Below are 115,343 nucleotides of genomic sequence, written 5' to 3' on the forward strand. Positions count from 1 at the left end.
GAACGTCGTTTTCTACGCCACCTCAAACCGCCGCCACCTCATGCCAAGGGACATGATCGAGAATGAACGCTCCAGTGCAATCAACCCCTCGGAAGCGGTCGAAGAAAAAGTCTCGCTATCGGATCGCTTCGGTTTGTGGCTTGGCTTCCACCCCTGCGACCAGGATGAGTACCTCGCAATGATCGACCGCTACTGCGCCGCATACGGAGTAGCTGTCTCACCCGAAACTTTGCGCGCCGAGGCGATTGAATGGCAAGCCACCCGAGGCGCACGATCAGGTCGCGTTGCCTGGCAATTCTTTGTCGATCTGGCAGGGCGCAACGGAACCCATATCGGATAATCCGCTCGCTTCATCTGGCTAAAAATATCCCCGCCGGAGGCATGGCCCGGAACGGGCCATTCTCTACAGCAACGTCAAAATTCGTGCGGCTTCTGACGCTGGGCTGGTCAGCGCGTCGCGATCCTCACCGGGATGGAATCGTGCCCGTACAGCTGTGGGCATGGGGGCAGGTTCAACGATAGAAACGCGCGGCCCGGTGCGTTCCGTCTCAAGCGCCCAACTGCGGGCCAGAGCCATCTGAGCAGCCTTCGTTGCGCCGTAAATACCATAGAATTTCTCGCCGGCCTTCGGATCATCGAAAAACACCGCGTGGCCACTCTCACCCAACAACGGCATGATGTAAGGGATCAAAACCGACGTTGCCGTGGCGTTGATATTAACGGCCTTGGTCCATTCCTTTGGGTCAATGAAATGCGTCGGCGTCAAGGCCGAGGTGTGGATGGCCGTGTGAAGCCAAAGGTCAACTTTGCCCCAGCGATCATGAATGCCTCGGCACAGGGTCGCCATGGCGTTTGGATCTGCGATATCCATGGGCGCAAGCGTGGCAGAGCCCCCTTTGGCCTGAATGCGGTCGTCCAGCTCTTCCAGCCCACCGGTGGTCCGCGCGACGGCGACGATGTGATACTCGGGCGCCAACGCCTCGGCCAAGGCAGCCCCCAATCCGCGTGAGGCCCCAGTAACAAGGGCGATTTTTGTCTGATCGGTCATGGGTGGGGTTTGAACCCCCGGGCGCAGGTCGTCAAGACAGGATTAGCTGCCCGGGATGGCGATCCGCTTGGTCTGGCCGCTTTGTCGCAGCATAATGCCATCGGCGTCGATCGCGACCACCGTACCCGAGGCCACGCGGCTACCCGGTTTGATTTCCTTGACCTTGCCTGAGGACAAGCGCATCAGCGCGCGCATTTCGGCCTTGGGCCCAAATACCCCAAGCAATGAAACAGAGTTCTTCTTCAACGCGCCCCTCTGCGTGGCTGCGCTTTCGACAGTTGCGTTTGGCATGATCTGTGGACGGGGCGCGACGCCCCGACCCCTTGTTGTGAGTGGTTGGTGACCTGCGCCTATCAAACGCGACAAGGGAACTAAAGATGGGGCAGGCGGGTCGCCACCTCACGTTTTCGCGGGGTCCCGAGAAGCCCTTGCGATTAGGTCTCCTTCGCCAGAGGGTTGTGCGCGGAATCCAACCGATCCGGCTGCGCCCGTCGACAAAAAATCACCCCGACGCACATCTGGCGTCGGGGTTAAAGCGCATTTGATTCGCTCTCTTCCCTTTAACCCGAGGCCAGCTTGGCCGCGTTCCATGACCCACCGGGCACCTGCATGTCTTCGCGTTTTTTGCTGACACGGCTGCTGTTCTCAAGCGTATCCAGATAGTCTTCGCTGACGCTGCCGGTGATGTATTTTCCATCAAAACACGAGCAATCGAATGCCTCGATCTCTGGGTTGCCTTCTTTGGCGGCCCAAATCAGATCGTCGAGATGTTGGTAAAACAGGGCATCCGCACCCAATTCCTGCCGGATTTCTTCGATGTCTTTTCCGTTGGCGATCAGCTCGTGCTTGGTTGGCATGTCGATGCCATAAACATTCGGGTATTTCACCGGCGGCGAGGCACTGGCGATATAGACTTTCTTCGCGCCAGCCTCGCGGCACATCTGGACGATTTTCTTGATGGTGTTGCCGCGCACGATCGAGTCATCAATCAGCAGCACGTTATGCCCATCAAACTCCAGCGGTACAGCGTTCAGTTTTCGACGCACGGATTTCTGACGCTCTGCCTGTCCGGGCATAATGAAGGTTCGTCCGACATAGCGGTTCTTTACCAGCCCTTCACGGTATGGAATGCCAGTTATCTTGGCTGCTTCCAGTGCGACCGGTCGGGCGCTATCGGGCACGGGTATGATCCGGTCGATCTGTAGACCTGAGTCCTGAATTTGTTTGGCCAGTGTCTGCCCCATACGCATCTGGGTCTTATAGACCGACACACCGTCCAGCAGTGAATCCGGGCGTGCGAGGTAGACGTATTCAAAGATACAAGGTGTAAGTTTACCTTCGACGGCCTGGAATTCATGCATGTTGCCGTCAAGGTCGATCAGGATCGCCTCACCAGGGCGCAAGTCGCGAAGCTTATCAAAGCCGTTAATGCCAAAGGCCACGTCTTCGGACGCGAACGCATAGTCATCACCGGCCATGTCGGTCTTGCGGATCGCAACGGACAGGGGGCGAATACCATGCGGGTCGCGGAAGGCCAGCATGCCAACGCCCGCGATCAGACAAATGACCGAGTATGCGCCCTGGATACGCTCCATCGTCATCTTAACACCGGCAAAGATGTTACGGATGGGCTCGGCGTTGCCGTTGACCTTGATCGCATCTGCGACTTTGTCCGCAAGCACGTTCAGCAGGATCTCTGAATCGGACGTTGTTCGCAGATGACGGCTGTATTTACCGGTGACCTTTTCTCGCTGCGCGGCGGTGTTGGTGATGTTACCGTTATGTACAAGGTAGATGCCATAAGGTGCGTTCACGAAGAACGGCTGTGCCTCGGATGCGCTGAGAGATCCGGCCGTGGGATAGCGTACATGCCCGATCCCGACCTTTCCCAACAGGGTCTCTGCGTCCTTGGCGTTGAAGACGTCTTTCACCAGCCCGTTGGCTTTTTTCTCGCGAAAGAACTCTCCGGTATAGGTGACAATCCCCGAGGCATCTTGACCCCGATGCTGCAGCATCAGCAGCCCGTCGTAGATTTCCGCAAACACATCATGCGTTCTGCTTGCGATCCCCAAAATCCCACACATGTACGGGCTCCAATTTCTAGGACGTTGTGGTTCGTGACAATATTCGAAGCGGGCGCTTGGCGGCAGCTGACTGTATGTCGGTCGCAATGGCGTTCAGTACACACGCGCAGCCTTGGTTAGGCGTCTGCGCGACAGAATACACATATAGCAAGATCGGCAGCTCCGATTCCATGTCAATTCGGCACCCACATAATGCCTTACGTTCGCTGTGTCATCAAAGGATCACAATTCGGGTTCACCTCAGGCCGTTTTTACAACAATCGAGACAAAAAGATGGAAGGTGCAGTGCTTAATGCTGTCAATCGAGCCCTTAAATCGATCTAATAACAGAAAATTTGAGCAGGTTTATTATGTGGCAGCACAAGCAGGGCCAAAAGAAGGAAGAGCAACCCAAACGCAGGTGTCACAAGTGCCGCGGGATGGGGCGGTCGCCATGCCCGATCTGTAATGGATCGGGTGAAGTCGTCAAAAGCCGTGATGTGTATGGAAAACCGATTTCCAGCCGTTGTGATGGGTGCTTTGGCTTGAAAATTACCCGCTGCACAGTTTGTGCGGGCGAAGGATTTACCTGAGGGTCATCGCTAGATTGTAAGAAAAAAGCCCGGTCAGAGCCGGGCTTTTTCTTTTATTCCGTCGCCGCTGGTTCTGCAGGCTCTTCGGCGGCAGGGGCCGTACCTTCGGTCGGGGCAGCATCACTGCCGCAGCTTGCGACCAGCTCTTCGTATTGCTGAGTGATCCAGCCAAGCGCAGCTTCTGGATTTTGTTCTTCGATCTGACCGCTGAACTGTTCAAAGACCTTCGCCGAACGGCTTTCGTCAACGATGGTATATGACTGCCCGGTCATCACAGTGTCGTAGACAAAGAACGCGATGGCGACCAGCAGGATGCCGCGCGCAATACCAAAGAAGAAGCCGAGCGCCTGATCTAGACCTCCCAGAGCCGAGCGTTGCACCAGCGAGGAAAACAGCGGTGTGAAGATGCTGACCACGATCAGGGCAACTGCAAATACCGCTGCAAAGCCTGTGATAACCGACAGTTCGCAGCTGTCGCGCAAAAAGTCTCCGACGACGGGAACTTCTTTTATCAATGGAACCGCTTGGGGCGCGAAAATGAACGCCAGAACGGCTGCAGCAACCCATCCTGCGATGGCCAAAATCTCTCGTAAAAGACCGCGGGAATAGGCCAACAGGCCCGACACCACGATGATCAGGGCAACCACCCCGTCAATAATTGTAAAACCTTCCATGGCCCTCGCCTGTATTTTTTTCAGCCTCTCAAGGCGTTATCTTAACCTGCTCCGAAGGTTTCGCCAACAAACCCCACTAAATCAGAGGGTCGGGTGAGTGTCAGACCTGCCACAGTGCCGGTTTTTCCACCTGCCGGAGCTATGGCCGATGTGAAACCAAGTTTTTGCGCTTCTTTCAACCTGTTTTCAGTTTGTGCAGCGGGCCTGAGAGCCCCTGACAATGATATCTCGCCGAACACAACTGTGTCAGCAGGCAAGGCCGTGTCCTCGCGCGCGCTGAGCAGAGCGGCAGCGACAGCAAGGTCTGCGGCGGGTTCGGATACCTTTAGACCACCAGCGACGTTCAGATAGACGTCCAGGCCTGTGAAAGGCACGCCGCAGCGCGCCTCGAGCACGGCGAGAATCATTGCCAGCCTTCCGCTGTCCCACCCAACCACTGTGCGGCGTGGTTGAGAATGCGGGGAGGGGGCAACAAGTGCTTGTAATTCAACCAGAACTGGTCGGGTTCCTTCGATGCCAGCGAACACCGCTGAACCTGGGCTCGGCGTACCGCGCTCGGACAGGAATAGGGCCGAAGGGTTGGTCACCTGTGCCAATCCCTTACCGGTCATCTCGAACACACCGATTTCATCTGCGGGTCCAAATCGGTTCTTTACAGCACGCAGGATGCGAAATTGATGACCCCGTTCGCCTTCGAAATACAGCACCGTGTCGACCATATGCTCAACCACTCTGGGGCCCGCGATCTGACCCTCTTTGGTGACATGTCCGACCATTATGATTGAGATTCCGTATCGTTTCGCAAATGTGGTCAATTCATGCGCAGCAGCACGTACTTGTGACACGGAGCCCGGTGCGCTGTCGACATTGTCGGCCCACATGGTCTGAATCGAGTCGATAATGGCAAGGCCCGGCTTTTCCGCTTCAAGGGTTGTAAGTATGTTCCTCAGGTTCGTTTCGGCAGCCAGTTGAACCGGGGCGTCCTCCAATCCAAGACGTCTGGCCCGCATCCTTACTTGCGCGCTGGCTTCTTCACCCGAGACATAGATGGTTTTCACGCCTGCCCGTGCAAACCGGGCCGCCGCTTGTAGCAGCAATGTGGATTTACCGATGCCCGGATCCCCACCGACCAAAAGGGCAGACGCGGGAACAAGGCCACCACCCAGCACACGGTCCAACTCTTCGACCCCGCAGAGGGTACGGGGCGGCGGGCTTTCCTCGGTCGACAGGTCCGTGAGCGCGATGGTCTGGCCCCGTTTGACGCCAAGGGATTTTTTTGCGGGTCCTGCAGAAAGGGGGACATCTTGTGAAATGGTGTTCCACTCACCGCAACCGTCGCATCGTCCGGACCAGCGTGAATGAGTAGCGCCACAGGCGGTGCATGAAAAACTAGTCTTTGCCATGCAGCCTTTGGTGCCTGAGGTCGGGCGGTTCTTCAAGCCCTCGCGGGCTTTCATCTCCGCCGATGTTGCGCCGTGCCCTCGGGCCCTATGGGCCGTCGGACACGGCGGGCGCTATCGCGCCTATTCAGCAGCGCGAGGGGGGGACATTGCGATAACGCTGCCTTCGGTTGAACCGCGGTCTTCGGTTGGTGCCTGAAGCTGTGTCGACAGTTCGGGCAAGAGTTCGAACAATTCGTCACGCAGGCGGGCGAGCTGTGATTTCGCAATGGATTCCTCGACTTCGACGTCGCGGGTCCACTGACGAAGCTCTTGCTGGATGACCTGAGCGTCACCGATCCTTTGCTGGAACTGTTCGATCTCTTCCTGACGCTGTTGCAGGAACATGCGTGCACGCGCGACACGCGTATCGCTGTAGGTATCCGCCAGCTCTTGGCTGATTTGGCTCATTTGTGCGGCGATCTCAAGTATCTCGGGTTCCAGCGATTGCAGGTCCGGGTGATGGCGCAGAAATGCCATTCGTTCTTTCACAGCATCGAACTCCGACGACATGAGGAACGTGTCACCACGGTCTGCTGCATGGGCCAGCTGATAGGCGTAAGTGACATCCTGCATATTCAGCGCGAACTTGCGGTGGGTGTTTTCCAACGCCATCATCCGCCCGTTCGCAGGAAGATAGAAGGCCAGCATGAGAATCAGTGCGGTCACGCCAATCTGAATGAACATGCCAACATCAATGGCAGGTGCCGCGCCAAATGCGGCTTGCATGGATAACCAGGGCAATACTCCGGATGCGGATAAAATGGTCGTTGTCACGGCTAAGAGTGCCGCCGCGCAGATCATGAAAAAAGTCAGCTTTAAAAAGGCATTCTGGAATTGCAATGTTATGTTATGGAGGGCGGCCATGGGTGTCGAACTCCTTTCCGAACCGGTACAAACCGGGCCGAAGCGGAGGGGGAATTAACACACACAAGTTGATCCGCTACGGACCCGGAAACTACAATTTGTTGCTGCTCGAAATATTAAGATGATACTTGGGTAAATGTTTTCAATCAATTAGAACTAAGCTTTTCGTGAGGCGGATGTCATCTCTGTAATATGTCCCAAGGCCAGTGAGGCCAGAATGCACCCGGTAAACAGGTAAAGCCCCCAGGCCGTTTCAATGGTGGCGTAAGAGATGCCCTTGGCCAGTGTGATGTAAAGCGCGATCAGGAAAATGTCGGCCATGGCCAGCTTGCCGAGGATGTTCAGCGCGGGCTGAACGCGCGGGTCCATGAGGTTCCATTGGATCAGGGCTGTTCCAATGGTTTTGACAAAAGGTGCGACGAGGGCGAAGACGGTGACAACCAGCGCAAGGAAGACGTCGGATCTCCAGAGGGATTGCAGGCCAGTGATGACGCTGATTTCGCTGAGGCCGAAGATCGGCAGCAGCCCTGCGCGCATCAGCGGGGCGAACCACGCGATGGGGTAGAGGATCAGGAGGGAAAGGGTGGCGAGGCGGAGGGTCATTGGCTCCATCGACGTTCACGTTGGCATATTACCATTGGGCTCAAGTGTCTTTGGTTGAGCTTCTTTTCTTCGAATTTCCTCGTTTTTGTTTGAAGAAATCCCAGAACATATAAAGAAAAAGAGATGGAAGGACCACAACAATGGCAAAATCGGCTTGCGTTGAATAAACCGATTCATAGTAGCTGTCGGAGAAAAGAAACTTCCAGACAATAACTGGCGAGCTACAGGCGATCACACGAAGTGGACCCGAATAGTGGGCTCCGAACTCTTTTGCCAGTAGTAGAAACGTTTTCAAATTTTTGTTCTCTAAAGCAGAATTGACGACGCAAAAAACAACGCAAGTCCTACGGTCCATAGGTCGAACACCAGCATCGGATATCGATCAATTGTAAATCCCGTAAAAGGAAACCTGAACCTAATCCAGTCGATAAGTGGATAAGGTAATTTCTTTTCGCGACTAAGGAACTTACGGTTTCTAACGCCTGCATAAACCGGCGGTATCGCGGCAAGCAGTAGCACAATGGGATACTGAACGGAAAATCCCAGTATTAACAATCCCATGCTCAAGAATATGGGAAAAATCGTTGAAGTTAGTGCCAGTATCAGACGTTCGCGATATCCTGCGCTCTGATTGTAATCTCTAAGGTGAACATAGAGGGGAGGAAACCCGGCCGCCAGTTGAATGGTCGCGATAGCGTAGATCCATGAGGCAACAACTGCTGCAAAGAAGATCATTTCCTACCGCACCGCCTCAATCGGCCCCTCAGCACTGCCACTAATAAACTGCTCGACATAAGGATCACCCGACGTATCCATTTGACTGACTGGGCCGGTCCATTGGATGACGCCTCCGTGCAGCATGGCGACGTTGTCGGCAATCGCGCGGACGGAACTCATGTCGTGGGTGATGGTCATGGCGGTCGCGCCCATTTCGGTCACGATTTCGCGGATCAGATCGTTGATGACGCCGGACATGATCGGGTCCAACCCTGTGGTTGGCTCGTCAAAGAAGATGATCTCGGGCTCGGCGGCGATGGCGCGGGCGAGGCCCACGCGCTTTTGCATACCGCCCGACAGCTCGGACGGAAAACGGTCAGCGACGTCGGATTTCAGACCCACGCGGCGCAGTTTGTCGATGGCAATCTCGCGCGCGTAATCGGCGGGGCGTTTGAGTGGACCGCGCAGCAGGCGGAAGGCGACGTTTTGCCAGACGGGCAGCGAGTCAAACAGCGCGGCCCCTTGAAACAGCATCCCGAAGCGCGCCAAAAACGCGTCGCGGTCGCCTGTTCTGGCATCTTTGCCGTCGACATAGATCATGCCGCTGTCCGGTTTGATCAGGCCGAGGATACATTTCAGCGCCACAGATTTGCCCGTACCGGACCCTCCGATGATGACCATCGAGGTGCCTTTGGGTATCTCAAGGTTCATACCCTGCAGCACGCGGTTTTCGTCAAACGCCTTATGAACATTCTCCAGCCGGATCATAACGAGAAAAACACCCCTGTGAGAATGAAGTTGGCCGCAAGGATCATGATAGCGGCGGCCTCAACCGACGACTTGGTGGCCCGGCCCACGCCCTGTGCACCGCGGCCGGAATTCATTCCGTAATAGCACCCCATGACGGCTGCGATCAGTCCGAATGCAGCACCCTTTACCAGAGATGAGACGATGTCGCGGGTTTCCAGAAAATTGACGGTGTTCAACAGGTAGGTTGCCGCATTGAACCCCAGGTTCTGGGTCGCTACCACATAGCCACCGGCAATGCCGATAATGTCGCCGATGCCAACGAGCATGGGCACCGTGATCAAAGCAGCCAGAACGCGGGGTGCTGTAAGGTATTTCATAGGATGCGTGGACAAGGTGACCAGCGCGTCAATTTGCTCGGTCACTTTCATCGTGGCGATCTCGGCCGCGATCGAAGAGGTCACGCGGGCTGCGATCATCAAGCCAACCAGAACTGGGCCCAGCTCTCGGACCATACCGATGGCGACGATTTGAGGTACTACGGCCTCGGCGTTAAAACGTGCCCCGCCTGCATAGATTTGCAAGGCCAGCGCGCCGCCGGTGAAGATTGCTGTAAGGCCGACCACAGGTAAGGATAGCCAGCCCACGTTCATAAGCGCCAAGGCAAACTCACGTGGGTAGTACGGGGGGCGGAAGATATGCGAGATCGCGTCAGCCGCAAACATCGCCACCTTGCCGAACGTGGCAAGCAGGGTCAGGATCGCGCGGCCCAGCCCCCCCAGCATATCCAAAGGGTTCATTCCACGTAGCCCCGTGAATACCGCGCACCAAGCGAGGTCAGGATTTCGTAACCGATGGTACCCGCGGCTTCGGCAAGATCATCAACCGTTTGGTGGCCGTTCAGGATGCGCAAGCGCTCTGGGTCTGAAGGCAGATCGGTGACATCAACGGTGATCAGATCCATCGAGATGCGCCCGACAACGGGGCAGGGCTGGTCACCCGCAAAGGCGTCAATGCCACCGCCGATTGCGCGGTGCAGGCCATCCGCATATCCCGCCGCGACGGTTGCAATGCGCGAGGGACGACGCGCCATCCAGGTATTGCCATAACCAACGGTTTCACCTTCGGCCAATTCACGAACCTGAATGACAGGCAAGTCGACTGTGACTACGGGCTTGGCTTCGGCGAACGGCAAGCCACCATAAAGCCCAATGCCAGGGCGGCAGAAATCGAAGTGGTATTCTGGACCCAACAACATCCCCCCGGTCGCAGCAAGGGACCGCTGTGCTTTAACGCCATCCGTCATTTCGCGGAACGCGCGCAGTTGCTGTTGATTCATCGGATGGTCGGGTTCGTCGGAACACGCCAGGTGGGACATTATGACGACCGGGTTCATAGCCTCGGCCCGTGGACGTAATTCTGCCCAATCGGCGGGTTCCAGACCCAACCGGTTCATACCGCTGTCCAGTTGAATGCCGAATGGGTGCGCCGGGAGTGCTTGTTCGTGGCGTTGAAACTGCTCGGGCGAGTTCAAAAGAGGTGTCAGGTCGTGACCACGAAGCAGTTCGGTGTCGCCCTCCATATGGCCCGAGAACACAGCGATCATGGGACCAGGGCCAACGGCCTCGCGAACGGCGGCGCCTTCTTCTGCGGCGGCCACAAAGAACTTGCGCACACCTTCTTCTGCAAGCGTATCCGAAACGGGTCCAGCACCGAGGCCATAAGCATCGGCTTTGACCACGGCTCCGGTCTCAACATCTGTTTTTGCATCCAGCGCATGCCAGTTGCTGGCCAGCGCCCGAAGGTTGATCGTCAAACGTGCAGTACTCATGGCTCTGTTCATGACATTGGATATCGGCAGGTCAAGGGGGTAGGTGCTGATTATTGCTGCCTTTGGTCGGATCATGGGCAACTTACAGCCTTTTGGTATGCCGTGAGCGGCGAAAAAACGACAGTTAATCCGTTGTCGCCATTGTGTTAATCCTGTGATCAACCGCTTTGCGAAAGGTGAATCGCTCAACAAGGTTGTGTCAGAAGGAGTTGGAAGCATGATGCCCGAATTTTCATCCGGATTCGCCGGGCATGAGTCACGGCTTGCAACGCTATTTGGCGACGTATTCGCCGCATCCGAAGGGGTCGATGAAGGGCGCGTGATCAAAACGCTAGTTAGCGACTTGATGGCGACTACGCCTAAGGGCGAACTGTCTTGCTTTATTGCGTGGGACGCCAAGGAAATAGCAGGCGGTATTTTCTTTTCGCCGCTTTACTTTGATGACGATCCGCGACAGGTGTTTTTGTTGTCACCGGTCGCAGTGCGGACCGATCGGCAAAAAACTGGCATTGGGCAAAGTCTAATCCGCTTCGGATTGGATCAAATGCGCTCTGGTGGCGCAGATTACCTGGTGACCTACGGCGATCCAGCTTATTACGGAAAAACCGGGTTTCAGCAGGTGTCTGATCAGAATATCCGCCCGCCTTTCCCTTTGAGTATGCCGTTTGGGTGGTTGGGGCAGTCGTTTAGCAGCGATGCGACGGACCTGATTGGTCCATCCAGATGCGTTCCAGCATTCAATCGAGCCGAGCTTTGGTAGATCAGTAACCTTCGATCTCGCCACCCTGTTGCCAAGGTTTCACGAGGTTTCCGAAGCGGGTGAATTGCGCCTCGAAAGACAGTTCAACTGTACCGATGGGGCCGTGGCGCTGCTTACCGACAATGACTTCGGCCTTGCCATGCAGGCGTTCCATGGCTTGCTTCCACTCTTCCATCTTTTCCAGCTCGTGATCGCCGGGCTTTTCGCGTTCTTTGTAGTATTCCTCGCGGAACACGAACATCACGACGTCGGCGTCTTGCTCGATCGAACCCGATTCCCGCAGGTCAGACAGTTGCGGGCGCTTGTCGTCGCGGTTTTCCACCTGACGCGACAACTGCGAAAGGGCGATGACCGGGATGTTCAGTTCCTTGGCGATGGCCTTCATGCCCATCGAAATCTCGGCGATCTCGTTGACGCGGTTATCGGACATGCCACGGCACAGCTGCAGGTAGTCGATCACCAGAAGGTCCAGACCATGTGTTCGTTTCAACCGCCGCGCGCGGGCGGCAAGTTGCGAAATTGGCAGTGCCGGGGTGTCGTCGATGAACAGGGGGCAGGCCTCCAGCTCTTTCGCGGCATCCACGAAGCGGCGGAATTCGGCCTCGGTCATGTCACCCTGACGGATTTTGTGGCTGGAGATCTCCGAGGCTTCGGCCAGAACCCGGCCGGCCAACTGCTCGGCGCTCATTTCCAGCGAGAAGAACCCGACCACGCCGCCGTCTACGGCGCCCTCGGACCCGTCTGATCTGGTGCCGCGCTTATAAGCTTTCGCCACGTTGAATGCCACGTTCGTTGCAAGCGAGGTTTTACCCATCGACGGACGACCGGCCAGAATGATCAGGTCAGACGGGTGCAGGCCCCCCAACTGTTTGTCCAAGTCGGCCAGACCGGTGGAAATCCCCGCCATGCCACCACCGCGCTGATACGCTTCGTTGGTGACGTTGACGGCTTCTGTGACCGCCTTGAGGAAGGATTGAAATCCCTGTTCGGTCTGGCCCTGCTCGGATAACTGATAAAGCTGTTGCTCGGCCTCGACGATCTGTTCCTTAGGCTCGCTGGAGACATCGACCCGCGCCGCCTTGTCCGAGATGTCGCGACCCAACCGGATCAACTCGCGCCGGATGGCGAGGTCATAGATCATCTGGGCATAGTCATGCACCGCGAACGCACTGATCGAAGCCCCGGCCAGTTTGACCAGATAGGCGGGGCCACCCAACTCCTTCAGACCCTCATCCTCGGCCATGAAGGATTTGAGCGTCACGGGCGAGGCCAGCGCATTCTTGGCGATGCGGTTGGCTGCGACCTCATAGATGCGGGCATGGACCGGGTCATAGAAGTGCTCGGCCCCGATGATCGACGCAACCCGGTCATAGAGATCATTGTTCGTCAGGATCGCACCCAGAAGCTGCTGTTCGGCCTCAATGGAATGCGGCATGGTTTCGGCGTTCTGAATCTGCGCCGCTGCCTGCTCGATACTGCTTATCTCGTTCATTTTGTCCCCGCTGCCCGTTCGACAGTTCTAATCAATCCGGCACCCGTTGGGCCATCTGTAAATCTCTGAAGATAAGTGGCGTATAACTCGACTTCAGCTTGGGATAAGTTTGGACAACCTTGCCAAAGAATATCTCGTGGCGCAACATTTTGTGCGGCATTGAGGTGCCGACACTAGATGCAAGCCGTCCAAAGGCGATTCTATGCCAAGTTACCCCCAGCTTATGCACAGGTGTTTTAAGAAGATTTGTTGGCTTCCTGCCATCCACGCGGGTCGTTGAGGAAGGCTTCGACCCCATCCAGCGTCTCTTTGTCGAACGCTTTCTGTGCCTTAGCTTCTGCCAGAACATCCCACCAAGTGCACAGGCTGTGCAGTTTCACACCGTGGTCGCCAAGGGTTTTCTCGGTCTCAGGGAAAATACCGTAGTAGAAGATCACCGCTGTATGCCCGCAGGTGGCACCGGTTTCGCGGATTGCATCGACGAATGACAGTTTCGATCCGCCATCTGTGGTCAGGTCTTCGACCAGCAGCACACGCTCGCCTTCGCCCATCGCGCCTTCGATACGGGCGTTGCGACCGTAGCCTTTGGGCTTCTTGCGCACATAGGTCATCGGCAGTGCCATCCGTTCCGCCACCATGGCGGCAAAGGGGATGCCCGCCGTTTCGCCACCGGCAATGTTGTCGAACGCCTCGAACCCGGCATCCCGCATCACTGTGACGGTCAGGAAGTCCATCAGGGTCGATCGGATACGCGGGTATGAGATCAGCTTGCGGCAATCGATATAAGTCGGGCTTGGCAGACCTGAGGCCAGTGTGAACGGCTCGCGGGAATTGAAATGAACGGCCTTGATCTCCAGCAGCATCCGCGCGGTCAGACGGGCAATTTCGGTGCTGTCGGGGAAAGAGCTGGGGATCATGGTGTAAACCTCTGGGCTGAAAACACGTTGCGGGCTGATAGCCTGCCAGCGCACCCGGAGTCGAGAGGGGGACCAAAAGAAAAGCGGACCCCTTGCCGGAGGTCCGCCAAAGCCCTTTCGGGCCGAGCGCTAAGGTGGGCTTAGCTGCTCATGTCATAAGCTCGTTCGCCGTGTACCGACAGATCGAGCCCGTTTGTCTCGGTCTCGGCGTCTACGCGAAGCGGTGTGACAAGCGCAACCGCCTTAATGAGCACAAAGGTGACAACTGACGTAAAGGCACCCACGATTACCAGCCCACCCAACTGGGCGGTCCATGCGCCTAGACCAAAGGCGGCAATCATGATCGTGCCAAAAATTCCACCGACGCCATGCACCGCAAAGACGTCCAGCGTGTCGTCGATGTTCAGCACGTTGCGGATCACGTTGACGGCCTCTTGGCAAAGCACGCCTGCGACGGCACCAATGATCAGCGCCTGAACCGGATCGACATAGCCCGAGGCCGGGGTGATCGAGGCCAGACCGGCGATAGTCCCGGTGACCAGACCCACCATCGAGGCTTTGCCGTATTTGATCCGCTCCCACAGCGCCCATGTCAGCGAGGCGGTCGCGGCCGAGATATGCGTTACGGTCATCGCCATTGCTGCGCCACCATCAGCGGCCAGTTGCGAGCCGCCGTTAAAGCCGAACCAGCCGACCCAAAGCATCGCAGCACCAATCATGACGAAACCCGGATTGTGCGGCGGTGTCGTGCGGTTACGGCGCGGGCCAAGTACAATGGCGATGATCAGCGCGGCCAGACCTGCGGTCTCGTGCACAACGATTCCACCGGCAAAGTCGCGTACGCCAACCTCACCCAGAATACCGCCATCCGTCAGTATGCCGCCACCCCAGATCCAGTGAACGACTGGCGCATAGCACAGCAGCATCCATAGGGCTGAGAACGTCAGAACAAAGCCAAAGCCTACGCGTTCAACGTACGCTCCGACGATCAGCGCCGGAGTTATGATGGCAAACGTCATCTGGAACGCAAAAAACAGGATCTCGGGCAGGTTGCCGGACAGGCTGTCTGCGTCGACGCCGTTGAGGAACGCTTTGCCCAAACCACCCCAAAGACCTGATCCACCATCGCCAAACGCGATGGAATACCCTGCGACCAGCCAAAGAATGCTCATCAAACAGGCTATGCTGAAGCAATGCATGAACACACTGAGTACGTTTCGAGCGCGAACGAGACCGCCGTAAAAAAGGGCAAGGCCCGGCAGTGTCATGAACAGGACCAGTGCAGTTGCAACTATGATCCAGGCGGTATCGGCTCCATTCATCGGCCGCTCTCCTCTTCAGCTTGCGTGGCGGGGCTTGAAGCGGATTGAGGGTGAGGAAAAAAGAGGCAGTTGCGGGTTTTTGCGCCTATTAATGGAGCTTTTGTCAAAAAGATGATTAATTATGCATCTAATGACCGCAGAAGATGAAAAATTAATCGAAATGAAAAGCGCGTTGGGTTGTTACTGGAGGGCTCAAACGCCCGTAAAGTCCTTCGTCGCGCCTCATGCAAATAGGTGCCGCTGACAGAGCGGGGTTTTTACAAGCAGAATTCCTTTGGGTCGTTTTGTTCGTCCTACGCGTTGTCGGACAACGCTGTCGCCAAAAGGTCAAGAGCGTGATCTCGCGCTGCCTGTCGTACCCGGTCACGGCCCAACGCACCGAATTCGACGGTTTCAGTTCTTGTCGATCCATCAGAGATCGCCAAGCCAAAGCAAACACGCCCTTCGGGTTTGAACTCTGATCCACCGGGGCCAGCGATGCCGGTGACGGATACGGCGATTTGCGCATTGGAATTGGCGAGCGCCCCAGCTGCCATTTCGTGTGCAACTTCTTTGGACACTGCGCCGTGGGCTTCGAGTGTTTCGGCCTTCACACCCAGCATTTGCTGTTTGGCGGTGTTGGTGTATGTCACAAAGCCCCGTTCAACAACGGCTGAGCTGCCGGGGATGTCCGTCAAAGCGGCTGCAACCATTCCTCCTGTACAGCTTTCGGCGGTCGCGATCATTTTCCCTTGCGCCCGCGCGTGGTCCAACAGTTCAGCGACGGTCATAAGCCCAGCACTCCATGAGATATTCCGGCCATAACAAGCACACCTATGGCAGCGAAAATTCCGGCAATAACGTCATCCAGCATAACACCTAAGGGATCACCCCGACGGTCAGCCCAGCCCACAGGGCCGGGTTTGGTGATATCGAACAAACGGAACAGCAAAAACCCGGCGACCCAGCCGGGCCACAGTGCCGTGATTTCGATCCCGTGCGCCCAGGAGGGATAAGAGATAGCCCAGATCGCGATAAACTGGCCCGCAACCTCGTCGATCACGATCTCAGACGGGTCATGGTCTTTTTGTCCTGCTGTCATGATCCGCGTTGCCCAGAGGCCGCCGAAAAATGCGGCCAAGGTTCCGATCGCCAGCAGGGGGAAGCCGCCAATAACGTGTAAAAGCCATGCCAAGGGCAGGGCGGCCAATGACCCCCAAGTCCCAGGTGCGGGGCGCAGGTATCCGACGCCACCAACGGTACCGATCAGTCGCGCCGCGTTCATGATTTCACCAGACATGCTGTCGCCAGCGAGGCAATCCCCTCACCACGACCCGTAAAACCCAGCCTCTCGGATGTCGTTGCCTTGATTGAGACCTGATCGGCGCGCAACTCCATGATCTTTGCCATTTCGTTCTGCATGGCCGCGGCGTGCGGTCCAATTTTTGGAAATTCGCAAACCAGTGTGCAGTCCACATTTGAGACGCGGTATCCCATTTGGTCGGCCAACTGGATCGCGTGACGCAGGAAAACCGCGCTGTCGGCGCCTTTCCATTTTGGGTTGGACGGGGGGAAATGCTGACCAATGTCACCTTGCGCCAACGCGCCATAGATCGCATCCGTGACGGCGTGCATTCCGACATCTGCGTCCGAGTGCCCTTGTAACGAGCGGTTGTGAGGCACTTTGACACCGCAGAGGATGACGTGATCCCCTTCGCCAAACCGGTGCACGTCGTACCCATTGCCCAGCCTTACATCCATATTCGTTCCCATTATGCGTTCTGCCCGGGCAAAATCCTCGGGTCTGGTTATTTTGAGGTTGTCAGGGTCACCCGGAATAATGGCCACATCCAATCCTGCTGCCCGTGCGACCTCGACATCGTCAGCGGCGTTTCCGTCGTAGGACATATGGGCCGCCGAAATGGCATCATAGTGAAACCCCTGCGGTGTTTGCGCCGCATAAAGACCCGCCCGATCCCGAGTGCCGGTCACAAAAGTCCTGTCCCCGGTCCAGAGCGCGTCGGTAACGGCCAGTCCCGGAGCGGCTGCCGGATGTGTTTCCAGAGCGGACAGTACATCACGGATGATCTGGGGGTTAACACACGGGCGAGCGACATCGTGAATCAGAACATGAGTGATCCCCAAATCGGCTAAAGCGCTCAGGCCGTTGCGAACCGAACCCGCCCGATCCTTACCGCCTTTCGCCAAAAGCAGGTCGGTGTCTTGAAACTCCGCCCAGGCGTCCGCGTCGTCCTCTGACAACACAAGGACAATATGATCGACTGCACCGCGAAACCTGTCGATTGTCCAGTCGGCCACGCGACGTCCGGCCAGCGCGCGCCACTGCTTTGGGATGCCACCTCCGGCACGCAGTCCGCGCCCGGCGGCGACAATGATGGCGGCGGTGGTCATTGCGGCAATTCTCCGATGGTTCGTGGCAATGTTTAGGGTGCGGTGAATGGAGAGGCAATCACCCGCGTTGTGCTGCACAAAAAATAAGCAGGTGATGATTTTGCGGGCTTTTACGTCGGCGTTTTATTGTTCATATACGCTCAATTCGATATCAAAGCCGCATCTGCCCAAGGATTAAGCACGTTGACACTGCAACTCGCTGACAAAGACATCAACCCGCCTGTTGTGCTGGCTCCCATGGCTGGAATCACGGATCGTCCGTTCCGTGATCTGGTGATGCGTTTTGGCGCGGGAATGGTCGTAAGTGAAATGGTGGCTAGTCAAGAAATGGTGCAGGCCAAACCCGGTGTGCGTGAGCGTGCCGAGCTTTCGGCAGATGTTGAGAATACAGCCGTTCAACTGGCAGGGCGCGAGGCTCATTGGATGGCAGAAGCAGCACGGCAGGTCGCCGACCGTGGTGCACGTGTAATCGACATCAACATGGGTTGTCCGGCCAAGAAGGTTACGAACGGCTATTCCGGCTCAGCCTTACTGAAGACGCCCGATCACGCGTTGACGTTGATCGAGGCAGTTGTTGGGGCAGTGGACGTGCCGGTTACCTTGAAAACGAGACTGGGTTGGGATGACAAATTGCTGAACGCCCCTGATGTCGCCCGGCGCGCACAGGATGCCGGCGTTACTATGGTGACGATCCACGGACGAACCCGCTGCCAATTCTACAAAGGGACGGCCGACTGGAAGGCCATTCGGGCAGTCAAGGATGCAGTCTCAATACCTGTCATCGCAAATGGCGATATCACCGGTTCGAACGTAGCGCGCACCGCATTGGGCCAGTCAGGTGCAGATGGCGTCATGGTTGGGCGCGGTGCCCAAGGCAAGCCGTGGTTGCTGGCGCAGATTTGCAGCGATCTTTATGGAACTGACGCCCCGGACATTCCCGCCGGGAATGATCTGATCGATATGGTGCGGGCGCATTACCAGGCGATGCTGGGTTTCTACGGGCGCGATCTTGGTCTGCGGGTCGCCCGAAAGCACCTGGGTTGGTACATGGACGAGGCGGGCACGCCCACGGCATTGCGTCGGGCGGTTCTGACCTCACGTGACACGGATGAAGTGCTGAGGCTCCTGTCCGACGCCCTTTGCCCGGATACGGAGGTTGCGGCATGACGTCAGATCAAAGCATCTGGGCTTCGTTGCCCGTTCCGGCATTTATCATCGGCCCTGACGACCGGATCATAGACGTGAACTCGGCGGGAGAGGGGTTTCTGAACGCCTCCCGTAAATCGGTGATCGGTCATCCGGTGTGGGATCAGATCGCCGTCGACGCACCGCTCGAGGAAGCGTTCGAGCGCGCGCGCAACCAGGGAACTCCGCTCTTCGTCAATGATGTGGACGCGGGGTCGGGCAACCGAGCACCTTTGCAATGTGCACTGCAGATTGCCCCGTTGTTGGGGCATCCGGGTGCGATGGTCATGATCATCTCGCCTCGCGAGCTATCCGGGCGGATGACCCGCGGCAACACTGTGAAATCAGCCGCGCAATCGGCGATCGGTATGGCCGAGATGCTTGCGCATGAAATCAAGAACCCGCTGGCGGGTATCACTGGCGCGGCGCAATTGCTGAGCATGAATATATCTCAGCAAGACCTTGAACTCACAGATCTTATCGTCGCGGAAAGTCGCCGTATCGTTAAGCTTTTGGAGCAGGTTGAGCAATTCGGCAACCTCTCGGAACCGGATTTCAAACCGGTCAATATTCACGACGTTCTTGACCGTGCAAGGCGGTCAGCCTTGTTGGGGTTCGGGGCCCATATGAAGATCGTGGAGGATTATGATCCCTCATTGCCGCTGGCCTATGGTGACCCTGATCAATTTCTACAGATCGTTTTGAACCTACTAAAGAACGCATCGGAAGCTGCTGATCCCAAAGGTGGAACGATCCGTCTGCGGACGTATTTTGAGCACTCGTTCCGTCTGCGCCGCAGTGACGGTTCGGGGCATTCACTTCCGCTTCAAATCGAGATCATCGACGACGGTCCGGGGCTGCCGGACAAAATACGCAGCGATATTTTCGACCCGTTCGTGTCGGGCAAGGAAAACGGCACCGGCCTTGGGTTGGCGCTGGTCAGCAAAATTATCTCGGACCACGACGGGTGGATTTCGGCGGACTCGGTGCCCGGGCGCACTGTGTTCCGCATATCCCTCAGGCGGGCGCCGCGTGACGCAACTTGAACCAATAACTGCCGGGAAGAGCACAATAAGGAGAGCACCAAATGGATGGAACAGTACTGGTCGCAGATGACGACCGCACGATCCGAACAGTTCTGACACAGGCCCTGACGCGGGCCGGGTGCAAAGTGCATGCAACATCCTCATTGACGACGCTGATGCGCTGGGTGGGGGAAGGTAAGGGCGACGTTGTCATTTCCGACGTGGTAATGCCGGACGGTAATGGTCTGGAAATGTTGCCTAAAATTGCGCAGGATCGACCGGGTCTTCCGGTTATTGTCATCTCGGCCCAGAACACAATCATGACGGCCATTCAGGCCGCTGAGGCGGACGCTTATGACTATCTGCCGAAACCTTTTGACCTTCCGGATCTTATGAAACGGACGGCGCGGGCGTTAGAGCAGAAGCAACGTGTTCAAACGGATGTCGTGGATACATCCGAAGACAGACCCGAAGAACTTCCACTAGTTGGGCGCACGCCTGTCATGCAGGCCTTGTATCGCTTGGTGGCGCGTGTGATGAACACCGACTTATCGGTCATGATTTCCGGTGAAAGTGGTACGGGTAAATCTTTGATTGCACGTGCTATTCACGATTTCTCGGACCGTCGAACTTTGCCATTTGTCACGGCGACGGCAGCGGACCTTCGGGACCTCGAAGGGCCCGCGCGTGTCATGGCGCGGGTTCGGGGTGGAACTTTGCTGATCGATGAGATTGCGGATATCGAAGACGAATTGCAGGCACGCATCGTGCGTATGATGGACACGCCCGGCGACCATGTTCCGCGGTTCATGGCGACAAGCCAATCTGATCTGACCGAAGCGATGGAAAGCGGGCGCGTCCGACAGGATCTGTACTACCGTTTATGCGGTGCGACGATCCATGTGCCAGCACTGCGTGAGCGTGTAGATGACATCACCCTATTGGCAGATCACTTCCTGGCGCGAGAAGAACGAGAGCACGGCACCAAACGTTGGCTAAGCCCGGACGCGGTCGAACTGGTGCGGCGCTATTCTTGGCCCGGCAATGTGCGTCAGCTTGAAAATGCGATCCGTCGTCTAAGCCTTACCAGCCGCGCCGATGAGATTTCCAAGGCAGAAGTCGAGATGGTGCTAGGAAGCCAGCCCGAGGCGGAACCCGTTCTGGGCGATGGAGAGCGCGAAAAACTCTCGACCTCGGTTGCCCGTCACCTGCGTCGGTACTTTGATCTGCACGGCAATTTGCTACCGCCTCCGGGGCTGTATCAGCGGATTTTACGCGAAGTTGAGGCCCCTTTGATCGAGTTGGCACTGGATGCGACGGGTGGGAACCAAGCAAAATGTGCTGATCTTTTAGGTATTAACCGAAATACGTTGCGGAAAAAGATCACTGACCTCGATATTCAGGTGACACGGCGGCGCAAACTGATGTAATATCGCCACACAAAGCGTGGCATCCGGGTGTCTTCCCGGCAAAGACCACGAAATATGGCGGTTCGTCGCGAAAGCGGCACATCAGGGTGAGGGCAGACGGTGGCAACCCGAGCACAGAGCGGGCTGATACTATCGATTAATCGGTGGCGTAAATCCCGAAAGCTGCGCAATTTTAGCACCTTGGGTCTGGTTCTTCTGGGCCCGGTTCTTGCTTTGGCCACCTATTTGGTTATTGGCCCCTTTGATCTTGGTGCGACTGCGCCCACACTGCGCCTGATTCTCCTTGCTGATCTGGTTTACGTACTGGTGGTGGCAGCCCTTGTTCTGGGGCAAGTCGGTACGCTTATCGCCGCGCGTCGGGCCAAATCGGCCGGATCCCGGTTACACCTGCGTTTGATCGGGGCGTTTACTCTGTTGGCGCTGGTGCCAACGGTGACGGTGGCGATCTTTGCAGGTCTGACCGTAAATATCGGGCTTGAGGGGTGGTTCTCGGATCGCGTGCGCCAAGTGGTGGGCTCGTCGCTTACAGCGGCGGAGGCGTACGAGCAGGAACACCGCGAAGGCCTGACACAGGATGCGACTGTACTGGCTCGGTTCTTGGACAACGCGCGGGCCTTGGATTTTTACATTTCGGACGCTGAGTTGCGTGCAGTTTTGGCGCAAGGGCAGTCACAGATTCAGCGCGGCTTACGCGAGGCCTATGTCATAGACGGCAGCGGCGAGATCAAAGCGCGCGGCGACAGATCCTATCTGTTCAACTACGAAGAGCCAACGCCTGACCAGTTGGTCGAAGCGGCGGACAACGGACTTTTGATCATAGCTGATTGGCAAAACAGCGAATTTCGGGCGCTTGTTCCGTTGGGTGCTTATCTCGACCGATATCTTTATGTAAGCCGCGAAGTCGACGGTCAGTTGCTGACACTGCTGGACGATACAAAGGAAACGGCGCAGTTTTACCAACAACTTGAAAGCGAACGCGGACGGGTTCTGTTTGAATTTGGCCTGCTGTATCTGGGTTTTGCCGTTATCCTGATCCTTGCCGCGATGTCTTTGGGGATGTGGTTTGCGGAAAGGTTGTCCCGTCCGGTCGGACGACTGACGACCGCTGCTCAGCGCGTCGGGGCAGGTGATCTGGGCGTGCAAGTTATCGAAGAAGCAAGCGATGATGAGATCGCGATGCTGGGTCGGTATTTCAACCAGATGACCCGGCAGCTCAAGGGGCAGCGCGATACCCTGCTAGAAAACACTCGTCAGATCGAACGCCGCCGCCGCCTTTTCGATTCCGTACTTAGTTCGGTGACATCGGGGGTCGTTGGTGTTGACCCCGACGGCTGCGTGACCTTTGTGAACAGATCGGCGGAACGGCTTTTGGACTGGTCGCGCGGCGAAGAACAACTTGCCATTGGGATCGCCGTGCCAGAGTTCTTGCCGCTGTTTGAAAGTCTCAAGGACAGCGGCCAAGAGGCCGTGCAGGGCGAGGTCAAGGTCACCCGCAAGGGACGTCTCGAAAACCTGCTGGTGCGGATGGCCACACGCAGAGGCGAAGATGGCGGGCTTGAGGGCTACGTGGTGGCGTTCGACGACGTGACTGACCTTGTGAGTGCTCAGAGGTTGGCTGCATGGGGCGATGTTGCGCGCAGAATTGCGCACGAGATCAAGAACCCGCTCACGCCCATCCAACTGAGTGCAGAGCGGATCAAGCGCAAGTTCTCGATCAAGCTGGACGAGGATGATTGCGACAAGCTGGTCTCGATGACGGATGTGATCGTCCGGCAGACAAACGACCTTCGCCGAATTGTGGACGAGTTCTCAAGGTTCGCGCGTATGCCGGAACCCGAGCGCCACGAGGAAAACATCGTTGAGCTTGTGCAGGAAGCCGTGCTGTTGCAGCAGTCCGGGCAACCCGATGTACAAATTGACGCTACACTTCCCAACGAGCCTATCCTCGTGGACGTGGACGCGACAATGCTGAACCAGGCTTTGACCAACCTAATCAAAAATGCTGGCGAGGCGATTGAAACACTTAAGAAAAAAGGCGCACCAGATAACCTGAAAGCGCGAATAAAAGTGGATGTTACAAGTGATGATGCGGGTACCGTCATCACAATTGCAGACAACGGAATAGGACTACCGGAAGACCGGGCTCGTTTATTCGAGCCCTACGTAACTACACGTGACGAAGGTACAGGCCTTGGCCTGCCGATCGTCAAGAAGATCATTGAAGAACATGGCGGTGCATTGACCCTTGAAGACGCGCCGGTGTTCGACGGGCAAGACCATTTTGGCGCGATGGCCGTGATCCGATTACCCCGGGGCGATTACTCCCCCGCAACTGCGCCACAAAAGCAGGCAATTAAAACAAGCAAACTGAAAGCAGGCCAAAGATGAGTGACATTCTGATCGTAGATGACGAACGCGATATACGTGAGCTGGTGTCTGACATTCTGGAGGACGAAGGCTTTTCAACCCGGCTGGCTGGAAACTCGGATGAGTGTATGGCGGCGATCAATTCCGAGCCGCCGGGGCTGTTGATTCTGGACATCTGGCTGAAGGACAGCCGCATGGACGGGATCGACATCCTCAAGGCGGTCAAGCGCGACAACCCGGATGTGCCGGTGGTGATCATTTCCGGCCACGGCAATATTGAGATCGCGGTGGCTGCAATCAAACAGGGGGCTTATGACTTTATCGAAAAGCCCTTTAACATCGATCAGTTGATGGTGGTGATCCGCCGCGCGATGGAAACCTCGCGCCTGCGCCGCGAGAATGCCTCGCTCAAGCGCAAGGAGGTCACGAATTCGGACATGATTGGCAAATCTGCCGCGTTCCGGTCGATGCAAAGCCAGTTGGACAAGGTGACCAAGTCTAACGGTCGCGTCATGCTGAGCGGTCCGGCGGGTTCGGGCAAGGAAATCGCCGCACGTTACATTCATGCCCATTCCAACCGTGCGAACGCGCCGTTCGTAACCGTGAACTGCGCAGGCATTGAGCCTGAGCGCGTGGAAGAGGTGCTGTTTGGGCGTGAATCGACCGAGCGCGGTGTTGAGCCGGGATTGCTGGAAGAAGCACATGGCGGTGTCATCTACTTTGACGAAGTTGCAGACATGCCTCTGGGCACCCAGTCCAAGATCTTGCGGGTTCTGGTAGATCAACAGTTCCAGCGCGTTGGTGGTTCAGACAAGGTTCGTGTCGATCTGCGCGTCGTATCCTCGACCAACAAGGATCTGGACGAAGAGATTGCTTCGGAACGCTTCAGAGAAGAGCTGTATCATCGGTTGAACGTCGTCCCGATTGACGTTCCCTCGCTTGAAGACCGTCGCGAGGACATTCCGGTTTTGGCGCAGCATTTCATTGAAATGTGCAACGAATCCCAAGGGCTACCCGTGCGCGAGATTTCGGATGAAGCCGTTGCACTGCTACAAACCATGACGTGGCCGGGCAATGTCCGCCAGCTGAAAAACCTGATTGAGCGGGTTCTGATCCTGGGTGATGGAACCGGTCCGATCGAAGCCAAAGAGCTGCCGACTGAAGATGAGAAATCTGATGACTCGGGCCGCGTGGTTCTGTCGGGTGCATTGGCCACTTTGCCATTGCGCGAAGCGCGTGAAGCGTTCGAGCGGGAGTATCTGCTAACACAAATCAACCGTTTTGGGGGCAACATCAGCCGCACGGCCAGTTTTGTCGGGATGGAACGCAGCGCGCTTCACCGTAAACTGAAGTCACTGGGTGTCGTCACCTCGAACAAGTCCGGTGCGCGGGTCGCTCAAATTGATGAACCAGAGCCGGCGGAATAATCCGTCGGTCTATCAACTCGCCTGACCGGGGGTGATGATCTGGAAAGAACCATCGTCAAATCTGACGAAACAGGATTCGGTGCTTAGCGGCGGCAATGTGTTTGTGCGTGCCGCTGGCACCCTGGATTTCACGCCTTGCTTGCATGGGGGAAGGCTAACTGGCCGATAGCCTTTTTGGGCCATGCACTGTGCCTCAACCTTGTTGCGCAATCCTTGGTTGACGTCGACCGTGTAAACCTGACCCGGTTGCCAATACCCGGCCGAGCGTCTGCAGCGGCCGTTTCGATCGCAATAGGTTCGACCCGGCCAATAAGTGGGCGGACTCTGCCTGATCTGGTTGGCCACTGGCACGTCCTGAACGGCCTTAACCTGGCATTGCGTCGTTTCCGTTTGCATCCGCGATACACTTTCCCCTTCGCGATAATAAAGCGCGAGCGGGCCGCATGCGGTCAGGATTGCAAAGGGAACAAACAACGTAAGTGCAGTTTTCATACGCTTACAATGCCTTAGCTGCACGGATTCGACAATTCAATTGACCGCCTCAGGGGCATCTGTCATTCAAAGCTTTCAGGCAGAAGGGCCAAAAGCATGAAGGTCATCATTTGCGGTGCCGGTCAGGTTGGCTGGCAGATTGCTCGGCATCTGTCCGGAGAGTTGAATGACGTGACGGTCGTGGACAACAACCCGGACCTTGTACGCAGAGCAACGGAAACGCTGGATGTTCAGGGCATTGCGGGGTTCGCCAGCTACCCCGATGTGCTGGAACGGGCAGGCGCGCGCGATGCCGAGATGATCATCGCTGCCACCCATTCCGACGAAGTGAACATGGTGACCTGCCAGATGGCGCATTCGGTGTTTTCGATCCAGCGCAAGATTGCGCGTCTTCGTTCTAAATCATACCTGCAGGCCATTCATTCGGACCTGTACCGCCGCGATCACCTGCCGATTGACGTGGTGATCAGCCCGGAACGCGAGGTTGCTGCAGCTGCAATGCGCCGCCTGTCCGCTCCATCGGCTTTTGATACCGAGATGTTCATGGATGGGCAGGCTCAGTTATTGGGCATTCGGATTGCCGAGGACTGTCCGATCGTGAACACGCCGCTTCGGCAGCTGACGGACCTGTTTTCCACGCTCAGCTCGGTCGTTGTTGGGGTGCGTCGCGAAGGAACACTGTTCGCGCCGGAATCCGAGGATCAGTTGTTCGTCGGCGACGAGTGCTATGTCTTTTCCAGCGTCGCGGATGTCGATCGCACGATGGAGGTCTTTGGCAAGGCTCAAAAGAAACAAGACCGCGTGGTCATCGTTGGTGGTGGGAACGTCGGGCTCGAGGTCGCGCGTACCCTGGAAGAGCGTGAAAGCAGGGTGCGTGCCAAGATTATCGAACGTGACCGACAGTGTGCAGAACTGGCGGCTGAAGCCCTTGAGCGGACAATTGTTCTGAACGGCGATGGCTTGGACGCTGCACTGCTGCGTGAAGCGGGGATCGAGCGTGCTGATGCGATGCTGGCTGTTACGGATGATGATCGCGCGAACATGCTGGCGGCGGTTCGGGCCAAGGCCGAAGGATGCGCTTTGGCGATTGCACTGATCAATGATCCAAGCATGGTGGCACTGATGGGACCGTTGGGAATTGACGCATATATCAACCCAAGGGCCACAACCGTTAGTTCGATCCTACGTCATATTCGCCATGGACGTGTCCGTCAGGTGTATTCGATCGGTGACGCCGAAGCCGAGGTGATCGAGGCCGAGGTGCTTTCTACTTCGCCGATGGCCGGGCAAAGACTACGGGATATCGACTTCCCCGAAGGCGTTCTGGTCGGTGCCGTCCGCAAAGGCGATGAGCTGCTGCGCCCCACCGGCAGTCTGCGGATCGAAGAAAAAGACGTGGTCGCGATTTTCGCCATGGCCAAGGATGTGCCCGAGGTGGAACGCTTGATGCAGGTTTCGATTGATTTCTTCTGATGGCACGGGTTGTGACACATCGGATCGGATTATTGCGGCGGATGCCGCTATTCTTGCTGATCTGGGGAATAACCGCCTTGTCGATGTGGATACCCGCGGCCTATGCGCTTTCGCTGAATGACCACGACACGTCCCGATCCTTTTTCTATTCTGGTGTGCTGGGCCTGTTCGTGGTTGCGACGATTACGCTGGCGTCTTCTAATCGGGTGCCAAGGCGCGGCACGTTGGGACAATTGGCGGTTTTGCTGGCCTGTTTCACCGTTTTGCCGATTTTCCTCGCAGTACCGCTGCACGATGCGCTGGGGAACACGACGTTTCTGAATGCCTATTTCGATATGGTCAGTGCGTTGACCACCACGGGTGCAGATATCTTTCCTGATCCAGACAGGTTGACCGCTCCGTTGCATCTTTGGCGTGCTTTGGTCGGTTGGATGGGCGGGCTTTTGATGTGGATATCGGCGGCCGCGATCCTTGCGCCGCTGTCCTTGGGCGGGTTTGAAGTCACTGCGCGTGGCCAGCCGGGCAGGCCGGTTTCGGGGGTTGCCCAAAGCGAACGGGTCGATCCAAGGGGGCGCCTTTTGCGGGTGACACGGACGCTTACACCGGTTTACGCCGGGCTAACGGTTGTCATTTGGGTGCTACTGCTCGTCGTTGGGGAAGAGGGTCTGACCGCAATTTGCCACGCGATGTCCACCATGGCCACGTCCGGGATTTCACCCGTTGGTGGATTAGAGGGGGCACAGGCAGGCTTTACCGGCGAAGTGATCTTGTTCCTGTTTCTCTTCTTTGCCTTGTCGCGGCTTACGTTTTCGACGGATACCGCCACAACTGGATACTCAAGGCTGGACAAAGACCCCGAATTTCGGATCGGGATGATGATCGTCGCCGCTGTTGCCGCTTTGCTGTTCATTCGCGTGTGGGCTGGTGTGAACGAGATCGGTAATCAGTTGACGCCCCTGCAAGCACTTAATGTCATCTGGGGAATGGCGTTTACAGTGCTGTCTTTCTTGACGACCGCTGGATTTGAAAGTGCCAATTGGAATGATGCGCAGCAATTGTCCGGGCTTGGAACGCCGGGACTTATCCTGATGGGTATCGCGTTGATTGGCGGTGGCGTCGCAACCACTGCAGGTGGGGTGAAACTACTACGGGTTTTTGCCCTCTATCTGAACGGTGCGCGCGAGATTGACAGGTTGATTTACCCGTCATCCGTCAGCGGGGTGGGCGGTGGCAATCGCCGTATTCAAAGCGATGGGGCCTTTATCGCGTGGATATTCCTTATGATGTTCGCTTTGACCGCAGCGCTTTTCAATATGTTGTTGGCGGCTATGGGGGCAGGGTTCGAACAAGCGATGGTTTTGACCGTTGCCGCGCTCAGCACCACTGGTCCGCTGATCGAACTGGCGACAGATGTACCCCTGCGCCTGGTGGATTTGTCAGGGGGCGCAAAGCTGACCATGTGCGCGGCCATGGTCATTGGCCGATTGGAAACACTCGCAATCATCGCGTTGATTACACCGTCTCTGTGGCGGGACTGAGAATCAACACCCGCGTTAATGATTGATTTTTCATCTGGAAACTCGGGAAACGACACTCCATACTCCGCCAAAGGGAGCGCGTTGGTCCGCAGCGCGTAGCAAGAACAATGGCGAGATTATAAAAATATGGCTTCGGACAGACAGAATCTGCAGGACGCGTTCCTGAATAATGTACGGAAAGCAAAAGTCCCGGTCACAATATTCCTGATCAACGGTGTGAAATTGCAGGGTGTGATCACTTGGTTCGATAACTTCTGCGTGTTGTTGCGCCGCGACGGACAGTCGCAGTTGGTTTACAAGCACGCGATCTCGACGATCATGCCATCGCAGCCGATCAGCCTGTATGAGGGCGAAGACGCCTCTTGATGGAACACGATAGGACGCGCACCCGGGCCTGGGTGCTGCATCCGGAAATCAAATCAGATGAACAGCGCCGTGTCCCCGAACCGGCGCTGGATGAGGCGGTGGCACTTGCTGCTGCGCTACCCGATCTGGCTGTGGTCGGATCTGAAGTTGTGCGGCTACAGCGCGCGCAAGCCGGTTTGCTATTCGGTAGCGGGAAAATCGACGAACTTGGGGCGCGCTTTCACGAAAACGAAGTTGAGCTGGTTCTGATCGATGGTCCGGTCACGCCAGTACAGCAGCGCAATCTCGAAAAAGCGTGGAAGGTCAAAATCCTCGACCGGACGGGGTTGATCCTTGAGATTTTCAGCGACCGCGCCCGGACCCGGGAAGGTGTATTGCAGGTCGAGATGGCCGCGCTCAGCTATCAGCGGACGCGACTGGTTCGGGCATGGACCCACCTTGAGCGCCAAAGGGGTGGTCTTGGTTTTGTTGGCGGTCCGGGTGAGACACAGATCGAGGCAGACCGTCGCGCCATTGATGAGCAGCTTGTCCGCCTTCGCCGTCAGCTGCAAAAGGTAGTTAAAACGCGTACATTGCACCGTGCTGCAAGGGCAAAGGTGCCTTACCCCATTGTCGCATTGGTCGGGTATACCAACGCCGGGAAATCGACGTTGTTCAATCGGTTAACCGGTGCCGAAGTGATGGCCAAAGACATGTTGTTCGCTACGCTGGACCCCACGATGCGGCGGGTTGAGTTGCCGGACGGCCCCGAAGTGATCCTGTCAGACACGGTGGGTTTCATCTCGAACCTGCCGACAGAATTGGTTGCGGCATTTAGGGCGACGCTGGAAGAGGTTTTGGGTGCGGATATTGTCGTGCATGTGCGCGATATCAGTCATGAAGACACGGATGCTCAGGCACAGGATGTCGAAACGATCCTGTCCTCACTGGGTGTTGAGGACGAGCGGCCGCGGCTGGAAGTTTGGAACAAAATTGATCTGCTCAGTCCAGACGGTCGCGAAGCCGCGATAGCGCGCGCTGAACGTGACGAAGCAGTCTTTGCAATCTCAGCCGTGACGGGTGAGGGGATTGAACCCCTGCTGGCTGAGATTTCAGAAAAACTTCAAGGTGCACGACACGAAACACAGCTGAGCCTGAGTTTTGCCGAAGGGGATAAACGCGCGTGGCTGTTCCGTCAGGATGTTGTCAGAGACGAGAAACAGACAGAAGACGGTTTCGAGATCACCGTGCTGTGGACGGACAAACAAGCCGCACAGTTTTCGGCTTTGTGAAGTATCGGCCAAGCAAATGACACCAGAACCGACAGGGCGCGTGTTTTTGGAAGGGCACATCCTTGTGCCGGCTGACCGGATTGCGCAAGTCCGTGGGGCGTTGCCAGACCACATTGCATTGACGCGGGCCGAACCGGGATGCCTGTCCTTCGAGGTCACAGAAGATCAGGACGTCGAAGGACGGTTTAATGTGCGCGAGGCGTTCGAAAGCCAATCCGCTTTCGAGGCACATCAAGCCAGAACAAAGGCTTCACCCTGGTTCGAAGTGACCGAAGGTATCCCAAGGGAATACGCGATCACCACGGAAATCGACTGATCAGTTGCCGTCGATCTGGCGTTGGTAGTCATCCGCATCGAACCAGCCAAGGGACGTTTGTACCTTGTGGTCAGGCGTAAGATCCCATTCTTCCCAGCCACGAGTGACTACGTGATTGCCTGTTTGAGCGTGGTGACCTTCAAGTGTCCAAACGAAAATGGCGTGTGACCCGGCCCAACGGAACATGTCGCACCGAATTTCAAGATCTGGAAATTCTGCCTGAAGACTACGGGCCAAGTCGACAACTGCGGCGCGGCCAATTATGGGTTCGCCTCTGTTGATCCTGATTTCCACATCAGGCGCAAAAAAACTGGCGGCAGCTTCCGGATCGCCCGAGCTCCATGCGATTGCATAATCACGCGCAAGATTATTCATTTTATCTCTGAAACTTGCCATCAATACCCCCAGTCAAAATACGTAGACCCTTGGGACGTTAGGCCAAAAAGGCCTTAGGCGTCCACGGAGTTGTCATAAGAGGGCAAGGTCTTGCCGAAAGCTCGACGTCAGCGTGGTACCAAATTGGTAACACCCACGGCGGCCGCGCGCGCAAGATCCAGATCCAGCGACATGGGAATGTATTCCCCACGCCGCCATAGCTGAGCCTGATCATCGTAGTAGCGCGACAGGAAGTGACCGGATTGACCGGTTGCGGTGATAAAGACCGAACTGTCAGGGTCTGCGAAGTCATAGACGCCCCGATATCCTGCGCCGTGCACGTTCTGGAACGGATCAGGGCCTTCGCCCGAGGTGCGCCCTCGCAGCAGAGTATTGTCTCCACCGCTTGTCGACTGCCGGATATTCACAAAGAACCTCAGAACCGGGACAGAGCCCAAAACTGGGTGATCATGCGTGGCCTGATGGGCATCACCCCATCGCAAGGACTCCAGTGATCCTCCGTATTTTTCCGCGATCCAAATCAGCGCATCGTCCAGCGCAAGCCGAGCCATATCAGTGCAGGTTTCTGTCGGTGCGCTCTGCCGCACATCACACCAGACCGAAGCGCCGTCGATATCGCGATACACGCGTTCGATAAACAGAGGCTCGACATGTTTGTACTCTGCCGCCAGTGGTCCCAATTCGTCCGATATCAGCCGGATTTGTAGCGCCCGTAGCCAAGCCGCATAGATCAATGGTTCGGGCAAATGCTCATTCATCTCACCGTTCCATTCGGCCAGCAAAGCCAGCGCGATCTGTCGTTGCCTTTCGGGCGTACCCTCGGGGGCCGATGCGCCGGTGAACCACAAGTCTGCTCCGATCAGCGGCAACAAAGAGCGTGCGGTGAAGCTGACCGTATCCAGTTGAGCCTCGATAAAGCTGTCGCGCGTGTGGACTTCGCGCGATTGCATCAGGCGTTCCCAGCGGTGAATGCGTTGGGTATCGCCCCATTCATAGGAAACATGCTCGGGGAAGGGGCGTTCGATGACCTTATTGTTTGTGTTACCTAAGATGCCCCCAGCTGGTGCGACGAATTCCGGGTTGTCCGCGAAGGGCAGCCGACCTTGCCATCGGTTCTCTGACAGCCAGCCGGGTGTGGGGATGCGCCCCCGGGCTTGGTTGCGCAAATTACGCTTTGGCATTGCACCGATGAGTTTCATCCCAATAGTCGTTTCGTCCACCAGAGACAGGTTTTGTGAGGGTGCGATAAAGCGTTCCGCAGCGTCGATCGCTTGTCTGACCGAGTTCGAATTCATGAGCGCCATAGACGCCGAAATAGAGGTGTCCTGCGCACTGAGCACGGTCCACGACAACGACGTGACGTGACCGGGAGGCGTGATGGTTCCCAGATCGTAATGGCTGCCGGGCAGAACGGGGCCGTTCTCGGTCCAGCGAAGGGTCAGGGTAATTGGGGATTCGTCTTTTATTTCAATGATCGAGGGGCGCGATTGGAATTTTTTGAAGCCATCCGGCGTCAGATATTCCTCGGGGTTGTCGGGATTTAACCGTTCAATATGCACATCCTGATCATCAAGATAGGACGACGTTAACCCCCAACCCAAGCGGTTACTGCGCCCGGCCATAACGGCCGGCACACCGGGAATGGTTGCGCCAATCACACCGCCATTGGCCAATTCTAACCGCGCCAGGTACCATATTCCCGGTGCGGTGAAGCCCAGATGGGGGTCATTTGCCAACAATGTCCCTCCGATCGCTGATCGGGACGGGGCCGCGCTCCAGGCGTTTGACGCGCCTGCCAGTCCGCGCTTGGGGAAGGGTGACAGCGGCGTGTCTGGCATCGGTGTGCCAGAGGCGTATCGCGGCACACCGGGAAAGAGCGTGGCATATTCAGGCAAGGCGGCGATACCTGCACCCGGAACGTCCGGAAGAATATCGGCCAAGCGCGCGGCATCGTTCAGCATCAAAGATGTGCGTGCGCGGAGTACTTCGTCTTTCAAATGGCCTGAAAGCTGGAGGCCCATCAGTTTGATGATGGCGATACTGTCACCCGGCTGCCAGGGTGAAACCGGTGCATTGAACAAGAACATCTCGGGCGCGCCGCGGCCCAAAGCCATTTCATTGATTTCATCCAAGCGGGCGTTCACGCCCTGTGCGTAGGCACGCAAAGCCGCCTTGGTGTAATCGTCCTGGACGGATACCGAACGATGGGCGAGGCCATATAGGTCCAACCGGCGCAGCAGCCTGTCTACAGAAACTGTCCGGGTGCCAAAAACCTCTGAAAGACGTCCCTGCGCTGTTCTTCGCAGGACGGTCATCTGCCAAAGTCGATCCTGCGCATGGGCGTAGCCGAGCCCAAAAAAGACATCCGGATCCGTTTGCCCCAAAACATGCGGGACATTGGCTGTATCGCGCACGATTTCAACCGGAGCGGACACTCCGTTCACGGCGACAGCCTGGTTGTATTCAGGCAAAGATTGGCTGGCCAGAAAGTAAACCAGCAAGACCGCTGCCAAAATCAGTAGCACAAGGCCCGAGGCAATACGCACCAACCAGCGAAAAACTATTGCCATCTGCGGTCCATTAATCTGATCACCCTTTGAATGGCGGCAGAGTAAAGGAACCCCACGCGAACCGAAAGAGCCTCGCCCGAAGTTTGTCCGATATAATAAACAAACCCCGCCATTGGCAGTGCCACTGACGGGGTCATAACACTACGCTTGGGTGCCGTTTTTACGGGATAATCCGTGTGTATTTAGTGCCGTCTACGGTTGCCCCGATTTGCAGACCGGCCTGTCCGAAGATGGCAGCCAGTACCGGCGAACGAAGCTCGGTCGTGCTGGTTGACAATGAGTCACCCTGATCACTGACCACGTAACCGATGTCAGCACCCGCGGTCCAACCGTTCGACCGGCGGAAATCGTTCAGGGCATCCTCTGTCATAAAGAACAGAACGTGGGCGTATTGCTGAGCACCGATCTGCAGACCAGCCGTGCCCTTTACTGAAGAATAATAATCGACCGTTGCGCCGTTGATCCTTAGCGCGCCGCGCCCGAAGCCGCCACCAAAGACAAATCCTGCTTCGGTGATCAGGGGCATGACAAGCATACCATTTGCTTTATTCGCGATTTCTACCGTGTTCGGGAAACGCGAATACATTTCTGTCAGTGTCGCATCGACACGTGCGTCGATCGTAGCTGCGTTGGAATTGCCGACGCCATTGCCGCAAGCGGCTGTCAGCGTCAGACCGGCCATGCCAAAGGCAAAGCCACGACGGCTTAGTCTGGTGGGATTGGAACTGCTCATGTTTTTTCTCTGTATAACTGCCTGATATGCCGGGTGATCCCGATCTTGTGTGCAAGAATACGCCGATTGATTCTGCGTGTCACGGGAAAGCTGTGCCCACACGGATCACAATCGGCGAAAAATCGCGACAATTTGAGATTCTAGCCCTGAAGGACCTTTGCGACTGCAGGGGCAAAGTAGGTCAGAATCCCATCGCAACCGGCGCGTTTGAAAGCCAGAAGGCTTTCCAGCATGACCTTTTCACCGTCGATCCAGCCGTTCTGAGCTGCAGCTTGTATCATCGCGTATTCGCCCGACACCTGATAGGCATATGTGGGCGCGCCAAAAGTGTCTTTGACCCGTCGGCATATATCCAGATAAGGCATTCCGGGTTTGATCATCACCATATCCGCGCCCTCAGTCAGATCGCGTTCGATCAGACGTAGGGCTTCATCCGAATTTGCAGGATCCATCTGGTATGTCTTTTTGTCTCCGGTCAACGCACCCGATGCGCCGACAGCGTCACGGAAAGGTCCGTAGAACGCGCTGGCATACTTGGCCGCATAGCTGAGGATCATGACATTCTGGTGCCCCGCCGCCTCGAGCGCTTTGCGCATTTCGCCGATCCGGCCGTCCATCATGTCAGACGGGCCGATGATATCCGCTCCGGCGTCGGCCTGGGCCAGCGTCATTTTCACCAGTGCTTCGATGGTCTGATCGTTCACAATCTCGCCATCGACAACGTAACCGTCATGTCCGTTGATATTGTACGGATCCAAAGCGACATCCGTCATGACAGCGATATCAGGAGCGGCTGCTTTGATGGCCCTAATGGCCCGGTTTGACAGATTGTCGGGGTTCCAGGCCTCGGCACAGTCTTCGGTCTTCAGGCTGGGATCGGTATACGGGAAAATGCATATCGCAGGAATTCCAAGCGCCTGCGCCTCAACCGCGGCTTGGGCGATCATATCGACCGAGCGGCGCATCACACCGGGCATGGATGGAACGGGTTCTTCCACACCTTCGCCGTCACGCACGAAAACCGGCCAGATCAGGTCATCTGTGGTCAGAGTGTTCTCACGCACCAGTCCGCGAATGGCCTGCGATTGGCGCGCCCTGCGAAAACGGGTCATAGGGTAAGGGGCGATGGTCGGTTTCATGTCGCGCTCTCCTTGAATATTCCCGCATTGGGTGGCATGAATTCCCGGTAGTCTCAAGGGTAACGATGGACGCGCGGGTGCGAATAGGGTCCCTCAGGATAGTGAATAAAGGGCTGGCGCGTGGACTTATACGATTCGATCTTTGAACTCATCGATATGCGCAGCTTTTCCAATCTTTGGTATTGGATCGTGCTTGCGGTTCTGTGGTCTTCGGCCAGTCACTGGTCGATGGGCGTTCCTTATGATCTGGTTGTGCGTGCGCGCCGGTCTGGCGGGCAGGCCGAACAGGACCTGATGGACATTGTGCGGATCAACAAGAACCGGCTGCTTTATATCGTTGATGTATCGGGGTTGGTTATTCTTGGATTTGGGTGTTTCTTTTTTACCGGCTTGGCGACCTTGGGGTTTTATTACGGGGTCGAATTCGCCCAAGCCTTGTTTTTGTTGTTGTTTCCGGTCGGGCTGGTGATGTTGATCAACATTTCTGCGGCCCGTAAATTGCAGCGTATCGAGGTCAGTCTCGAGGTTGTCTCAAAGATACTGACGCGGTGCAGAATCTACACGCAGATTGTAGGGATCATTTCGATCTTGATTACCTCGCTCTGGGGTATGTATCAGAACTTTTCGATCGGCGTTCTGGGATAGAGAATTCGGAAAGGCAAAGCGATGACGGCTCCGGACCATGTCACGGTTGGCGGCGCCCCCGAGGGGTTTGACGCGCAACTGGTATTGAACGAGATCTCTCGTTCAAGCGGGCCGGTTTGCCACGTGGCCCGCGACGATAAACGTATGGAAGCGATGCGCGCGGCGCTTGCCTTCTTTGCGCCGAATATGCCTGTGTTCGTTTTCCCGGGTTGGGACTGCCTGCCATATGATCGGGTCTCGCCCAATGCCGATATCGCCGCGGCCCGTGTTGCAACACTGGCGGCTTTAGTTCACCAGATGCCCGACCGGTTTGTGTTGCTGACAACGCTGAATGCGGCCACTCAACGCGTTCCCGCGCGTGACGTGCTGCGCGAGGCGGCATTTACCGCGCGGGTGGATCACCGGGTCGATGAGGCTGCGCTGCGTAACTTCCTTGTGCGGATGGGCTTCACCCAAAGCCCAACGGTGATGGAGCCCGGCGACTATGCCGTTCGCGGAGGTATCATCGACATTTTCCCTCCGGGTGAGTCTGGTCCTGTGCGCCTTGACCTTTTCGGAGATGTGCTGGATGGCGCGCGGCGGTTCGATCCGGTCTCTCAGCGCACAACGGAAAAGCTTGAGGTTGTAGAGCTTGCCCCGGTGTCCGAGGTCATTCTGGATGACGCTGCAATCACACGGTTTCGTCAGAATTATCGGATCGAATTCGGCGCAGCGGGCACGGACGACCCGTTGTATGAGGCGGTAACCGCAGGTCGCAAACATCAGGGTGTTGAACATTGGCTGCCCTTTTTCCATGAGAAGCTTGAGACGCTGTTCGATTATCTGCCCGGCGCAACCATTTCACTGGATGATCAGATCACTCCATCACGTCTGGCCCGATGGGACACGATCGCCGACCAGTACGAGACGCGGCGTCTGGCGCTGGAAAACCGGTCGCGCATGGATACCGTTTATAAACCGACGCCTCCGGGGCTTTTGTATCTGGATGACGATGCGTGGAAGCAGGCTGTTGATGGACGTCGGGTGCTGCAGCTTAACCCGCTTCCACAGGCCTCGGGGCCCGGGGTGATTGACGCCGGTGGTCGGATCGGGCGGAACTTTGCGCCTGAACGGCAACAGGAAAGCATCAGTCTGTTTGGCGCTCTGGCCGAGCATATCACCGACAAAATGACGAAGGGACCAGTGCTGATCGCGTCTTATTCCGAAGGCGCGCGGGAACGTTTGACCGGTTTGATCGAGGATGAGGGGCTAGCCGAGGCTATACCCGTCACCGACGGCACCCGCGTCGGAAAACGGGGCCTGCATCTGGCCGTCTGGGCGCTGGAGCACGGGTTCGAAACTCCGGATCTGACGGTGATTTCGGAACAGGACGTTCTGGGCGACCGCCTGATCCGACAACCTAAAAAGCGCCGCAAGGCCGAGAATTTTCTGACCGAAACTCAATCCCTGACCCCCGGTGATCTGGTCGTACATGTGGATCACGGCATCGGGCGTTACATGGGGATGGAGGTTGTCACCGCCGCTGGTGCCGCGCACGAATGCCTGCTGTTGGAATATGCCGAACAAGCTAAGCTCTACCTGCCGGTCGAAAACATCGAACTGTTGTCGAAATACGGGCACGACGAAGGCTTGCTGGATCGTCTGGGCGGCGGCGCATGGCAAGCGAAGAAGGCCAAGCTGAAAGAGCGCATCCGCGAGATGGCGGACAAGCTGATCCGCATCGCCGCCGAACGTGCCCTGCGCAAAGCACCCGTCATGGACCCTCCGCCCCACGCGTGGGAGGAGTTCAGCGCACGCTTCCCCTATCAGGAAACGGACGATCAGTTGCGTGCGATTTCCGAGGTCATGGAGGACATGCACTCCGGCGCACCGATGGACCGGTTGATCTGCGGTGACGTGGGTTTCGGCAAAACCGAAGTTGCCATGCGCGCGGCGTTTGTCGCCGCGATGTCGGGTGTTCAGGTTGCGGTGATCGCGCCGACCACGCTGCTGGCTCGTCAGCACGCCGCCAGCTTCAAGGAACGCTTCCGTGGGTTCCCGCTGGAGGTCCGTCAATTGTCGCGGTTCGTGTCTGCAAAAGAGGCGCAGCAAACCCGCGACGGGCTTGCACGCGGGACGATCGACATCGTGATCGGCACCCATGCCTTGCTAGCCAAGGGGATACGGTTCAACAATCTGGGCCTGCTGATCATCGACGAAGAACAGCATTTCGGCGTTGGCCATAAGGAACGCCTTAAGCAGCTGCGCAGCGACATTCACGTGCTGACCCTGACCGCAACGCCGATCCCGCGCACGCTGCAATTGTCCTTGACCGGTGTGCGCGACCTTTCGATCATCGGCACGCCGCCCATCGACCGTCTGGCGATCCGCACCTATGTCAGCGAGTTCGATGCCGTAACGATCCGCGAGGCCCTGCTGCGCGAGCATTATCGCGGCGGGCAGAGCTTCTATGTGGTCCCGCGCATCTCGGACCTGCCAGAGATCGAGGAATTTCTTAAGGACCAACTGCCGGAACTGACCTATGTCGTCGCGCACGGACAGATGGCGGCGGGTGAACTCGATGACCGAATGAACGCCTTCTACGACGGCAAGTATGACGTATTGCTCGCGACAACGATTGTTGAAAGCGGGCTTGATATTCCGACGGCGAATACGATGGTCGTGCACCGGGCGGATATGTTTGGCCTTGCGCAACTTTACCAAATTCGCGGCCGGGTGGGGCGCTCAAAGACCCGCGCCTATGCCTATCTGACCACGAAACCACGCCAGAAACTGACGGCCACGGCCGAAAAACGCCTGCGTGTACTGGGGTCTCTGGATACGCTTGGGGCTGGCTTTACCCTTGCCTCACAGGATTTGGACATTCGCGGCGCAGGCAATCTGTTGGGTGAGGAACAGTCGGGCCAGATGCGCGACGTGGGCTATGAACTCTACCAATCGATGCTGGAAGAGGCGATCGCCAAGATCAAAGCCGGTGAGATGGAGGGGCTGTCGGATGCCGACGATCAATGGGCCCCGCAGATCAATCTGGGCGTGCCAGTTTTGATCCCCGAGGACTACGTACCCGATCTAGACGTGCGTCTGGGTCTTTACCGCCGCTTGTCGTCGCTGTCGACCAAGGTTGAACTCGAGGGCTTTGCCGCCGAGCTGATCGACCGCTTTGGTACCCTGCCAAAAGAGGTCAACACCCTGATGTTGGTCGTGCGCATCAAGGCCATGTGCAAACGCGCCGGGATTGCCAAGCTCGACGGTGGGCCAAAGGGCGCGACGATCCAGTTCCACAATGACAAGTTCGCGTCACCTCAGGGGTTGGTTGAGTTCATTCAGAACCAGCGCGGGCTGGCCAAGGTCAAGGACAACAAAATTGTCGTGCGTCGTGACTGGAAAAAGGACAGCGACAAGATCAAGGGTGCTTTCGCAATCGCCAGAGACTTAGCCGAAAAGGTTGTTGCCGAGAAAAAGAAGGCGAAAACCTAGTCTCCGCTGACAAAAGTGCACAATTGCCATTCGCCCGCATCCGATTGCACGAACGCGGCACGGTAACCGACCATTGGCCAAAGAAAGTCGCTGTGAACGTACCCCTGACCACCGTCTGTCAGTAAAACGTTCTGATACTCAGCCTCCTGAGAATATGCGCGCACGATGACAACCTCGTGGCTGATAAGGCCCAGGCTCGGCGCGTTTTGGTCTGCGGATCGGCGCAAGGTTACATTCTGACCATCCACAAAGTAGGCCATATTCGGGTCCAGTGAGGCGGGCAGGGTGATCTGCCACTGGTGGGGCATCCAGAATTCTCCCTGATCGTCAAAATACCCCGGCTTTGCCAAAGTGGTTTCGAGCGCTCTCCAATAGGCTTGGGTCTTCAACTCGGTGCGCTGTTTCGCTTGCTCGGTCAGCGTGTCATCCGTAACCACAAGGTTTGCCCGCAGTTCTTCGGGACCGCCGGCGCCGGTGTGGCTTAGGTAGATGTCCGGGCAGGCAGAGGCGATCACGCCTTCGATGTCCCGCGCGGCGACCTTCTCGCGAATTGCTTCTCTGAACGCCATCAGCGACGGGCTCCGGTCGGCTTCGTCGACTGGAGGAAACGTTTGTCGCTCGGCGACTGCCGGTGAGGCAAGCAGGGCAACTAGCGCAATATATCTCATTCAGCGGCTTTCATCGCGGCCTGCGCGCAGAAACAAGACGCGGCCACAGCTTGATCCGCACGCGCCAACGCAAGGTCGAGGCGTTGCTTGATCTGTTTGATCTCGACGGTTTCACCACGTGATTTCAGGCAGTCATGTAGGCCCTTCAGGCTCCAGACATTGTCGGGGTGGATCGAGGCACGGCTCAGACTTCCGCCCAGGCCCAGGTCCTCGCGGTAAACAGCTTCGGCCTCAGCGACGTGCCCCTGTTCGTACAAAAGCGCGCCCAGGGCGTGGCGTGTCGGCTGCATCCAACCCCAGGGTTCGTCATAGGGCAACGTGTCGTCCAATTCGACCGAGCGGCGCAGATGTGCATACGCAACGTCATAGTTTTCTTTGCGGTATTCAATTTCGCCCCGCAGCATCTCGCGGGCGATTTCCAGTAAATCAACGACCCGATTGTTGTGAAGTAAACGCGTATCCGGAACCCGCTTTGCCGCCGTCAGAAAAAGCTGTTCTTCCTTTTCTGCTTCGGGAACCTGACCCGTCGCGGCATAGGCAATGGCACGGGCATAATGTGTGGTCGCAGTCAGTGTGCGAAATAGGTCGGGATCTTCGGGCAGCTTTAACGCCTTTGCGTCTTCCCACTGGCCAAATCGGATCAGGATATGCGGGCCCATTGACATGTAGCTTTCGAAGAAATCGGCCATTGGTGGGCTTTCAATGCGCAGCATATCCTCGGGCGTCGTCTCCCAAAGACCTTGATTGGCGCGCAGGGCGGGTTCCATCTGGCCAAGGAAAAGCGCGCCATAGATCGTGAAATGGTAATCGTGTTGCCGATAGCCGGTGTAGATGTTGAACGCGCCTTCACGCTCATAGTATTTCAGATCGGCTTCGGTGGCTTTTTCGTTCCAATGCACGACGTTCTGGTAGTGGCCGCAGAGCACGTCGATATGCGTCGGCATGTGCACAAGATGACCCGCATCCGGAACCAAAGTACGCAGGACGTCGCCAGCCTTCAGGGCCTTTTCCGGGGTTGGCGACATCTCCATCAGGTGAACGTATAAATGCAGAAGGCCGGGATGAGACATGGCAGCGGGATCTTTTGCCATTGCGTCCTCAAGCGCCTTTTGCGCCTCGAGCGTTGCAGCGCCCGCCGCTGGTTCGCCAGTCTGCAGGTCCCACATCTTCCAAGGCGTCAAATTCAGCAAGGATTCAACAAAGATGGTTCGCAGATCCAGGTGGCTTGGCAGGGTTGCAAAAGCGTCGCGCATGGCATCTGCAAAGTCATGGTCCCAAACATGCATGCCATCTATCGGGTCACGCTGAGGATAACGCGCGGGCAGGGCGCGGATCAGCGCCTTTTCCACAGGATTACAATGGTCCAGCAGCGCAAGAGCCTGTTGCGTGGCATCGTACGCCAGCGCCAAAGCCTTTTTCTGCCCCCGGTCATCGCGCAAATCCCAGGGCAGGTTATAATTTGGCCCGGCGGCATAGGCTATTCCCCAGTGGGCCATTGCGCAGTCCGGGTCGGCCTCGGCCGCACGTTGAAAGCAGACGACAGCTTCGTCATGGTTATAGCCATAAGTCCAGTTCAGCCCGCGGTCGAACCACAACTGCGTTTCGGCTGAGGTCGTTGTGATTGGGCAGGAATAGGTACCCAGATCGTAGTAATCGCTCATCGAAATCTCCCCCTTGGGTTAGGGGCAGGTTAACGCGATTCAAATTGGCTGCACAGGTCAGGCAGGCAGTCTGTTTTCGATCCGGCCCATATGCAGCATCAACACAAAGCCAAGGGTGCACATCGTCAGGATGCCCAAGGCGAGCGGCAAGATAGACCCGTCAAACAGCTGGCCGATCGGTGCAGCGATCGCGGCGGCAAAAACGGTCGAGATTGCACCGATCACTGACGCGGCCATGCCGGCAATATGCCCCATAGGTTCCATCGCGATTGCGTTGAGGTTGCCCATTGTCATGCCGGCCATAAAGAAAATCGCTGTCTGCCAACTGACGAAAATACCAAAAGACAGGCCGGGCGAAAGCTGCATTGAATTCAGAAAGATCACGGCCGAGGTGAACACGATCTGCGCTCCAAGCACCCACGTTACGATCCGCCGCATACCCAATCGCACCACGAGGGCTGCGTTCAACAAGCTGGCAGAACCGGACATCAAGGCGACAAAGCCGAACCAGAATGGAAAGCTGTCCGCGCTGTCGTGAATGATGTCGTATACGGGCTGCACCATCGTCAGCATCGTGAACAGCATGCCAAGACACAGTGTTTGTACCATGATCGAAACACGAACGGTTGGATGCGCGAACATCTGGCGCGCGGCGTCCATCATGAAAGGCAACCGCAGCGGGCGGCGATTTTCCACCGCCAGCGGTTCCGGCAGCCGCAAACCCATCCAAACGATGGTGATCAGCGAGAACAGCATGAACGAGGCGAAGATGCCCCGCCAACCTGTCAGCGCAATTATACCGGCCCCCATCATGGGCGCGATCGCCGGAACCAGCGTGAAGATCATCATGGCAATTGAGACGATGCGCGCCATCTCGCGTCCGGAATAGAGGTCTCGGATAATCGCCATGGCAACGACGCGGGGGGCCGAGCAGCCAATGCCCTGAAATATCCGGGCTATCAGCAGCATCTCAAGCGAAGAGCTGAACCAGGCAACCGCGGCGGACAGAATATAGAGGAGCGACCCGGCATAGATCACGGGCTTACGTCCGAAGGCGTCCGACAAAGGCCCTGTGAAAAAGGTGCCAATCCCCATGCCCAGCACGAAAGAGGTGAGGATCAACTGTGCCTTGTTGGCGTCGCCGGGGCTAAGCTGCTCGCCGATCTGCGGCAGGGCTGGCAGCATCGAGTCGATCGAAAACGCGATCGTCGCAAACATCATCGCGACCAGCGCGACGAATTCTCCCCGAGACATACGATTGGCCATTGTGCCCTCCTGACCAGATCGCGCTATCACGGCGGGTCAAGGGGCACCAGCGAGTATACGCACAGACGGGTGTGCTAATTTGCAGATTAAGCCTCAAGTTGAGACATTATATCTCCGATCACGCGCTGCCACATCTCAGGTGGCTGAGCACCAGGAACAGCGTGTTGGTTTGCAACGATAAATGTCGGAACAGAGTTTACGCCCATCTGGCGCGAATGCGTGTCCCGATCGCTTATATCCTGCCGGTCCGCTTCGGATTTGAGCAGCTTCAGAACCACTGCCGCATCCATGCCGACGCTGTCGGCGATATCGGCCAGAACCTCATGATCGCCAATGTCACGGGTCTTGACGAAATAGGCGTCGAACAGGGCATCAACGACTTCGTTTTGCTTGCCCTCAATCCCGGCCCAATGGATCAGGCGATGCGCATCCAACGTGTTCGGCGTGCGCTTCATGCCTTCGAAGTCAATGCTCAGACCCGCATTCTCGGCATGCTCTACGACTGGTGCATAAGCTCGGACCGCACCTTCCTTGCCTCCGAACTTGCGTTCCAGATACTCACGCCGATCCATCCCGGCGTCCGGCATGTCCGGGTTCAGCTGAAATGGGTGCCATTCAATCACGAACGGGTGGTCAGGAATGGCGGCTAGCGCTTTGTCCAGATGCGTCTTGCCAATATAGCACCAAGGGCAAATCGGGTCGGACATGATATCGAGCTTGACGGTCTGGGTCATTCGTTGGTCGCCTTGAAATAGGCCGGAAGCGCCCGGCGCAGGAGTTTCCCGTTACCGCCGCTGGGCAGTTCAGGCAGATGAACAAAGGCGCGCGGTTGTTTGTAGCGCGCCAGATTTTCTTCGACATAGGAGCGCAGGGCGCTTTCGTCCAGTTTTTCCGGCCCGGTATAAAAGGCTGCAATCACGAATGTGTCCTGTTTAACCTCGACACAGGCAGCACCCACCTGCGTGATACCCGGGAAACGGGACAAAGCGGCTTCGACTTCGACCGGCGACACACGGTACCCACCTGCGTTCATCATATCATCGTCCCGACCCAGATAGGTAATCTGGCCGTCGATAGCCATTGCACCCTGATCGCCGGTCAGGAACCAATCGCCCTGCATCTTGTCCTGTGCCTCATCCGGTGCGTTCAGATAGGTCAGCATGAGCCCGGGATCTGAGCGATGGATTGCAATTGTGCCCTCTTGCCCCTGCGGAACCGGCCCATCGGGGCCAAGGATCGCGACACGGCGACCGGGTTGTGGCTGACCCAAGGCGTCCCCGCGGGCTGGGTGATCCGGGCTGGATGAGATGAATGTCGAACATTCGGACATTCCGTAGGCTTCGAACAATTCGGTTCCCGTGGCTGTAACCCAGTTCTGGTGCAGGTGACGCGAGAGCTTTTCGCCAGCACACAGCCCATGCCTTAGATCGGGCAGGTGCAATTCGTCAGGTTTGTGCAGAAGCTTTCGGAAGACACCCGGCGCCGCGGCGAAGATCGTGGCGCGATGCTGGCGCAGTAAAGTGGGCAGCGCGGTGAAATCCGTACCCGGTTCAGGTATCAACGCGGTCGCCCCGATGGTCCACGGATCCATCAGACCGGTCCCGAGTGTGTAGGTCCAATTAAAGGCCCCGGCGTGGCATAACCGATCCGTCTTTCGCAGGCTGTACCAGCCGTCTACCATCATTTGACGGGCCCAGATGGCGCGGTGGGCGTGGGCCACAGCACGTGGTTTACCAGATGTGCCCGATGTATAGACGACGTAGGCCATCCTGTTGGGATCACCCAATTCAAATTGAGCGGGCGGAAGATCTCGCATTGCTGTCAGTTCAGACACAGTGATCTGGTGCGGGTGCCTCGCGCAAGAGACACTCGGATCGCGTAGGACTGCCGCAGGGTTTAGGTCTTGGATAATCTTGTCCGTTTCCGGTTCGGTCAGTTGGGACGAGGTTGGAACCGGTATCACCCCGACGGCGATCGCGCCTAGATAGGCGATTGGGAAGTCTACTGTATTGCCCAGCCGCATCAACGCGATGTCGCCGGGTTTAAGCCCAGACCGCAGCAACCCGGCCCCGGTTCCCAGAACGGCACGTTTCAATGCGTTATAGGTCCAGTGTTGCGCGCTCGGATGCCCAAGGACCGAAAGCGCCGTTTGCTCCGCGTTGCGATCCGCAGCACGCAGAACATGCGCAGTCAGGTTGAACGGAGATGGGCAAGCCTCAAACGGGCCCTGATCGAAAACCGAAAGCATACCGATTGGCTACCGTGGCGACAGACGCGTTGCAAGCAGGACAGGCTCATCCTATAGAATGACGCATGAGCACCCAAGACCAGACATCCCTGATCCGCATCGCACGCGATTCCGGAGAGCATACCGAACTTGAACCGCTGGACCTCGGCGCGCGTGTACGTGAGCTGCGCAAGGCGCGCAGCTGGACCTTGGAGCAAGCGGCCAATCAGGCCGGACTTGCGCGGTCGACGCTCAGCAAAATCGAAAACGGGCAAATGTCTCCGACTTATGATGCGCTCAAGAAACTGGCGACGGGGTTAGAGATTTCGGTGCCGCAACTGTTCACGCCACCGCAACGCGAACAGGTGATAGGACGTATGGCTGTCACGCGCATGGGGGAAGGCGCGGCGCACCCTACGACCACCTATGAACATGAGTTGCTGGCCGAAACACTGACCAAGAAACAGATGCTGCCCTACCGCGCGCGCGTTCGCGCCCGGTCCATGGATGAGTTCGACGGTTGGGTGCGTCACGATGGCGAAGAATTCCTGTATGTTCTAACCGGTGTTGTGCGCCTGTATACCGAATTCTATGAACCCGTTGAAATGCGCCGTGGCGACAGCGCGTATTACGACGGCAGCATGGGCCACAACGTCGTCTCAGTCAGTGACGAAGACGCCATGATCCTTTGGGTGACATCACTTACTTAAAGACCGGTCGAATTCGCGGTTCAGGCCTTCGGTAAACAGAAAATCTTCCAGCTCTTCCCGAGCTTCCGTCACAGTCAGTTGGTGACGCTCAGCCAGGTAGGCCTCGAACCCTTTGCGATCCTTGCAAAGCCGCGTTTTGTCTTTTTCCCGCAGGTTCGGAAAACGGCGTTGCGCGCGCGCGTACGTGGCGTCCCAGTCTTGCGTCAGATCCTTCCAATTCAACATCTGCAAGCTTTCCGGTTTCAGGTTTCACGGCTGCTCGGCCCACCAAAAGGTTACGAACCAGTCAGGAAACTCTGTGCATGACAAAATGTCGCACCCTGTAGTCGGAGATGCAAGGAACAAAATGCCCGTTGCAGGCAAACCGCAACGGGCAAACGGACCGAGTTTTGGAGTGAGTGGTGGTTGGTCCGTAAATCCTGAGCGCTGCGCGGCCGCACGAAAGCTATGTAGTGAAATTCAAAGCAATAATTTGGTCGCACAAAGCGTAATTTCACCGGTAGGCTACAACGCAAAGATGTATTTCGTAAAGCTATTTGTGTTGCGAGCCAAAATTGCGACTGAAAATAGTGGCGACAACGAATTATAGCGGAACTGCATCCCACAATGCGCAATATATAGATAAACCTGGCAATGTGCCGTTTTCCGCCGAGTGGCGTCTAAGCATCACCAACGCGTGTTTTTGCACTAAACCGTTACCAAATGTGTTCGGTTTGGGTGGTCGTTATTGCGAGGCTATTCTTCGAACCACCATACCTGAGGCATGTATTCTGGCCCATCGCCATAAATCGGCAACGTTTCAGGTAGCTTTAGTTCCTTTGCATGCGCGATTCGACCGACATCAAAGTTCCAAATCGGAATGACATAGCGACCGGCGGTCAAAACCCGATCCAGCGCGCGTGTGGCCGCTATGAAATTTTCCCGGCTCTCGGATGCAAGCATTGCGTCGATCAGCCCATCAACGGCAGGTGAGGCGATCCCCATCAGGTTTCGTGTTCCGGGCGTGTCCGCGTTTTCGCTTCCCCAATACAAGCGCTGCTCATTGCCGGGTGATAAGGACAGGGCGCGCCGGAAGAAGGTCATATCAAAATCAAGCTCAGACGTGCGCCCTGCATATTGGGCGCTGTCGACTTGTTCCGTTTTGATCTGGATTCCCAACCGCTCGAGCGCGCGAGAATAGATCTCGATTGCAGTCTCGCTTTCGCTGTCGCCTTGCTGAAGCAGAACGGTCAGTGTGAACGTGTCGCCATTGGCGTTACGCAGCACTCCATCTTGGATGGTCCAACCCGCGTCAGAAAGCAGTTGGGTGGCTTTGCGAATGTTTGAACGGTTGCGGGCCGAACCGTCGCTGACAGGAAGAGTGTACCCCTCTATCGCGCCAGGCGGCAGGTCATCCGCAAAGGGCAGCAAGAGCTCTTCTACACGACCTGTCGCTGCGCCCGGTTGCATGGCTAGTTCAGATCCCGAGAAATAGGATGAGATTCTCGGCTGTGCGCTGCCAGTGATGGTGTCGTTAATGAATTCGAAGTTGAACGCCAGTATCAGGGCTTCGCGCACGCGCCAGTCATCAAAGGGGGCTTTGCGCGTGTTCATGACGAAACCTGTCATACCCGATGGCTTGCCATGGGGAATTTCGGTTTTGACCACATCGCCGCGTTGTACGGCGGGAAAACTGTATTGGGTGTCCCATTTGTCGGCGTTGAATTCGCGAACAGCGGTCAGTTCGCCAGCCTTGAAGGCTTCGAACAGGACTGTACCGTCACCGTAGAATTCAATCCTGATGTCATCCAGGTTCATAGTACCGCGGCGGAACGGAAGGTCTGCGCCCCAGTAATCCGGGTTTCGGCGCAGGTTGACGTATCGGCCAGCTTCATAGCCGTCGATTACATATGGGCCGGTTCCAACTGGGATTTCCTGCAGGGGGGCATTGGCGAAGTCTTTACCGTCCCACTGGGCTTTTTGCAGGATCGGTCGCAGACCGGCGATCAGCGCCAGTTCACGGTCGGCCTCGTTAAAAGTTATCCTGACGGTCCGGGGGCCGGTTTGTTCGATACTGTCGATCTTACCCCACAACCCGCGATAGCGCAGATGCCCTTCGGTTCCCAGTATCTCGTATGACCAAATCACATCTTCGACAGTAACCGGCGTTCCGTCTGAAAACTGTGCGTTCTCACGCAGCGTGAATTCGACCCAGGACCGGTCCGGCGCGGTCTCAACTGATTCGGCTAAAAGGCCATAAAGGGTGAAAGGTTCGTCCCAAGACCGGCCCATAAGGCTTTCATGGGTCCAAAAACGCAGTTGCCAGGGTGGGGTGCCTTTTTGCACAAACGGGTTCAAACTGTTATAGCCGCCGGTATTTCCAAAAACGACCTTTCCGCCCTTCGGTGCATCTGGATTTGCATAGGGCAGAGACACAAAATCCGGTGGCAGGGCTGGGTCTCCGTACATAGCTATGCCATGAGCCGATTCTGCATTGGCGACCGTTGCGGCAAAAACGGCAGCGATTCCCGTGATCACAAAGCGGACGGGGCGTAGAAAATTAGGGCTCATTTTGGAAACAATCCTGCTCTGGCCTTATTTTGTTGGGATTCATCGTACCGATGATTTTTCTTATTATCAAACTTTTAGCTTGGACGAAGGCGTGGAATTGCTTATAAAGGGTGCACTGCTCGATAGGTTTCTTGCCTGTATGAAACCTGCCTCAATAACTTAACGCCCGCCTTGTGCGGGCGTTTTTTTGTGCGCATCTTCCGCCGTTCGCGCAGCCCGACGCATTCACCGTTTTCTTTGCACTTGCAGCATGGCACTGTGTCGCCAACACGGGTTTCTGAGGGAGAAAACGTATGAACCTTTCGGGCAAGACAGCAGTCATCACTGGATCAAATTCGGGGATCGGATTGGGGGTCGCGCGTGAATTGGCGAAGGCTGGCGCAAACGTGGTTTTGAATTCCTTTACGGATCGGGACGAAGATCACGCTCTGGCCGCTGAGATTTCCAAAGAAACCGGAACACAAGCGCGTTACATCAAAGCGGATATGTCAAAAGGAGACGAATGCCGCGGCCTTATCGAGCAAGCGGGCGCCTGCGATATTCTTGTAAATAACGCCGGCATTCAGCACGTATCCCCAATTGATCAATTTCCGGTCGACAAATGGGATGCGATAATCGCGATCAACATGAACTCGGCCTTTCACACAACTGCGGCCGCATTGCCTATGATGCGTCAGGCGGGCTGGGGCCGGGTCGTCAATATTGCGTCAGCGCACGGTCTGACGGCGTCGCCCTTCAAAGCAGCTTATGTCGCGGCTAAGCACGGCGTTGTAGGCATGACCAAAACCGTCGCTTTGGAAACTGCGCAAGAGCCGATTACCTGCAACGCAATTTGCCCGGGCTATGTGTTGACCCCGCTGGTCGAAGCTCAAATCCCGGACACAATGAAAGAATACAACATGAGCCGCGAAGACGTGATCAAGAACGTCATGCTTGAGCGGCAACCTTCCAAAGAATTCGCCACAGTTGAGCAGCTTGGTGGCACTACGATCTTTTTATGTTCAGACGCTGCAGCGCAGATCACCGGAACGACGATCTCGGTGGATGGGGGCTGGACCGCACTTTGATTTAGGAGGCGACAGTGAAACGCATCAATCTAGCGCTGCAAGGCGGCGGTGCGCATGGCGCCTTTACTTGGGGTGTTCTTGATCGCCTGCTGGACGAGGACGATATCGAAGTCGCGGCGATCACAGGAACATCGGCTGGGGCGCTGAATGGCGCCGCGTTCAAATCCGGTATGGTGCGCAATGGGCGAGACGGTGCCCGCGCCAACCTTGATGGGCTTTGGGCACGGATGGGTGCTGTGGGCGATATGCGGTTGGCCAATTGGATGCAGGCCGTCGAACCAGCGCAGATCGCCCAGGCGATGGAGTACTCACTGCCGTTTTCGGTTGGGGATGCATGGTCGCGTCTGGTGTCGCCTTATGCCTACGGACCGATGTATCGCAATCCTTTGGAGCCGGTCGTGGACCGTTTCAATTTTGACGACATTTGTGCAGATGACGGCCCGCAACTGCATGTGTGCGCAACCTGCGTACGTAGCGGAAAGATTCGGGTGTTCACTGGTGACGAAATCTCGACCGATGCGATTCTGGCTTCGGCCTGTTTGCCCAGCCTATTTCAGGCGGTAGAGATTTATGACCCCAAATCAGGTCGGACCGAGGCTTATTGGGATGGCGGTTACACGGGCAATCCAGCGCTGTATCCGTTATTTGATGATGATCTGCCGGACGATGTGGTGATCGTGAACATAAATCCGCTCGAGCGCGACGAAGTTCCCAAGACGCCGCAGCAAATTCAGAACCGGATCAATGAGATCAGTTTCAATTCCTCGTTGTTCCGAGAGCTGCGGGCAATCAATTTTGTTCAACGGCTCTTGGCCGACGGAAAGCTGAAGGCTGGCGAAATGAACCGGGTGCTGGTTCACATGATCGCGGATGACGCACTGATGAACGACCTTTCAGTGGCTACGAAAACGGTGCCCAATCCTGTGATCCTGCATAAACTCAAGGACGCGGGGCGCCGGGCAGCGGATCGGTTTTTGACGGATCACAAAGACGATCTTGGCGCACGCAGCACTGTAAACTTGCCTGAGATGTTCGGCTGATCATTCAGGTGGTTGCGTCGGATCTTTCTCGTTCGGATAGACAAGACCGGCTGAAATCACCAGTTTGGCGGCGTCTTCGATGGACATGTCCAGCAGGATGACATCCTCTTCGGGGAAAAACAGCAAGAACCCAGAGGTAGGGTTCGGCGTCGTTGGTACGAAAACACTCAGCAAGTTGCCCCCAGTCTCGGCGCGTTCACTGACTTCGCCACGGGCCGTGGTCGACACGAACCCAATCGCCCAAATACCCCGGCGCGGATATTGGATAAGGCAGGCTTTCTCAAACGAGCGTTCGGTTTGCGCAAAGACGGTCTCAGAAATCTGTTTGATCCCAGAGTACACCGAACGGACAACAGGCATTCTGTCCACAAGGCTTTCGGCGAAGTGAATCAAGGACCGCCCCAGAATGCCCTTGGCGATCCAACCGACAAGAACCGTGAAGATCAGGAAGATTACGACGCCAACGCCGCGTAAGTTTATTCCGACATATTGTTCGGGATGAAATTGCTGCGGCACCAAGGGAAGAACGGCGCTGTCGATCCAGCCAACCACGGACCATATCAGCCATACCGTCAACCAGACCGGCGCAATGACGACGATACCCGTCAAGAAAGACGCACGCAGCCGGGAAAATAAGCCCGGTCGGCGGTTCGGTTCTTCGTCAAACGGCGTGTTCATTGCGGTCCTGAGTGGTTTGCGGAATTAGTTAAGCAGTCCGGTGCCTTGGTACAATAGGTTTATCTCACTGCGACTGTTTGGCCAGCGCCCTGGCGATTCCGGCAGCCAATTTTGCGTTATTTCTGACCAGTGCAATATTGGCGATCAGCGAACGCCCGTCTGTTTGTTCATAGATGCGCTGCAGCAGATAGGGTGTAACGCCTTTTCCTGTGATCCGGTGTTCATCGGCGTCCGCCTGCGCGGCTGCGATAATCGGAGCCAGCTCTTCGGACGGAATTTGGTCCGCGGACGGGATCGGGTTCGCAACCAGTTGCCCACCGGGCAAGCCAAGCGCACGGCGGGTTGCATGCGCTTTCGCGATATCTTCTGCCGTGTCCATGCGCAGCGGGGCCGTATAGGGCGATTGAGCAGACCAGAAGGCGGGGAACTCATCCTGACCATAAGCGATCACCGGAACGCCGAGCGTCTCGAGCACCTCGAGAGTTTTTGCCAGATCCAGGATCGCCTTTGCACCAGCCGCAACAACCGTGACCGAGGTCTGAGCCAATTCGTGCAGATCGGCGGATATATCGAATGAGGTTTCGGCCCCTTGATGCACGCCGCCAATGCCGCCTGTGGCAAACACGTCGATGCCTGCATATTGCGCCGCGATCATCGTGGCTGCGACGGTCGTGGCACCTGTGCCGCCGGTGGAAATGCACGCAGCCATATCCGCACGAGAGATTTTCGCGACGCCCTGTGCCTGACCCAGCGCTTTCAATTCATCGGCTTCAAGCCCTACATGCAGCGTTCCATTGATGACAGCCATGGTCGCCGGCACCGCACCTTCATCGCGGATATCCTGTTCAACCTGGGCCGCCACTTCGATGTTCTGAGGGTAGGGCATCCCGTGGGTGATGATGGTGCTTTCAAGCGCGACGATGGGTTGGCCCGCTTCCTTTGCGGCGCGGACCTCGGTTGAGTATTTGATGTCGATCACAGTGGGGTTTCTCCGGAAACATAGGTGGCGGCGGCGTGTAGGGCGCGGGTCAAAGCCTCGCCGCTGGACGCGCCGCCGGATTCTGAGGCGATATGGGCCGCCATGAAAGTGTCGCCTGCACCGGTCACACGTGTAACCAGCACCGATGGGGGCGTTTGGGTCAGGATTTCATTCGCGCTGCCGATAGTGGCCGAATTTCCGCCATCGGTGACCAGCACCCGCAATGCGCCGCGATCCAGCAGACCTTGCGCTGCAGAAGCGGAATCCGTGAACTCTCGCTGACACAGGATACCGGCCTCTTCGAGGTTCACATAAAGCGTTGCGCGGGCATGTTTGAGAAAAGGCAGCAACCGCTCTGCCTTGCCGGGGGATGCAGGGGCAACGCGCAAGTCAGCTTTAGCAAAGGCAGGGCTTTGGGCGATGTCTTCCAGCAAGTCCAACGTCAGATTGCCATCCAGTGCGATGGGCCCCTCGTAAGGCGTATTCTCGTAGCCCAACGGCCCGTGCATCAAAGGGCGCAGGATTTTGGCACCCGCTGCCTCAAGGGAATGCGCATCTGCAATAGCTGCGATCAAGCCGTTTGCGCCTTCGACAGCCATATACCTGTCGGTCGGTAAATCTTGCGAGCGGTAAACGTGATCTGTGATCATACCCAAACGGGCGCAGGCGTTGACCAATTCGTCGCCCTCGGGGTCGCGCCCTATGGCGGTCAGTAGGGTTGGGGTCATCCCAAAGCGCACCAGTGTCATCGCGATATTCATGGCCACGCCGCCGGGCAGACGAGTGATCCGCCCCGGCACGTCCGAGCCTTGGCGCATGGCGCTGGCCGACCGCCCGATCACGTCCCACAGGACCGAGCCGATACACAGGATGTTGCTGTTCTGAGTCATGACGGTGTCATGCCGTAGCCCCGGCGCGGGCGCAAGGGTTAACGCTCACATCGCGTCGGTGAGCGATTTCAGGGCGGCAACCGGGTCGTCTTGGGACCAGATTTCATCCCCGATTCCAAAGAAATCCGTGTGCGGTGAGAGTTCGCTGATCAGCTCTGGCGTCAAACCGCCTTCAGCGACGACAGGAACCTCGATCATTTCGGACCACCATTGGAACAGGTCTTTCTCGGCAATGGTTCCATCGCCCAAAGTGCTCGCGCCGACCGGGCCGAAGGCCACGTAGTCGGCCCCGTTTTCACCCGCAGTCATTCCGTCATGGCTGGAGTTGCCGCAAAAACTACCGACGATGGCATCAGCACCCAGCTCTTTGCGCACGTTGCGCACAGAACGCGCTGCATCATCCAGATGAACCCCATCCAGACCAAGGCGTTGGGCCAAAAGCACGTGGTTGGATATGACGATTGCCACATCGCGCGCAAAGGCAACCTCGCGACAGGCATCGGCAGCACGCGCGATGGTGTCTTCGTCATTGCCCGCCAAAGCTAGCCGGATGCAGGCAATATCGGTTGCGTCCAGCACGCGGCCCAATTGATCTGGGAAGGTGCTTAGCGCGATGGTCGGGGGCGAAATCAGATAAATCTGCGGCTGCTCAGGGGTGTCCATGGCGCGTCCTTCGGCTTTCAGTCTTTGGCGGGGTTTAGCGGATTGCGCGGGGGAAGCAAACTTTTATGCCGGATTCATGCGCAATTGCTTGCGCCAACGCCTTGCCCTGCGCATCTGTGCCGATTACAGCAAGCCGAAGTTTTCCGGAGACAGCCATGCCCAGCGAAAAATCTCAGCCCTCTTTCGTGCTCGTGCGTCCGCAAATGGGCGAAAACATCGGTGCCGCTGCACGTGCAATGTGGAACTTCGGGCTGGACCGGATGCGGATTGTGGCACCACGTGATGGTTGGCCGAACCCCAAAGCGGTGGCAATGTCCAGCGGGGCCGGTCGCTTGCTGGACGAAGCGCAGTTGTTTGACGATCTGGCCGGGTCGCTTGCGGACAGTACCTTTGTTTTCGCGACAACCGCGCGGCAACGCGGCTTGACCAAACCGGTCTACAGCCCCGAACGCGCCATGCAGATCGCGGCAGAAAAGGTTGCGGCAGGCGAAAAGGTGGCTGTCTTGTTCGGGCCAGAGAGGGCAGGGCTGGAAAACGAGGATATTGCCAAGGCCAATGCCATAATCTCGGTGCCTGTAAACCCTGAATATGCCTCGTTGAACCTTGGTCAATGCGTGCTGTTGACCGCGTATGAATGGATGCGCCAGACCGGAGATGTGGTGCATGAGTCCACCGATCTGGGCAAGGGCGATTGGGCTACAGGGATCGAGGTCGAAAAACTGGTCGAACATTACGAAGACCGGTTGGAGGAGGCGGGCTTTTTCTATCCACCCGAAAAAGCAGACGGTATGAAAACCAACTTGCGCAACCTCTGGTCGCGGATGCGCATGACGCGCGCGGATGTGCAGATGTTGCACGGGGTGATGCGTCAGATGGTCCGCTGGAAGGAAAAAGGCTAAGGCTGGACCTATCTGCACCCAAGCCCTAGCTTGCGACAAAATCAGGACATGAGGACAGCATGAGCGGTAAGCGCAGCATCTTCGAAGAGGTCTCGGGTGACCAGAAACAGGAAGCGGTTCAACCCGGCATGATTGACCGCGGTCGCGGCGATGCCCGTCGCGGCATCAGGACGTGGCTTATGATCCTGTTCGCACTTGTGGTTGTCATGATTGCAGTGGGCGGTCTGACCCGTCTGACCGACAGCGGCCTGTCGATTACCGAATGGCGGCTCATTACTGGTGCTATCCCTCCGATGAACGAGGCGGACTGGCAATCCGAGTTCGACAAGTACAAGGAAATCGACCAGTGGCGCATCCAAAATCAATGGATGGAGTTAGACGACTTTAAATTCATCTACTGGTGGGAATGGGGTCACAGGCAACTGGGCCGCGTGATTGGTCTGGTCTGGGCCATAGGTTTCTTTGGGTTCCTCGCGGCGCGGAAAATCCCGACCGGATGGACCGGCAAGCTGTTGATTCCCGGCGCGTTAGGCGGTGTTCAGGGCGCTGTCGGATGGTGGATGGTTGCATCTGGTGTGACACAGGGCGAGGGGATGACAGCAGTCGCCAGCTATCGTCTAGCGGTCCATCTGGGGTTGGCTTTCGTCATACTTGGGTTCCTGGCTTGGTATATTTTCGAGCTTGGCCGGGCTGAGCGCGACCTCATGCAGGCCCGCCGCGCGAAAGAAGCAAAGCTATTTTCGCTGTCGACTGGCCTTATGCACTTTGCGTTCCTGCAGATTCTGATCGGCGCTTTGGTTGCCGGAATTGATGCGGGCCGCTCCTATACCGATTGGCCCCTGATTGGTGGTCAGTTGCTGCCGCCAGATGCAGCGGCTTTGGAACCTATGTGGCGCAACTTTTTTGAAAGCCCGGGCCTTGTTCAGTTCATTCACCGGTGCGCCGGATATCTGCTGTTTGCGTTCGGTATCATGGTTTGGCGGCGCGGAGGAACCAGTGCACATCCCCAGACGCGGTTCGCCTTCAACGCCATGTTTGCGGCTCTGTCGCTGCAAGTTGTTGTTGGCATCATCACCGTTGTCTACGCAGCCCCCTGGCAGATCGCGATTTTCCACCAGTTCATGGCTGTCGTCGTCTGGACGTTGATCCTGCGGGCGCGTTTCCTGACGGCCTATCCCATTGCAACTTCCATCCGCGGAGCTTGATATGAGCGCTTTCGACGATCTGATGGCATTTCAACGCGAAACCTCGGCGTTGGGGCAGATAGCCGGTCGGCTGGGTTGGGATCAGGAAACGGTTATGCCGCGTGGTGCCGCTCCCCAAAGGGCCGAGGAAATGGCCGCGATCGAGGCTGTCCTGCATGCGCGCCGTTCGGATCCGCGCGTTGCTGAATGGTTGGAAAACGCCGAAGCGAAGGATGAAGTCGGTCAGGCTCAGCTACGAGAAATCCGCCGGTCTTATGAACGGACCATCAAGGTGCCTGCTGACTTGGCTAAAGCCATTGCACGCGTCACATCGGCCGCGCAAGGCACATGGGCACAAGCCCGCGCGGATGAGGACGTGGCAGCCTTTCTTCCCGTTCTGCAAGAGGTTGTGGCCCTAAAGCGCGAAGAGGGCGCAGCCCTGGCGCAAGGTGGCGATGTGTATGACGCGATGGTCGAAGATTACGAGCCCTATACGACAGGTGCCCAAATCTCTGAGATTTTCGACCAGATGCGCCCAAGACTGGTCGCACTCAGGGCCGCCGTCTTGGAAAAGCCTGCACCCATAGCGTTGTCGGGAACATTCGATGAGCTGACACAAATGCGGTTGTCGCAGAAACTGGCCACTGCGTTTGGATACGACCTGAACACTGGGCGCGTCGACAAGGCAGTTCACCCGTTCAGTTCGGGTAGCGGACTTGACGTGCGTATCACCACGCGAACCAGTGAAAGCGACCCGTTCAACTGCTTTTATTCCACCATTCACGAGGTCGGCCACGCCGCATATGAGCAGGGAATAAACCCGGATTTCGGCCTTAGCCCGTTGGGCAGTGGTGTGTCCATGGGGGTACATGAAAGCCAAAGCCGTATTTACGAAAACCAGTTGGGCCGGTCTCGCGCATTCACTGGTTGGCTGTACGGCCAGATGAAAGACGCGTTCGGAGATTTTGGTATCCCCGACGCTGACGCGTTCTACGCAACAGTGAACGGTGTTCACAACGGCTATATCCGAACCGAGGCTGATGAGGTGCAGTATAACCTGCACATCATGTTGCGTTTTGATCTGGAACGCGCGCTGATGTCCGGGGACCTGCAGGTCGATGATCTTGAGGCCGCGTGGAATGACCGGTTTCTGTCTGATTTTGGCTATGCAGTAGACACGCCTTCAAATGGGTGCCTGCAGGACGTCCACTGGTCGGTCGGACTGTTTGGCTATTTCCCAACCTACTCGCTGGGTAATGTCTATGCTGGCTGTCTGTATCATGCCTTGCGCAAGGCTGTCCCTGCCTTGGATCAACAATTGGCAGAGGGCGATACGTCTGGCGCGACGGGCTGGCTGCGTGAAAACGTTCAAAGGCACGGCGGGCTCTATGCGCCGCGCGACGTCATTCGTCGTGCTGGTGGACAGGAACCCGGACCGGAGCCCTTGTTGCAATACCTTGAGGAAAAATTCAGCGCACTTTACGCGTTGTAACCCTCACGTTCCAGTGTACTGGCATAGCATTCTGAGCGTCGCAAGATAGAGTGCCCAAACCGACTTGGGAGGGGGCAAGTGACGCTTAGAAATATGGTAAGATCTCGCGCTGCGATGGTTTTGACGGGTACTGGTTTGCAAACCGCCAAGCGGGGCGCGTTTGAGGCCCGGCGGCGTATGAAGGGTCAACCGCGCGTCGTTCAGTATTTTCACGACGTGGCAGACCCGTATTGCCACGTAAGCCTGCAATTGCTGGCCCTGTTTCAAAAGCACTACGATATCAAGATTGAACCCTTCCTGATTTCTGGCCCGACGCCGGAAAACCTTCCAGCGCCCGAGGCCTATTTGCAGAATGCGCTGACGGATACCAGGCGATGGGCAAACCGTTTGGGTCTGACGTCACCTGCCATATCCAAAACTTCAGAAAGCGCAATTGCGCAGGCTTCGCGCCGTCTTGCTGCCGAGCTGCATAAGCAGGATTTCACAAGCCGTGCACAGCAAATCAGTAGTGCTTTGTGGTCGGGCGAAGATATACCCGAGGGGCCGCAATCGGATTACTCAGCAGTGCAAGCGGCGGGCGATCAAGCCTTGGCCGAGGTCGGGCACTTTCTTGGCGGATGTTTTGCGTATGGCGGCGAGTGTTATTGGGGGCCGGATCGTCTTGCGTATCTGGAAACACGTCTTGACGCTTTCCGAACGGGGCCGCAGGGTTCGTTCATCGTGCCCGAGTACAGCGGGGAAACCCCGAACGCTGAGGGGCAAGAGCTGGAGTTCTTTTTCTCGTTTCGCAGCCCGTATTCTTACCTCGCGTTTGACCGTGTAAGGGAACTTGCTGCTCGGAGTGGCGCAAAGCTGGTACTGCGCCCGGTCTTGCCCATGCTGATGCGAGGGCTGCCTGTTCCCAAGGTGAAATCCTCTTACATATTGCGCGATTGCGCACGCGAGGCACGTCGTCTGGATATCCCTTTCGGTTGCATCAGTGATCCATTGGGAGCTGGCGTCGAGAGAGGCTATGCGCTTTTTGATCTCGCCGAAGAGAGTGGCCGCTTGGCTGAATACTGTTCGGCCTTTATGACCGCTGTGTGGTCGCAGGGCATAGATGCCAGTACTGATACCGGGTTGAGCGACATCGCCGCTATGGCCGGGCTGGACTGGGCGAAGGCAAAGACGCAGTTAAGCAATACGAATTGGAGTGCGCGCGTTGAGGCCAATCAAGACCGACTTCAGCAGATAGGCCTGTGGGGTGTTCCCAGTTTCCACCTGAACGGTCAGACCGTCTGGGGTCAGGATAGGCTTTGGGTTCTGGAGGACCTGATGCGGTCCCCAAAATAGCCAAAGTTGATAGCTCCGTCAGCACCTTATGAAAAAGCCCCCGCGACGACGGTCGCAGGGGCTTACACGCTAAAACCGAAAGAGGCTTATTCGGTTTCGTCTTCTTCATCCGCCTGTTCGGCGATCCATGCCACGCTGACGACTTCTTCACCCTTGCCGGTGTTGAAGACCCGTACGCCGCCTGCACTGCGGGACCGGAATGAGATACCCTCGACAGGAACGCGGATTGACTGGCCTTTTGAGGTGGCAAGCATGATCTGATCATCGATCTCAACCGGGAATGAGGCAACCAGCTCACCGCCGCGCATGGCCTTGTCCATTGCAGCAACGCCCATGCCGCCGCGCCCACGAACTGGGTAATCGTGGCTGGAGCTAAGCTTGCCTGCACCACCCTTGGTAATGGTCAGGATCAGGTTTTCTGCGGCAGACATCTCGGCATAGCGTTCCTGCGTGATCGCGCCGGGTGCCACTTCATCCTCGTCCGTTTCACCATCATCTGCAATGCCTGCAACGGCGCGGCGCATCTTGAGATAAGCTGCCCGTTCTTCTGGCCCGGCCTCAAAGTGACGGATGACTGACATCGACACGACACGGTCGCCGTTGGTCAGTTTGATGCCGCGCACACCGGTCGACTCACGCGAGTTGAAGACGCGCACATCAGTGGTGCGGAAACGGATCGCACGGCCGGAATTGGTGACCAGCATCACGTCTTCGTCTTCCGAACAGATGCGGGCGTTCACCAGTTCCACGTCCTCGGGCAGTTTCATCGCGATCTTGCCGTTGCGACGGACATTGGTGAAATCCGATAGGCGGTTACGCCGCACATCGCCTGCGCTGGTGGCAAAGACGATTTGCAGGTTTTCCCATTCCTCATCAGGTACATCCACGGGCATGATCGCTGCGATCGAAACGCCGGTTGGAATAGGCAGGATATTGACGATGGCCTTGCCCTTGCCGGTGCGGCTGGACTGCGGCAGACGCCATGTCTTGAGCTTGTAGACCATGCCTTCGGTGGTGAAGAACAAAAGCTGCGTATGCGTGTTGGCCACGAAGAGGGTGGTGACCACATCCTCTTCCTTGGTCTGCATCCCCGACAACCCCTTGCCGCCACGCTTTTGCGCCCGGAAATCGGCCAGCGGGGTACGTTTGATGTAACCGCCCGAGGTGACGGTCACGACCATGTCTTCGCGTTCGATCAGATCCTCGTCTTCCATGTCGCCGGACCAATCGACGATCTCGGTACGACGGGGCACGGCGAATTGGTCGCGGACTTCGCGCAGCTCATCGCCGATGATACCCATGATACGCTCGCGCGATGACAGAATATCCAAATATTCCTTGATCTTGGCGGCCAGTTCTTCCAGCTCGTCCGTGACCTCTTTGACGCCCAGTTGGGTCAGACGCTGCAAGCGCAGGTCGAGGATGGCACGGGCCTGAATCTCGGTCAGGTTATAGGTGCCATCGTCGTTCATCTTGGACAGAGGATCGTCGATCAGGCGCAGATAGCCTTCGATCTCGGCCGCAGGCCAGCGACGGGTCATCAGTTTCTCGCGCGCCTCGGCGGCATCGGCGGACGAGCGGATCGTGGCAACCACTTCGTCCACGTTCGAAACGGCCACGGCCAGACCACACAGGATGTGACTGCGTTCGCGCGCTTTGCGCAGGTCATAGGCGGTGCGGCGGGCGACGACATCCTCACGGAAGTCGATGAACGAGGTCAGGAAGCGGCGCAGGGTCAGCTGTTCAGGCCGACCACCGTTCAGGGCCAGCATATTGCAGCCAAAAGACGTCTGCATCGGCGAGAAACGGTAAAGCTGGTTCAGCACCACCTCGGGCGTTGCATCGCGTTTCAGTTCGACCACGACGCGCACGCCATTGCGGTCGGATTCGTCCTGCACATGCGCCACACCTTCGATGCGTTTTTCGCGCACCGCTTCGGCGATCTTTTCGATCATTGAGGCTTTGTTCACCTGATAGGGGATCTCATCCACCACAATCGCATATCGATCGCGGCGGATTTCCTCGACCCGCGTCTTGGCGCGGATGATGACGCTGCCGCGGCCTTCCAGATAGGCTTTGCGCGCGCCGGATCGGCCCAGCATGACGCCTCCGGTCGGGAAATCAGGGCCGGGGACGTATTCGATCAACTGCTCGGAGGTCAGGTCAGGGTCGTCGATCAATGCCAGCGTGGCGTCAACAACCTCACCCAGATTATGCGGCGGAATGTTGGTCGCCATACCCACGGCAATACCGCCTGCGCCATTGACCAGCATGTTCGGGAAACGGGCGGGCAGGACGGTCGGCTCTTTATCTTTGCCGTCATAGTTGTCCTGAAAATCGACCGTCTCTTTTTCAATATCGGCCAGCAGGGATGCAGCGGGCTTGTCCATCCGCACTTCGGTATAGCGCATGGCCGCCGGGTTATCGCCGTCCATCGAGCCAAAGTTGCCCTGGCCATCCAGCAGCGGCAGCGACATCGAGAAATCCTGCGCCATCCGCACCAGCGCGTCATAGATCGCGCTGTCACCGTGCGGGTGGTACTTACCCATCACATCGCCGACCGGACGGGCCGATTTGCGGTACGCCTTGTCGTGCGTGTTGCCGGTTTCGTGCATCGCGTAAAGGATACGCCGGTGCACAGGCTTCAACCCATCACGCAGATCAGGGATCGCGCGCGAGACGATGACCGACATGGCATAGTCCAGATAGGATGTGCGCATCTCGGATTCGATGGATACCGTAGGGCCGTCGTAAACGGGGCGCTCTGGCGGGGTTTCATCCATGTTTTCTGGGGTTTCTGGCGTATCGCTCACGTAAACTGCCCGTTCTTTGGCTTGGGTCTATATCTTGTGGGTGCACCTTATCAGACCCGGTACATAAGGTGCAAGCAAGCTGATCATTTACCACAAAAAGTCACGGTAACATAGGGGTAACATATTGTTATATAAGGGTTCAGTGTTGCGTGTGATACCCTCAAAGGACCTTGCAAAAAATCGGAGGTCTGCATGAAGCAAAGCGAAACCGAACTAATGCTAAAAGGGTACGGGCTGACAACAGCAGAATTTTTCTATCACATGCCCGACTATATTCACGTGTTGAATACCTTCATCTGGCAGGATTACGACCTGGCCCCTGATCATCCAAAGCTTTTTGAATTCGTTGAGTTCTGGCAACGTGAAATCGAAGGACCTTTGCACTCGGTGCGGTTCACCCACCGTAAAATGATTGCCCCGGGCGAGTGGCGAAACATGGTCGGTGAGTTTCGGGTAAATTAGCCTTTCAACCAACCCGCCAAGCATAAACAGAGCAGCCGGTTGATCCCGATCCGGTAAAGCTGTTGCCGTCCTCGGCCATTCGTCCGCGCCATTTGACGGTAATCGCCGGGAAATAGTCCGTTCCGTTGAGTTCCTGTTCGTTCAGGTAGACGACAGTGTTGGCCTTTTGACCCAACGAGTCCGTCAGGCTGCCGGTATACTTGTTGTCACCAGCGCGGGTATAGCGCACGGACCCGGTCACATTCACAACGAAAGCGCATGTCGCCTTGAAGCTCCAGCTTCCGGCGAGTGAAACAGCGGACGAGGCTGCGGTTTGTGAAGCGGTCGTTGCAGGTGCCGCGACGCATACGGTTCCGCTTTTGCTTTCCAGTTCTTCCAGAGCATGACGCGTGCCAAGATCATCTGCTCCAAGGGTGGATTTGCTGGCCCTGCGGTAATTCGCAAAGGCGCGTTTCGTGCGAGGGCCCGCGACGCCATCGGCCCCACCAGCATTGCACCCTAGCGCATTCAGAGCCGTTTGGGTGGCGCGCATCACGTCTTTCGAATCTTGAATTACCGCGGGTGCCGTCGTCGATTCCGGGGATGTTTCAGGGTTCTCGCCAGCGGCGGGGCCTTCCAACCCTGCGCGCAGTTGCAACGCGATTTCATAGGTATAGTCGGTGGAGCGGTCCGCGTATTTCTCAAGAAATGTGTCCAATGCCGACGCCGTGCCGACCGAGCGAGCCAATTCCAGATCGGCGCGCATCTTTTCAATCGGCAGCGCCACTGTGTCGACAGATGGCACCTCTACAACCGCTGGAGTGAAGTAGAACTCGCCCAATAGTTCATCATAATAGGCGGGGATTTGGTTGTGTTGCACGGTACGGGACAAATCCCGCACTTCGCGCCTGAGGTCGGCAACCATGCTGCGCAGCTCAAGCCCTGGTTCTGCCAAGCGTGGCAACAAGGCACGGGTAAAGACCGAATTCGGCTCGGCCTCATTGTCATGCAACCGATCCAACGCCATCTGGCCGGCCCCGGCTGAGAAAATGACAAACATGCCTTGCGGCGCGTCGATCCTACCCAAACCGCGCGTGCCGCCGATGCTGCGTCCGGCGGTGGTTTCAAAAGGGTTGTCCCGACATGCGTCGATAATGGCGATGGATGTCCGGGCCCCTGTGCCGCGCACGCGGTTCAGCAAGTTCGACAGGGCGATGGACTCGGATTTGACGAAATCAGTCTCACCCGCGAACGGAGTCTCGATATCCGTGGGCAGCAGATAGTTTTCACCGTCAATTTCCACGCCGTGCCCGGCAAAAAACACAAAGGCCGTATCTCCGGCCTCTAGTTGCGCGGTGAACTCTGATATTCGCTGATTCATTCCCCGTCGGTCGAGGTTCAAACCCTCAAAGGTCTCAAAGCCTAACGTTCTCAGTTGCCGCGCAACAGCTTCGGCGTCGGCAACGGCCTTTTGCAAAGTGGGTACGGATTCGTATTGGTTGTTGCCAATAACCAGCGCCAAGCGCTCTTGCGCCCAAAGTGGTGACGCACAAATAACGAACCAAAAGGAAATCAGCCACTTCATCTTGAAACCCGGTTTTCCAACATCCGCTTTAAAGATAACGGAAAACCTGAGTTGGCCACAGTGACTTTGTTTACTTAGTGGTTTCCGTTTGGGGTTAGCCCGAGCAGCTCGCGCCCCCAAGGACGCAGAATTTGGCGCAATGTGGGTGATTTAGATGCACATCCGCCTCGGCCTCGGCCAGCGTGGTGCCCATTTCGAATTCGGGTTCATGGGCAAGCAGGGTGCAGGCCAAGACAGCAGGTTTGTCTGCCCCTTTACGCTTGACGACCATCCGCGCGTTCGAACACATCACCGCGTTCGGTGACTTGTCCAGAATACCCCAGCAAGCTGTAGTTATTTCAGGAACTTCAACTGTTTCGTCCATTTCCGGGAACAACACTGTCTGCGCAGGATTCTGGGCATCAATATTAAAGCCGTGGGCTTCAAAAAATGCCGCATACCCCGCACGGCTTTGCGCATCGGTATCACCCCAAACGGTGCGACCGGCGACTGCCATGTTGAAGCCATTGTCGCGCAACCATTCCATGCCGGTTACGGTTTTTTCGAAACTACCCGCTCCGCGCTCTTCGTCATGTAGGTCGGGGCGGTAGTGGTCGACTGAAATGCGTAACGTCAGCTTGTCGCCATATTCACGCTGCAGCTCGATCAACCCCTCGCGCATTTTGCGGCGCATCATTGGCACCATAGCGTTGGTCAGAATCAAAACTTCATACCCACGCTCAAGCGCGGCGCGCGTCATCTCGATCATCTGGGGATTCATGAAGGGTTCGCCACCGGTAAACCCGATCTCACGCACCGGCCAGTTACGCTCTTCGATCTGGTCCAGATAGTCGCGCACCTCGTCGGCGGTGATATAGACCAGCGCATCGTTTGTGGGACTGCTGAGGATATAGCAGTTCTGACACTCGATGTTGCAAAGAGTTCCGGTGTTAAACCAAAGTGTTTCGGGGTTCTCCAACGCCACAGACGCACGGTTTTGACCGTCCGCAGTCACTAATTTGTCCTGAAACTTACCAATATTGGCATTAAGTGGGGCGTTGTCTTTCATTCCGGTATCCGGTTCTTTGAAAACTTCGCCAAGACTTAGCCCTTTGGTTGAGGTTCGTTAAGTGCGACATGTCGAACCTGACAGAGTTTTGATGACGGCAGGAATTATGAAAATGGTTGCGCTAACATTGGACATGGCCTTCGGGGCAAGGTAAGGAAAACACATGGTTTCTCGCGTCATACCTGTGGATCCGTTTGATCTGGTCATTTTTGGCGGAACCGGCGATCTGGCTCAGCGCAAGATTCTGCCGGCATTGTACCGTCGTTTTTGTGCAGGCCAGTGGGACGATGATGTCCAGATTATCGGGGCTGCGCGTTCGGCGCATGACGATCAGGGGTTCCGCGATCTGGTTTCCGCGTCGCTAAAGGAACATGCCTCGCGGCAATGCCAGGATGTGTCTGCGCTGCAGTCGTTTTTACAGCGTGTGTCCTACGTGTCTTTGGACGGTGCAGCGGATGATGGGTGGACACAGCTTGCTGAAAAACTGAGACCCGACTGCGTTAGGGCGTTCTATTTCTCGGTCGGTCCGCGCTTGTTCGGGCCATTGGCCGAACGGATCGAAGCGCATGAGCTGGCAACGCGGCTTACGCGGATTGTTGTCGAAAAACCATTTGGGCACGATCTTGACAGTTCGCGGGCGTTGAATGCGACGCTGGCCGCGTATTTCACCGAAAAGCAGATTTACCGGATCGACCATTATCTGGGTAAAGAAACCGTTCAGAACCTTATGGCGGTCCGGTTCGGCAATATGCTGTTCGAGCCTTTGTGGAACAGTCAGTACGTCGACCACATCCAAATTACGGTGGCCGAATCTGTGGGGATTGATGGGCGCGAGGATTATTATGACCGCGCCGGCGCCATGCGCGATATGATGCAGAACCATCTTATGCAGTTGTTGTGTCTGATCGCGATGGAACCACCGGCCAAATTCGACCCGGACGCCGTGCGTGACGAAAAGCTCAAGGTCATTCGCGCGCTGGATCAGGTCGAACCGCATCACATCGTTCGCGGCCAATTCGATGGCGAGAGTGACGGTTACCGTGAGGTTGTCGGCAATCCGCGTTCGACCACGGAAAGCTACGTGGCGCTGAAGGCCCATGTCAGCAATTGGAGGTGGGCCGGGACGCCGTTCTATCTGCGAACGGGTAAACGGCTGGTCGCTCGGTCATCGGTGATAAATGTGATGTTCAAAGATGCGCCTCATTCAATCTTTGGCGAAGAGGCCGGGCGTCACGCAAACGTTCTATCCATCCGGCTGCAACCGAATGAGGGCATTACCCTTAAGGTCACTATCAAGGAACCTGGTCCGGGTGGAATGCGATTGGTCGATGTTCCTTTGGACATGAGCTTTGCCGAGGCATTGGGACCAGAAAATCAGGATCCGCCTGACGCGTATGAACGTTTGGTGATGGATGTGATCCGCGGCAATCAGACCCTGTTCATGCGCGGGGATGAGGTCGAGGCCGCCTGGGCTTGGACCGATCCGATCATAGCGGGATGGCAAGCCCGCGGTGATGTGCCGAAACCCTATGAGACTGGCAGCACAGGCCCCGGCGACGCCGAGCTGCTGATGAAGCGTGATGGTCGCCGATGGCAAGGAATAAACCCATGAACATACAGGAATACGCCGACAGGGACATGCTGGCCATCGACGTCGCCAACGTGCTGGCTGGAGATCTGGAGGCCGCCTTGCTGCACCACGATAAGGTATCGCTGGCCGTACCCGGAGGCACCACGCCGGGCCCTATTTTTGACAGCCTATGCGCTGCAGATCTGGAATGGGATCGTGTTCGTGTGCTGCCAACGGACGAAAGATGTGTTCCGGGCAACAGTGAACGATCGAACGAACGTCTGATCCGCGAACGTCTGCTGACCAACCGCGCCTCGGTGGCGGAATACGTTCCTTTGTATCTTGAAGGAAAAGAGCCGGATGACGTGCTGCCAGAGATCGAAAGCCTAATTACGCCAGTGCTACCTTTGTCGGTTCTCGTGTTGGGCATGGGGGATGATATGCACACCGCCTCGTTATTTCCGGGGATGCTTGGATTGGCCGAAGCATTAGACAGCCACGCGCCGACGCTGGCGATTGCCAGACCGGAAACGCAACCCGAAGCACGGATTTCGCTGACAGCTCCGGTTTTGGACGGGGCCTTGTCTAAGCATCTGGTGATTCTCGGGGCGTCCAAACGCGAGGCGTTGGACCGCGCGATGCGCCTGCCGCCGGAAGAAGCCCCAATCGCGGCAGTATTAAGTGGTATGACCGTACACTGGGCGGAGTAATCGTGATGAAATTGGATGAACTCAATTCTCTGGCAAGTGACGCGAAAGACTGGCGCATTCTGGACCTTTTTGAACAAGACGCTGATCGCGCAGATGGGTTTTCCGCCTCGACCGGCGATCTGCGGTTTGACTATTCGAAAACCTGTATCAACGCGGATGTGCGATCTGCGCTTATAGCGCTGTGTGATCAGGCCGCGCTTGCCGACAAACGCGAGGCGATGTTCAGTGGCGTACGGATCAATGAAACCGAAAACCGGTCCGTGTTGCACACAGCGCTGCGCAATCTGGACGGTGGTCCTGTTGAGGTCGACGGTTTGGACGTCATGCCAGATGTTCTGGACACGTTGCAAAGGATGCGCGTTTTCGCCGAAGAGGTTCGCGGCGGAACAACCGTCGGGGCAGGGGGCAGCTTCACCGATATCGTTAATATCGGTATCGGGGGATCGGATCTGGGTCCTGTCATGGCAACGCATGCTCTGGCCCCTTATCACGATGGCCCCCGGGTGCATTATGTCTCGAACGTAGATGGTGCACATATCGCCGATACATTGCGCCAACTGGACCCGACGCGCACGCTTGTGATTGTTGCGTCAAAAACTTTCACCACCATCGAAACAATGACCAACGCCAGAACAGCGCGCGCTTGGATGACCGAAGGGGGTGGTGACCCGGCGCGCCAATTTGCAGCCGTATCCAGTGCTCTGGACAAGACCGAGGCGTTCGGCATTCCAGAAGAACGCGTTTTCGGTTTCGCCGATTGGGTCGGCGGGCGCTATTCGGTTTGGGGGCCTGTGGGGCTGCCGGTGATGATTGCGGTCGGCTCCAACGCCTTTGACGCCTTCCTGCGCGGTGGACAGGCGATGGATGTGCATTTTCGAGCCGCCGATTGGGCCGACAACATGCCGGTTATGCTGGCGCTTGTGGGTGTCTGGCATCGGCAGGTTATGGGCTATTCCAGCCGCGCTGTATTGCCGTATGACCAACGTCTGTTGCGTTTGCCGGCATATTTCCAACAGCTAGAAATGGAATCCAACGGAAAATCTGTCGCCATGGATGGCAGTGCGTTGGCGGTGCCCTCGGGGCCGATTGTCTGGGGGGAACCCGGTACAAACGGTCAGCATGCCTTTTATCAGTTGATCCACCAGGGCACCGACGTCATTCCGTGCGAATTCATGGTAGCTGCCCAAGGGCACGAACCTGAACTGGCGCATCATCACCGTCTGCTTCTGGCCAACTGCCTCGCGCAATCCGAAGCACTGATGCGTGGACGAACGTTCGAAGAAGCGCGTCAGCGGATGGCTGAGAAAGGGCTGCAATGGGCCGAGCTTGAGCGTCAGGCCCGGCACCGGGTCTTCCCCGGGAACCGTCCGTCTACCACGCTGATTTATCCACAGCTAACCCCGTTTGTATTGGGCCAGATCATTGCGTTGTATGAGCATCGCGTGTTCGTCGAGGGCGTCTTGCTCGGTATCAACTCGTTCGATCAATGGGGCGTTGAATTGGGAAAAGAGCTGGCGACGTCTCTGGCTCCTATCGTGGATGGCGAAGAGAGCGCGGCGCAAAAGGATGGTTCAACCGCAGGTCTGGTTGCTTATGCGTTGCGGCACCGGGACTGAAAAAAACGCAGCTTGGAACCGCCATAGTCTGGATTCTTTTATTGTCAGACAATTAAATGATTGGCAGGGTTCCTTGTGAAGAGCCGCCCCTGTTCCCTTGCCCGGACATGGGGCAGGGCTAGAACGAGGTGCTGCCACGCAGAAGCGGCACAGACATAGGGAGGATGTCCATGCTGGGACAAATGATGACGCAGCCGTTGCTGATCTCGTCGCTGATTGAGCACGCCGATCGCTATCACGGCCAGACCGAAATAATCTCGGTTGAAACGGATGGAAGCGTTACTGAAAGTAGTTGGTCTCAGGTGGCGCACAACGCGCGCAAGCTGGCTTCGGCATTGACGAATCTGGGGCTTGATCCTCAGGCTCGTGTCGGCACTTTGGCGTGGAACAACCGACGCCATCTTGAGATTTACTACGGAACATCCGGTGCTGGTTTTGTTTGCCATACAGTAAACCCCCGGCTGTTCCCCGAACAGCTAACGTACATCATCAACCATGCGCAGGACCGTGTTCTGTTTTTTGACGCGACCTTTATTCCCTTGGTTGCAGCGTTGCAGGATCATCTGACCGAGGTTCAGCATTTTATTTTGATGGGTCCGCGGAACGAGGAAGCGGTCGCACAGGTTCAGAACGTTCAATTCTATGACGAATTCATCGAAACGGGCGACGCAGGCTTCGAATGGCCAAGCTTTGACGAAAACACCGCATCCAGCCTGTGCTATACGTCAGGGACTACGGGCAACCCCAAAGGTGTACTGTATTCGCACCGCTCGACCGTTCTGCACAGCTTTGGTTCGAACACGCGTGATGTAATCGGGTATTCGGCCATGGACGTAGTGCTGCCGGTGGTGCCGATGTTCCACGTCAATGCGTGGGGATCACCTTATGCATGTGCAATGTCGGGGTCCCGTATGGTATTGCCGGGACCGGGGCTGCATGGCGAAGCCTTGGTCAATCTGATCGATACATATGACGTTACCATTGCAATGGGCGTGCCGACCATTTGGCAGGGTCTTTTGGCGCATGCCGCAAGTTCGGGCAGTAAACTAACAAGCCTGCAGCGCACTGTGATCGGTGGCGCGGCGTGTCCGCCCTCAATGATCGAAACCTTCCGCGAGGTTTATGGCGTCGACACGATCCACGCATGGGGCATGAGCGAAATGAGCCCGCTCGGCACTGCAAACCATCCGCTGGCCAAGCACTCAAAACTGCCGGTCGAGGATCAACACCGCGTTCGCGAAAGCCAAGGACGCCCCTGTTACGGTGTCGAACTCAAGATTGTGGATGATGACGGCAAGGAACTACCCCATGACGGAGAAACGCAAGGCGACCTGATGGTCCGCGGTCATTGGGTGCTGGACAGCTATTTTCAGATGCAGGATCAGGATCTGCTGCAGGATGGCTGGTTCGCGACAGGAGATGTGGCGACGTTGGATCCCGATGGCTTTATGACTATCCGGGACCGGTCCAAGGATATCATCAAGTCGGGTGGTGAGTGGATCAGTTCGGTCGAGCTGGAAAACATCGCTGTTGCCCACCCGAAATTGGCAACCGCTGCCGTGATCGGGGTTCCACATCCGAAATGGGATGAGCGTCCGCTATTGGTCGCAGTCAAAGCCGAGGGGGAAAATCCAAGCGAAGACGAACTGCTTGCCTTTTTCGACGGCAAAATCGCAAAGTGGCAAGTTCCGGACAAGGTGGTTTTCGTCGATGCGCTGCCATTGAATGCAACGGGCAAAGTTTTGAAACGCAACCTAAGGGCAGACTTCGAATCCGAATTGACTGGATAAGAGTTTGAAATCAGGGGAAATGGCTCCGGCGGTAGGGATCGAACCTACGACCAATTGATTAACAGTCAACTGCTCTACCGCTGAGCTACGCCGGAACGGTTCGCGCCGTATAGCAATCCGTTTCTGTGGCGTCCAGAGGGCGCGTAAGATTTTTCGTCGAAAAATCTCGGGCCAGATTCAACGCCAACGGTATTGCATAGATGTTGGTATTCTTGGGAATTTTGGCTCCGGCGGTAGGGATCGAACCTACGACCAATTGATTAACAGTCAACTGCTCTACCGCTGAGCTACGCCGGAACTGAGTGGCGTATAACAACACGGATTTTGGTCGTCCAGAGGGGATCGACCCCAAATGCCGAAAAAGTTTTTGAGGTTAAGCCAGCCGGCGAAAAACCGAATTTGCGGAAAGCGGACCATCTGGCGAAACCATTGATCTTCCGGTTAAATCGACCAGATGGGCGAAAACGTTCCGCTCGGCTGCTCCAAGCAGGGCAACAGGGGTTTCGGTGTATATCCGCTCTGCCAGTTGTCGCGCTGTACCGGGTTGATCTGCCAGAGCGTCCAGAATCTGTGCTTCGCGCGACAATCGGTGATGGATCAGCCAATCCAGCCGGGCCACAGGATCCGTGATTGGCGCTCCGTGACCTGCATGAAACACTGTCCACTTTCGGGCGCGAAGTTTATGGCAAGCCTGCATGAAATCCGTGAGGTCGCCATCCGGAGGGGATACCAACGAGCTGGCCCATCCCATCACATGATCTGCTGTAAAGCACACGTCTGCCCAACCCAGCGCGATATGATTGCCAAGATGGCCGGGCGTGTGGATGACCTCAAGCTGCCAATCCTGTCCTTCGATGACGTCGCCGTCCGACACCTCGACATCGGGGCGAAAGGCTGTATCGATTCCCTCTCCGCCACCCGCCAGACCTTGCTTGGCCAGTTCCGCCATGACGTTACTTCGACCGGCTTCCGGGCCTCCAAATGCATAAATCGGTGCGCCAGTACGCTTGGCCAGTGGTTTTGCCAGCGGTGAGTGGTCCAGATGCGTATGTGTGATGATGATGTGGCTGATCTTTTGACCTGGTTCCAATGCCGCCAGAATCGCCTCAAGATGTGTATTGCTTTCGGGGCCGGGGTCGATAACCGCGCAATCGCGGTCTCCCAGCAGATACGTATTGGTTCCTCGGTAGGTCATGGGCGAGGGATTCGGAGCAAGAATCCGGCGCAAGCCCGGCTGTAATGTCGTGGCTTGACCCGTGGGCGGGTTGAAATCGTCGGGGGCCTGCATTTTGCGCTCTTTCTCATTTCGGATCAGCCCGTTAGGTTTAGCGCATGTCGAGTAGATGGCTCAAATCATATATGCCACGCAGCCTGTACACCCGTGCAGCCTTGATTCTTGTTCTGCCTGTTATCGTGTTGCTGTTGGTGGTGGGCATCGCTTTTTTGCAAAAGCACCTTGAGGACGTCACCGGGCAAATGACGCGCACGGCTTCGCGCGAAGTGATGCTGGTCACTGAAACGATGAAGGGTTTTGAAACGCAGCAGCAGGCGTTGGCGGCCATCCGACCTGACCTGAGCGCGCTTGAGATGCAGGTGCGTTTTTTGGGCATAAATGACAGCCCGATGATCGGATACCGACGTTGGTACGATTTCATCGCACCGCAGGTTGAAACGGATTTGCACGCCCATCTTCCGGACCTTGTCGCGATTGCGTTGCCCAGTGGCGATGAAGCCCGGCTATATTTGCAGACCGATCTGGGGTTACTGCAGTTGACGATGGATCGTCGACGTCTGTCCCCCACAGCACCGCATCAGTTGATCGTCACAATGGTGTTTTTTGCCGTCGTCATGACGTCTATTTCGTTTCTCTACATGCGCAACCAGCTGCGACCGATCACGCGGCTAGCCGACGCTGCGCAGGCGTTCGGACGGGGCAGGGTGGTGCCCTATGTACCCGGAGGCGCGATGGAAGTCCGGGCAGCTGGCAGCGCGTTTCTGGACATGCGTGCGCGGATTGAGCGGCAGATTGAACAGCGAACAATGATGCTGTCCGGGGTAAGCCACGATTTGCGAACACCTTTGACGCGCTTAAAGCTTGGCCTGTCGATGTTGCCGGAAGATGAGGCTGAGCCTTTGCAAAAGGACGTGGACGAGATGCAACTGCTTCTTGATGCGTTTCTGGATTTTTCCCGCGGTGCTGCAGAAGGCCAACCGGAACAGGTGGAGCCTGAGGCATTACTGCGAAAGATCGTGGATGACGCGCAAAGGGCCGGCTATGCCGCGACTTTGGTTTCGGTCGAAGGCGAGGGCACCGCCATGTTACGCCCTACGGCCATCCGCCGCGCCGTTGAAAATCTGATCGGCAACGCAGTTCGTTATGGAACCAAAGCCGAAGTGAGTCTTTCCATGACGTCCAAGTCGCTGAGAATAAGGGTTGAAGACGACGGCCCGGGTATTCCGGCGGAACAAAGGACCGAAGCAGTAAAACCCTTTTCGCGACTCGATCCGGCGCGAAATCAGAATCAGGGCAGTGGTGTGGGCCTGGGCCTTGCTATCGTTGCTGACATAGCGCGCGCACATGGGGGGGTATTGCGTCTGGGGCAAAGCGAAACCCTTGGAGGGCTAAGCGCTGACATCATTGTCGGACGATAGAAATAGCTTCTTTTATCGACATCTGCGGGGACGGTGGTAGGCCCGGAGGGACTCGAACCCCCAACCAAAGCGTTATGAGCGCTCTGCTCTAACCAATTGAGCTACAGGCCCGCCTAAGCGCATTCCGTATCACGGTGAACGCCCGCGTCAAGCCTGACCGTTGCAACATGGCGCACAATCGACTAACCCGCGCGAGAACGATTGATAAGGGGCTGGCCATGACTGCGGGCAAGAACGGAATTACCTATGCCGATGCGGGCGTTGATATTGATGCAGGGAACGCGTTGGTAGACCGGATCAAGCCGGCGGCCAAACGGACCAACCGTTCCGGCGTCATGAGCGGCCTTGGCGGCTTTGGCGCTTTGTTCGACCTCAAGGCTGCCGGGTACACCGACCCGATTCTGGTGGGCGCGACCGATGGGGTTGGCACCAAGTTGCGGATTGCGATCGACACCGGTGTGGTCGACGGTGTTGGTATTGACCTGGTAGCCATGTGCGTCAACGACTTGATCTGCCAAGGTGCTGAGCCTTTGTTCTTTCTGGACTATTTCGCGACCGGCAAGTTGGACACTGATACCGCCGCCAGGATCATCGAAGGCATTGCCGAAGGTTGTGTGCAATCCGGCTGTGCATTGATCGGGGGCGAAACGGCTGAAATGCCTGGCATGTACCCCGACGGTGACTTTGATCTTGCAGGGTTCTCGGTTGGTGCCATGGAACGTGGTGCGCATTTGCCTGCCGACGTGCAGCAAGGTGATGTGCTGCTTGGTTTGGCCTCAAACGGTGTGCACTCCAACGGGTATTCGCTGGTGCGTAAACTGGTTGAGATGTCGGGTCTTGGTTGGGAGGCCGACTCACCCTTCGGAACCGGCTCGCTTGGCGAAGCTCTTTTGACACCAACGCGCCTGTACGTGCAGCCTGCATTGCAGGCAATCCGGGCAGGGGGCGTACATGCTTTGGCCCATATCACCGGCGGTGGATTGACCGAAAACCTACCGCGCGTTCTGCCCGAGGGGCTGGGCGCAGAAATCGACCTTAATGCCTGGGACTTGCCACCCGTCTTCCGCTGGATGGCGGAAACTGGCGGTATTGCCGAAGGCGAAATGCTTAAGACCTTCAACTGCGGTATCGGCATGATCGTTGTGTGTGCCGAGGATCGTGCAGATGAGCTGGCCACCTTGTTGGATGAGGCCGGTGAGGCCGTCGCGCGTATCGGTACGGTGACCACTGCCCCGGGCGTCGCCTACGCGGGCACCCTGCTGTGAGCCACAAGCGCGTTGCCATCCTGATCTCGGGCGGGGGCTCGAACATGGAGTCGCTTGTCGACAGTATGACAGGGGATCATCCTGCGCGTGCGTGTTTGGTATTGTCCAATGACCCACAAGCGGGTGGTTTGAAAAAAGCAGCCGATCGTGGCATTCCCACTGCCGCTGTAGATCACCGACCCTTTGGCGGGGACCGCGCTGAATTTGAGGCGGAACTGCTCAAACCATTAGAGGCAGCGCAACCTGATATTGTGTGCCTCGCTGGTTTCATGCGGGTGCTGACTGGGGATTTCGTATCGCGGTTTCAGGGGCGTATGCTGAATATCCACCCGTCACTGTTGCCGAAATACAAGGGCCTGAACACCCATGCGCGTGCCATCGCGGCCCAAGACCCCGAACACGGTTGTTCGGTGCATGAGGTCACGGCCGCTTTGGACGATGGCCCGATACTGGGGCAGGCCCGCTTGAAAATAGAGGCCGACGACACCCCGGAAACATTGGCGGCAAGGGTGCTGGTGTGGGAGCACAAACTTTACCCTGCGGTTTTGAAGCGATTTGCCGCCGGAGACAGATCAAGGGTGTCGATGCCTTGACCGAGGCGGGGTGATTTACACGCCCGTGCTATTCGGCCTATGGTCTGCGTAATCGCTCGGTACGGTATGAAAGCGACGGGCAGCCACAAAGAACAAGAGCAAGAACAGCACCGCGTATGAAGACCCTTACAACGACGCAAGAGCTGGCCGACTTCTGCAAGGCCGCTGCGGACCATGACTATGTCACCCTAGACACCGAATTTCTGCGCGAGCGGACTTATTACTCCAAACTGTGCCTGCTGCAGATGGCGGTACCATCCCAAGAAGAAGACAGCGCAGTATTGGTCGATCCATTGGCTGAAGGCATGTCGCTGGATCCTTTGTTCGAACTCTTCGCCAATGAGAATGTCGTCAAGGTATTTCACGCCGCACGGCAAGACCTTGAGATTTTCTGGGTTGAGGCTGGCGTGTTTCCCAAACCGCTGTTCGACACGCAGGTTGCCGCGATGGTCTGCGGCTTTGGTGAGCAGGTTGGGTACGAAACGCTGGTTCGGAAAATCTGCAAGCAGGGTGTCGACAAGACTTCGCGCTTTACCGATTGGTCCCGACGTCCTTTGTCCGACGCACAAAAGAGCTATGCGCTGGCTGATGTAACGCATCTTCGTCAGATTTACGAACATCTTGCTGCAGAGTTGCAGAAGACCAAGCGTAGTCATTGGGTGGCCGAAGAATTGCGGATACTGACGCAACCGGCAACATACGAAATTCGGCCCGAGGACGCGTGGAAACGTGTAAAAACCCGGACCAATTCGTCAAAATTTCTGGCTGTTGTTCGAGAGCTTGCGCATTTCCGTGAGGCTTATGCGCAAGAAAACAACGTTCCGCGTAGTAGGGTGTTCAAGGATGACGCTTTGATCGAGCTTGCTTCGACCAAGCCAAAGAACGCGTCCGACTTGGGCGGGTCGCGCCTTTTGTTGCGCGAAGCCCGCAAAGGGGCGATTGCCGAAGGGATTCTTTCGGCAGTTAAGAAGGGCGTCGGATGTCCGCCGGATCAAATGCCGCGCGTGGATAACAGTCGCGACAAGCTCAAGGTCAACCCGGCGCTTTCGGATTTGTTACGTGTTTTGCTGAAGTCTAAAACGGAAAGTTCCGGCGTTGCGGCTAAGCTAATCGCCACGAGTTCCGAATTGGACCAAATCGCCGCCGGTGAACGTGAGCTTCCGGCGATGTCCGGGTGGCGCTACGAAGTGTTTGGTGAAGACGCCCTGAAACTATGCGAGGGTAAGATCGCGTTGGCGGCCAAAGGACAGTCCGTCGAGGTTGTCGCGCTGTAACAGCGGTCAGCGGCGCCGGGATTCCAGCGCGTTTTGCTGCCCAATAACCCGCACAAGTCGAACGCCCTCAAGCTGTTCAAGGCTCACGTTGGTTGCATCTGAAACCTGCCGCGACCTGTCACTACCCTGGTTGGTTGTATAGCTGGGGTAGCTGACGCGGAACGTGTATTCGAGGATGCCGTTTTTCTGGTTCTCTTCGTTTTCCACAAGAACAAGCCGCGCGTCATACGCACCTTGCCGCGCTGCGGTTCCGGTCGCAAAAATGATCGCGCCGGATGGTGTGGGGTCTATTCGCAACTCGTCAATTCTGGCGATTGGCACGCTGTTGTCGGGGGCATCCGGCCGGGAAAACAGGCCTATGCCCTTGCGCTGGTCAGGAACAAGCACGTTTGCATCGTTGGGATCAGTTGTGCTGGGCGCCGGAGTGCTCGACCCGAACCAGTTGGACGGGTTTGCCCGCGAGTCACGCCAGTTATTGCAGGCGGACAGCGCCAAAGTGGCGACCAAAAGTGCAGACAGTGTTTTTTGCATGGACCCAACGCTCAGAGCAGTAATATCAGCAACGGGTTATCGCAAAACCGTGGCTTTGAAAACCCACGCCGGGTCTGGACAGGCCGGGGTCATAGGCATAGTTCACAGATGTGAACGCAATGAAAGGACCGCCCCAAGATGGCAACGCCTGCCTTTGAGGAAATTGTCGAAGATTTCGAGTTTCTGGAGGACTGGGAAGACCGGTACCGCCATGTCATTGATCAGGGCAAAGCGATGGAGCCTCTGGACGATGCGCTAAAGGTTCCGGCCACCAAGGTGCATGGCTGCGCTAGTCAGGTTTGGTTGCATCCTGTTATCGAAGGCGGTGTATTCCGGTTTGATGGGGATAGCGATGCGTTGATCGTGCGCGGACTGATTGCCGTGTTGCGTGCGTTATACAACGATCTGCCTGTTGGCGAAGTGCCCAAGGTGGACGCCGCAGCAGAACTGGGACGTTTGGGGTTGAACGACCACCTTTCGGCGCAGCGATCGAACGGGTTGCGCTCGATGATCGAACGCATCCGCGAAGTTGCGCAGGAAAATGCCTGAAACGCCGCAGCTATAGCGGGCGCTGCGCCCATTCGTTGAGAGTCGTTTCAAGATCCCCGTAGCCCGTGAAACGGCGCTCAAACGCCAGCCCCATGCGATCGGCGCATTCACGGGCGCGCTCTGTCAGGTCAGGGTCGTCTGTTTGCGCCTGATAAACCAGCTTGGTGTAGTTGCCAAAGTACATGTCGCGTAGTTCGGGGTGGCGATCCAGTCCCAAGGGTTTCCAAACGAAGGCGTCGAATTGTCGGGCCAGAAAATCCGTCAGATAGAAGGCCGTTGTTTCATCGTCCCCTCGGGCGTCGAAGGCTGCGTTGCCTTCGAAGAATGAATAGCAATGTGGGCCCTTGATCATCTCGACCCCCATGTTTTCGCAGGCCCTCTGCAAAAGACCTCCAGTGCCGCAATCGGCATAAACGACGTAAATCTTGTCGTACTGGTCCTTGTGCTTTGACACCGCGTCCTCAACGGCTTGGGTGATCCGTTCCGGGTGCACGTGCAAAATCGCGGGCAGGCAGGTCAGTGCCATATGTTCCCAACCGTTGCGCTTTTTGAGATCCAATATCTCGCGCGCAAGCGCCCCGCACGCCAGAAGCAGAATTTGTTCCTGCGTTTTTTGTTCCTGATAACCCTGCGTCGTCAGGCTGTTATCGTCTGGAAAGTGTTCCTCGGTCATGATCGGCCTCTGTTCGGTGGCTTAGCACGAATTGGTAATATTGGTTTGCGCCGTTCGTTTTTGAACCTGCTGGCGCCTTCGCGCAAAAAAGGCCGCCCGGATGCCGGACGGCCTTTGAATTCGGAATGTGCTCCGATCAACCGGCCAGCTGATTGTGCTTGCGCGAAACAAAGTCCTTGGCCATCTCAACAGCGACGGCTGCGTCGCGGCAGTATCCGTCGGCACCGATGGCTTTGCCAAACTCTTCGTTCAGAGGCGCGCCGCCAACCAGAACGATGTACTCTTCGCGCATGCCTTGTTCGACCAGCGTGTCGATCACCACTTTCATGTAAGGCATGGTGGTGGTCAGCAGGGCCGACATACCCAAGATGTCGGGCTGTTCTGTTTCCAACGCCTCAAGGTAGTTTTCAACCGGGTTGTTGATTCCGATGTCGACCACTTCGAAACCTGCGCCTTCCATCATCATCGACACAAGGTTCTTGCCAATGTCGTGGATGTCACCTTTAACGGTGCCAATAACCATCTTGCCAACGCGCGGCGCGCCGGTCTCGGCCAGCAGCGGCTTCAGGATCGCCATGCCGCCCTTCATGGCATTGGCGGCCAGCAGAACTTCGGGAACGAACAGGATGCCGTCGCGGAAGTCATGGCCAACGATCGTCATGCCACCAACCAGAGCTTTGGTCAGGATGTCGTAAGGGGTCCATCCGCGTTCCAGCAGAATGTTTACACCTTCTTCGATCTCTTCTTTCAGACCGTCGTAGAGATCGTCGAACATTTGTTCGACAAGTTCTTCGTCGTTCAGTTCGGACAGGACGATGTCTTCTTCATCGGACATGGAGCGTTTCCCTGAGCTTTGGGCGCATTGCGCCCGTGGGTGGCATTTTTTCCGTTTTGGCTAAAACGTCGCAGTTCGACTGTGACGATTGCGACCAAGGTCGTTCCGGGACCGACCTATAGGACAATTTCTTGATCAACTCGACGTCATTTTTTGCATGAAGTTCCTGCAGTTCGTTCACGCTGGTGTGAAAATCACTGGCTGCGTAAAGGTTTGAAAGCCTGTCTGTCGCTTGCGCATACCTTTGGCGAGTTGTATGGAAAGAATAGAACAAAATAGGAACAAGTTATGCAAGCGCCGCGTATCCGTGCCCGAGGAACGACAACTAATACCACCGGTCGGTTCGAGCGTTTTGACACCGTTGCTTGCGATGACGGATGGGAAATCGAAGAAGAATTGCCGCCACTTCGGACCGAAGTCAGTGAAGAATTGGCGCGTAGCCTGATAACCTATAACCGCTCACCCGATTTGCCATTCGATCATTCTATCAACCCGTATCGGGGGTGTGAGCATGGTTGCGTTTACTGTTTTGCGCGGCCCTCTCATGCGTATCTAGGGCTGTCGCCGGGGCTTGATTTCGAAACCCGCCTGATCGCCCGGCCAAATGCCGCGACGGTTCTGCGCAAAGAGCTGTCGTCAAAAGTATATAAAGTGGCCCCAATCGCTTTGGGGACGAATACGGACCCATATCAACCGATTGAGAAGAACCTGTCGATAACCCGCGAGTGCCTTAAGGTGCTGCTGGAATTCAAGCATCCGATTGGAATTGTAACCAAAGGAACGTTGGTCGAGCGTGATATTGATATCCTCGCGCAAATGGCGAAAGTCGGGCTTGTCCGGGTCGGCATTTCCTTGACCACGTTGGACGCGGATCTCTCACGTAGGATGGAGCCACGCGCGCCTTCACCAAAGCGACGACTGGAGATCATTCGGAAACTGGTCCGGGCAGGGATACCAGTCCGGGTGATGACTTCGCCCTTGGTTCCGGGTTTGACCGATCACGAACTGGAGAACCTTCTTGAGGCCGGGCGTGATGCCGGTGCGGATGCGGCGAGCTGGATCATGCTACGTCTGCCGCGCGAAGTATCAGAGCTTTGGCAAGACTGGCTGAAATCGAATGAACCAGCGCGTGCCGAAAAGGTGATGTCCAAGCTTCGCGAGATGCACGGCGGCCGAGATTATGATCCGCGCTGGGGTCATCGGATGCGGGGTGAGGGCGAGTATGCCGCGCTTGTCGCCAAGCGATTCTCGTTAGCTGTCAAACGCTTGGGGCTGGCAACGCGGACACCCCAGTTGCGGTGCGATTTGTTCGAAAAGCCGCCGCAAGCTGGTGATCAGCTACAGCTATTCCAATAAAAAAGCCCCGGTTCAAGAACCGGAGCTTTTAAACAATTTAGGTGAGTATCAGCGGTTTTCGATATCCACGTAGTCACGACTGGTTTCACCCAGATACAACTGACGCGGACGACCGATTTTGTTCTGTGGATCCGCGATCATCTCTTTCCACTGGCTGACCCAGCCAACGGTCCGCGACAGAGCGAAGATCGGAGTGAACATCGAAGTCGGGAAGCCCATCGCCTCGAGAATGATACCCGAGTAGAAGTCAACGTTCGGGAACAGTTTCTTTTCGGCGAAATATGGATCTTCAAGCGCCTGCTTTTCCAGCGCCTTCGCGACCTGAAGCTTGGGGTTGTCTTCGATACCCAGCAAGTCCAGAACTTCGTCCGCGGATTGCTTCATCACTTTGGCACGCGGGTCGAAGTTCTTGTAGACGCGGTGGCCAAAGCCCATCAGGCGGAACGGATCGTTCTTGTCTTTGGCGCGTTCAATGTATTCCGGGATACGCTCAACACTGCCGATTTCTTCCAGCATCTCAAGGCAGGCTTGGTTGGCGCCGCCATGCGCAGGACCCCAGAGGCAAGCAATACCGGCCGCGATACAGGCGAATGGGTTCGCGCCAGAGCTTGACGCAAGACGGACGGTCGAGGTCGAGGCGTTCTGCTCGTGGTCGGCATGCAGGGTAAAGATACGGTCCATTGCGCGGCTGAGGATCGGGTTGACCTCATACTCTTCGGCCGGAACGCTGAAGCACATGCGCAGGAAGTTCGACGCATAGTCCAGATCGTTGCGCGGATAAACGAAGGGCTGACCAGTGTGGTACTTGTAGGCCCAAGCCGCAATGGTCGGCATCTTGGCGATCAAGCGGTGTGAGGCGACCTCGCGCTGATGCGGGTCCGAGATATCGGTCGAGTCGTGGTAGAACGCGGACATCGCACCAACGACACCCACCATAATCGCCATTGGATGCGCATCCCGGCGGAACCCGCGATAGAAATACTGCATTTGTTCGTGCAGCATTGTGTGGCGTGTGATGGTGGTTTCAAACTTTTCCAGAACTGGGGCCGAAGGCAGCTCTCCGTAAAGCAGCAGGTAGCAGACTTCTAGGAAGTGCGATTTTGCGGCAAGTTGGTCGATCGGATAACCGCGATGCAGCAATTCACCTTTGTTCCCATCGATATAGGTGATGGTGCTGTCGCAGCTGGCGGTAGATGTAAAACCAGGGTCATACGTAAACACACCGGCGGTGCCATAAAGCTTGCGGATGTCGATCACATCGGGTCCCGCAGTTGGCGAATGAACCGGCAACTCGTATGTTTCGCCATGAACTGTCAGAGTGGCTGATTTATTGCTGTCGGTCATATTGTCCCTTCCTCATTCATGCGCAATCAGATCGCTGTCCGATCCTGCGGGCAACGGATGCGCGCGAGCGCGCAGTCCGGGTGTTAGCGGAGCAGCGTTACCCAAATGTGAAGATTTGGTTTAAGTCGCTGCGTCAGAAAGCCGGGCCAGGGTTTCATCCCGCCCCAACACGAGCATCATATCAAAAACCGAAGGTGTAACCGCCCGACCTGCCAACACGGCGCGCAGTGGCGCCGCAAGCTTGCCAAACTTAACCCCTTTCGCTTCGGCGAACGAATTGAGGGCCTCCTCCAGTCCGGTTCGCGTCCAGCTAGCATTTTGCACATGCGGCGTCAATTCATTCAGTATACCATCGGATACAGTGCTTAGGGCCTTTGCCGCCTTTTCGTCGGGCTCAATCGGACGAGAAGCAAGGACAAAGTGCGCTTTTTCAAGAAGTTCCGGGAAAGTGCGCGCGCGATCCTTGAGGCAATACATCGCACGTTCCAGATCACCAGATTGTGTGTCGGTGAGAGCAGGTAATTCGGCTGCGGCCAGGTATCCTTGGACTTCGTGCCGCAATGCGGCATCTTCTGCGATTGCAATGTGCTGGCCACACAGATTCTCGAGCTTTTTCAAGTCGAAACGCGCGGGGCTTTTACCAATGCCGTCGAGATCAAACCACTCTTTGGCTTGTTCGTCCGTAAAGAATTCGTCGTCTCCGTGGCTCCAACCCAAGCGCGCCAGATAGTTGCGCATCCCGGCTGCCGGATATCCCATCGCCTGATACTCCTGCGCGCCAAGGGCACCATGACGTTTCGAAAGCTTTTTGCCGTCCGGGCCATGTATAAGTGGGATATGCGCCCAAACGGGAACTGTCCAACCCATCGCTTCATAGATCATCATCTGACGCGCGGCGTTGTTCAGGTGGTCATCTCCACGTATGACATGCGTCACGCCCATGTCGTGATCGTCGACCACCACGGCGAGCATGTATACGGGGGTTCCGTCTGACCTGAGAATGATCATGTCATCCAACTGGTCATTTCGGATCGACACGTCGCCTTGAACCTGATCGCGAATGACGGTCGTTCCATCCTGCGGTGCCTTTATGCGGATCGCGTAGGGGGCATCGGGGTGTTTGGCGGGGTCAGCATCCCTCCAAGGACTACGGAACAGAGTTGATCGACCTTCTGCACGCGCTTGTTCACGAAACGTAGCGATTTCTTCTTGGGTCGAAAAACACTTATACGCTTTGCCTTCGTTCAAAAGCTGTTGCGCTACTTCGGCGTGGCGCGCGGCACCTTCAAACTGACTGATCACCTCGCCATCGTGGTCCAGGCCGAGCCAAGCCATACCTTGAAGGATGGCAGCGGTCGCCTCGGGGGTTGACCGCTCGCGATCCGTGTCTTCGATCCTTAGCAGAAATTTACCCCCACGGCCGCGCGCAAATAGCCAGTTGAACAACGCGGTTCGCGCACCGCCGATATGCAGAAACCCAGTTGGAGAAGGAGCGAAGCGAGTGACGACCTGATCGGACATGTTTTGGATTAACCTTTTGGTAACCGTGTCTGGCATAGTTTTGCGCCTGTCTAACGAGCCGGAAGGACGGGGGCAACCATGCGTGTTCTGGCACGGGTCGAGGCCGCATTGCTGAACCAATCCGGGCATTTGTTTCAATGGTCTCCGGTCTGTTTGGCGATTGGGATCGGTCTGTATTTCTCTCTCCGGTTCGAGCCGGGGTTGCCGATCTACGCCTGCCTGGTGGGTCTGGCCCTGGTGGTTTTGTGGATGATCCGGGGAACGCGCTTTGGTTGGTCGTCGTTAGCAATAGGGTGCGTGCTGATTGCTGCCGGATTTGTTCTGGCGGGTGCGCGCGCTCATATGGTGGCAGAGCCGGTGCTATCATGGCGCTATTACGGCCCGATCGAGGGGCGGGTTGTAGCCCTGGACCGCTCTGCGTCGGACGCGCTGCGGGTTACGCTGGACCAGGTGTGGCTAGGGGATGTGCCGTTGGAACGCCGGCCCCAGCGCGTCCGACTGTCCCTGCACGGGGGTGAGGCTGATTTGGTGCCGGGACAAAGGATCATGACAACCGGGCATTTGTCTCCGCCCCAAGGTCCTGTGGAACCCGGCGGTTTTGATTTTCGTCGCCATGCTTGGTTTCAGGGGCTGGGCGCTGTGGGGTACACGCGCGTACCGGTATTGTTGATCGCTGATCAGGAAGTGCAGGACGTTCGCATTACGGCTTTGAGGATGGCAATCTCAAACTACGTGCGCGCTATCCTGCCCGGACAGGTTGGTGGTTTCGCAGCCGCAGTAACGACGGGCGACCGAAGTGGAATGGCACAAGATACTCTCGATGCGCTACGTGCGTCTAATCTCGCGCATCTGTTGGCAATTTCGGGCCTGCACATGGGGCTTTTGACAGGGTTTGTTTATTTGCTGTGTAGGGTGGGATTGGCCGCAATTCCTGCTGTTGCCCTGCGTTGGCCTACACGCAAACTGGCAGCTGGTTGCGCACTGATCGCGGCGACAGTCTATTTGATGTTGTCTGGCGGGAACGTGGCGACGGAACGCGCCTTTGTCATGGCCAGCGTCATGTTGGGCGCAGTTCTGATTGACCGCCGAGCCATCTCTTTGCGGGCAGTTGCGGTAGCCGCGCTTATCGTGCTGATCTTGCGTCCCGAATCCCTTTTGAGCCCGGGGTTCCAGATGTCCTTCGCAGCGACGACCGCGCTTGTTGCAGTATTTGGTCAACTCAGGGACTTTGGCCCCTTGCCTGGTCCCAAATGGCTGAAGTCTGTTGTAGGCCTGTTGATGTCATCCGCCATAGCTGGCCTTGCGACGGCCCCAATCGGCGCGGCCCATTTCAACACGGTATCCCACTATGGATTGCTCGCGAACATGCTGTCCGTTCCAGTGATGGGGTCCGTTGTTGTCCCTTCGGCAGTAGTCGCCGCATTGCTGGCCCCTTTCGGGTTAGAGGTTTTGCCGTTGGCGGTCATGGGCCTTGGGCTAGAGTGGATTTTGACAGTATCCGGGTATGTTTCGACCTTGGATGGCGCGCAGGGGTATGTTGCCAGCCCACCCACCTATGCCTTGCCCATATGTGCGATGGGGGCTTTGTGGGTGGTGCTTTGGCAGGGCAAGGCGCGGTGGGTCGGCTGTCTGGCTATCGCGGTAAGTTTTTTGATGTGGGGGCAGGGAAACCGACCAGACGTTCTGGTCGCCGAGTCCGGAGGTTTGGTTGGCGTGATGACGGACAAAGGAAGGGCGCTTAGCAAGGAAAAGGGCAGCGGATTTGTAGCCACGGTCTGGCTGGAAAATGACGGTGACGGCGTCGATCAGAGGATTGCGGCGAGAAGGTGGTCTGACACGCAGAATCCTATCCGAAGATATTCAGTCGCGGGTCTCGAAGTGGTCCACCTTACAGGAAAAAAATCTGCGCTTGGCCTACATGAATGCGCAGAACATCAAATCATCATTTCTTCGGTGCCGGTTCAGTTGGAAGGAAAATGCGCGGTTTTCGACCCGGATGCCTTGATGAAAACCGGAAGCCTCGCACTGAGCGGCGGTGTCATCACCACCAGTGCCGAATTCACGGGGAGTAGGCTGTGGTCCCCCGGCTCGCAGGGGGACAACGGCATTAAAAATCGTCAGTAGCTGCGAATTAGGCCTACCAACCGACCTTGTACTTTGACCTTTTCCTCAGGCAGGACACGGGTCTCATACGCCGGGTTCGCAGCCTCGAGCGCAATAGCATGGCCGCGTCTGAAGAACCGTTTCAAAGTCGCCTCCTGATCTTCGACGAGTGCCACCACGATGTCGCCATTGTCAGCAACCGAAGTTTCCCGGATCACAACAACGTCGCCATCATTGATCCCCGCATCAATCATCGAGTCGCCGCGGACTTCTAGCGCGTAGTGTTCACCTTTGCCTGACACCATCGAGCCCGGCACCGCTACACGGTGTGATACGTGGCTGATCGCTTCAATCGGAACACCGGCGGCAATGCGGCCCATGACCGGTAACTCCATCGCGTCTACGGTAACCGGTTCGAAATTCGCTGGGCGAGGGCCGTCAGGTTTGTCGCCGTCGATGACCCGAGGTTTGAAGGCAGCAGTCGGCTCTCCTCCAAGGCTTTCGGGCAGTTTGACAATTTCTATGGCCCGCGCGCGGTGGGCCAGTCGCCGAATGAACCCACGTTCTTCCAGTGCAGTGATCAGTCTGTGGATGCCTGACTTTGACCGCAGATCAAGCGCGGCTTTCATTTCGTCAAAACTGGGCGGAACACCATCCGCCTGCACGCGTTTGTGGATGAATTCCAACAAATCCAACTGCTTCTTGGTCAACATTGCTCACACCTCGCAGGTCATGCGTTTTCTTTTGTTCTACGCATGTTCACGTTTTGTGTCAACGGATTTGAGCTTGTTTAGATCGGAAGGTACGTCACTTCCTCGCCAGCCGCCCTAGCGGGGTCGTGGGGTTGGCGAACCAATAAAGCGTTTGCCTGGGCCAGTACGCTGAGTAGCGAGCTGTCCTGATCATCGCAGGCGCGTATCCCGTCCGAGTCCACGACGGCGCGCATGTAATGCTCTCTGGGACCGTTTTCCGATATGGGTGCTGTCAAACGTGCATGTTGGAAAGGCGTCAGTGTTTGATCCAAACCCAGCATGCGACGTACCATTGGTACCAAGAAGAGATACCCGCAAACCATTGCACTGACAGGATTTCCCGGCAATCCGACCATCGCCATGTTTTGCAGATGCCCCGCCATCAAAGGTTTGCCCGGACGCATGCGGATTTTGTAGAACGCCCGCTCCATACCCAACGCTTCTGAAACTTCTGATACAAGATCATAGTCCCCAACGGATGCGCCGCCGATAGTGACGACTAGATCGGCGCCCTCAGCCAGGCTGAACGCAGTTTCGAGGGACGGTACGGTGTCTTGTGCGATAGGAAGAATGCGAACGCTTGCTCCAACAGATTCGAGTAACGCCTTCAAACCAAAGGTATTTGACGCAATGATCTGATCCGGGCTAGGTGTTTCACCCGGCATGACCAACTCGTCACCCGTTGAAATCAGGGCGATTACCGGTTTGCGGGACACGGGCACGTTGGGCACGTTCATCGCGGCCATCAATGCAACGTCTTCAGGCCGCAACCTGCGCGGGGCCGTTATCGACGCCCCAATTTCAAAATCCACTCCGGCGGGACGTATGTTGGTCTTTTCCCCGGGGTGATCCGTGATTGTTATCACATCTCCACGTCGGTCTATATCTTCCTGTATAACAACAAAATTCGCGCCTTCGGGGACGGGTGCGCCGGTGAAAATGCGCACTGCTTGTCCGGGGCCGACGTGACCTGTGAAACGACGCCCGGCTGCTGCCTCTCCGACAACTTTGAACATGGCGTGCAGCTCGACTTCGGCGGATTTGACCGCGTACCCATCCATCGAAGAGGCCGAAAAGGGCGGCTGATTACGAGATGCCGACACGGTTTCCGCCAATACGCGCCCAGCGGCATCAGCAAGAGGAACTGTTTCCGCTGGCAAGGCTTCTACCAGATCAAAAAGCAGCGCGCGTGCCTCTTCAACCGTTATCATGTCGCCTCGTAACGTCCAGATTTTCCGCCATCTTTCAGCAAAACGCGAACCCCGCCGATTTCCATCGCTTTGTCGACGGCTTTGGTCATGTCATAGACGGTCAATGCTGCGGTCGAAACAGCCGTCAACGCCTCCATCTCAACCCCGGTTTGGCCCGAGGTTTTTACGGTCGCTTGAATCTGAACACCCGGTAGGTCCGGATCCAGGGTCAACTCGACGGCCACCTTCGTTACGGGAAGAGGATGGCACAGGGGAATAAGGTCAGGCGTCTTTTTTGCGCCCATGATCCCGGCTAGTCGCGCGACCCCCAGAACGTCGCCCTTTTTGGCACGACCTTCGGAAATCAAATCAAAGGTTTCTTGAGCCATTTTGATGTGACCTTCGGCCACAGCAACCCGGTTGGTCACGGCCTTATCCGATACATCGACCATATGGGCCTGACCCTCGGCATCAAAGTGCGTAAGCGGCATTACATCACTCCGGGGATCAGTGGGTTTGCCAAAAGAGAACGCGTCGCTGCGGTCACGTCCTCCTGTCGCATCAGGCTCTCGCCAATCAGGAAACAGCGGGCACCGTATCTGGCGATGTCCGAAAGGTCTTCGGGGGTGCTTAGACCGCTTTCGCAGACGATCGTCCGATCACCCGGCACAAGTTTGGACAGGCGGCGGGTTGTATCAAGTGTCGTCTCAAAGGTCTTGAGATTGCGGTTATTTATCCCGATCAGATTGCTTTTCAGCTTTACGGCCCGTTCCAACTCAGCTTCGTCGTGAACCTCGATCAAAACGTCCATACCCCAGTCGAACGCCGTCTGCTCTAATTCTGCGGCCTGAGCGTCCTCTACCGAGGCCATGATGATCAAGATGCAATCTGCACCCAACGCCCGGGCTTCGACCACCTGATAGGGGTCGTACATAAAGTCTTTCCGCAGCGCCGGAAGTGCACAAGCTGCACGCGCTTGGCTTAGGTATTCTTTCGCCCCCTGAAAGCTGGGGGTATCCGTCAGAACGGACAAGCAGGCAGCACCACCATCCTCGTAGGCTTTGGCCAAAACCGGTGGGTCAAAGTCAGGTCGGATTAGGCCCTTCGACGGGCTAGCTTTCTTGATTTCGGCAATTAGCCCATATCCGGATCGGGTGGCACGCATCAGCGCCGAGGCAAAGCCCCGCACCTCAGAAGCTGCTCTGGCGTCAGTTTCCAAATCCTCCAAGGACTTACGCGTTTTGTCTAATGCGACTTCTTCCAGCTTGTAGGCTTTGATTTTGTCCAGAACCGTCTCGGTCATGCGGCCTCCTGAGTAATGCGAGCCAAAGCGGTCACTTTGTCTTTGGCCTTGCCGCTATCAATACTATGCGCTGCCTTTTCGACACCGTCTTTGAGGTTATCGGCTGCGTCTGCAACAACCAACGCCGCTGCTGCGTTTAGCAGAACGGCGTCGCGGTAGGCGGATGGGGTTCCGTCCAGAAGTGCCCGGAATGCAACGGCATTTTCTTCGGGTGTTCCGCCAAGAATGTCCTCGAACGGGTGCACCGGCAGTCCGGCGTCCTCTGGGTGCAGTTCGACGTCTTTGACACGACCGTTCTCCCACGACGCAACCCAGCTGACGCCGCTGATGGTCAGCTCATCCGTGCCGTCCGAGCCGTGTACGAGCCATGCATGCTCGGCCCCCAAAACGCCCAGAGTTTCTGCCATCGGACGGATCAAGTCGCGCGTGAAGGCACCGGTTAACTGCCGCTTAACACCCGCTGGGTTGGTTAGCGGCCCAAGAATGTTGAAAATCGTGCGCGTCCCGAGTTCCTGGCGTGTGGGCATCACATGCGCAATCGCCGGATGATGCATGGGCGCCATCATGAAGCCAATACCGACATCTTTCAGCGCTTTTTCAACGGTTTCAGGGCCAACCATAACGTTTATTCCCATTTGGCCCAACGCGTCAGCCGCACCGGATTTTGAGCTTAAATTCCGGTTGCCGTGTTTCGCGACAGTCACGCCTGCACCGGCCACCACAAAGGCCGTCGCAGTCGATATATTCAGGGTGCCCTTGCCGTCGCCACCCGTGCCTACGATGTCCATCGCGCCTTCGGGTGCTGTCACAGCATTGCACTTGGCCCGCATGACGGCGGCGGCAGCAGCGAATTCGTCCACGGTTTCACCGCGGGTTCTCATTGCCATCAGCAATCCGCCGATTTGGCTGGGTGTTGCAGCGCCTTCAAACAGCAAGCCAAACGCTTGTTCTGCCTCCGCGCGGGTCAACGGGCGGTCCGCCGCTGCTCCGATCAGGGGTTTCAGTGTATCGCTCATGCGGGGACTTTCATTTCAGACAGGAAATTCTTGAGCAAAGCATGACCATGTTCAGACGCGATGGATTCGGGGTGGAACTGAACGCCGTGAATTGGCAACGTTTTGTGTTGCAGCCCCATGATGGTTCCGTCTTCCAGTTCTGCTGTGATTTCAAGGCTGTCCGGAAGGGTGTTGCGGTCAACCACTAGCGAGTGATACCGCGTTGCCTCGAACGGCGATGGCAAACCCGCGAACACGCCTTTGCCCGTGTGATGCATCGTTCCCATTTTCCCGTGAACGATCTCGTGACACCGCACGACATCGCCTCCAAACGCTTGGCCAATTGTCTGATGTCCAAGGCAAACACCCATCAACGGCGTTTGCGTTTCGGCTGCCGCTTGCGTCAGCGCCAGGCATATACCGGCCTGGTCGGGGTCACATGGACCGGGGCTGAGCAAGATTCCGGCTGGGTTCATGGCCATAGCCTCTTGCACATCAAGAGCGTCATTCCGCCTGATGACCATTTCGGCACCAAGTTCGCCTAAATAATGTACTAGGTTGTAGGTAAACGAGTCGTAGTTGTCGATCAGCAGCAGCATTTGGGCACTTGTCTCGGGTTGGGCATTTCGGACTGGCGATGCAGCCCCGAGCCGCGATATAATGTCGGGACATACATGCTCAGGCTTGCGAGGCAGCGTCAAGAGGACATCCGGACCTTGACGCACTTGCATGCGAGTGTCGCGACAGACGACACGCAGGCGATCGAAGCAGGATTAAGTCGAAAGGCAATTGCAATGGGCGGATTTGTAGGAGGGATGATCGCAGGTGCGGTCGTTGTAATGGTGTTGGGTGTGATGCTGTCGTTAAACACGCCCCTGACACGCAAACCTGCTCTTGCGGAACAGGCTCCGGATCCTGTTGTCAATGACGCTGAAGAAATCGCGTCACAGGAACCCGATACAGTCGGTGATGCCGATCTGGTTACTTTGCCTGCCCCTGAGCCAGAACCGACCGAGGAACAGACCGATACATTGGCTGGTCTTTCGGAAATTGAAAATGCGCCCGAAGGACAACCTAAGGTCAATCAGACTGCCGCGCTAATAGAAGAAGCTCTGCCATCCACTTCGAACGAGGTCGTCGTTTCGACCGAAGCACCTGCTGCCCCCCAGGCACCTGCGCCATTGCCACAAGCCCCGTACGTGGAGCTGCAGCCTGAGCTTGTTGAAGAAGCGCCCGAACCTCCGGCGGCAGTGGTGGAAGAGGCCGTTGTGGAAGAAACGGTAGAGGTTGTTGTCGAAGAACCGCAGCAAGACGAACCTCAGCCGAGTGCTATTGAGAGTGAGCCGGAAGCCCAACCGGACCCTCTGCCAGAACTGGCAGAGTTGGAGCCGCAGCCAGAACCGTTGCCAGAAGTGACAGAGGCTGAGCCGCAGGAACTCCCCGAGGTTTTGCCAGAGGAAAACCCCATTGCTGTAGAAGGTGAAGAAAAAGACCTTACTCCTAGCTTGCCACGCATTGCTGCTGTTCCACAGATCGGAGCAGAGCAAGCCGGTGCACGTCCTCTCACCATTGGTAAGCGCGTGGTTCCGTTGACCGAACGTGACAGCGCATCTGCGAACAGCACAGTCAGTGCACCAGTTGCACCCGGAAAGCCGATCGACACATACGCAGTCGATTTTGATAACCCAGAAGACAAACCCCTGATGTCGATCATTTTGATTGACGACGAGGGTGCTTTCGGGGCGGAAGCTCTGCAGGATTTCCCGTATCCAATCAGTTTCGCAGTCAGCCCATCAGACCCGGAAGCCGCTGAAAAGATGGCCAGGCATCGCGCGGCCGGTTTTGAGGTTTTAGCCTTGGCCGACATGCCACGAGCCGCAAGCGCCCAAGACGCTGAGGTTTCGTTATCCGTTTGGTTGGAAACCCTGCCGGAAACTGTCGGTATCTTGGAGGGCGTTGAAACCGGCATTCAAGGTAACCGCAAACTGGCCGATCAGGTTGCTGCAATTGCTGGTGGAACGGGTCGCGGAATAGTGACGCAAGACAATGGCCTGAACACCGTGCAGAAACTGGCCGCGCGGAACGGTATACCGTCGAGCGTTATTTTCCGCGATATCGACGGCGCACGGCAGGATCCCAAGTTGATGCGACGTTTTCTGGACCAAGCCGCGTTCCGAGCTGGCCAGGAAGGCACTGTTGTCATGCTGGGCCGTCTGAGACCTGAAACGATCTCAGCTTTGTTGGTTTGGGGCCTCGAAGACCGCGGGGGCCGCGTGGCGATGGCGCCGATCTCGGCCGTAATGAAGCAACAAGTGCAGTAAGCAATCAGCCTGGCTGGCCACAGAGCCAGCCGCACTATTATGTGTTACCAGAACCGGTAAAACGAGCTGCGTCTGCAGCTGCCCTGCGAATGGCGTTGGACTTGTGAACTGTTTCCATAAACTCGGCTTCGGGGTCGCTGTCATACACAACGCCTCCGCCCGCTTGAATGTACAGCTTTTGATCTTTCACGATCGCAGTTCGTAGCGCAATGCACATATCCATGTCACCACCGGCACTAAAATACCCAACACCCCCGCCGTAGATTCCTCGCTTTTCGGGCTCAAGCTCGTCGATGATTTCCATCGCACGCACCTTTGGGGCACCCGAAACTGTGCCTGCTGGCATACCTGCGAAAAAGGCATCCAATGCGTCCTTGTCGTCGGCCAGTTCACCGACCACGTTCGACACGATGTGCATCACGTGGCTATAGCGCTCGATTATGAACTCTTCTGTCGGACGGACGGTGCCTATTTTGGCCACGCGGCCGGTATCGTTGCGGCCCAGATCCAGCAACATCAGATGCTCGGCCAGCTCTTTCTTATCCGCAAGCAGATCGACCTCATTCGCCTTGTCTTCTTCCGGAGTTGCACCCCGGGGGCGAGTTCCAGCGATGGGTCGGATTGTCACTTCACTGCCAAAAACGCGGACCAGAATTTCGGGGCTGGCGCCGACAACCTGAAAGCCACCAAAATTGAAGTAGAACATAAAGGGCGACGGGTTAGTCCGGCGCAGCGACCGATACAATGCGAAAGGCGGCTGCGGGAAATCCTGTGTCCAGCGCTGCGCCGGAACCACCTGAAAGATGTCGCCCGCGCGGATGTATTCCTTGGCTTTTTCAACCGCTTCCATATACCCGGACTTGGTAAAGTTCGAAACCGGCGGCGCTATTTCAGAGGCATCTCCCAAATCGCGGGTCTCGGCTGGCATGGCGCGCTCAAGATCGCGTACCGCGTCCATGACCCGTTCGGCAGCTTGCGCATAGGCAGCTTTGGCAGACTGCCCGTCACTGGCCCAGGCGGGGGAAACAACCGTGACTTCGCCTTTGACGCCATCCAATACAGCAACGACCGATGGGCGCAGCATAACCGCATCAGGCAAACCCAAAGGATCGGGGTTTACGTCTGGAAGATATTCGACCAGTCGCACCATATCGTAACCGAGGTAGCCAAACAGACCCGCGGCAGCCTGCGGCAGATCATCGGGCAGGGCGATCCGGCTTTCCGACAGCAGCGCCCGCAGGTTATCCATTGGATTGCCGTCTTGCGGGACAAACGCCTCGGCATCGAAGCGGGCCGATCTGTTCAATTCCGATGTCTCGCCACGGCACCGCCAGATCAGGTCTGGCTTCATCCCAATGATCGAATACCGGCCGCGGACCTCGCCACCGGTCACGGATTCCAGCATAAAGGCGTCTTTCTGTGCCCCTGTCAGTTTGAGCATCAGCGACACCGGCGTATCCAGATCGGCGGCCAATCGGGTGTAAACGACTTGATTTTCGCCAGCCTCATAGGCGCGGGCGAAGTCGTCGAATTCAGGTGTCAGGGCCATGGTGGTCTCTTTTAATAGCTCGTCTGAACAGCGTTCAGAGCACGCTGATCCACAGTCGGTCGGGCGCGAACCTGCGCATCGCGGACAAAGGCGTCAAAGATGTTCTGCGCCAGAGCCTGATTCAACTGGGCCGCCAAGGCTTCGCGTGCTTGCCGCAGCTCATCCGTGTCATCCGGCGGCAGCAGCTCTTCCAGTCGGACGATCAGGGCTGAGCCATTACCTGGGATCACGCGCAACTCACCGGGCTCCATCTCAAATACCTGGGGCATGAAATCGGCTGGTACGTCCTCTAGAAACGCCGTGCGGGTCAGCGCGTTTTCCACGCGGAACGGAAGGCCCGTGGCGGTGAAATCACCGTCGTTTTCCAGCTGTCCCAGAACGGTGGCCGCATGCTGTTGCAACGCGTCATTGGTCTGGGATTGGGTCCACGCCAATGCAACCCTGTCTCGGGCGCTTTCAAGTGGCTCGGGGCGGGGCGGAAGGGTTTCGTTCAGGCGCATCGCAAAGATCGAGCCATCTTCTAGAAATGCAACTTCAGGGAAGTCGCCTTCGTTTATCGCTTGGGCGGCTGTACGAAATCCGTCATAGGCGGCCACACCGTCTTCGCTTTGACTGGTCCAGTCGATCTGGCCCAACTCCATCTCGGTCTCGGCGACAACTTCTTCGAGGGTGGCACCACCGGCCAGCAGGTCATTGATGTCTTCAGACTGCGCCTCGATCTGGCGGCGGGCTCGGTCTGCGGCCAGCTCCTCGCGCAGGGTGGGGGCGGCGTCTTCGAAGGATGTATTGTTCTCTGCCAGCGATCCGTTGATCCGGAACAACGCGGGACCCAAGCTGGACGGCAAGGGGCCCACGACGGTGTCCAACTCGGCAGCAAACACACCATCGGCGGCATCCCCAAGATCGTCGCGCGTTACATCGCCCAGATCCACATCGCTGAGTTCAAGGTCGCGGTCACGAACTAACTGCTCAAAGGTCGTACCGTCAACGGCAAGCTGCGCCATAGCGTCATTCGCAGCGGATTCGTCGGCAAAGGGCAAACGCTCGACAAGGCGACGTTCCGGCTGCAGGAACTCATCCGCCCGTTGGTCATACAGACGACGTACCGAGTCTTCGTCAACCTCGACGCTATCCAACAACATATCCGGCGATAGGATCGCGTAGGTCAGGTTTTTGGTGCGGGGCAGGGTGAACTGTTCGGGATTTTCGTCATAGTAAGTCTGAATATCGCCATCCGTGGGATCGGCAATCGGCGCAGGCAAAGCATCGGGTCCGACTGTCGCAACGGTAAAGCTGCGCCGGGAGCCGACATAGTCGGTCAGGGCATCGGTCAGCGTTTGCGGCATTTCGATGCCACCCATGATCGCACCCTGAACGATGGTGCGCGCAGATTCCTTGCGCAGATCGGATTCGAATTCCGAGTCTGTCATACCGATCTGGTCCAGCTGGAATTCATATGCATCGCGGTCAAAGGTCCCGTCGATGCCCTGAAAGGCAGGGATAGAAACGATGTCCCTTTGCAGGTTTTCATCACCGATTGAGATACCCAACTGACCGACTTCGTTGTCCAAAGACGCGAGCGCAGTCAGACGCGACAGTGCCAACTGATCAAGCCCGAACTCGTGGGCTTGCGAAATCTGCATTGGCTGCCCGGTTTGGCTTTCGACAGCGCGAATTTCTCGTTGCAGCTCGCGCACGTATTCGTTGACCGAAATGCTTTCGTTCCCAACCTGGGCCACTGTCCGAACAGTGCCGGAAAGGCTGGTAGCCCCGAACCCTGCAAGGCCCAGCATCAAAAGGCCCATGAGTATCCAGACAAAGGTCTTCGATAGGTTTTTCATGCCTGCGGCCATAGTGCCCTCTTTGTGCTTTTGTCGGCAGGTGTCTGCCCCGTCGGTTGCGGCCCTGAATACGACGGGCAAAGCCGGGGGGCAAGCTTAGATGGAAAACGCTTCGAGCCGGTCGAACAATTGTTCCAGCCCCGCCCGGTCAAGGTTGGCAAATGCGATGCGGACTTGGCGTTTTCCGTTGGGGTCTTCGTCTGGCATGAACATGGTGCCGGGCAGCAGTAGAATGCCGCAATCTGTCACCATGCGTTGGGCCAACTCATCCGAAGCAATCCCGAACGGGTGCTCGAAATAAGCAAAATAAGCCCCAAGCCCCAGCAGCCGCCAGCCCTTGGCAGTTAACCGAGGCAACATCTCTGCGATGGCAGCGCGACGATCCAGAATCTCATCACGTTCGCCCGATACCCATTGCGATAGGTTTTGCATGCCCCAAAGCGCTGCGTATTGACCCATTTGGCCGGGGCAGATCGCCACCGTATCCAAGAATTTTTCAACTTCAGCCAAAAGATCTGCGCTGGTGGCCATTGCTCCGACACGGTGACCGGTCAGCCTGTAGGCCTTTGAAAACGAATACAGGTGAACCAGTGTGCGATCCCAGTCTGGTTGGCTGAACAAGGTATGCGGCGGGCCGCTGCGGCTGTCGAAATCGCGGTATGTCTCGTCGACCAACAGGCGAATACCGGTCTCGCGCGCAAGGTCATAGAATGCCTGTACCAATTCGGCAGGGTATTCTACGCCGCCAGGGTTGTTAGGGGTGACAAGTGATATCGCGCGCGTCTTGTCTGTGATCAGGGCACGCGCCGCAGCAGGGTCCGGCAACAGATCGTCACCGGTTTTCAGGTCTACGGCGACAACGCCCGCCATGTCCAACCACATTTTATGGTTGAAATACCAAGGGGTTGGAAGGATAACCTCGTCCCCTTCATCTGTGATTGCCGAAATCGCAGCGGCAAACGCTTGGTTGCAGCCTGACGTAATGGCGACCTGCGAAGGCGCCACCTCTGCATCATAATGATGGCTGATCTGGCGCGCCAACTCTTCGCGCAGATCGGAATTTCCAAGGACCGGCCCGTATAGATGCGCGTCGTCGTTGCTGACGGCAAACTCGGCCATTGCCTGACGCAACGCCAGCGGAGGCGGATCGACAGGCGCCGCCTGACTGACGTTGATCAGTGGCTGGTCTTCAGTGAATTGCACGCCCTCCAACCAGCGGCGCGCCTCCATCACCGGAGGGGCGAAGGTTGCGGCGGTACGGGTCCGGTTCATGCGCGTTCTCTGAATTTGGGGCTATTGGTGCAGGCAGCGTTAGTCGGTACCGCGATACGGCTCGACATATTGCAAGGCCATATCCCACGGGAAGAAAATCCACGTATCCTGGCTGACCTCGGTGATGAACGTATCCACCATTGGGCGACCTTTGGGCTTGGCGTAGACAGTTGCGAAATGCGCGTTGGGATACATGGCCCGTACAAGTTCAAGCGTTTTACCGCTGTCAACCAGATCATCGATAATCAGAACGCCGGTGCCGTCACCCATCAGGTCTTTATCCGGCGCTTTGAGCACTTCGGCCTCGCCTTGTTCCTGATGGTGGTAGGACCGAACGCTGATGGTGTCGACGGTACGAATATCCAGTTCCCGGCTTACGATCATGGCCGGGGCCATGCCGCCACGGGTAATCGCAACCACGGCGCGCCACGCGCCGTCATCAGGGCCTTGTCCATCCAATCGCCATGCCAAAGCACGGGAATCACGGTGGATTTGGTCCCAGCTGATGTGAAAGCCTTTTTCGTGGGGCAGGCGGTCCTTGGCGCTCATTGCATTAACCTTTTTCAATGTCCGGAGCGTCGACGGCCTTCATGCCGACGATATGGTAACCCGAATCTACGTGCAGGTTTTCGCCCGTCACACCGCCGCTTAAGTCAGACAGAAGATACAGTGCCGAGTTTCCGACGTCGTCGATGGTGACGTTTCTGCGAAGCGGTGAGTTATATTCGTTCCACTTCATGATGTAGCGGAAATCGCCGATTCCGCTGGCTGCAAGCGTTTTGATCGGACCCGCCGAAATCGCGTTCACACGTATTCCGTCTTTGCCCAGGTCTTCTGCCAGATATTTGACCGAAGCTTCCAACGCAGCTTTTGCGACGCCCATCACATTGTAATGCGGCATCACCTGCTCGGCACCATAGTAGGTCAGGGTAATCGCGCTTCCGCCCTCGGTCATCAGTTTCTCTGCGCGCTGCATAACCGCCGTGAACGAATAAACCGAAACATCCATGGTCAGGTTGAAATTCGCGCGAGAGGTATCGACATATCGTCCGCGAAGCTCGTTCTTGTCCGAGAACCCGATCGCATGAACGACGAAATCCAGCTTGCCCCATTTTGCAGAGAGTTCTGTAAACAGCCCGTCAATCGATGCTTCGTCGCTGACATCGCATGGCAGCACGATTTCACTGCCAAGCTGAGCCGCCAAAGGATCGACGCGTTTTTTCAGCGCATCCCCTTGATAGGAAAATGCAAGTTCGGCCCCGGCTTCGGATAAAGCGCGGGCAATCCCCCATGCGATTGATTTGTCATTGGCCAGTCCCATGATGAGGCCGCGTTTGCCGGCCATCAACTGATTTGACATGTTTGGTTCTCCGCCTGTCTTCGCGTCATGTTGGGATGGTTTATGCCATTGGGTGCGCTGCATCAAGGCCGTGCGCCCTTGCTCGTGGCGGGTTCTCGCCCTAGGGTGGAAAACAAGAGTTTCCAGGGGATGGAAATGAGCGAAAGAGAAGGCATTTTTGCCGGCACCGATCCGTTTGAAATCGCGGCTCGGTGGCTGGACGAGGCCAGGGACAGTGAACCGAATGATCCAAACGCGATTGCTTTGGCAACCGTGGACCAAGACGGTTTACCAAACGTCCGTATGGTATTGCTGAAAGAGATCGAGCAGAACGGGTTTGTGTTCTACACCAACTACGAAAGCGCCAAAGCAGCCGAGTTGGACAGCGCCGGAAAAGCTGCATTTGTAATGCATTGGAAATCTTTGCGGCGTCAAATCCGAGTTCGTGGTACAATAACACGCGAAACCGGGCCGCAGGCAGATGAATACTATGCATCCCGGTCACTAAAAAGCCGTTTGGGGGCCTGGGCATCCAAGCAGTCTCAACCCCTGAGCAGCCGCGCCGCTCTGATGGCAGAGGTTGCGAAAGTGACGGCAAAACTGGGTCCGAATCCGCCGCGCCCACCGTTTTGGGGCGGTTATAGATTGGAGCCGACAGAGATAGAGTTTTGGGCAGACGGGGCGTTCCGGCTGCATGATCGGTTTCAGTGGCGGCGTGATCAGACAGGCGCTGGGTGGCAAGTGCAAAGGTTGAATCCATGACGTTCACGTATCGTGAAATGCAACACTCAGAGAACAAAGGACTTTTTCGGCTTGAATTTGTGAGCCATTCACATACACATCGAACCCTTAACGTTTTGAAAAAACACGCGATGGGAACACTGTGCCAGAAGATCTGAACAACATGTACCGTGTACATGGACACGTAAAATGGTTCGACCCTGCTAAAGGGTACGGATTTGTCGTGTCTGATGAAGGCGGTCCGGATATTCTGTTACATGTGAATGTGTTACGTAATTTTGGTCAAAGCTCGGTCGCGGATGGGGCCGGGATCGAGATCATGACACACCGCACGGATCGCGGTGTTCAGGCGGTCGAGGTGATCAGTGTCGATCCCCCCGCCAGAGCCGACTCGTTGATGTTGGCGGATTTTGCAGAACTGGATCCAACGGCGATTGCTGCGGCCCCGCTCGAGGCAGCGCGGGTCAAGTGGTTCGACAAAGGTAAGGGATTCGGATTCGCGAATGTTTTCGGTCGGGGAGAAGATGTGTTTTTGCATATCGAGGTTCTGCGGCGATCGGGTTTGGCAGACTTGCAACCCGGTGAGGCGCTTGCAATGCGCGTCATTGACGGGAAGCGGGGGCGTATGGCAGCTCAGGTTTTGGCCTGGGAAGCTGCGCTGGATGATTAACCCAAGATGATCAAAAGTATTGCGGCAATTGCGACTGTCTTGGCTTGCTACGCCGGAGTTGCGACTGCCGCATGTGACCCAGATCGGGTTAACCTTAGAAACGATAAATCCCAAGTCAGTTTCAATATCGAATTGGCCGTATCGCCGCAGGAACGTTCGCGCGGTTTGATGTTCAGGGAATCACTGCCGCAACGGTCGGGCATGTTGTTTATCTTCGACCCGCCGCAGCCGGTTGCGTTCTGGATGAAGAACACACTGATTCCCTTGGACATGATTTTCCTGGACCGAACGGGGACGGTGGTTCACGTGCACAGCAACGCAATACCCGGTGATCTGACACCGATCGAGGGTGGAGATTCGGTGTACGCCGTGTTGGAAATCAACGCTGGTTTGGCAGATAGATACCTTATCGCGCCCGAAACCCAGATGCGGCACGAAGTTTTTTCGCAAGGCCCCGCAATTTGGCCCTGTTAGGGCTTTTCAAATCAGAAAGTCATCGTTAGGAAGGCGCACGGTCCGGGGCGTGGCGCAGTCTGGTAGCGCACCTGTTTTGGGTACAGGGGGTCGTAGGTTCGAATCCTGCCGCCCCGACCATTTCTTCTTACAATGCTGGTGAACCACCCATTGCCTGGTAGAGCGCGCTAAGCGCTCTATCCAGCGTTTCGCTTTCAACAGGAACTTGTTTCGCAGGTCCGTCTTTTTGTGGAACGTTGAAAAACAATTCGGCGTCTACACGGTATCCGTCTGTGATTCTTGTCGAAGTGAGCCGCATGACACTTTTGGGCAAGTCTTGCGGGTAACCTTCATAATTGAGAATCAGAAAAGCTGTCGTATCGGGGGGTAGGAACTCGGTACATTCGAACACCTGATTCCCGACACGCTGAAATTGTTCGCCAGGACCGTTACAACTGGTTTCAAAGGTCTCAAACAGTCGATCTGGATAGCTCGAAAACTGTGCACTTCGACTTGGTTGGGGCACATCTTGTGTTGTGCAGGCCACGATAAGCGGCATCAGGGGAAGTAATCGAAGCACGTTCATCTGTCTCTGCACCCTCAATCAGTTGCGCTTTGGATGGTGCTCGGTTTCGAGCGTCTGAAAAAGGGCGCGCTGATTCCTTTCCCTGCGCTCCATCTTAGTGCCGCTTTATCAAAAGGCGATAACTGTGCCGGGATACACGGTTAATTGTACTGACGCGTATTCGATCATTTGCGGTGGATCGGTGGATGAACTTGTGGAGGAATCGTGCAGAGCTCAGGCGAGCGACCTCAAAGATAACGGGTCAACACAAAAGATTTCAAAAATGACTTAAAAAGGCCGTTGACGTTCTATGGGTGAATACGCCAGATTGTATGAGCCGAATGTGGTGCCACTAAATCTGGTAGCAAAACCGGAGTAAGGCATAGGGCGAGGGTCGGAACGCACATCATTATTACGTGCAACCGTTGGAACGGGGTTGCGCTGTCATAGGCAGCGTCCGGTCTTTTGCGCCCAAACTTTCAGGCAAGGCTGATGGTTCCCGGATTTGGACCTGATGCCTAAGGACAAGTTGATTGAACTAGGGCGGCGGACATGAAGATTGAAAGAAAGTTCACTAAATCGGGGCAAGATGCTTACGCAGATCTGGACTTTGTGTCTGCGACCTCCGAGATCCGAAATCCGGATGGCACCATCGTTTTCCGCCTTGATGACATCGAAGTACCCGCAAGCTGGAGTCAGGTAGCAAGCGACGTCATTGCGCAGAAATACTTCCGCAAAGCTGGCGTTCCGTCTGCGCTGAAAAAGGTCAAGGAAAAGGGCGTGCCAGAGTTTCTGTGGCGCTCTGTTCCGGCAGAAGATGCCGAGTTCGATGGTGAAACATCCTCGAAGCAGGTCTTTGATCGCTTGGCCGGTGCATGGGCCTATTGGGGCTGGAAAGGCGGCTATTTCTCGACCGAAGAAGACGCACGCGCCTACTTTGACGAGATGCGCTATATGCTGGCAACCCAGCGTGCCGCGCCGAACTCGCCGCAATGGTTCAACACCGGTCTGCACTGGGCTTACGGGATCGACGGTCCTGCGCAGGGGCATCACTATGTTGATTACAAAACCGGCAAGCTGACCAAATCGAAATCCGCCTATGAGCATCCGCAACCGCACGCGTGCTTTATCCAGTCCGTCGATGATGATCTGGTCAACGAAGGCGGTATCATGGATCTGTGGGTGCGTGAGGCGCGCCTGTTCAAATACGGCTCGGGCACCGGGACGAACTTCAGCCATCTGCGGGCTGAGGGCGAGGCGCTGTCGGGTGGCGGCAAGTCCTCGGGCCTGATGGGCTTTCTCAAGATCGGCGACCGCGCCGCTGGCGCGATCAAATCAGGCGGGACAACCCGTCGAGCAGCAAAGATGGTAATCGTCGATGCAGATCACCCCGATATCGAGCAATTCATCGAATGGAAGGTGATCGAAGAGCAGAAGGTGGCCTCGATCGTTGCCGGATCGAAGATGCACGAGAAGATGCTGAACGGCATTTTCGAGGCCATCCGCAGCTGGGACGGTGCCGCCGATGACGCCTATGATCCGAACAAGAATGACAGTCTTAAAACTGCTGTGCGTGAGGCCAAAAAGGTCGCGATCCCTGAGACTTACATCAAACGCGTGCTGGACTATGCGCGGCAGGGCCACGACAGCATTGAATTCCCGACCTATGATACGGACTGGGATTCCGAAGCCTATAGCTCCGTCTCGGGACAGAACTCGAACAACTCGATCCGTGTGACAAATGCGTTCCTGACAGCCGTCGAAAAGGACGCCGATTGGGAACTGATCAACCGGACCGATGGTAAGGTCGCCAAAACCGTAAAGGCGCGTGATCTGTGGGAAAAGGTTGGCCACGCCGCATGGGCTTGCGCCGATCCGGGCATCCAGTTCCACGACACCGTTAATGAATGGCACACATGCCCTGAAGATGGTGAGATCCGCGGCTCGAACCCGTGTTCGGAATACATGTTCCTCGATGACACGGCCTGTAATCTTGCCTCGATGAACCTGCTGACCTTCCTCAAGGATGGTGAGTTCCAAGCGGCCGACTACATGCACGCCTCACGCCTGTGGACCCTGACGCTGGAAATCTCGGTGACGATGGCGCAGTTCCCGTCGAAGGAAATCGCGCAACTGTCCTATGACTTCCGCACTTTGGGTCTGGGTTATGCCAATATCGGTGGCTTGCTGATGAATATGGGCTACAGCTACGACTCGGATGAGGGGCGTGCGATCTGTGGCGCGTTGACCGCGATCATGACCGGTGTGGCTTATGCGACCTCGGCTGAGATCGCGGGTGAACTGGGTGCGTTCAAGGGCTATGAGCGCAACGCGGACCACATGCTGCGCGTCATCCGTAACCACCGCCGCGCGTCGCAGGGCGTGACTGAGGGCTATGAGAAACTGGCAGTGAAGCCGGTGCCTCTGGACCACGGCAACTGCCCGGACAAGCGTTTGATTGACTTGGCTATGTCGGCCTGGGATGAGGCACTGAGCCTTGGCGAGAAGAACGGTTACCGCAACGCGCAGGCCACTGTGATCGCGCCGACCGGCACCATCGGTCTGGTGATGGATTGTGACACCACCGGGATCGAGCCGGACTTTGCTCTGGTCAAGTTCAAGAAGCTGGCCGGTGGCGGTTACTTCAAGATCATCAACCGTTCGGTGCCGTCGGCGCTGGAGAAGCTGGGCTATTCCTCGTCTCAGATCGAAGAGATCGTCGGTTACGCCGTGGGCCACGGCACCATCGGCAACGCGCCGGGGATCAACCACACCTCGCTGACTGGTCACGGCTTTGGCCCGAATGAACTGGCGAAAGTGGATGCTGCGCTGGAAAGCGCCTTCGACATCCGCTTTGTCTTCAACCAGTGGACGCTGGGTGAGGATTTCTGCACCGGTGTTCTGGGCATCCCGGCCACCAAGCTGAATGACCCGACCTTCGACCTACTGCGTCACCTGGGTTTCACCCGCGCGGATATCGAAGCGGCGAACGATCACGTCTGCGGAACCATGACGCTGGAAGGTGCGCCGCATCTGAAAGAGGAACACTATTCCATCTTTGACTGCGCCAACCCGTGCGGCAAGAAAGGCAAGCGTTTCCTTGGGGTTGATAGCCACATCACCATGATGGCGGCAGCGCAAAGCTTCATCTCGGGTGCGATTTCCAAGACGATTAACATGCCGAACGACGCGACCATCGAGGATTGCCAGAAGGCTTATGAACTCAGCTGGTCGCTGGGTGTGAAGGCCAACGCGCTGTACCGCGACGGCTCGAAACTGTCGCAACCGCTGGCATCAGCGCTGGTCGAAGACGATGACGAAGCGGCGGAAGTTCTGGAAAGCGGTACGCCCGCCGAAAAGGCTGCCGTGCTGGCCGAAAAGGTCATCGAAAAGGTGGTCGTGAAGGAAATCGTCCGCTCGCACCGCGAAAAGATGCCCGAGCGTCGGAAAGGGTACACGCAGAAAGCCATCGTGGGTGGCCATAAGGTCTATCTGCGGACGGGCGAGTATTCGGACGGCTCGCTGGGCGAAATTTTCATCGACATGCACAAGGAAGGTGCTGGCTTCCGGGCGATGATGAACAACTTTGCCATCGCGGTCTCGGTCGGTCTGCAATACGGCGTGCCGCTGGAAGAGTTCGTGGATGCCTTTACCTTCACCAAGTTCGAACCGGCGGGAATGGTGCAGGGCAACGACTCGATCAAGAACGCGACGTCGATCCTGGATTACATCTTCCGTGAACTGGCCGTGTCCTATCTGGACCGCACCGATCTGGCCCATGTGAAGCCCGAAGGCGCAACCTTTGATGACATTGGCCGCGGTGAGGAAGAGGGTGTCTCGAACGTCTCAGAGATCAGTGAAAGTGCAGCGTCCAAGTCGTTGGAAGTGCTTAAGCAAATCAGTTCGACTGGGTATCTGCGCAAGCGGTTGCCGCAGGACTTGGCTGTGTTCACACCGCAAGCTGATGCCACAGGAATGGCCGAACCCGCGGCTGTTTTTGATGCCCCGGCGGAAACGGTGGTTGCGACAAGCATGGACGCACGCACCAAAGCCAAGATGCAGGGTTATGAGGGTGATCCTTGCGGCGAATGCGGAAACTACACACTGGTGCGGAACGGCACCTGCATGAAATGCAACACTTGCGGGGCGACCAGCGGGTGTAGCTAAGGCGAGAAAGGTAAATCGGATGAGATCTTTCAGAGAGCTTTTCAAAAGACTACCTGCCGACGGCAAAGTAAGGCATGAGCTGAGAATGTTTAACTTGGCTCCAAAAGTGGACGGCAAGGCTAGATCTGTGAAGGAACTAGCCGAGGCCCTTGGTTTCTCGGTGGAAAGGAAGTTTTTGCCTAGAGGTATGGCTGGTCGCTTAGTACAGGACCCGTTTTCCGAAAATGGCTATTGCATCGAGGTAAACAAAGGTCATTCAGTGGAAAGTCAGCGATGGTCAGTGCTTCACGAAATGGGGCATTTTTTCCTGCACTCTGATGTGCAGGACCCTCTTGCCGACCCTATGTACTTGGACCGTTCTGAAAGCGCCTTTTACCTAGATACCCGTCTGGAAGCGGAAGCTAATGAATTCGCAGCTGTAGTACTGTTCGGTGACGGTGCGCTGGCAGCAGCTATAGGCCTGCATGGCCACAACATCCAACGGTTAGCGAAGCATTTTGGTGTTTCGGAGCAAACAATTCGAATTGCGTTGAGGCAATTCTAAGGCAAACGCCCCGCCAGGCGGGGTGTAGGGACCTGGGCTTTCCCCCGAATGCCCGGTCCCGACGAATACGGAGAAAGGCGCCGAGACTTACCAACGATGCCTTTTTCCACTCGGCCGACATGCCCGTGTGGGCCGGGAACAGGGTGGGGCGGAATATTGCTCTTTCCCACTCTTTCACGGGACGGGTGCGCTCGTCCCATGCGCAGTCCAGGCCGCAGGCAAAAAAACACCGGGCGGTCAACGATATGAGCCTGGATGGCGAAACTCAAAAGGGGGCCTCGGCCCCCTTTTTTTCAGCCAGTTATGCTGGCAAGTGAATGTTGAAGGCAGCCCGTATCTCCGCATCCAAAAGCGGATCAAACCGCGCGGGTGACGGCGTAGACAAGATCTCTTCTTTTCGTGCCGTAGCCTTGGCGATCAGGTCTGGTTTTCCCAACTCGGCCCATTCTTTAGGCGATGTTCGGTCACCAAACGTGGGATAAACGTAATCCGCTTGCATTCGGCTGAGTGTCGCATCGGTACCCAAATAGTGTCCGGGGCCGCCCATACAAACCTCGGCGATTTGATCCAGTGCCAGCGTTTCGTCTGTCACTTCAATCCCGCGCACACAGCGCTGCGCCTGACCTATAAGATCGTCGCCCAAGATCAGGCTTTCAAAGCAGAATCCCAAAAGCGATGCGTGCATACCGGCAGCTTCATACACCATGTTCACACCGGAAAGACCGGCCATGACGTTTGAACACATCTGTTCCCATCCGGCCTGCATATCCGGCATTTTGGAATCAGACGCGCCTGCGGCAGCGCCGCCGGGCAGGTTATAGAACTGGTGCATTTGCCCGCACCCGGCGGTCAACAACGCTTGTTCACCCGATCCGATTGACATCGCGCCAGTTCGCAGGTCCAGACCGAAAGGCCAGGTGCCAAAAATCGCCGGAGCACCGGGCTTTACCGCATTTACGTAAACCAACCCAGCGAGGCATTCGGCGGTCGCCTGCGTGATGGCGCCGGCAATGGTCGAGGGTGCCGTAGCTCCGGCCATGCCAGCCGACAGCAGCAGAATCGGCATTCCGGCCTTGATGCACTCTTCCATGACCTCGCAGCTTTCGGTCGCGAACTTCATAGGAGGAACAACAAAGCAGTTGGTATTCGAGATAAAGGGACGTTCGCGCCACTTGTCCTCACCGCCCGCGATCATGTGGATCATCTCCATGGCCGGAGCAACGTGGCTGGGTTCCGTAAAAGACGTGCCGATGTGTTTAAACGTCCCCGAACAGCTTGCGTAGATTGTGTTCAGGTCCATCTCCATGTTGTCGGCAATGTCACGACACACCATAGGACGTTGAACAAAATGGATATTTTCCAGTTGCTGACAGATGCGCGCTGCGTCGTGCAGGTCTTGTACCGTGGAATCCCGGTACGAATTTCCCTGTACGTCGACCATGCTGACGGCGGCACCTGCTGTCCCGTAATGTACGCGGGACCCCGACAGATCCAGATCAGTTTTTCCGTCGCGGCTGAACAGTGTAACTGACCGGTTTGCCCTGGCAATTGTGTCTTCGACCAAGGCGCGCGGAAACCGTATTCTTCCGTCGTCGCCCAGAATGCAGCCAGCGCCGACCAAATAGTCAATTCCGCTTTGCGGTGCGTCGGCAAGACCTATGGTTTCCAAGGCGGTCAGCGCCGCGTTGTGAATCTGTTCTACTTGCGTTTGGGTCAGCGGCTTGTAGGTGCCGCCCTCAAGGCCGGGACGGATCGGGCGCAAATGGTCCGGAAGGGCCGAAGCCCGGGCCGCACGACGCGCTGCACGTCCGCCGCTGCGCGATGAGGTAGGGGATTGATCATTCATTTTGTTATTCCGGTTGGTGAGAGTGGCAGTGACGGTTACGCGGCTGCCCCGGATGGCCGCCCACGCGCTGCACGTCCGCGATCCGCACCAATGGTGCGGCTGATCAAACGGATCTTCCAGATATCACTTGGCATTAAGGTCCTCACCTTGGTGTCCATCAGTTTTCCGACTCTGGCCGACACAATCTGTTCTGTTTGCGACCACGACGGAAAAAAGCGAAACAATCTTACAGACCAAACATACTCCACATTGTCCGAAATCAGGAAATTTTGGCGAAATTAGGATATTCTGTTATAATTCTATCACTTATTTAGCAGCTTTTCGTGAGCTCAATTGATTTTTAAGGTTTGCCGACCAGCTTTGTGACACGATGAAACACATAGTCCAAAGCTTTGGTGAAAGGTTTTTGGTGAATTTGATGAATGCCCGTTCGGCCCTTTTTGTCACATTATTCGTGACCTGCACCGTCCCTGCGGTGGCTGAGGACTGGAGTGGTGCGTATGCCGGTTTCAGCTTTGGATATGCTGACGCGGATGGACCAAACGGTTCAAGTGGAAGCGATTTAAGCTTTGGCCCGCATGTCGGCTATGACTATGATTTCGGGAATTTTGTCCTTGGTGGTGAGCTTGAGTATAACCGCCTGTCCCTGAACCTTGGCCAGAACGAAGGCAGTATCGACAGTATGACCCGCCTCAAGCTGCGCGGCGGGTACGATTTTGGCTCTGCTCTGGGGTATGTCGTAATCGGTGCTGCGCGGGCGGATACCTCTGTCGATAATGACACGGCTGCGGTTTACGGCATTGGCGTTGCCTACCCGATCGGGGATAATTTTGTCATCAGCGGCGAGGCCCTGCGCCAGAACTTTGATGACGTTACCCAATCCGAAGGTGGGTTGGATTCGAACGTGTTCAATCTGCGCACGACTTTCCGGTTTTGAGAACCATCATTCTGCAGCGTCCCTGTCTGCCAACTCAGCCGCAAAATCACAGATCGTTTTCAGTGCAGTAGCAAAACGTTCATCATCAATTGTCATCGCGACGCGGATATGACCTGCAGCAGCTTTCCCAAAGCTTTCGCCCGGCATGACAGCTATCGCATGCGTATCCAGTAACGCGTTTGCAAAGGCCTCTCCGCTCAGGCCGGTGGCGCGCATGTCCAGCATTAGGTACATGGCACCTTGTGCCGGTACCAAATGGACGGTGTTTTGCGCCTTTAATATGTCGACCGCCAAACTGCGACGTCTTCGAAACGGGGCAGCTATTTCCGCCTCAAGAGTATTGCCGGACGTCAAAGCAAACGCGGCAGCATCCTGAATGAAACCCGGAACGCCATAGGTAGTGTGCGTTGCCAAGTTGATCATATGGTTGATCACTTCCTCAGGGCCAACTACCCATCCGCACCGGGACCCGGTCATGGCATGAGATTTCGACATTGAACCGATAACCAAAGTGCGCTCGACCATGTCGGGCAGTGCCCGGGGTGAAAAATGCTCACCTTCCCAAACCTGTGTGTCATAAACTTCATCTGAAATAAGCCACAGGTCTCGATTGCGGCACAGACTGGCGATGTCGGTTAGGGTTGCTTTGGAGTACACGACGCCAGTCGGGTTATTCGGTGTATTGATCAGCAACGAAACAGCACCTTGAGCGGCCGCATCTATTCGGGCGGCGCGTGGTTGGAAATCATCTTCGGCTGCCGTCTGTACTGCGCGCGCGGTCGCACCCGCACCGCGGATCGTTCCGGGATAGGTGGCGTAGTAAGGATCGAGGTACAGCCCCACATCCCCCGGGTTGCAGACAGCGACGTGCGCCGCAAACAGAGCGGACTGCCCACCCGGTGTGATCAGGACATTGTTCCGAGTGGTTGGAACCCCCGTGCGCGCCTGCACGCGTGCAGCGACAGTATCCCGCAACAGGTCGGTTCCCGGAACCATTGCATAGCCCGTATGCCCTTGACGTGCGGACAGATCCATCGCGTCAAGGATAACCGGCGCAGTTCTGATATCGTGCTCGCCGATGGTTAACTCGGTAATCGCATGACCTTCACTGATCATGCGACGCGCACGATAGAACACGTCCCATCCGTCGCTGCCGCCTTCGGTTAGATGAGTGATGCGTTGCGACAATGTCATGGTGTTCTCCGCATGGGTCTTTCGCCGACAGGGCCAGAGCGGTCTGCTTTTGTCAATCGGCTTGCGGTGTGAACGTGAGGGCTTGGCGTAGGGACGCAGCCGTGGTAGCCATCTGCCTATGAAACACGTGACACGCATCATTATTACGTGCTGCATTCCCTGCTGATCTTTCACGCGGGCCGGTTTCTTTCGTTTTCTTCCCTGAGACAAGTTGCTAAGCCCGCGTCAACGCGAGACGCCAAGCTGTTCTTAGGAGCGAACCGATGACGACGATCAAACTGCACAACACGCGGACGCGGACGAAAGAGGATTTCGTCCCGCTCAGTGCTGATAATGTGCGGATGTATGTCTGCGGACCCACCGTTTACGATCGCGCGCATCTGGGTAACGCTCGACCTGTGGTTGTGTTCGATGTTTTGTACCGGCTTTTGCGTCACGCTTATGGGGCGGAACACGTAACTTATGTCCGCAATTTCACGGATGTAGACGATAAGATTAACGCAACCGCCTTGGCGCGGCAGAAGGCGGGTGCCGTCGGAACACTGGAGCAGCTTGTTCAGGAACGGTCTGATGAAACCATTGGATGGTACCTGCATGATATGGGTGCACTGGGCGCGCTTGAACCCAATCAGATGCCAAGGGCAACGCAGTACATCGAACAGATGGTCACGATGATCCAAGACCTGATCGAGAAAGGGCACGCCTATGCTGCAGAGGGCCATGTTCTATTTACGGTAGACAGCTGGAAGGACCAATACGGCGCTTTGTCTGGCCGGTCGGTTGATGACATGATCGCAGGCGCACGCGTCGAAGTGGCGCCATACAAGAAAAACCCGATGGATTTCGTGCTTTGGAAGCCATCTACGGACGAGTTGCCAGGTTGGGATAGCCCCTGGGGCCGCGGGCGTCCCGGTTGGCACATCGAATGCTCGGCCATGAGCTTTGAGTTGCTGGGTGAGAGCTTTGACATTCACGGCGGCGGTAATGACCTGATGTTCCCGCACCATGAAAACGAAATCGCTCAAAGCCGGTGCGCCCATCCGCATGGTGAATTTGCGCGCGTGTGGTTGCACAACGAGATGCTGCAGGTCGAGGGTAAGAAAATGTCCAAGTCGTTGGGCAATTTCTTTACCGTGCATGACCTACTGGAACAGGGCGTGCCAGGAGAGGTCATCCGGTTTGTATTCTTGCAAACCCACTATCGCAAACCGATGGATTGGACGGAAAAAAAGGCGCGTGAGGCAGAAGCGACCTTGCGCAAGTGGCGGGCGCTGACAGCGGGCATCGAGCCCGCCGCCAGCGCGGCACCCTCGGTTATCGCTGCGCTCAGTGATGACCTGAACACTGCGGGTGCCTTGGCTGAACTCTACCGTCTGGCCTCGGATGGTGATGCCCAAGGATTATTGGCCAGTGCTCAATTGCTGGGCCTGTTACTGCCGGAAATGGGGGCGTGGGCCGACACAGCCTCTGTTGATTTGGCAGCGCATGCTCAGAAACTGACAGCCGCACGGGCAGCCGCGATGGAAACGAAAGACTTTGCCGAAGTGGATCGCCTGAAATCGGCGTATCTGGCAGCCGGTCTCGAGGTTCGGATGAGCAAAGATGGGGTAGAGCTGGTGCCTGGCGCCGGATTTGATGCCGCAAAGCTGGAAGGTGTGTGATGACAAAGGAACGTCTTTTTCTTTACGACACCACCTTGCGGGATGGGCAGCAAACGCAGGGCGTGCAGTTTTCAACGGCTGAAAAAGTGCAGATCGCGCAAGCACTGGATGCTTTGGGCGTAGATTATATCGAAGGTGGATGGCCTGGTGCGAACCCAACTGACAGCGCTTTTTTTGAAGCGGCACCGAAAACAAAGGCATGTCTGACCGCGTTTGGCATGACGAAAAGGGCCGGACGCTCAGCCGAGAATGACGATGTTCTGGCGGCTGTCATGAACGCCGGCACACAGGCCGTTTGTCTAGTGGGAAAGTCGCATGACTATCATGTCACCCATGCGCTTGGGTTGACGCTTGAGGAAAATCTGGAAAACGTTCGTGCCTCGGTCGCTCATATCGTTGTGCAGGGGCGCGAGGCGCTATTTGACGCCGAGCATTTCTTTGACGGGTATAAAGACAATCCGGATTATGCGGTTGCGGTTTGTCGTGCCGCGCTGGAAGCCGGGGCGCGCTGGATCGTTTTGTGTGACACGAATGGTGGCGCGTTGCCGGCTGAGGTATCCCGGATCGTTTCAAAGGTTATCGCGGCAGGCTTGCCGGGCGATCGCTTGGGCATTCATACGCATAACGACACGGAAAACGCGGTGGCGTGTTCGCTGGCCGCTGTGGACGCTGGCGCGCGTCAAATTCAGGGTACATTGAACGGATTGGGGGAACGCTGCGGAAACGCCAATCTGACCGCGCTAATCCCGACCTTGCTGTTGAAAGAACCTTATGCCTCTCAGTTTGACATCGGTGTCAGCGGGCAGGCATTGGCCAGCTTAACCCGTGTCAGTAGAATGCTGGACGATATCCTAAACCGTGTTCCCAGCAAACAATCCGCCTATGTCGGGGCGTCCGCCTTTGCGCATAAGGCGGGGCTGCACGCAAGCGCGATCCTCAAGGATCCAACGACTTACGAGCATATTGATCCGCAGGCCGTGGGTAACGACCGGATCATTCCCATGTCGAACCAGGCTGGACAATCGAATCTGCGCAAGCGCCTGACCGAAGCAGGCCTGAAAGTCGATGCGGGCGATCCTGCTTTGGGGCGGATTTTGGATGGGATCAAACTGCGCGAGGCAGACGGGTATTCCTACGACACGGCGCAGGCCAGTTTCGAGCTGCTGGCGCGCGAAGAGTTGGGGCAGCTTCCTGAGTTCTTTGAAGTCAAGCGGTACAAGGTCACCGTTGAGCGGCGTAAAAACAAATACAACAAGATGGTCAGCCTGTCCGAAGCCGTCGTGGTTGTAAAAGTCGATGGGGAAAAGAAACTGTCGGTCAGTGAATCCCTCGACGAAGATGGCAGCGATCGGGGGCCGGTGAACGCGCTGGCGAAAGCGTTGTCCAAGGACTTGGGCCGGTATTCCCGCATTTTGGACGATATGCATCTTGTGGACTTCAAGGTTCGCATAACGCAAGGCGGGACCGAGGCTGTTACGCGGGTTATCATTGACAGCGAGGACGGGCAGGGACGTCGGTGGTCGACAGTCGGCGTCAGTGCAAACATAGTTGATGCCTCTTTCGAAGCATTGTTGGACGCGATCCAGTGGAAGCTGGTGCGAGATTGTAACCCCCAGGCGGCGGTGGCCGAGTGAGCGTCGCTTTCGACGAAGATGTAAAGGCCTGTGCCGCGCTCGTGCATCGCGCCGATCCCGACCGGTTCATGGCGGCAATGGCGGCACCGGTTGCGGCGCGGGCCGTTTTGTTTCCGATTTATGCGTTAAATGTTGAAGTTTCCCGTGCGCCGTGGGTGACGCAGGAAACGATGATCGCTGAAATGCGGCTGCAGTGGTGGCGTGATGCGCTGGATGAGATTGCCCAAGGCAAGACGGTGCGCAAGCATGAGGTCGTTACGCCATTGTCTCGGGTTTTGTCGGCGGAACTTGCCGGGGTTTTGGATGAGTATGTGGCTGTAAGGCGCTGGGACATATACAAAGACCCGTTCGAAGATCAGGCCCATTTTGATGCGTATATAGACAAAAGCGCGGGTTCACTTTTGGTTGCATCTGCCCAATCACTGGGTACAGCAGACGAAACTGTGTTGCGTGATTTTGGCTATGCAACCGGAGTTGCCAACTGGCTGCGGGCCATCCCGCAACTGGAGGAGAGAGGCCGTATTCCGCTGTTGGACGGAACTCCGGATGGGGTTCGAACCCTTGCGCAAACGGCGTTGGACAGGTTGCTGCGGGCTCGGACGCAACGCGACGCAGTCTCTCAAGAAGCCGTGCCAGCATTATACGCGGGTTGGCAGGCTGAATGGGTTCTGTCACAGGCAGTCGCGCGCCCGGATCGCGTGGCCGCCGGTCAACTGTCGCAAGGCGAAATCAAACGAAGACTGTCACTGATGTGGAAAGTTTCCCAGGGGCGCTGGTAACGATCAGGCTGTTTCCGGCTCATTGGGGCGCAGCACCAGCCAGAGCAACGCGCCACCGGCAAGGGTGAGCAGGGGGATCATGGCAAGGTTTACGGCTGTCCACCCCTCGACCGGCGAGCCACCCGAGCAGTTCATCAAGCCGCCAGACGACAAGGACGCAAGCGTCACGCCACCGAAAATCAGCAAGTCGTTCAGACCTTGCATACGGCTTCGTTCACTGACGCTGTGCGACTCAGCCAACATCGTGGTGGCACCGATAAAGCCAAAGTTCCAACCGATACCCAGTAGGATCAAAGCGAAATAAAAGTTCTCAAGTTCAATGCCCTGCAACGCGACGACGCCTGCACCGGCCAAGATTGCCAGCCCGAGTGTTACAATTTTTTCAACCCCGAACCGGGCGATCAAATGCCCGGTAACAAAGCTGGGAGCGAACATCGCAAGCACATGTCCTCTGACAACGTCCGCCGCGTCATTGGCAGTAAAACCGCAGCCCACGACTGCTAGCGGCGTCGCTGTCATCACAAGGTTCATCAAAGCGTACGAGACCATTGCACAAATGATTGCCACCGCAATCCGTGGAGTTTTCAGCATTTCGAGCCGTGTTCGGCCTTGAGGTGATCCTTCCTGCACTTTGGGTGGTGTCGGGATGTCCAAAAAGAAGAACAGGGCCGAACCGAAAACGTTCAACGCGATTACGGCCAGGTAAGTGCCGAGGAAGGGAATGACGTAGGCCGTCTGGGTCAACTTGACGATCTCAGGGCCAATGAGGGCTGCGGCCAGCCCACCCGCCATAACATAGGAAATCGCTTTGGCTCGAAATTCGTCCGAGGCTGTATCAGCGGCGGCAAAGCGATAGAAACCGTGCGCGCTCATGTATACACCGGTCAGCAGGCTGCCCAGCAGAAACACGGGAAACGAGCCTAGAAACAGGCCATATGCTCCGACCAGACCGCCACATGCGCCGGCAGTCGCGCCTACCAGAAAACCTGCGCGTCGTCCCCAACGTTGCATGATCGCCGAGATCGGGGTCGCGGCAAGCATAGAGCCCAAAACGATCAGTGATATCGGTAGTGTTGCAAGGCATGCGTTTGACGCCAGTGACTCGCCCGCCAACCCACCGACGATAAAGATCATCGGCATCTGGGCACCCAGAACAGCCTGAGCAGCCACCAACACGGCGACATTCCGTTTGGCCTGACTGTTGTCTGGTGCGCTTGCGGTCATGGTCATACGCCAATGGGTATCGGTGAATTGCGACACGCACAAGCGGGTTGCATCTGCGACAAACCACCCTAACGTGCACGTGACCAAAAGCCGGAGCGTAAATGTCTGTCGGACGTATCATCGAAACCCCAGACTGTGTCGCCGAGGGGGCAGCGTGGCTGGCGGATGCGTGCCCACGCATGGCTTATGCGATGGAGCAGACTGGCCCATTACCATTGCGGCGTCGACCGGACGGTTTTGCCCAGCTTCTGAGTGCGATCGTCAGTCAACAGGTGAGCGTCGCGTCGGCGAATGCAATCTGGAAACGGCTGCAGGATGCAAAACTGACTGGGCCGCGGAAAATAATGTGGGCGTCGGACGACGACCTGCGCGCGGCTGGTTTAAGCCGGCAGAAGATGCGCTATGCGCGTGCACTCGCAGAGGCGCGCATTGATTACAAAGCATTGCGAGACGTTCCTGACGCGGAGGTTGTGTCCACATTGACCGAAGTTCCGGGCATTGGTGTCTGGACGGCCGAGATTTACGCGATGTTTTCACTGGGCCGGGCCGATGTGATCGCGCCCGGAGACCTCGCGCTCCAAGAAGCCGCGCGTATCCTCTATGACCTGCCGAAACGTCCGACCGACAAACAGCTTCGTCAAATGGCCGAAGCCTGGACGCCGTGGCGGTCTGTTGCGGCCCGGGTGCTGTGGGCCTATTACCGAGTGGCCAAAGAACGAGAAGGGATCAGATGACACGGGTATTGAATGCGCTCCGAAAAGAGCCAGTTTCGGGCGACACGCGGTCGGTTGTGGTGTTTGTGCATGGCTACGGGGCTAACGGAGCCGATCTTTTGGGCCTTGCGGATCCGCTGGCCGAGCATCTGCCGGACACTTTGTTTGTTTCGCCCGATGCGCCCGAACAAATTCCCGGAATGCCCAACGGGTTTCAGTGGTTTCCTATCCCTTGGATCGACGGGTCATCTGAAGAAGAAGCGCGCCGTGGCATGGAGATGGCGGTTGAGGACTTCAACGCCTTTCTCGACGCTCTGATGGTGGACGAAGACGTGTTGCCCGAGCAGGTGGTACTGTTTGGATTTTCCCAAGGCACGATGATGAGCCTTCATGTCGCTCCTCGACGAGAGGACCCGGTGGCAGGGATCGTCGCATTTTCTGGTCGCTTGCTTGAACCGGACCTGCTGCCGGACGAAGCGGTAAGCCGGATGCCCGTGTTGTTGGTTCACGGCGATGCAGACGACGTGGTCCCACCTCAATCATTGCCTGAGGCAGCCGAAGCCTTGCAAGCGGCTGGATTTAAAGAAGTCTATGCCCACGTCATGAAAGGGACCGGCCACGGAATCGCGCCCGACGGCTTAAGCGTTGCGCTGGCGTTTATGCGCGACAAGCTGAGTCTCTGACCATGATCATAGTCCGCCCGATGATGCGAGAGGATGTGGCAGCAGCCTGCCAAATCCTGAACCAGATCATTGAAATCGGGG

At 56.7% G+C, this 115,343-nt stretch carries 102 protein-coding genes and 4 tRNA genes (2 of these 106 cut by a window edge); 47 read left to right on the forward strand and 59 right to left on the reverse strand.

The window, feature by feature from the left end:
• Positions 1-340 carry the 3' portion of an ATP-binding protein gene (locus tag ACR0BD_RS12135; protein ID WP_480830760.1) on the forward strand. Its footprint begins 503 nt before the window's first position, so only the last 340 of its 843 coding nucleotides appear in the window; its start codon lies beyond the left edge, outside the window; it ends in the stop codon at positions 338-340.
• A 63-nt stretch (positions 341-403) separates the two neighbouring features.
• Here ACR0BD_RS12135 and ACR0BD_RS12140 read toward each other — a convergent pair whose 3' ends face one another.
• The 10 genes from ACR0BD_RS12140 to alr all read right to left on the reverse strand — a co-directional run bounded on the left by ACR0BD_RS12140 (position 404) and on the right by alr (position 10,582).
• Positions 404-1,048: an SDR family NAD(P)-dependent oxidoreductase gene (locus tag ACR0BD_RS12140; RefSeq protein WP_480830762.1), complete on the reverse strand. Its 645-nt coding sequence runs from the start codon at positions 1,046-1,048 to the stop codon at positions 404-406.
• A 42-nt stretch (positions 1,049-1,090) separates the two neighbouring features.
• Complete coding sequence (locus ACR0BD_RS12145) at positions 1,091-1,339, reverse strand: hypothetical protein (RefSeq protein ID WP_480830764.1); 249 nt, start codon at positions 1,337-1,339, stop codon at positions 1,091-1,093.
• A gap of 269 nt (positions 1,340-1,608) precedes the next feature.
• A complete protein-coding gene (gene purF, locus ACR0BD_RS12150; protein ID WP_480693766.1) occupies positions 1,609-3,132 on the reverse strand; it encodes an amidophosphoribosyltransferase in 1,524 nt (507 codons plus the stop codon).
• 625 nt (positions 3,133-3,757) lie between these two features.
• Positions 3,758-4,378, reverse strand: a complete 621-nt coding sequence (locus ACR0BD_RS12155; protein WP_480693764.1) for a CvpA family protein — start codon at positions 4,376-4,378, stop codon at positions 3,758-3,760.
• Between the two features lie 41 nt (positions 4,379-4,419).
• On the reverse strand, positions 4,420-5,781 hold the full coding sequence (gene radA / locus ACR0BD_RS12160) for a DNA repair protein RadA (RefSeq protein WP_480830767.1): 1,362 nt from the start codon (positions 5,779-5,781) through the stop codon (positions 4,420-4,422).
• A gap of 120 nt (positions 5,782-5,901) precedes the next feature.
• Positions 5,902-6,594 (reverse strand): DNA repair protein, encoded by a 693-nt coding sequence (locus ACR0BD_RS12165; protein ID WP_480830769.1) that lies wholly within the window; start codon positions 6,592-6,594, stop codon positions 5,902-5,904.
• A gap of 246 nt (positions 6,595-6,840) precedes the next feature.
• Positions 6,841-7,287, reverse strand: coding sequence for a paraquat-inducible protein A (locus ACR0BD_RS12170; protein ID WP_480830772.1), 447 nt, complete (start codon positions 7,285-7,287; stop codon positions 6,841-6,843).
• Positions 7,288-8,025: 738 nt separating this feature from the next.
• Positions 8,026-8,772 carry an ABC transporter ATP-binding protein gene (locus ACR0BD_RS12175; RefSeq protein WP_480830774.1) on the reverse strand — a complete coding sequence of 249 codons (747 nt, stop codon included), beginning with the start codon at positions 8,770-8,772 and terminating at the stop codon, positions 8,026-8,028.
• Positions 8,769-9,551, reverse strand: coding sequence for an MlaE family ABC transporter permease (locus ACR0BD_RS12180; RefSeq protein ID WP_480693755.1), 783 nt, complete (start codon positions 9,549-9,551; stop codon positions 8,769-8,771). Before ACR0BD_RS12180 ends, ACR0BD_RS12175 begins: the two co-directional genes overlap by 4 nt.
• Complete coding sequence (alr, locus tag ACR0BD_RS12185) at positions 9,548-10,582, reverse strand: alanine racemase (RefSeq protein WP_480830776.1); 1,035 nt, start codon at positions 10,580-10,582, stop codon at positions 9,548-9,550. Before alr ends, ACR0BD_RS12180 begins: the two co-directional genes overlap by 4 nt.
• Before the next feature lie 217 nt (positions 10,583-10,799).
• On the opposite strand from alr, the gene ACR0BD_RS12190 reads away from it, so the two are divergent.
• A complete protein-coding gene (locus ACR0BD_RS12190; RefSeq protein WP_480693752.1) occupies positions 10,800-11,342 on the forward strand; it encodes a GNAT family N-acetyltransferase in 543 nt (180 codons plus the stop codon).
• 1 nt (position 11,343) lies between these two features.
• Here the strand turns inward: ACR0BD_RS12190 and ACR0BD_RS12195 are convergent, their stop codons facing one another.
• From ACR0BD_RS12195 to ACR0BD_RS12220, 6 genes are all read right to left on the reverse strand, one after another.
• Positions 11,344-12,834: a replicative DNA helicase gene (locus ACR0BD_RS12195; RefSeq protein ID WP_480693749.1), complete on the reverse strand. Its 1,491-nt coding sequence runs from the start codon at positions 12,832-12,834 to the stop codon at positions 11,344-11,346.
• A gap of 236 nt (positions 12,835-13,070) precedes the next feature.
• A complete protein-coding gene (locus ACR0BD_RS12200; protein WP_480830780.1) occupies positions 13,071-13,751 on the reverse strand; it encodes an orotate phosphoribosyltransferase in 681 nt (226 codons plus the stop codon).
• 140 nt (positions 13,752-13,891) lie between these two features.
• The gene (locus tag ACR0BD_RS12205; protein ID WP_480830783.1) at positions 13,892-15,073 is read right to left on the reverse strand and encodes an ammonium transporter; all 1,182 of its coding nucleotides are present in this window, start codon (positions 15,071-15,073) and stop codon (positions 13,892-13,894) included.
• A 293-nt stretch (positions 15,074-15,366) separates the two neighbouring features.
• On the reverse strand, positions 15,367-15,843 hold the full coding sequence (locus tag ACR0BD_RS12210) for a CinA family protein (protein ID WP_480830785.1): 477 nt from the start codon (positions 15,841-15,843) through the stop codon (positions 15,367-15,369).
• Positions 15,840-16,337: a phosphatidylglycerophosphatase A family protein gene (locus ACR0BD_RS12215; RefSeq protein ID WP_480694963.1), complete on the reverse strand. Its 498-nt coding sequence runs from the start codon at positions 16,335-16,337 to the stop codon at positions 15,840-15,842. The genes ACR0BD_RS12210 and ACR0BD_RS12215 overlap by 4 nt, the downstream gene beginning before the upstream one ends.
• The gene (locus tag ACR0BD_RS12220) at positions 16,334-17,464 is read right to left on the reverse strand and encodes a bifunctional 2-C-methyl-D-erythritol 4-phosphate cytidylyltransferase/2-C-methyl-D-erythritol 2,4-cyclodiphosphate synthase (protein WP_480830787.1); all 1,131 of its coding nucleotides are present in this window, start codon (positions 17,462-17,464) and stop codon (positions 16,334-16,336) included. Before ACR0BD_RS12220 ends, ACR0BD_RS12215 begins: the two co-directional genes overlap by 4 nt.
• Before the next feature lie 183 nt (positions 17,465-17,647).
• Between ACR0BD_RS12220 and dusB the strand changes: the two genes are divergently transcribed.
• From dusB to ntrX, 5 genes are all read left to right on the forward strand, one after another.
• The gene (gene dusB, locus ACR0BD_RS12225) at positions 17,648-18,631 is read left to right on the forward strand and encodes a tRNA dihydrouridine synthase DusB (protein WP_480830789.1); all 984 of its coding nucleotides are present in this window, start codon (positions 17,648-17,650) and stop codon (positions 18,629-18,631) included.
• Positions 18,628-19,695, forward strand: coding sequence for a two-component system sensor histidine kinase NtrB (locus ACR0BD_RS12230; protein WP_480830791.1), 1,068 nt, complete (start codon positions 18,628-18,630; stop codon positions 19,693-19,695). The genes dusB and ACR0BD_RS12230 overlap by 4 nt, the downstream gene beginning before the upstream one ends.
• 41 nt (positions 19,696-19,736) lie before the next feature.
• Positions 19,737-21,104 carry a response regulator gene (locus tag ACR0BD_RS12235; protein WP_480830794.1) on the forward strand — a complete coding sequence of 456 codons (1,368 nt, stop codon included), beginning with the start codon at positions 19,737-19,739 and terminating at the stop codon, positions 21,102-21,104.
• Positions 21,105-21,203: 99 nt separating this feature from the next.
• Complete coding sequence (locus ACR0BD_RS12240; protein ID WP_480830795.1) at positions 21,204-23,492, forward strand: sensor histidine kinase NtrY-like; 2,289 nt, start codon at positions 21,204-21,206, stop codon at positions 23,490-23,492.
• Entirely contained in the window at positions 23,489-24,898 is a 1,410-nt protein-coding gene (gene ntrX / locus ACR0BD_RS12245) for a nitrogen assimilation response regulator NtrX (protein ID WP_480693731.1), read from the forward strand. Before ACR0BD_RS12240 ends, ntrX begins: the two co-directional genes overlap by 4 nt.
• Positions 24,899-24,910: 12 nt before the next feature.
• On the opposite strand, the gene ACR0BD_RS12250 is transcribed toward ntrX, so the two are convergent.
• Positions 24,911-25,390: a hypothetical protein gene (locus ACR0BD_RS12250; RefSeq protein WP_480830798.1), complete on the reverse strand. Its 480-nt coding sequence runs from the start codon at positions 25,388-25,390 to the stop codon at positions 24,911-24,913.
• Positions 25,391-25,486: 96 nt separating this feature from the next.
• Here ACR0BD_RS12250 and trkA point away from each other — a divergent pair, with 96 nt between their 5' ends.
• The 5 genes from trkA to ACR0BD_RS12275 all read left to right on the forward strand — a co-directional run bounded on the left by trkA (position 25,487) and on the right by ACR0BD_RS12275 (position 30,354).
• Positions 25,487-26,863, forward strand: a complete 1,377-nt coding sequence (trkA, locus tag ACR0BD_RS12255; protein ID WP_480830800.1) for a Trk system potassium transporter TrkA — start codon at positions 25,487-25,489, stop codon at positions 26,861-26,863.
• A complete protein-coding gene (locus ACR0BD_RS12260; protein ID WP_480830802.1) occupies positions 26,863-28,401 on the forward strand; it encodes a TrkH family potassium uptake protein in 1,539 nt (512 codons plus the stop codon). Before trkA ends, ACR0BD_RS12260 begins: the two co-directional genes overlap by 1 nt.
• A 126-nt stretch (positions 28,402-28,527) precedes the next feature.
• Entirely contained in the window at positions 28,528-28,767 is a 240-nt protein-coding gene (gene hfq / locus ACR0BD_RS12265) for an RNA chaperone Hfq (RefSeq protein ID WP_010440340.1), read from the forward strand.
• The gene (gene hflX, locus ACR0BD_RS12270) at positions 28,767-30,038 is read left to right on the forward strand and encodes a GTPase HflX (RefSeq protein WP_480830804.1); all 1,272 of its coding nucleotides are present in this window, start codon (positions 28,767-28,769) and stop codon (positions 30,036-30,038) included. Before hfq ends, hflX begins: the two co-directional genes overlap by 1 nt.
• Before the next feature lie 16 nt (positions 30,039-30,054).
• Positions 30,055-30,354 carry a putative quinol monooxygenase gene (locus ACR0BD_RS12275; RefSeq protein WP_480830806.1) on the forward strand — a complete coding sequence of 100 codons (300 nt, stop codon included), beginning with the start codon at positions 30,055-30,057 and terminating at the stop codon, positions 30,352-30,354.
• Here the strand turns inward: ACR0BD_RS12275 and ACR0BD_RS12280 are convergent, their stop codons facing one another.
• The 4 genes from ACR0BD_RS12280 to hemB form a co-directional block, all read right to left on the reverse strand.
• On the reverse strand, positions 30,355-30,729 hold the full coding sequence (locus ACR0BD_RS12280) for a nuclear transport factor 2 family protein (RefSeq protein ID WP_480830808.1): 375 nt from the start codon (positions 30,727-30,729) through the stop codon (positions 30,355-30,357).
• A gap of 128 nt (positions 30,730-30,857) precedes the next feature.
• On the reverse strand, positions 30,858-33,320 hold the full coding sequence (locus tag ACR0BD_RS12285) for a penicillin acylase family protein (protein WP_480830809.1): 2,463 nt from the start codon (positions 33,318-33,320) through the stop codon (positions 30,858-30,860).
• A 160-nt stretch (positions 33,321-33,480) separates the two neighbouring features.
• Positions 33,481-34,053: a lipid-binding SYLF domain-containing protein gene (locus tag ACR0BD_RS12290; RefSeq protein ID WP_480830811.1), complete on the reverse strand. Its 573-nt coding sequence runs from the start codon at positions 34,051-34,053 to the stop codon at positions 33,481-33,483.
• Positions 34,054-34,193: 140 nt separating this feature from the next.
• Complete coding sequence (hemB, locus tag ACR0BD_RS12295) at positions 34,194-35,192, reverse strand: porphobilinogen synthase (protein ID WP_480830813.1); 999 nt, start codon at positions 35,190-35,192, stop codon at positions 34,194-34,196.
• 120 nt (positions 35,193-35,312) lie between these two features.
• On the opposite strand from hemB, the gene ACR0BD_RS12300 reads away from it, so the two are divergent.
• Positions 35,313-35,837 (forward strand): component of SufBCD complex, encoded by a 525-nt coding sequence (locus ACR0BD_RS12300; protein WP_480830816.1) that lies wholly within the window; start codon positions 35,313-35,315, stop codon positions 35,835-35,837.
• Between the two features lie 21 nt (positions 35,838-35,858).
• Positions 35,859-39,314, forward strand: a complete 3,456-nt coding sequence (gene mfd / locus ACR0BD_RS12305) for a transcription-repair coupling factor (RefSeq protein WP_480830817.1) — start codon at positions 35,859-35,861, stop codon at positions 39,312-39,314.
• Here mfd and ACR0BD_RS12310 read toward each other — a convergent pair.
• The 5 genes from ACR0BD_RS12310 to ACR0BD_RS12330 form a co-directional block, all read right to left on the reverse strand.
• Positions 39,311-39,883, reverse strand: a complete 573-nt coding sequence (locus ACR0BD_RS12310) for an SH3 domain-containing protein (protein ID WP_480830819.1) — start codon at positions 39,881-39,883, stop codon at positions 39,311-39,313. The two genes, mfd and ACR0BD_RS12310, sit on opposite strands and share 4 nt — an antisense overlap.
• A gap of 95 nt (positions 39,884-39,978) precedes the next feature.
• Positions 39,979-41,643 carry a tetratricopeptide repeat protein gene (locus ACR0BD_RS12315; RefSeq protein WP_480830822.1) on the reverse strand — a complete coding sequence of 555 codons (1,665 nt, stop codon included), beginning with the start codon at positions 41,641-41,643 and terminating at the stop codon, positions 39,979-39,981.
• 57 nt (positions 41,644-41,700) lie between these two features.
• A complete protein-coding gene (locus tag ACR0BD_RS12320) occupies positions 41,701-42,909 on the reverse strand; it encodes a multidrug effflux MFS transporter (RefSeq protein ID WP_480830824.1) in 1,209 nt (402 codons plus the stop codon).
• 86 nt (positions 42,910-42,995) lie between these two features.
• Entirely contained in the window at positions 42,996-43,643 is a 648-nt protein-coding gene (locus ACR0BD_RS12325) for a DsbA family oxidoreductase (protein ID WP_480693701.1), read from the reverse strand.
• The gene (locus tag ACR0BD_RS12330; protein WP_480830827.1) at positions 43,640-45,157 is read right to left on the reverse strand and encodes a class I adenylate-forming enzyme family protein; all 1,518 of its coding nucleotides are present in this window, start codon (positions 45,155-45,157) and stop codon (positions 43,640-43,642) included. The genes ACR0BD_RS12325 and ACR0BD_RS12330 overlap by 4 nt, the downstream gene beginning before the upstream one ends.
• A 65-nt stretch (positions 45,158-45,222) precedes the next feature.
• Between ACR0BD_RS12330 and ACR0BD_RS12335 the strand changes: the two genes are divergently transcribed.
• Positions 45,223-45,846: a helix-turn-helix domain-containing protein gene (locus ACR0BD_RS12335; RefSeq protein WP_480693699.1), complete on the forward strand. Its 624-nt coding sequence runs from the start codon at positions 45,223-45,225 to the stop codon at positions 45,844-45,846.
• On the opposite strand, the gene ACR0BD_RS12340 is transcribed toward ACR0BD_RS12335, so the two are convergent.
• Both ACR0BD_RS12340 and ACR0BD_RS12345 read right to left on the reverse strand, forming a co-directional pair.
• On the reverse strand, positions 45,835-46,071 hold the full coding sequence (locus ACR0BD_RS12340) for a hypothetical protein (RefSeq protein ID WP_480830830.1): 237 nt from the start codon (positions 46,069-46,071) through the stop codon (positions 45,835-45,837). The genes ACR0BD_RS12335 and ACR0BD_RS12340 overlap by 12 nt on opposite strands.
• 510 nt (positions 46,072-46,581) lie before the next feature.
• Positions 46,582-48,396, reverse strand: a complete 1,815-nt coding sequence (locus tag ACR0BD_RS12345) for an extracellular solute-binding protein (RefSeq protein ID WP_480830832.1) — start codon at positions 48,394-48,396, stop codon at positions 46,582-46,584.
• A 293-nt stretch (positions 48,397-48,689) separates the two neighbouring features.
• On the opposite strand from ACR0BD_RS12345, the gene ACR0BD_RS12350 reads away from it, so the two are divergent.
• Together ACR0BD_RS12350 and ACR0BD_RS12355 are read left to right on the forward strand one after the other, a co-directional pair.
• Positions 48,690-49,463 carry a 3-hydroxybutyrate dehydrogenase gene (locus ACR0BD_RS12350; protein ID WP_480830835.1) on the forward strand — a complete coding sequence of 258 codons (774 nt, stop codon included), beginning with the start codon at positions 48,690-48,692 and terminating at the stop codon, positions 49,461-49,463.
• Between the two features lie 14 nt (positions 49,464-49,477).
• Positions 49,478-50,503, forward strand: a complete 1,026-nt coding sequence (locus ACR0BD_RS12355; protein WP_480693695.1) for a patatin-like phospholipase family protein — start codon at positions 49,478-49,480, stop codon at positions 50,501-50,503.
• Here ACR0BD_RS12355 and ACR0BD_RS12360 read toward each other — a convergent pair whose 3' ends face one another.
• From ACR0BD_RS12360 to ACR0BD_RS12375, 4 genes are all read right to left on the reverse strand, one after another.
• Positions 50,504-51,181: a DUF502 domain-containing protein gene (locus ACR0BD_RS12360; RefSeq protein ID WP_480693694.1), complete on the reverse strand. Its 678-nt coding sequence runs from the start codon at positions 51,179-51,181 to the stop codon at positions 50,504-50,506.
• A 64-nt stretch (positions 51,182-51,245) separates the two neighbouring features.
• On the reverse strand, positions 51,246-52,160 hold the full coding sequence (locus ACR0BD_RS12365; protein ID WP_480830839.1) for a pseudouridine-5'-phosphate glycosidase: 915 nt from the start codon (positions 52,158-52,160) through the stop codon (positions 51,246-51,248).
• Positions 52,157-53,050 (reverse strand): PfkB family carbohydrate kinase, encoded by an 894-nt coding sequence (locus ACR0BD_RS12370; protein WP_480830841.1) that lies wholly within the window; start codon positions 53,048-53,050, stop codon positions 52,157-52,159. The genes ACR0BD_RS12365 and ACR0BD_RS12370 overlap by 4 nt, the downstream gene beginning before the upstream one ends.
• A 45-nt stretch (positions 53,051-53,095) precedes the next feature.
• Complete coding sequence (locus tag ACR0BD_RS12375) at positions 53,096-53,713, reverse strand: thiamine phosphate synthase (protein ID WP_480830843.1); 618 nt, start codon at positions 53,711-53,713, stop codon at positions 53,096-53,098.
• Between the two features lie 155 nt (positions 53,714-53,868).
• Here ACR0BD_RS12375 and ACR0BD_RS12380 point away from each other — a divergent pair, with 155 nt between their 5' ends.
• From ACR0BD_RS12380 to ACR0BD_RS12395, 4 genes are all read left to right on the forward strand, one after another.
• Positions 53,869-54,612 carry an RNA methyltransferase gene (locus tag ACR0BD_RS12380; protein WP_480693690.1) on the forward strand — a complete coding sequence of 248 codons (744 nt, stop codon included), beginning with the start codon at positions 53,869-53,871 and terminating at the stop codon, positions 54,610-54,612.
• A gap of 59 nt (positions 54,613-54,671) precedes the next feature.
• Positions 54,672-55,817 carry a heme A synthase gene (gene ctaA / locus ACR0BD_RS12385; RefSeq protein ID WP_480830846.1) on the forward strand — a complete coding sequence of 382 codons (1,146 nt, stop codon included), beginning with the start codon at positions 54,672-54,674 and terminating at the stop codon, positions 55,815-55,817.
• Between the two features lies 1 nt (position 55,818).
• Positions 55,819-57,288: a carboxypeptidase M32 gene (locus tag ACR0BD_RS12390; RefSeq protein WP_480830848.1), complete on the forward strand. Its 1,470-nt coding sequence runs from the start codon at positions 55,819-55,821 to the stop codon at positions 57,286-57,288.
• Between the two features lie 78 nt (positions 57,289-57,366).
• Complete coding sequence (locus tag ACR0BD_RS12395) at positions 57,367-58,620, forward strand: DsbA family protein (protein ID WP_480830850.1); 1,254 nt, start codon at positions 57,367-57,369, stop codon at positions 58,618-58,620.
• Positions 58,621-58,706: 86 nt separating this feature from the next.
• Here ACR0BD_RS12395 and gyrA read toward each other — a convergent pair whose 3' ends face one another.
• Entirely contained in the window at positions 58,707-61,433 is a 2,727-nt protein-coding gene (gyrA, locus tag ACR0BD_RS12400; RefSeq protein WP_480830852.1) for a DNA gyrase subunit A, read from the reverse strand.
• Positions 61,434-61,625: 192 nt separating this feature from the next.
• On the opposite strand from gyrA, the gene ACR0BD_RS12405 reads away from it, so the two are divergent.
• Positions 61,626-61,895, forward strand: coding sequence for an usg protein (locus ACR0BD_RS12405; RefSeq protein WP_480830854.1), 270 nt, complete (start codon positions 61,626-61,628; stop codon positions 61,893-61,895).
• A gap of 4 nt (positions 61,896-61,899) precedes the next feature.
• On the opposite strand, the gene ACR0BD_RS12410 is transcribed toward ACR0BD_RS12405, so the two are convergent.
• Complete coding sequence (locus ACR0BD_RS12410; RefSeq protein WP_480830856.1) at positions 61,900-63,459, reverse strand: caspase family protein; 1,560 nt, start codon at positions 63,457-63,459, stop codon at positions 61,900-61,902.
• 94 nt (positions 63,460-63,553) lie between these two features.
• Complete coding sequence (locus ACR0BD_RS12415; RefSeq protein WP_480830857.1) at positions 63,554-64,507, reverse strand: radical SAM protein; 954 nt, start codon at positions 64,505-64,507, stop codon at positions 63,554-63,556.
• 163 nt (positions 64,508-64,670) lie between these two features.
• On the opposite strand from ACR0BD_RS12415, the gene zwf reads away from it, so the two are divergent.
• From zwf to ACR0BD_RS12435, 4 genes are all read left to right on the forward strand, one after another.
• Positions 64,671-66,119, forward strand: coding sequence for a glucose-6-phosphate dehydrogenase (zwf, locus tag ACR0BD_RS12420; RefSeq protein ID WP_480830859.1), 1,449 nt, complete (start codon positions 64,671-64,673; stop codon positions 66,117-66,119).
• Positions 66,116-66,787, forward strand: coding sequence for a 6-phosphogluconolactonase (gene pgl / locus ACR0BD_RS12425; RefSeq protein WP_480693681.1), 672 nt, complete (start codon positions 66,116-66,118; stop codon positions 66,785-66,787). The genes zwf and pgl overlap by 4 nt, the downstream gene beginning before the upstream one ends.
• Before the next feature lie 5 nt (positions 66,788-66,792).
• A complete protein-coding gene (gene pgi, locus ACR0BD_RS12430; protein WP_480830862.1) occupies positions 66,793-68,403 on the forward strand; it encodes a glucose-6-phosphate isomerase in 1,611 nt (536 codons plus the stop codon).
• A 170-nt stretch (positions 68,404-68,573) separates the two neighbouring features.
• Positions 68,574-70,193 (forward strand): long-chain-fatty-acid--CoA ligase, encoded by a 1,620-nt coding sequence (locus tag ACR0BD_RS12435; protein WP_480830865.1) that lies wholly within the window; start codon positions 68,574-68,576, stop codon positions 70,191-70,193.
• A 20-nt stretch (positions 70,194-70,213) separates the two neighbouring features.
• Here ACR0BD_RS12435 and ACR0BD_RS12440 read toward each other — a convergent pair.
• The 3 genes from ACR0BD_RS12440 to ACR0BD_RS12450 all read right to left on the reverse strand — a co-directional run bounded on the left by ACR0BD_RS12440 (position 70,214) and on the right by ACR0BD_RS12450 (position 71,481).
• A tRNA-Asn gene (locus tag ACR0BD_RS12440) sits at positions 70,214-70,288 on the reverse strand.
• Between the two features lie 127 nt (positions 70,289-70,415).
• Positions 70,416-70,490, reverse strand: a tRNA-Asn gene (locus tag ACR0BD_RS12445).
• Between the two features lie 76 nt (positions 70,491-70,566).
• Positions 70,567-71,481 (reverse strand): MBL fold metallo-hydrolase, encoded by a 915-nt coding sequence (locus ACR0BD_RS12450; RefSeq protein ID WP_480830867.1) that lies wholly within the window; start codon positions 71,479-71,481, stop codon positions 70,567-70,569.
• Between the two features lie 44 nt (positions 71,482-71,525).
• Between ACR0BD_RS12450 and ACR0BD_RS12455 the strand changes: the two genes are divergently transcribed.
• Positions 71,526-72,845: an ATP-binding protein gene (locus tag ACR0BD_RS12455; RefSeq protein WP_480830869.1), complete on the forward strand. Its 1,320-nt coding sequence runs from the start codon at positions 71,526-71,528 to the stop codon at positions 72,843-72,845.
• Positions 72,846-72,879: 34 nt separating this feature from the next.
• On the opposite strand, the gene ACR0BD_RS12460 is transcribed toward ACR0BD_RS12455, so the two are convergent.
• A tRNA-Ile gene (locus ACR0BD_RS12460) sits at positions 72,880-72,956 on the reverse strand.
• A gap of 107 nt (positions 72,957-73,063) precedes the next feature.
• Here ACR0BD_RS12460 and purM point away from each other — a divergent pair.
• From purM to rnd, 3 genes are all read left to right on the forward strand, one after another.
• Positions 73,064-74,110, forward strand: a complete 1,047-nt coding sequence (gene purM / locus ACR0BD_RS12465) for a phosphoribosylformylglycinamidine cyclo-ligase (protein ID WP_480830871.1) — start codon at positions 73,064-73,066, stop codon at positions 74,108-74,110.
• The gene (gene purN / locus ACR0BD_RS12470) at positions 74,107-74,703 is read left to right on the forward strand and encodes a phosphoribosylglycinamide formyltransferase (protein WP_480830874.1); all 597 of its coding nucleotides are present in this window, start codon (positions 74,107-74,109) and stop codon (positions 74,701-74,703) included. The genes purM and purN overlap by 4 nt, the downstream gene beginning before the upstream one ends.
• A gap of 116 nt (positions 74,704-74,819) precedes the next feature.
• Positions 74,820-75,977, forward strand: coding sequence for a ribonuclease D (rnd, locus tag ACR0BD_RS12475; RefSeq protein WP_480693674.1), 1,158 nt, complete (start codon positions 74,820-74,822; stop codon positions 75,975-75,977).
• 6 nt (positions 75,978-75,983) lie between these two features.
• On the opposite strand, the gene ACR0BD_RS12480 is transcribed toward rnd, so the two are convergent.
• Positions 75,984-76,508: a hypothetical protein gene (locus ACR0BD_RS12480; protein ID WP_480830877.1), complete on the reverse strand. Its 525-nt coding sequence runs from the start codon at positions 76,506-76,508 to the stop codon at positions 75,984-75,986.
• A gap of 138 nt (positions 76,509-76,646) precedes the next feature.
• Between ACR0BD_RS12480 and ACR0BD_RS12485 the strand changes: the two genes are divergently transcribed.
• Entirely contained in the window at positions 76,647-77,057 is a 411-nt protein-coding gene (locus ACR0BD_RS12485; protein ID WP_480830879.1) for a SufE family protein, read from the forward strand.
• Between the two features lie 10 nt (positions 77,058-77,067).
• Here the strand turns inward: ACR0BD_RS12485 and ACR0BD_RS12490 are convergent, their stop codons facing one another.
• Positions 77,068-77,730: a DUF1638 domain-containing protein gene (locus ACR0BD_RS12490; protein ID WP_480830881.1), complete on the reverse strand. Its 663-nt coding sequence runs from the start codon at positions 77,728-77,730 to the stop codon at positions 77,068-77,070.
• A 136-nt stretch (positions 77,731-77,866) separates the two neighbouring features.
• On the reverse strand, positions 77,867-78,565 hold the full coding sequence (locus ACR0BD_RS12495; protein WP_480693670.1) for a corrinoid protein: 699 nt from the start codon (positions 78,563-78,565) through the stop codon (positions 77,867-77,869).
• A gap of 288 nt (positions 78,566-78,853) precedes the next feature.
• Between ACR0BD_RS12495 and ACR0BD_RS12500 the strand changes: the two genes are divergently transcribed.
• Positions 78,854-79,921, forward strand: a complete 1,068-nt coding sequence (locus ACR0BD_RS12500; protein WP_480830884.1) for a PA0069 family radical SAM protein — start codon at positions 78,854-78,856, stop codon at positions 79,919-79,921.
• Positions 79,922-79,969: 48 nt separating this feature from the next.
• On the opposite strand, the gene gltA is transcribed toward ACR0BD_RS12500, so the two are convergent.
• Positions 79,970-81,265, reverse strand: a complete 1,296-nt coding sequence (gene gltA / locus ACR0BD_RS12505; RefSeq protein WP_480693668.1) for a citrate synthase — start codon at positions 81,263-81,265, stop codon at positions 79,970-79,972.
• 120 nt (positions 81,266-81,385) lie between these two features.
• Positions 81,386-82,786 carry a glutamate--tRNA ligase gene (gene gltX / locus ACR0BD_RS12510; RefSeq protein WP_480830886.1) on the reverse strand — a complete coding sequence of 467 codons (1,401 nt, stop codon included), beginning with the start codon at positions 82,784-82,786 and terminating at the stop codon, positions 81,386-81,388.
• A gap of 78 nt (positions 82,787-82,864) precedes the next feature.
• Between gltX and ACR0BD_RS12515 the strand changes: the two genes are divergently transcribed.
• A complete protein-coding gene (locus ACR0BD_RS12515) occupies positions 82,865-84,910 on the forward strand; it encodes a ComEC/Rec2 family competence protein (RefSeq protein WP_480830889.1) in 2,046 nt (681 codons plus the stop codon).
• On the opposite strand, the gene lexA is transcribed toward ACR0BD_RS12515, so the two are convergent.
• The 6 genes from lexA to ACR0BD_RS12545 all read right to left on the reverse strand — a co-directional run bounded on the left by lexA (position 84,904) and on the right by ACR0BD_RS12545 (position 89,728).
• Positions 84,904-85,602: a transcriptional repressor LexA gene (gene lexA, locus ACR0BD_RS12520; RefSeq protein ID WP_480830891.1), complete on the reverse strand. Its 699-nt coding sequence runs from the start codon at positions 85,600-85,602 to the stop codon at positions 84,904-84,906. The genes ACR0BD_RS12515 and lexA overlap by 7 nt on opposite strands.
• 77 nt (positions 85,603-85,679) lie before the next feature.
• Positions 85,680-86,852, reverse strand: coding sequence for a molybdopterin molybdotransferase MoeA (locus ACR0BD_RS12525; protein WP_480830893.1), 1,173 nt, complete (start codon positions 86,850-86,852; stop codon positions 85,680-85,682).
• On the reverse strand, positions 86,849-87,322 hold the full coding sequence (gene moaC, locus ACR0BD_RS12530) for a cyclic pyranopterin monophosphate synthase MoaC (protein WP_480830895.1): 474 nt from the start codon (positions 87,320-87,322) through the stop codon (positions 86,849-86,851). Before moaC ends, ACR0BD_RS12525 begins: the two co-directional genes overlap by 4 nt.
• Positions 87,322-88,134: an indole-3-glycerol phosphate synthase TrpC gene (gene trpC, locus ACR0BD_RS12535; RefSeq protein WP_480830897.1), complete on the reverse strand. Its 813-nt coding sequence runs from the start codon at positions 88,132-88,134 to the stop codon at positions 87,322-87,324. Before trpC ends, moaC begins: the two co-directional genes overlap by 1 nt.
• Entirely contained in the window at positions 88,131-89,150 is a 1,020-nt protein-coding gene (gene trpD, locus ACR0BD_RS12540; protein WP_480830900.1) for an anthranilate phosphoribosyltransferase, read from the reverse strand. Before trpD ends, trpC begins: the two co-directional genes overlap by 4 nt.
• A complete protein-coding gene (locus ACR0BD_RS12545; RefSeq protein ID WP_480693661.1) occupies positions 89,147-89,728 on the reverse strand; it encodes an anthranilate synthase component II in 582 nt (193 codons plus the stop codon). The genes trpD and ACR0BD_RS12545 overlap by 4 nt, the downstream gene beginning before the upstream one ends.
• Positions 89,729-89,845: 117 nt before the next feature.
• Here ACR0BD_RS12545 and ACR0BD_RS12550 point away from each other — a divergent pair, with 117 nt between their 5' ends.
• Positions 89,846-91,450, forward strand: a complete 1,605-nt coding sequence (locus ACR0BD_RS12550) for a divergent polysaccharide deacetylase family protein (protein WP_480830902.1) — start codon at positions 89,846-89,848, stop codon at positions 91,448-91,450.
• Between the two features lie 37 nt (positions 91,451-91,487).
• Here the strand turns inward: ACR0BD_RS12550 and trpE are convergent, their stop codons facing one another.
• The 5 genes from trpE to fabI all read right to left on the reverse strand — a co-directional run bounded on the left by trpE (position 91,488) and on the right by fabI (position 97,472).
• The gene (gene trpE / locus ACR0BD_RS12555) at positions 91,488-92,999 is read right to left on the reverse strand and encodes an anthranilate synthase component I (protein ID WP_480830904.1); all 1,512 of its coding nucleotides are present in this window, start codon (positions 92,997-92,999) and stop codon (positions 91,488-91,490) included.
• 11 nt (positions 93,000-93,010) lie between these two features.
• On the reverse strand, positions 93,011-94,852 hold the full coding sequence (locus ACR0BD_RS12560) for a peptidyl-prolyl cis-trans isomerase (RefSeq protein ID WP_480830906.1): 1,842 nt from the start codon (positions 94,850-94,852) through the stop codon (positions 93,011-93,013).
• 84 nt (positions 94,853-94,936) lie between these two features.
• Entirely contained in the window at positions 94,937-96,112 is a 1,176-nt protein-coding gene (locus ACR0BD_RS12565; RefSeq protein WP_480830907.1) for an aminotransferase, read from the reverse strand.
• Positions 96,113-96,151: 39 nt separating this feature from the next.
• Positions 96,152-96,661 (reverse strand): xanthine phosphoribosyltransferase, encoded by a 510-nt coding sequence (gene gpt / locus ACR0BD_RS12570; protein ID WP_480693656.1) that lies wholly within the window; start codon positions 96,659-96,661, stop codon positions 96,152-96,154.
• A gap of 4 nt (positions 96,662-96,665) precedes the next feature.
• The gene (fabI, locus tag ACR0BD_RS12575; protein ID WP_480830910.1) at positions 96,666-97,472 is read right to left on the reverse strand and encodes an enoyl-ACP reductase FabI; all 807 of its coding nucleotides are present in this window, start codon (positions 97,470-97,472) and stop codon (positions 96,666-96,668) included.
• Positions 97,473-97,607: 135 nt separating this feature from the next.
• On the opposite strand from fabI, the gene pdxH reads away from it, so the two are divergent.
• The 4 genes from pdxH (at position 97,608) to ACR0BD_RS12595 (ending at position 99,456) form a co-directional block, all read left to right on the forward strand.
• Positions 97,608-98,213 carry a pyridoxamine 5'-phosphate oxidase gene (gene pdxH / locus ACR0BD_RS12580; protein ID WP_480693654.1) on the forward strand — a complete coding sequence of 202 codons (606 nt, stop codon included), beginning with the start codon at positions 97,608-97,610 and terminating at the stop codon, positions 98,211-98,213.
• A 142-nt stretch (positions 98,214-98,355) separates the two neighbouring features.
• Positions 98,356-98,862 (forward strand): cold-shock protein, encoded by a 507-nt coding sequence (locus ACR0BD_RS12585; RefSeq protein WP_480694959.1) that lies wholly within the window; start codon positions 98,356-98,358, stop codon positions 98,860-98,862.
• Between the two features lie 6 nt (positions 98,863-98,868).
• Positions 98,869-99,336 carry a DUF192 domain-containing protein gene (locus ACR0BD_RS12590; RefSeq protein ID WP_480830912.1) on the forward strand — a complete coding sequence of 156 codons (468 nt, stop codon included), beginning with the start codon at positions 98,869-98,871 and terminating at the stop codon, positions 99,334-99,336.
• Positions 99,337-99,379: 43 nt separating this feature from the next.
• A tRNA-Pro gene (locus tag ACR0BD_RS12595) sits at positions 99,380-99,456 on the forward strand.
• Between the two features lie 7 nt (positions 99,457-99,463).
• On the opposite strand, the gene ACR0BD_RS12600 is transcribed toward ACR0BD_RS12595, so the two are convergent.
• The gene (locus ACR0BD_RS12600; protein WP_480830915.1) at positions 99,464-99,901 is read right to left on the reverse strand and encodes a hypothetical protein; all 438 of its coding nucleotides are present in this window, start codon (positions 99,899-99,901) and stop codon (positions 99,464-99,466) included.
• A 531-nt stretch (positions 99,902-100,432) separates the two neighbouring features.
• Here ACR0BD_RS12600 and ACR0BD_RS12605 point away from each other — a divergent pair.
• Complete coding sequence (locus ACR0BD_RS12605; protein ID WP_480830916.1) at positions 100,433-104,047, forward strand: vitamin B12-dependent ribonucleotide reductase; 3,615 nt, start codon at positions 100,433-100,435, stop codon at positions 104,045-104,047.
• An 85-nt stretch (positions 104,048-104,132) separates the two neighbouring features.
• Entirely contained in the window at positions 104,133-104,591 is a 459-nt protein-coding gene (locus tag ACR0BD_RS12610) for an ImmA/IrrE family metallo-endopeptidase (protein ID WP_480830918.1), read from the forward strand.
• Between the two features lie 301 nt (positions 104,592-104,892).
• Here ACR0BD_RS12610 and ACR0BD_RS12615 read toward each other — a convergent pair whose 3' ends face one another.
• Positions 104,893-106,437 carry a trimethylamine methyltransferase family protein gene (locus ACR0BD_RS12615; RefSeq protein ID WP_480830919.1) on the reverse strand — a complete coding sequence of 515 codons (1,545 nt, stop codon included), beginning with the start codon at positions 106,435-106,437 and terminating at the stop codon, positions 104,893-104,895.
• A gap of 370 nt (positions 106,438-106,807) precedes the next feature.
• Between ACR0BD_RS12615 and ACR0BD_RS12620 the strand changes: the two genes are divergently transcribed.
• Complete coding sequence (locus ACR0BD_RS12620) at positions 106,808-107,374, forward strand: outer membrane protein (RefSeq protein ID WP_480830921.1); 567 nt, start codon at positions 106,808-106,810, stop codon at positions 107,372-107,374.
• Positions 107,375-107,380: 6 nt separating this feature from the next.
• Here ACR0BD_RS12620 and ACR0BD_RS12625 read toward each other — a convergent pair whose 3' ends face one another.
• The gene (locus ACR0BD_RS12625) at positions 107,381-108,568 is read right to left on the reverse strand and encodes a pyridoxal phosphate-dependent aminotransferase (protein WP_480830923.1); all 1,188 of its coding nucleotides are present in this window, start codon (positions 108,566-108,568) and stop codon (positions 107,381-107,383) included.
• A 263-nt stretch (positions 108,569-108,831) separates the two neighbouring features.
• Between ACR0BD_RS12625 and cysS the strand changes: the two genes are divergently transcribed.
• The 3 genes from cysS to ACR0BD_RS12640 are packed head-to-tail and all read left to right on the forward strand — an operon-like array spanning position 108,832 to position 112,642.
• Complete coding sequence (cysS, locus tag ACR0BD_RS12630) at positions 108,832-110,229, forward strand: cysteine--tRNA ligase (protein WP_480830925.1); 1,398 nt, start codon at positions 108,832-108,834, stop codon at positions 110,227-110,229.
• Complete coding sequence (gene cimA, locus ACR0BD_RS12635) at positions 110,229-111,863, forward strand: citramalate synthase (RefSeq protein ID WP_480830927.1); 1,635 nt, start codon at positions 110,229-110,231, stop codon at positions 111,861-111,863. The genes cysS and cimA overlap by 1 nt, the downstream gene beginning before the upstream one ends.
• Positions 111,860-112,642: a squalene/phytoene synthase family protein gene (locus tag ACR0BD_RS12640; RefSeq protein ID WP_480693645.1), complete on the forward strand. Its 783-nt coding sequence runs from the start codon at positions 111,860-111,862 to the stop codon at positions 112,640-112,642. The genes cimA and ACR0BD_RS12640 overlap by 4 nt, the downstream gene beginning before the upstream one ends.
• Before the next feature lie 3 nt (positions 112,643-112,645).
• Here ACR0BD_RS12640 and ACR0BD_RS12645 read toward each other — a convergent pair whose 3' ends face one another.
• A complete protein-coding gene (locus ACR0BD_RS12645; RefSeq protein ID WP_480830996.1) occupies positions 112,646-113,872 on the reverse strand; it encodes an MFS transporter in 1,227 nt (408 codons plus the stop codon).
• Between the two features lie 95 nt (positions 113,873-113,967).
• Here ACR0BD_RS12645 and ACR0BD_RS12650 point away from each other — a divergent pair, with 95 nt between their 5' ends.
• The 3 genes in view from ACR0BD_RS12650 to ACR0BD_RS12660 are tightly spaced (at most 2 nt apart) and all read left to right on the forward strand, a layout consistent with a single transcriptional unit that may run on beyond the window.
• The gene (locus ACR0BD_RS12650) at positions 113,968-114,600 is read left to right on the forward strand and encodes a DNA-3-methyladenine glycosylase family protein (protein WP_480693643.1); all 633 of its coding nucleotides are present in this window, start codon (positions 113,968-113,970) and stop codon (positions 114,598-114,600) included.
• On the forward strand, positions 114,597-115,262 hold the full coding sequence (locus ACR0BD_RS12655) for an alpha/beta hydrolase (RefSeq protein WP_480830929.1): 666 nt from the start codon (positions 114,597-114,599) through the stop codon (positions 115,260-115,262). Before ACR0BD_RS12650 ends, ACR0BD_RS12655 begins: the two co-directional genes overlap by 4 nt.
• Before the next feature lie 2 nt (positions 115,263-115,264).
• Positions 115,265-115,343: the start of an N-acetyltransferase family protein gene (locus ACR0BD_RS12660; RefSeq protein WP_480830931.1), read on the forward strand. Its footprint extends 425 nt past the window's final position; 79 of the gene's 504 nt are visible here — the first part of the coding sequence; the start codon lies at positions 115,265-115,267; its stop codon lies beyond the right edge, outside the window.

It is taken from the genome of Ruegeria sp. G5 (genome assembly GCF_056533365.1).

Bases quoted from the DNA above. Each gene is read 5' to 3' on its own strand.
- ACR0BD_RS12140 (WP_480830762.1), bottom strand. From the start codon at position 1,048: ATGACCGATCAGACAAAAATCGCCCTTGTTACTGGGGCCTCACGCGGA.
- ACR0BD_RS12145 (WP_480830764.1), bottom strand. From the start codon at position 1,339: ATGCCAAACGCAACTGTCGAAAGCGCAGCCACGCAGAGGGGCGCGTTG.
- purF (WP_480693766.1), bottom strand. From the start codon at position 3,132: ATGTGTGGGATTTTGGGGATCGCAAGCAGAACGCATGATGTGTTTGCG.
- ACR0BD_RS12155 (WP_480693764.1), bottom strand. From the start codon at position 4,378: ATGGAAGGTTTTACAATTATTGACGGGGTGGTTGCCCTGATCATCGTG.
- radA (WP_480830767.1), bottom strand. From the start codon at position 5,781: ATGGCAAAGACTAGTTTTTCATGCACCGCCTGTGGCGCTACTCATTCA.
- ACR0BD_RS12170 (WP_480830772.1), bottom strand. From the start codon at position 7,287: ATGACCCTCCGCCTCGCCACCCTTTCCCTCCTGATCCTCTACCCCATC.
- ACR0BD_RS12175 (WP_480830774.1), bottom strand. From the start codon at position 8,772: ATGATCCGGCTGGAGAATGTTCATAAGGCGTTTGACGAAAACCGCGTG.
- ACR0BD_RS12180 (WP_480693755.1), bottom strand. From the start codon at position 9,551: ATGAACCCTTTGGATATGCTGGGGGGGCTGGGCCGCGCGATCCTGACC.
- alr (WP_480830776.1), bottom strand. From the start codon at position 10,582: ATGAGTACTGCACGTTTGACGATCAACCTTCGGGCGCTGGCCAGCAAC.
- ACR0BD_RS12190 (WP_480693752.1), top strand. From the start codon at position 10,800: ATGATGCCCGAATTTTCATCCGGATTCGCCGGGCATGAGTCACGGCTT.
- ACR0BD_RS12195 (WP_480693749.1), bottom strand. From the start codon at position 12,834: ATGAACGAGATAAGCAGTATCGAGCAGGCAGCGGCGCAGATTCAGAAC.
- ACR0BD_RS12200 (WP_480830780.1), bottom strand. From the start codon at position 13,751: ATGATCCCCAGCTCTTTCCCCGACAGCACCGAAATTGCCCGTCTGACC.
- ACR0BD_RS12205 (WP_480830783.1), bottom strand. From the start codon at position 15,073: ATGAATGGAGCCGATACCGCCTGGATCATAGTTGCAACTGCACTGGTC.
- ACR0BD_RS12210 (WP_480830785.1), bottom strand. From the start codon at position 15,843: ATGACCGTCGCTGAACTGTTGGACCACGCGCGGGCGCAAGGGAAAATG.
- ACR0BD_RS12215 (WP_480694963.1), bottom strand. From the start codon at position 16,337: ATGAACGCGGCGCGACTGATCGGTACCGTTGGTGGCGTCGGATACCTG.
- ACR0BD_RS12220 (WP_480830787.1), bottom strand. From the start codon at position 17,464: ATGACCACCGCCGCCATCATTGTCGCCGCCGGGCGCGGACTGCGTGCC.
- ACR0BD_RS12230 (WP_480830791.1), top strand. From the start codon at position 18,628: ATGACGTCAGATCAAAGCATCTGGGCTTCGTTGCCCGTTCCGGCATTT.
- ACR0BD_RS12235 (WP_480830794.1), top strand. From the start codon at position 19,737: ATGGATGGAACAGTACTGGTCGCAGATGACGACCGCACGATCCGAACA.
- ntrX (WP_480693731.1), top strand. From the start codon at position 23,489: ATGAGTGACATTCTGATCGTAGATGACGAACGCGATATACGTGAGCTG.
- ACR0BD_RS12250 (WP_480830798.1), bottom strand. From the start codon at position 25,390: ATGAAAACTGCACTTACGTTGTTTGTTCCCTTTGCAATCCTGACCGCA.
- trkA (WP_480830800.1), top strand. From the start codon at position 25,487: ATGAAGGTCATCATTTGCGGTGCCGGTCAGGTTGGCTGGCAGATTGCT.
- ACR0BD_RS12260 (WP_480830802.1), top strand. From the start codon at position 26,863: ATGGCACGGGTTGTGACACATCGGATCGGATTATTGCGGCGGATGCCG.
- hfq (WP_010440340.1), top strand. From the start codon at position 28,528: ATGGCTTCGGACAGACAGAATCTGCAGGACGCGTTCCTGAATAATGTA.
- hflX (WP_480830804.1), top strand. From the start codon at position 28,767: ATGGAACACGATAGGACGCGCACCCGGGCCTGGGTGCTGCATCCGGAA.
- ACR0BD_RS12275 (WP_480830806.1), top strand. From the start codon at position 30,055: ATGACACCAGAACCGACAGGGCGCGTGTTTTTGGAAGGGCACATCCTT.
- ACR0BD_RS12280 (WP_480830808.1), bottom strand. From the start codon at position 30,729: ATGAATAATCTTGCGCGTGATTATGCAATCGCATGGAGCTCGGGCGAT.
- ACR0BD_RS12285 (WP_480830809.1), bottom strand. From the start codon at position 33,320: ATGGCAATAGTTTTTCGCTGGTTGGTGCGTATTGCCTCGGGCCTTGTG.
- ACR0BD_RS12290 (WP_480830811.1), bottom strand. From the start codon at position 34,053: ATGAGCAGTTCCAATCCCACCAGACTAAGCCGTCGTGGCTTTGCCTTT.
- hemB (WP_480830813.1), bottom strand. From the start codon at position 35,192: ATGAAACCGACCATCGCCCCTTACCCTATGACCCGTTTTCGCAGGGCG.
- mfd (WP_480830817.1), top strand. From the start codon at position 35,859: ATGACGGCTCCGGACCATGTCACGGTTGGCGGCGCCCCCGAGGGGTTT.
- ACR0BD_RS12310 (WP_480830819.1), bottom strand. From the start codon at position 39,883: ATGGCGTTCAGAGAAGCAATTCGCGAGAAGGTCGCCGCGCGGGACATC.
- ACR0BD_RS12315 (WP_480830822.1), bottom strand. From the start codon at position 41,643: ATGAGCGATTACTACGATCTGGGTACCTATTCCTGCCCAATCACAACG.
- ACR0BD_RS12320 (WP_480830824.1), bottom strand. From the start codon at position 42,909: ATGGCCAATCGTATGTCTCGGGGAGAATTCGTCGCGCTGGTCGCGATG.
- ACR0BD_RS12325 (WP_480693701.1), bottom strand. From the start codon at position 43,643: ATGACCCAGACCGTCAAGCTCGATATCATGTCCGACCCGATTTGCCCT.
- ACR0BD_RS12330 (WP_480830827.1), bottom strand. From the start codon at position 45,157: ATGCTTTCGGTTTTCGATCAGGGCCCGTTTGAGGCTTGCCCATCTCCG.
- ACR0BD_RS12335 (WP_480693699.1), top strand. From the start codon at position 45,223: ATGAGCACCCAAGACCAGACATCCCTGATCCGCATCGCACGCGATTCC.
- ACR0BD_RS12340 (WP_480830830.1), bottom strand. From the start codon at position 46,071: ATGTTGAATTGGAAGGATCTGACGCAAGACTGGGACGCCACGTACGCG.
- ACR0BD_RS12345 (WP_480830832.1), bottom strand. From the start codon at position 48,396: ATGAGCCCTAATTTTCTACGCCCCGTCCGCTTTGTGATCACGGGAATC.
- ACR0BD_RS12350 (WP_480830835.1), top strand. From the start codon at position 48,690: ATGAACCTTTCGGGCAAGACAGCAGTCATCACTGGATCAAATTCGGGG.
- ACR0BD_RS12360 (WP_480693694.1), bottom strand. From the start codon at position 51,181: ATGAACACGCCGTTTGACGAAGAACCGAACCGCCGACCGGGCTTATTT.
- ACR0BD_RS12370 (WP_480830841.1), bottom strand. From the start codon at position 53,050: ATGACTCAGAACAGCAACATCCTGTGTATCGGCTCGGTCCTGTGGGAC.
- ACR0BD_RS12375 (WP_480830843.1), bottom strand. From the start codon at position 53,713: ATGGACACCCCTGAGCAGCCGCAGATTTATCTGATTTCGCCCCCGACC.
- ACR0BD_RS12380 (WP_480693690.1), top strand. From the start codon at position 53,869: ATGCCCAGCGAAAAATCTCAGCCCTCTTTCGTGCTCGTGCGTCCGCAA.
- ctaA (WP_480830846.1), top strand. From the start codon at position 54,672: ATGAGCGGTAAGCGCAGCATCTTCGAAGAGGTCTCGGGTGACCAGAAA.
- ACR0BD_RS12390 (WP_480830848.1), top strand. From the start codon at position 55,819: ATGAGCGCTTTCGACGATCTGATGGCATTTCAACGCGAAACCTCGGCG.
- ACR0BD_RS12405 (WP_480830854.1), top strand. From the start codon at position 61,626: ATGAAGCAAAGCGAAACCGAACTAATGCTAAAAGGGTACGGGCTGACA.
- ACR0BD_RS12410 (WP_480830856.1), bottom strand. From the start codon at position 63,459: ATGAAGTGGCTGATTTCCTTTTGGTTCGTTATTTGTGCGTCACCACTT.
- ACR0BD_RS12415 (WP_480830857.1), bottom strand. From the start codon at position 64,507: ATGAAAGACAACGCCCCACTTAATGCCAATATTGGTAAGTTTCAGGAC.
- zwf (WP_480830859.1), top strand. From the start codon at position 64,671: ATGGTTTCTCGCGTCATACCTGTGGATCCGTTTGATCTGGTCATTTTT.
- pgl (WP_480693681.1), top strand. From the start codon at position 66,116: ATGAACATACAGGAATACGCCGACAGGGACATGCTGGCCATCGACGTC.
- pgi (WP_480830862.1), top strand. From the start codon at position 66,793: ATGAAATTGGATGAACTCAATTCTCTGGCAAGTGACGCGAAAGACTGG.
- ACR0BD_RS12435 (WP_480830865.1), top strand. From the start codon at position 68,574: ATGCTGGGACAAATGATGACGCAGCCGTTGCTGATCTCGTCGCTGATT.
- ACR0BD_RS12450 (WP_480830867.1), bottom strand. From the start codon at position 71,481: ATGCAGGCCCCCGACGATTTCAACCCGCCCACGGGTCAAGCCACGACA.
- ACR0BD_RS12455 (WP_480830869.1), top strand. From the start codon at position 71,526: ATGTCGAGTAGATGGCTCAAATCATATATGCCACGCAGCCTGTACACC.
- purM (WP_480830871.1), top strand. From the start codon at position 73,064: ATGACTGCGGGCAAGAACGGAATTACCTATGCCGATGCGGGCGTTGAT.
- rnd (WP_480693674.1), top strand. From the start codon at position 74,820: ATGAAGACCCTTACAACGACGCAAGAGCTGGCCGACTTCTGCAAGGCC.
- ACR0BD_RS12480 (WP_480830877.1), bottom strand. From the start codon at position 76,508: ATGCAAAAAACACTGTCTGCACTTTTGGTCGCCACTTTGGCGCTGTCC.
- ACR0BD_RS12485 (WP_480830879.1), top strand. From the start codon at position 76,647: ATGGCAACGCCTGCCTTTGAGGAAATTGTCGAAGATTTCGAGTTTCTG.
- ACR0BD_RS12490 (WP_480830881.1), bottom strand. From the start codon at position 77,730: ATGACCGAGGAACACTTTCCAGACGATAACAGCCTGACGACGCAGGGT.
- ACR0BD_RS12495 (WP_480693670.1), bottom strand. From the start codon at position 78,565: ATGTCCGATGAAGAAGACATCGTCCTGTCCGAACTGAACGACGAAGAA.
- ACR0BD_RS12500 (WP_480830884.1), top strand. From the start codon at position 78,854: ATGCAAGCGCCGCGTATCCGTGCCCGAGGAACGACAACTAATACCACC.
- gltA (WP_480693668.1), bottom strand. From the start codon at position 81,265: ATGACCGACAGCAATAAATCAGCCACTCTGACAGTTCATGGCGAAACA.
- gltX (WP_480830886.1), bottom strand. From the start codon at position 82,786: ATGTCCGATCAGGTCGTCACTCGCTTCGCTCCTTCTCCAACTGGGTTT.
- ACR0BD_RS12515 (WP_480830889.1), top strand. From the start codon at position 82,865: ATGCGTGTTCTGGCACGGGTCGAGGCCGCATTGCTGAACCAATCCGGG.
- lexA (WP_480830891.1), bottom strand. From the start codon at position 85,602: ATGTTGACCAAGAAGCAGTTGGATTTGTTGGAATTCATCCACAAACGC.
- ACR0BD_RS12525 (WP_480830893.1), bottom strand. From the start codon at position 86,852: ATGATAACGGTTGAAGAGGCACGCGCGCTGCTTTTTGATCTGGTAGAA.
- moaC (WP_480830895.1), bottom strand. From the start codon at position 87,322: ATGCCGCTTACGCACTTTGATGCCGAGGGTCAGGCCCATATGGTCGAT.
- trpC (WP_480830897.1), bottom strand. From the start codon at position 88,134: ATGACCGAGACGGTTCTGGACAAAATCAAAGCCTACAAGCTGGAAGAA.
- trpD (WP_480830900.1), bottom strand. From the start codon at position 89,150: ATGAGCGATACACTGAAACCCCTGATCGGAGCAGCGGCGGACCGCCCG.
- ACR0BD_RS12545 (WP_480693661.1), bottom strand. From the start codon at position 89,728: ATGCTGCTGCTGATCGACAACTACGACTCGTTTACCTACAACCTAGTA.
- trpE (WP_480830904.1), bottom strand. From the start codon at position 92,999: ATGGCCCTGACACCTGAATTCGACGACTTCGCCCGCGCCTATGAGGCT.
- ACR0BD_RS12560 (WP_480830906.1), bottom strand. From the start codon at position 94,852: ATGGCCGCAGGCATGAAAAACCTATCGAAGACCTTTGTCTGGATACTC.
- ACR0BD_RS12565 (WP_480830907.1), bottom strand. From the start codon at position 96,112: ATGAACCGGACCCGTACCGCCGCAACCTTCGCCCCTCCGGTGATGGAG.
- gpt (WP_480693656.1), bottom strand. From the start codon at position 96,661: ATGAGCGCCAAGGACCGCCTGCCCCACGAAAAAGGCTTTCACATCAGC.
- fabI (WP_480830910.1), bottom strand. From the start codon at position 97,472: ATGTCAAATCAGTTGATGGCCGGCAAACGCGGCCTCATCATGGGACTG.
- pdxH (WP_480693654.1), top strand. From the start codon at position 97,608: ATGAGCGAAAGAGAAGGCATTTTTGCCGGCACCGATCCGTTTGAAATC.
- ACR0BD_RS12585 (WP_480694959.1), top strand. From the start codon at position 98,356: ATGTACCGTGTACATGGACACGTAAAATGGTTCGACCCTGCTAAAGGG.
- ACR0BD_RS12590 (WP_480830912.1), top strand. From the start codon at position 98,869: ATGATCAAAAGTATTGCGGCAATTGCGACTGTCTTGGCTTGCTACGCC.
- ACR0BD_RS12600 (WP_480830915.1), bottom strand. From the start codon at position 99,901: ATGAACGTGCTTCGATTACTTCCCCTGATGCCGCTTATCGTGGCCTGC.
- ACR0BD_RS12605 (WP_480830916.1), top strand. From the start codon at position 100,433: ATGAAGATTGAAAGAAAGTTCACTAAATCGGGGCAAGATGCTTACGCA.
- ACR0BD_RS12610 (WP_480830918.1), top strand. From the start codon at position 104,133: ATGTTTAACTTGGCTCCAAAAGTGGACGGCAAGGCTAGATCTGTGAAG.
- ACR0BD_RS12615 (WP_480830919.1), bottom strand. From the start codon at position 106,437: ATGAATGATCAATCCCCTACCTCATCGCGCAGCGGCGGACGTGCAGCG.
- ACR0BD_RS12620 (WP_480830921.1), top strand. From the start codon at position 106,808: ATGAAACACATAGTCCAAAGCTTTGGTGAAAGGTTTTTGGTGAATTTG.
- ACR0BD_RS12625 (WP_480830923.1), bottom strand. From the start codon at position 108,568: ATGACATTGTCGCAACGCATCACTCATCTAACCGAAGGCGGCAGCGAC.
- cysS (WP_480830925.1), top strand. From the start codon at position 108,832: ATGACGACGATCAAACTGCACAACACGCGGACGCGGACGAAAGAGGAT.
- cimA (WP_480830927.1), top strand. From the start codon at position 110,229: ATGACAAAGGAACGTCTTTTTCTTTACGACACCACCTTGCGGGATGGG.
- ACR0BD_RS12645 (WP_480830996.1), bottom strand. From the start codon at position 113,872: ATGACCATGACCGCAAGCGCACCAGACAACAGTCAGGCCAAACGGAAT.
- ACR0BD_RS12650 (WP_480693643.1), top strand. From the start codon at position 113,968: ATGTCTGTCGGACGTATCATCGAAACCCCAGACTGTGTCGCCGAGGGG.
- ACR0BD_RS12655 (WP_480830929.1), top strand. From the start codon at position 114,597: ATGACACGGGTATTGAATGCGCTCCGAAAAGAGCCAGTTTCGGGCGAC.